Origin of the sequence: Microbacterium hibisci (assembly GCF_015278255.1) — a bacterium.
Taxonomy (GTDB): Bacteria; Actinomycetota; Actinomycetes; order Actinomycetales; family Microbacteriaceae; genus Microbacterium; species Microbacterium hibisci.
This window is the reverse complement of the sequence record NZ_JADIJC010000005.1, coordinates 112625-227967: the sequence shown is the minus strand read 5'-3', so window position 1 is coordinate 227967 and position 115343 is coordinate 112625. Positions and strand designations below refer to the sequence as shown.

At 71.0% G+C, this 115343-nt stretch carries 96 protein-coding genes and 2 pseudogenes (2 of these 98 running past the window's edge); 44 read left to right on the top strand and 54 right to left on the bottom strand.

Translation table 11 applies throughout. The annotated features are described in order from the left end of the window. From IM770_RS11440 to IM770_RS11420, 5 genes are all read right to left on the bottom strand, one after another. Positions 1–4510, bottom strand: partial view of a lamin tail domain-containing protein gene (locus tag IM770_RS11440; protein WP_203581265.1) — the 5' portion only. 983 nt of this gene lie to the left of the window's left edge; 4510 of the gene's 5493 nt are visible here — the first part of the coding sequence; the start codon lies at positions 4508–4510; the stop codon falls past the left edge of the window. A gap of 90 nt (positions 4511–4600) precedes the next feature. After that, a complete protein-coding gene (locus tag IM770_RS11435; RefSeq protein ID WP_203581264.1) occupies positions 4601–6415 on the bottom strand; it encodes an ABC-F family ATP-binding cassette domain-containing protein in 1815 nt (604 codons plus the stop codon). Between the two features lie 59 nt (positions 6416–6474). After that, complete coding sequence (locus tag IM770_RS11430) at positions 6475–7848, bottom strand: GNAT family N-acetyltransferase (protein WP_203581263.1); 1374 nt, start codon at positions 7846–7848, stop codon at positions 6475–6477. Between the two features lie 56 nt (positions 7849–7904). After that, positions 7905–8831 (bottom strand): 4-(cytidine 5'-diphospho)-2-C-methyl-D-erythritol kinase, encoded by a 927-nt coding sequence (locus IM770_RS11425; protein WP_203581262.1) that lies wholly within the window; start codon positions 8829–8831, stop codon positions 7905–7907. Further along, positions 8828–9895 carry an aldo/keto reductase gene (locus IM770_RS11420; RefSeq protein WP_203581261.1) on the bottom strand — a complete coding sequence of 356 codons (1068 nt, stop codon included), beginning with the start codon at positions 9893–9895 and terminating at the stop codon, positions 8828–8830. Before IM770_RS11420 ends, IM770_RS11425 begins: the two co-directional genes overlap by 4 nt. 178 nt (positions 9896–10073) lie before the next feature. On the opposite strand from IM770_RS11420, the gene IM770_RS11415 reads away from it, so the two are divergent. After that, positions 10074–11660, top strand: coding sequence for a stealth family protein (locus IM770_RS11415; protein WP_203581260.1), 1587 nt, complete (start codon positions 10074–10076; stop codon positions 11658–11660). Here IM770_RS11415 and IM770_RS11410 read toward each other — a convergent pair. Next, entirely contained in the window at positions 11608–12528 is a 921-nt protein-coding gene (locus tag IM770_RS11410) for a phosphodiesterase (RefSeq protein WP_203581259.1), read from the bottom strand. The genes IM770_RS11415 and IM770_RS11410 overlap by 53 nt on opposite strands. Positions 12529–12647: 119 nt before the next feature. Further along, entirely contained in the window at positions 12648–13508 is an 861-nt protein-coding gene (gene rsmA, locus IM770_RS11405; protein ID WP_203581258.1) for a 16S rRNA (adenine(1518)-N(6)/adenine(1519)-N(6))-dimethyltransferase RsmA, read from the bottom strand. Between the two features lie 87 nt (positions 13509–13595). On the opposite strand from rsmA, the gene IM770_RS11400 reads away from it, so the two are divergent. Together IM770_RS11400 and IM770_RS11395 are read left to right on the top strand one after the other, a co-directional pair. Next, positions 13596–15059 carry a sugar porter family MFS transporter gene (locus IM770_RS11400; protein WP_203581257.1) on the top strand — a complete coding sequence of 488 codons (1464 nt, stop codon included), beginning with the start codon at positions 13596–13598 and terminating at the stop codon, positions 15057–15059. Positions 15060–15126: 67 nt separating this feature from the next. Next, positions 15127–16431, top strand: a complete 1305-nt coding sequence (locus IM770_RS11395) for an MFS transporter (protein ID WP_203581256.1) — start codon at positions 15127–15129, stop codon at positions 16429–16431. A 32-nt stretch (positions 16432–16463) separates the two neighbouring features. On the opposite strand, the gene IM770_RS11390 is transcribed toward IM770_RS11395, so the two are convergent. The 3 genes from IM770_RS11390 to metG all read right to left on the bottom strand — a co-directional run bounded on the left by IM770_RS11390 (position 16464) and on the right by metG (position 19673). Further along, the gene (locus IM770_RS11390) at positions 16464–16994 is read right to left on the bottom strand and encodes an NUDIX hydrolase (protein ID WP_203581255.1); all 531 of its coding nucleotides are present in this window, start codon (positions 16992–16994) and stop codon (positions 16464–16466) included. A gap of 3 nt (positions 16995–16997) precedes the next feature. Continuing rightward, a complete protein-coding gene (locus IM770_RS11385; RefSeq protein ID WP_203581254.1) occupies positions 16998–17909 on the bottom strand; it encodes a TatD family hydrolase in 912 nt (303 codons plus the stop codon). A 183-nt stretch (positions 17910–18092) separates the two neighbouring features. After that, positions 18093–19673: a methionine--tRNA ligase gene (metG, locus tag IM770_RS11380; RefSeq protein ID WP_203581253.1), complete on the bottom strand. Its 1581-nt coding sequence runs from the start codon at positions 19671–19673 to the stop codon at positions 18093–18095. A 318-nt stretch (positions 19674–19991) separates the two neighbouring features. Between metG and IM770_RS11375 the strand changes: the two genes are divergently transcribed. Beyond that, complete coding sequence (locus IM770_RS11375) at positions 19992–24338, top strand: prealbumin-like fold domain-containing protein (protein ID WP_203581252.1); 4347 nt, start codon at positions 19992–19994, stop codon at positions 24336–24338. Here IM770_RS11375 and rsmI read toward each other — a convergent pair. Then, the gene (gene rsmI / locus IM770_RS11370; RefSeq protein WP_203581251.1) at positions 24311–25129 is read right to left on the bottom strand and encodes a 16S rRNA (cytidine(1402)-2'-O)-methyltransferase; all 819 of its coding nucleotides are present in this window, start codon (positions 25127–25129) and stop codon (positions 24311–24313) included. The two genes, IM770_RS11375 and rsmI, sit on opposite strands and share 28 nt — an antisense overlap. Before the next feature lie 24 nt (positions 25130–25153). Between rsmI and IM770_RS11365 the strand changes: the two genes are divergently transcribed. Then, positions 25154–26752, top strand: coding sequence for a dolichyl-phosphate-mannose--protein mannosyltransferase (locus IM770_RS11365; RefSeq protein ID WP_307785442.1), 1599 nt, complete (start codon positions 25154–25156; stop codon positions 26750–26752). A gap of 9 nt (positions 26753–26761) precedes the next feature. Here the strand turns inward: IM770_RS11365 and IM770_RS11360 are convergent, their stop codons facing one another. The 7 genes from IM770_RS11360 to IM770_RS11330 form a co-directional block, all read right to left on the bottom strand. Next, on the bottom strand, positions 26762–28612 hold the full coding sequence (locus tag IM770_RS11360) for a thioredoxin domain-containing protein (protein WP_203581250.1): 1851 nt from the start codon (positions 28610–28612) through the stop codon (positions 26762–26764). 28 nt (positions 28613–28640) lie between these two features. Beyond that, positions 28641–29480 (bottom strand): aldo/keto reductase, encoded by an 840-nt coding sequence (locus tag IM770_RS11355; protein ID WP_203581249.1) that lies wholly within the window; start codon positions 29478–29480, stop codon positions 28641–28643. An 89-nt stretch (positions 29481–29569) separates the two neighbouring features. Continuing rightward, positions 29570–30346, bottom strand: a complete 777-nt coding sequence (locus IM770_RS11350; RefSeq protein ID WP_203581248.1) for an ABC transporter permease — start codon at positions 30344–30346, stop codon at positions 29570–29572. After that, positions 30343–31254: an ABC transporter ATP-binding protein gene (locus tag IM770_RS11345; protein WP_203581247.1), complete on the bottom strand. Its 912-nt coding sequence runs from the start codon at positions 31252–31254 to the stop codon at positions 30343–30345. The genes IM770_RS11350 and IM770_RS11345 overlap by 4 nt, the downstream gene beginning before the upstream one ends. Next, positions 31251–31547 (bottom strand): transcriptional regulator, encoded by a 297-nt coding sequence (locus tag IM770_RS11340; protein WP_203581246.1) that lies wholly within the window; start codon positions 31545–31547, stop codon positions 31251–31253. Before IM770_RS11340 ends, IM770_RS11345 begins: the two co-directional genes overlap by 4 nt. Beyond that, entirely contained in the window at positions 31544–32194 is a 651-nt protein-coding gene (locus tag IM770_RS11335) for a hypothetical protein (protein ID WP_203581245.1), read from the bottom strand. The genes IM770_RS11340 and IM770_RS11335 overlap by 4 nt, the downstream gene beginning before the upstream one ends. Then, a complete protein-coding gene (locus IM770_RS11330) occupies positions 32191–33009 on the bottom strand; it encodes a CPBP family intramembrane glutamic endopeptidase (protein WP_203581244.1) in 819 nt (272 codons plus the stop codon). Before IM770_RS11330 ends, IM770_RS11335 begins: the two co-directional genes overlap by 4 nt. 106 nt (positions 33010–33115) lie before the next feature. On the opposite strand from IM770_RS11330, the gene hrpA reads away from it, so the two are divergent. Both hrpA and IM770_RS11320 read left to right on the top strand, forming a co-directional pair. Then, complete coding sequence (gene hrpA, locus IM770_RS11325; protein WP_203581243.1) at positions 33116–37093, top strand: ATP-dependent RNA helicase HrpA; 3978 nt, start codon at positions 33116–33118, stop codon at positions 37091–37093. 55 nt (positions 37094–37148) lie between these two features. Further along, on the top strand, positions 37149–38090 hold the full coding sequence (locus IM770_RS11320; protein WP_203581242.1) for a quinone oxidoreductase family protein: 942 nt from the start codon (positions 37149–37151) through the stop codon (positions 38088–38090). Between the two features lie 134 nt (positions 38091–38224). On the opposite strand, the gene IM770_RS11315 is transcribed toward IM770_RS11320, so the two are convergent. After that, the gene (locus IM770_RS11315) at positions 38225–39076 is read right to left on the bottom strand and encodes a sulfurtransferase (protein WP_203581241.1); all 852 of its coding nucleotides are present in this window, start codon (positions 39074–39076) and stop codon (positions 38225–38227) included. Between the two features lie 114 nt (positions 39077–39190). Between IM770_RS11315 and IM770_RS11310 the strand changes: the two genes are divergently transcribed. The 4 genes and pseudogenes from IM770_RS11310 (at position 39191) to IM770_RS18250 (ending at position 42845) form a co-directional block, all read left to right on the top strand. Next, positions 39191–40558, top strand: coding sequence for an O-acetylhomoserine aminocarboxypropyltransferase/cysteine synthase family protein (locus IM770_RS11310; RefSeq protein WP_239066082.1), 1368 nt, complete (start codon positions 39191–39193; stop codon positions 40556–40558). 42 nt (positions 40559–40600) lie between these two features. Further along, on the top strand, positions 40601–41593 hold the full coding sequence (locus tag IM770_RS11305) for a Gfo/Idh/MocA family protein (protein ID WP_203581239.1): 993 nt from the start codon (positions 40601–40603) through the stop codon (positions 41591–41593). Between the two features lies 1 nt (position 41594). Continuing rightward, a pseudogene (locus IM770_RS18255) lies at positions 41595–42194 on the top strand (NYN domain-containing protein); the annotation flags it as partial. 183 nt (positions 42195–42377) lie between these two features. After that, the gene (locus tag IM770_RS18250) at positions 42378–42845 is read left to right on the top strand and encodes an OST-HTH/LOTUS domain-containing protein (protein WP_372430671.1); all 468 of its coding nucleotides are present in this window, start codon (positions 42378–42380) and stop codon (positions 42843–42845) included. Between the two features lie 17 nt (positions 42846–42862). Here IM770_RS18250 and IM770_RS11295 read toward each other — a convergent pair whose 3' ends face one another. Both IM770_RS11295 and IM770_RS11290 read right to left on the bottom strand, forming a co-directional pair. After that, a complete protein-coding gene (locus IM770_RS11295; RefSeq protein WP_203581237.1) occupies positions 42863–43669 on the bottom strand; it encodes an alpha/beta fold hydrolase in 807 nt (268 codons plus the stop codon). 1 nt (position 43670) lies between these two features. Beyond that, on the bottom strand, positions 43671–45056 hold the full coding sequence (locus tag IM770_RS11290) for an FAD-binding oxidoreductase (RefSeq protein ID WP_203581236.1): 1386 nt from the start codon (positions 45054–45056) through the stop codon (positions 43671–43673). 99 nt (positions 45057–45155) lie between these two features. Between IM770_RS11290 and IM770_RS11285 the strand changes: the two genes are divergently transcribed. From IM770_RS11285 to IM770_RS11255, 7 genes and pseudogenes are all read left to right on the top strand, one after another. Beyond that, positions 45156–46358 carry an ROK family transcriptional regulator gene (locus tag IM770_RS11285; RefSeq protein WP_203581235.1) on the top strand — a complete coding sequence of 401 codons (1203 nt, stop codon included), beginning with the start codon at positions 45156–45158 and terminating at the stop codon, positions 46356–46358. A gap of 9 nt (positions 46359–46367) precedes the next feature. Continuing rightward, positions 46368–47465 (top strand): sugar ABC transporter substrate-binding protein, encoded by a 1098-nt coding sequence (locus IM770_RS11280; protein WP_203581234.1) that lies wholly within the window; start codon positions 46368–46370, stop codon positions 47463–47465. A 10-nt stretch (positions 47466–47475) separates the two neighbouring features. After that, a pseudogene (locus IM770_RS11275) lies at positions 47476–48252 on the top strand (ATP-binding cassette domain-containing protein); the annotation flags it as partial. A gap of 203 nt (positions 48253–48455) precedes the next feature. After that, positions 48456–49700 carry a sugar ABC transporter permease gene (locus IM770_RS11270; RefSeq protein WP_203581233.1) on the top strand — a complete coding sequence of 415 codons (1245 nt, stop codon included), beginning with the start codon at positions 48456–48458 and terminating at the stop codon, positions 49698–49700. Between the two features lie 295 nt (positions 49701–49995). Then, a complete protein-coding gene (locus tag IM770_RS11265; protein ID WP_203581232.1) occupies positions 49996–51075 on the top strand; it encodes a substrate-binding domain-containing protein in 1080 nt (359 codons plus the stop codon). Between the two features lie 78 nt (positions 51076–51153). Then, complete coding sequence (locus IM770_RS11260) at positions 51154–51984, top strand: ATP-binding cassette domain-containing protein (RefSeq protein WP_203581231.1); 831 nt, start codon at positions 51154–51156, stop codon at positions 51982–51984. Then, entirely contained in the window at positions 51981–53252 is a 1272-nt protein-coding gene (locus IM770_RS11255; protein WP_203581230.1) for a sugar ABC transporter permease, read from the top strand. Before IM770_RS11260 ends, IM770_RS11255 begins: the two co-directional genes overlap by 4 nt. A gap of 57 nt (positions 53253–53309) precedes the next feature. Here the strand turns inward: IM770_RS11255 and IM770_RS11250 are convergent, their stop codons facing one another. From IM770_RS11250 to citH, 3 genes are all read right to left on the bottom strand, one after another. Next, the gene (locus tag IM770_RS11250) at positions 53310–54017 is read right to left on the bottom strand and encodes an NAD-dependent deacylase (RefSeq protein ID WP_203581229.1); all 708 of its coding nucleotides are present in this window, start codon (positions 54015–54017) and stop codon (positions 53310–53312) included. Then, entirely contained in the window at positions 54014–54634 is a 621-nt protein-coding gene (locus IM770_RS11245) for an alpha/beta fold hydrolase (protein WP_203581228.1), read from the bottom strand. The genes IM770_RS11250 and IM770_RS11245 overlap by 4 nt, the downstream gene beginning before the upstream one ends. 88 nt (positions 54635–54722) lie before the next feature. Then, positions 54723–56258 carry a citrate transporter CitH gene (citH, locus tag IM770_RS11240; RefSeq protein WP_203581227.1) on the bottom strand — a complete coding sequence of 512 codons (1536 nt, stop codon included), beginning with the start codon at positions 56256–56258 and terminating at the stop codon, positions 54723–54725. Between the two features lie 188 nt (positions 56259–56446). Here citH and IM770_RS11235 point away from each other — a divergent pair, with 188 nt between their 5' ends. Next, on the top strand, positions 56447–58126 hold the full coding sequence (locus IM770_RS11235; RefSeq protein WP_203581226.1) for a sensor histidine kinase: 1680 nt from the start codon (positions 56447–56449) through the stop codon (positions 58124–58126). Then, positions 58123–58779, top strand: coding sequence for a response regulator (locus tag IM770_RS11230; RefSeq protein ID WP_203581225.1), 657 nt, complete (start codon positions 58123–58125; stop codon positions 58777–58779). The genes IM770_RS11235 and IM770_RS11230 overlap by 4 nt, the downstream gene beginning before the upstream one ends. A 44-nt stretch (positions 58780–58823) precedes the next feature. Here the strand turns inward: IM770_RS11230 and IM770_RS11225 are convergent, their stop codons facing one another. The 5 genes from IM770_RS11225 to IM770_RS11205 all read right to left on the bottom strand — a co-directional run bounded on the left by IM770_RS11225 (position 58824) and on the right by IM770_RS11205 (position 63440). Next, positions 58824–60350, bottom strand: a complete 1527-nt coding sequence (locus IM770_RS11225; protein ID WP_203581224.1) for an ATP-dependent DNA ligase — start codon at positions 60348–60350, stop codon at positions 58824–58826. A 69-nt stretch (positions 60351–60419) separates the two neighbouring features. Next, positions 60420–61409 carry an epimerase gene (locus IM770_RS11220; RefSeq protein ID WP_203581223.1) on the bottom strand — a complete coding sequence of 330 codons (990 nt, stop codon included), beginning with the start codon at positions 61407–61409 and terminating at the stop codon, positions 60420–60422. Continuing rightward, positions 61406–61804: a DoxX family protein gene (locus IM770_RS11215; RefSeq protein WP_203581383.1), complete on the bottom strand. Its 399-nt coding sequence runs from the start codon at positions 61802–61804 to the stop codon at positions 61406–61408. The genes IM770_RS11220 and IM770_RS11215 overlap by 4 nt, the downstream gene beginning before the upstream one ends. Further along, positions 61804–62568: an LLM class flavin-dependent oxidoreductase gene (locus IM770_RS11210; protein ID WP_203581222.1), complete on the bottom strand. Its 765-nt coding sequence runs from the start codon at positions 62566–62568 to the stop codon at positions 61804–61806. The genes IM770_RS11215 and IM770_RS11210 overlap by 1 nt, the downstream gene beginning before the upstream one ends. Continuing rightward, positions 62565–63440 carry an LLM class flavin-dependent oxidoreductase gene (locus tag IM770_RS11205; RefSeq protein WP_203581221.1) on the bottom strand — a complete coding sequence of 292 codons (876 nt, stop codon included), beginning with the start codon at positions 63438–63440 and terminating at the stop codon, positions 62565–62567. The genes IM770_RS11210 and IM770_RS11205 overlap by 4 nt, the downstream gene beginning before the upstream one ends. 135 nt (positions 63441–63575) lie before the next feature. On the opposite strand from IM770_RS11205, the gene IM770_RS11200 reads away from it, so the two are divergent. Next, positions 63576–64295, top strand: coding sequence for a DUF72 domain-containing protein (locus IM770_RS11200; protein WP_203581220.1), 720 nt, complete (start codon positions 63576–63578; stop codon positions 64293–64295). 85 nt (positions 64296–64380) lie between these two features. Here the strand turns inward: IM770_RS11200 and IM770_RS11195 are convergent, their stop codons facing one another. Next, complete coding sequence (locus IM770_RS11195; RefSeq protein ID WP_203581219.1) at positions 64381–66939, bottom strand: ATP-dependent Clp protease ATP-binding subunit; 2559 nt, start codon at positions 66937–66939, stop codon at positions 64381–64383. 191 nt (positions 66940–67130) lie between these two features. Between IM770_RS11195 and IM770_RS11190 the strand changes: the two genes are divergently transcribed. Beyond that, positions 67131–67502 carry a VOC family protein gene (locus IM770_RS11190; protein ID WP_203581218.1) on the top strand — a complete coding sequence of 124 codons (372 nt, stop codon included), beginning with the start codon at positions 67131–67133 and terminating at the stop codon, positions 67500–67502. A gap of 66 nt (positions 67503–67568) precedes the next feature. On the opposite strand, the gene IM770_RS11185 is transcribed toward IM770_RS11190, so the two are convergent. Next, positions 67569–68033 (bottom strand): DUF3817 domain-containing protein, encoded by a 465-nt coding sequence (locus tag IM770_RS11185; RefSeq protein WP_203581217.1) that lies wholly within the window; start codon positions 68031–68033, stop codon positions 67569–67571. A 63-nt stretch (positions 68034–68096) separates the two neighbouring features. Then, positions 68097–68516, bottom strand: coding sequence for a MarR family winged helix-turn-helix transcriptional regulator (locus IM770_RS11180; RefSeq protein ID WP_203581216.1), 420 nt, complete (start codon positions 68514–68516; stop codon positions 68097–68099). An 87-nt stretch (positions 68517–68603) separates the two neighbouring features. Between IM770_RS11180 and IM770_RS11175 the strand changes: the two genes are divergently transcribed. Beyond that, positions 68604–69704 (top strand): class I SAM-dependent methyltransferase, encoded by a 1101-nt coding sequence (locus tag IM770_RS11175; protein ID WP_203581215.1) that lies wholly within the window; start codon positions 68604–68606, stop codon positions 69702–69704. A gap of 3 nt (positions 69705–69707) precedes the next feature. Here IM770_RS11175 and IM770_RS11170 read toward each other — a convergent pair whose 3' ends face one another. Continuing rightward, entirely contained in the window at positions 69708–70388 is a 681-nt protein-coding gene (locus IM770_RS11170; protein ID WP_203581214.1) for a collagen-like protein, read from the bottom strand. 642 nt (positions 70389–71030) lie between these two features. Between IM770_RS11170 and IM770_RS11165 the strand changes: the two genes are divergently transcribed. Further along, positions 71031–73124, top strand: a complete 2094-nt coding sequence (locus IM770_RS11165) for an alpha/beta hydrolase domain-containing protein (protein ID WP_203581213.1) — start codon at positions 71031–71033, stop codon at positions 73122–73124. A 93-nt stretch (positions 73125–73217) separates the two neighbouring features. Here IM770_RS11165 and ppk2 read toward each other — a convergent pair whose 3' ends face one another. The 5 genes from ppk2 to IM770_RS11140 form a co-directional block, all read right to left on the bottom strand. After that, positions 73218–74051 (bottom strand): polyphosphate kinase 2, encoded by an 834-nt coding sequence (gene ppk2 / locus IM770_RS11160; RefSeq protein WP_203581212.1) that lies wholly within the window; start codon positions 74049–74051, stop codon positions 73218–73220. 147 nt (positions 74052–74198) lie between these two features. Then, positions 74199–74369: a CsbD family protein gene (locus IM770_RS11155; protein WP_203581211.1), complete on the bottom strand. Its 171-nt coding sequence runs from the start codon at positions 74367–74369 to the stop codon at positions 74199–74201. 584 nt (positions 74370–74953) lie between these two features. Beyond that, positions 74954–75601, bottom strand: a complete 648-nt coding sequence (locus IM770_RS11150) for a hypothetical protein (RefSeq protein WP_203581210.1) — start codon at positions 75599–75601, stop codon at positions 74954–74956. Between the two features lie 466 nt (positions 75602–76067). Beyond that, positions 76068–76226, bottom strand: coding sequence for a hypothetical protein (locus tag IM770_RS11145; protein ID WP_203581209.1), 159 nt, complete (start codon positions 76224–76226; stop codon positions 76068–76070). Positions 76227–76243: 17 nt separating this feature from the next. Continuing rightward, a complete protein-coding gene (locus tag IM770_RS11140; RefSeq protein ID WP_203581208.1) occupies positions 76244–76624 on the bottom strand; it encodes a VOC family protein in 381 nt (126 codons plus the stop codon). A 115-nt stretch (positions 76625–76739) separates the two neighbouring features. Here IM770_RS11140 and IM770_RS11135 point away from each other — a divergent pair, with 115 nt between their 5' ends. After that, positions 76740–76892: a hypothetical protein gene (locus tag IM770_RS11135; protein ID WP_203581207.1), complete on the top strand. Its 153-nt coding sequence runs from the start codon at positions 76740–76742 to the stop codon at positions 76890–76892. A 212-nt stretch (positions 76893–77104) separates the two neighbouring features. Here the strand turns inward: IM770_RS11135 and IM770_RS11130 are convergent, their stop codons facing one another. Both IM770_RS11130 and IM770_RS11125 read right to left on the bottom strand, forming a co-directional pair. After that, positions 77105–77731 carry a hypothetical protein gene (locus IM770_RS11130; RefSeq protein ID WP_239066081.1) on the bottom strand — a complete coding sequence of 209 codons (627 nt, stop codon included), beginning with the start codon at positions 77729–77731 and terminating at the stop codon, positions 77105–77107. A 301-nt stretch (positions 77732–78032) separates the two neighbouring features. Continuing rightward, positions 78033–79901, bottom strand: coding sequence for an alkyl/aryl-sulfatase (locus tag IM770_RS11125; protein WP_203581205.1), 1869 nt, complete (start codon positions 79899–79901; stop codon positions 78033–78035). Between the two features lie 320 nt (positions 79902–80221). Here IM770_RS11125 and IM770_RS11120 point away from each other — a divergent pair, with 320 nt between their 5' ends. From IM770_RS11120 to IM770_RS11105, 4 genes are all read left to right on the top strand, one after another. Continuing rightward, positions 80222–81166 carry a hypothetical protein gene (locus IM770_RS11120; RefSeq protein ID WP_203581204.1) on the top strand — a complete coding sequence of 315 codons (945 nt, stop codon included), beginning with the start codon at positions 80222–80224 and terminating at the stop codon, positions 81164–81166. A 150-nt stretch (positions 81167–81316) separates the two neighbouring features. Continuing rightward, positions 81317–81874, top strand: a complete 558-nt coding sequence (locus IM770_RS11115) for an RNA polymerase sigma factor (RefSeq protein ID WP_203581203.1) — start codon at positions 81317–81319, stop codon at positions 81872–81874. Then, positions 81861–82847, top strand: a complete 987-nt coding sequence (locus tag IM770_RS11110) for a hypothetical protein (RefSeq protein ID WP_203581202.1) — start codon at positions 81861–81863, stop codon at positions 82845–82847. Before IM770_RS11115 ends, IM770_RS11110 begins: the two co-directional genes overlap by 14 nt. Positions 82848–83186: 339 nt before the next feature. Continuing rightward, the gene (locus tag IM770_RS11105) at positions 83187–83891 is read left to right on the top strand and encodes a hypothetical protein (RefSeq protein WP_203581201.1); all 705 of its coding nucleotides are present in this window, start codon (positions 83187–83189) and stop codon (positions 83889–83891) included. A gap of 423 nt (positions 83892–84314) precedes the next feature. Here IM770_RS11105 and nrdF read toward each other — a convergent pair whose 3' ends face one another. From nrdF to nrdH, 4 genes are read right to left on the bottom strand one after another with little or no spacing between them, the layout of a single operon-like run. Beyond that, entirely contained in the window at positions 84315–85289 is a 975-nt protein-coding gene (nrdF, locus tag IM770_RS11100) for a class 1b ribonucleoside-diphosphate reductase subunit beta (protein ID WP_109210305.1), read from the bottom strand. 55 nt (positions 85290–85344) lie between these two features. Continuing rightward, positions 85345–87498, bottom strand: coding sequence for a class 1b ribonucleoside-diphosphate reductase subunit alpha (gene nrdE / locus IM770_RS11095; RefSeq protein ID WP_203581200.1), 2154 nt, complete (start codon positions 87496–87498; stop codon positions 85345–85347). Beyond that, positions 87483–87929 (bottom strand): class Ib ribonucleoside-diphosphate reductase assembly flavoprotein NrdI, encoded by a 447-nt coding sequence (gene nrdI, locus IM770_RS11090; protein ID WP_203581199.1) that lies wholly within the window; start codon positions 87927–87929, stop codon positions 87483–87485. Before nrdI ends, nrdE begins: the two co-directional genes overlap by 16 nt. A 2-nt stretch (positions 87930–87931) precedes the next feature. Continuing rightward, the gene (nrdH, locus tag IM770_RS11085) at positions 87932–88165 is read right to left on the bottom strand and encodes a glutaredoxin-like protein NrdH (RefSeq protein WP_116196298.1); all 234 of its coding nucleotides are present in this window, start codon (positions 88163–88165) and stop codon (positions 87932–87934) included. Positions 88166–88557: 392 nt separating this feature from the next. Between nrdH and IM770_RS11080 the strand changes: the two genes are divergently transcribed. Then, a complete protein-coding gene (locus IM770_RS11080) occupies positions 88558–89766 on the top strand; it encodes an MFS transporter (protein ID WP_203581198.1) in 1209 nt (402 codons plus the stop codon). Between the two features lie 53 nt (positions 89767–89819). Here the strand turns inward: IM770_RS11080 and IM770_RS11075 are convergent, their stop codons facing one another. Both IM770_RS11075 and IM770_RS11070 read right to left on the bottom strand, forming a co-directional pair. Next, positions 89820–90239, bottom strand: a complete 420-nt coding sequence (locus tag IM770_RS11075) for a pilus assembly protein CpaE (RefSeq protein ID WP_203581197.1) — start codon at positions 90237–90239, stop codon at positions 89820–89822. Between the two features lie 26 nt (positions 90240–90265). Further along, positions 90266–90616: a DUF7882 family protein gene (locus IM770_RS11070; RefSeq protein ID WP_203581196.1), complete on the bottom strand. Its 351-nt coding sequence runs from the start codon at positions 90614–90616 to the stop codon at positions 90266–90268. Positions 90617–90744: 128 nt separating this feature from the next. Between IM770_RS11070 and IM770_RS11065 the strand changes: the two genes are divergently transcribed. The 4 genes from IM770_RS11065 to IM770_RS11050 all read left to right on the top strand — a co-directional run bounded on the left by IM770_RS11065 (position 90745) and on the right by IM770_RS11050 (position 93702). Further along, complete coding sequence (locus tag IM770_RS11065) at positions 90745–90996, top strand: hypothetical protein (protein WP_203581195.1); 252 nt, start codon at positions 90745–90747, stop codon at positions 90994–90996. A 16-nt stretch (positions 90997–91012) separates the two neighbouring features. Further along, positions 91013–91510, top strand: a complete 498-nt coding sequence (locus tag IM770_RS11060; protein ID WP_203581194.1) for a MarR family winged helix-turn-helix transcriptional regulator — start codon at positions 91013–91015, stop codon at positions 91508–91510. Between the two features lie 179 nt (positions 91511–91689). Further along, a complete protein-coding gene (locus tag IM770_RS11055) occupies positions 91690–92448 on the top strand; it encodes an alpha/beta fold hydrolase (protein ID WP_203581193.1) in 759 nt (252 codons plus the stop codon). A gap of 81 nt (positions 92449–92529) precedes the next feature. After that, complete coding sequence (locus IM770_RS11050; protein ID WP_203581192.1) at positions 92530–93702, top strand: acyl-CoA dehydrogenase family protein; 1173 nt, start codon at positions 92530–92532, stop codon at positions 93700–93702. Positions 93703–93804: 102 nt separating this feature from the next. On the opposite strand, the gene IM770_RS11045 is transcribed toward IM770_RS11050, so the two are convergent. Next, the gene (locus IM770_RS11045; RefSeq protein ID WP_203581191.1) at positions 93805–94941 is read right to left on the bottom strand and encodes a serine hydrolase domain-containing protein; all 1137 of its coding nucleotides are present in this window, start codon (positions 94939–94941) and stop codon (positions 93805–93807) included. 50 nt (positions 94942–94991) lie between these two features. Here IM770_RS11045 and IM770_RS11040 point away from each other — a divergent pair, with 50 nt between their 5' ends. From IM770_RS11040 to IM770_RS11015, 6 genes are all read left to right on the top strand, one after another. Further along, positions 94992–95528, top strand: coding sequence for a PadR family transcriptional regulator (locus IM770_RS11040; protein ID WP_203581190.1), 537 nt, complete (start codon positions 94992–94994; stop codon positions 95526–95528). A gap of 36 nt (positions 95529–95564) precedes the next feature. Then, positions 95565–96836, top strand: a complete 1272-nt coding sequence (locus IM770_RS11035; protein ID WP_203581189.1) for a DUF445 domain-containing protein — start codon at positions 95565–95567, stop codon at positions 96834–96836. A 94-nt stretch (positions 96837–96930) separates the two neighbouring features. Further along, positions 96931–97281: a gamma-glutamylcyclotransferase family protein gene (locus IM770_RS11030; protein WP_307785440.1), complete on the top strand. Its 351-nt coding sequence runs from the start codon at positions 96931–96933 to the stop codon at positions 97279–97281. Positions 97282–97363: 82 nt separating this feature from the next. Next, complete coding sequence (locus tag IM770_RS11025) at positions 97364–98251, top strand: agmatinase family protein (RefSeq protein WP_203581188.1); 888 nt, start codon at positions 97364–97366, stop codon at positions 98249–98251. Then, positions 98248–98718, top strand: a complete 471-nt coding sequence (locus IM770_RS11020) for a SixA phosphatase family protein (RefSeq protein ID WP_203581187.1) — start codon at positions 98248–98250, stop codon at positions 98716–98718. The genes IM770_RS11025 and IM770_RS11020 overlap by 4 nt, the downstream gene beginning before the upstream one ends. 135 nt (positions 98719–98853) lie before the next feature. Next, entirely contained in the window at positions 98854–101238 is a 2385-nt protein-coding gene (locus IM770_RS11015) for a LamG-like jellyroll fold domain-containing protein (protein WP_203581186.1), read from the top strand. A 68-nt stretch (positions 101239–101306) separates the two neighbouring features. On the opposite strand, the gene hutI is transcribed toward IM770_RS11015, so the two are convergent. Together hutI and hutU are read right to left on the bottom strand one after the other, a co-directional pair. Next, on the bottom strand, positions 101307–102647 hold the full coding sequence (gene hutI / locus IM770_RS11010) for an imidazolonepropionase (RefSeq protein ID WP_307785439.1): 1341 nt from the start codon (positions 102645–102647) through the stop codon (positions 101307–101309). A 61-nt stretch (positions 102648–102708) separates the two neighbouring features. Beyond that, complete coding sequence (hutU, locus tag IM770_RS11005) at positions 102709–104442, bottom strand: urocanate hydratase (protein WP_203581185.1); 1734 nt, start codon at positions 104440–104442, stop codon at positions 102709–102711. Between the two features lie 114 nt (positions 104443–104556). On the opposite strand from hutU, the gene IM770_RS11000 reads away from it, so the two are divergent. Next, positions 104557–105192, top strand: a complete 636-nt coding sequence (locus IM770_RS11000) for an HD domain-containing protein (RefSeq protein WP_203581184.1) — start codon at positions 104557–104559, stop codon at positions 105190–105192. A 388-nt stretch (positions 105193–105580) separates the two neighbouring features. On the opposite strand, the gene hutH is transcribed toward IM770_RS11000, so the two are convergent. Then, positions 105581–107131, bottom strand: a complete 1551-nt coding sequence (gene hutH / locus IM770_RS10995; protein WP_203581183.1) for a histidine ammonia-lyase — start codon at positions 107129–107131, stop codon at positions 105581–105583. Positions 107132–107192: 61 nt separating this feature from the next. Here hutH and IM770_RS10990 point away from each other — a divergent pair, with 61 nt between their 5' ends. Beyond that, the gene (locus IM770_RS10990; RefSeq protein ID WP_239066080.1) at positions 107193–108002 is read left to right on the top strand and encodes an IclR family transcriptional regulator; all 810 of its coding nucleotides are present in this window, start codon (positions 107193–107195) and stop codon (positions 108000–108002) included. Positions 108003–108020: 18 nt separating this feature from the next. On the opposite strand, the gene IM770_RS10985 is transcribed toward IM770_RS10990, so the two are convergent. Further along, positions 108021–108587, bottom strand: coding sequence for a helix-turn-helix domain-containing protein (locus tag IM770_RS10985; protein WP_203581181.1), 567 nt, complete (start codon positions 108585–108587; stop codon positions 108021–108023). A 67-nt stretch (positions 108588–108654) separates the two neighbouring features. On the opposite strand from IM770_RS10985, the gene IM770_RS10980 reads away from it, so the two are divergent. After that, positions 108655–109596 carry an NAD(P)/FAD-dependent oxidoreductase gene (locus IM770_RS10980; RefSeq protein ID WP_203581180.1) on the top strand — a complete coding sequence of 314 codons (942 nt, stop codon included), beginning with the start codon at positions 108655–108657 and terminating at the stop codon, positions 109594–109596. Between the two features lie 73 nt (positions 109597–109669). Here IM770_RS10980 and IM770_RS10975 read toward each other — a convergent pair whose 3' ends face one another. The 3 genes from IM770_RS10975 to IM770_RS10965 form a co-directional block, all read right to left on the bottom strand. Continuing rightward, on the bottom strand, positions 109670–112819 hold the full coding sequence (locus IM770_RS10975) for a M14 family metallopeptidase (protein ID WP_203581179.1): 3150 nt from the start codon (positions 112817–112819) through the stop codon (positions 109670–109672). 133 nt (positions 112820–112952) lie between these two features. Continuing rightward, a complete protein-coding gene (locus IM770_RS10970) occupies positions 112953–113435 on the bottom strand; it encodes a YbaK/EbsC family protein (RefSeq protein ID WP_203581178.1) in 483 nt (160 codons plus the stop codon). Then, positions 113435–114238, bottom strand: coding sequence for a methyltransferase domain-containing protein (locus tag IM770_RS10965; RefSeq protein ID WP_203581177.1), 804 nt, complete (start codon positions 114236–114238; stop codon positions 113435–113437). Before IM770_RS10965 ends, IM770_RS10970 begins: the two co-directional genes overlap by 1 nt. A gap of 193 nt (positions 114239–114431) precedes the next feature. Here IM770_RS10965 and IM770_RS10960 point away from each other — a divergent pair, with 193 nt between their 5' ends. Continuing rightward, positions 114432–115343, top strand: partial view of a Glu/Leu/Phe/Val dehydrogenase family protein gene (locus tag IM770_RS10960; protein WP_203581176.1) — the 5' portion only. It continues 174 nt past the right edge of the window; 912 of the gene's 1086 nt are visible here — the first part of the coding sequence; the start codon lies at positions 114432–114434; the stop codon falls past the right edge of the window.

Below are 115343 nucleotides of genomic sequence, written 5' to 3'. Positions count from 1 at the left end.
AGAGCATCGAGTACACGGTGCGGTCCGCCACTCCGTCACCGTCGTCGTCGATCTCGTCGGTGCGCGTGTAGGCGTCGTGGTAGTGCCCGGAGCTCACCGCGAACACGTTCGGGTTGGGCGTGACGACCTCGTCGAACACGCGCTGCGGGAACGGTCCGAGACCGCCCGTGGTCAGCATGTACTCGTGCAGGTTCAGCCACACCTTGCGCTCGGGGTGCTGGCGGATGACCTCGTTCATCCACGCGATGTCCGCGGTGTTGGATGCCTCGTCGTTCGGCGTGGGCCACCCCATGTAGAGGAACAGGAAGTCCCCGCCGCCGACCGAGACGAGGTCGTAGTGCCCGCGGTTGTCCTTGTAGGAGCCGCCGTACCAGGGGTTGCCGGCGAAGCGCGCCTCGCCGAAGAACTGCGAGTACTGCGTGTAGTCCGCGGCGAAGCCGCCGACGTCGTGGTTGCCCGCCAGCACGCCGTACGGCAGCGCGGCCTCGTCCAGCATGCGGTAGGCGGCATCCGCGTTCGCCCACTGGTGCGGCTGCGTGTGCACGTTGACGATGTCGCCGTTGTGGATCAGGTACTGCAGGTTGAGGTTCTCGCGCTGCGCGAGCAGGAACTCGTGGATCGCGAGCTGGTGGGGGTAGTACCCCTCGGTCTCGTTGTAGTACTGCGTGTCGGACTCGATGCCGACCGTGAAGTCGAACGAGCTCCGCGGAGTCGCCTCGGCGTGGAACGCCTCGACCGCGCTGTCGCGCGATGAGAGATCGGTCGCGGCGAAGCCCTCGGAGTGCTGGACGAGCAGGGTGAGCACCCCGTCGGCGGCGTGTCCGTCGACCGGGACGAGCGCCTCCAGCGTGAAGTCGGTCGCCGCACCATCGGTCGTCAGCACCTGGTCGACCTCCTCCCATGCGCCGGCGGCGGTACGGGCGTACAGGGTCACCTTGGCGTCGGCGTTCGCTCTGCCGCGCCAGTCGACGCGCGCCAGCGCGCCCGCCCCGGCGCCGTCGGGCACCGCCACCGTGAAGAGCTGGTACGGCAGTGCCGTCGCGCTCGTCGTCTCGACATCCACGCCGTCGGTGCCCAGCAGCTTCGCGAGGTCGTCGGCGCCCAGCGCTGCTCCCCCGCTCCGGTCGGCGGCGCCCGAGTCCGTCACGGTCCCGGCGCTCACCGTCACGCCGGCGTCACCCGGGGCGAAGCCGTACCCCTCGCGGAAGCTCAGATCGAGCGCGTCCTGCTCGGGCGAGGTCGGCGTCGCGGTGAGGTCGGCGCTGTCGCCCTCGACGATCTGACCGTCGGCCGGCCCATCGAGCTGGATCGCCGGACGCTCGTCGGCCGTCTCGAATCTGACGGAGCGCGTCGCCGTGTTGCCGACCTCGTCGATCGCGGTGAACTCGGCGATGTGCTCGCCCGGCTCGAGCGCCAGCGACGTGGTCGCGAGCGGAAGCGAGATGGGAGCGCCGTCCAGCACCGCGGAGAGCGAGGCCAGGCCTGCTCCGGCGTCGGTCGCCGTCGCGTCCACCGCGAAGTGGCCGCGGTAGCGCTCACCCTCGACGAGCGGGCTGTCGATCACGGGGGCCGTGTTGTCGACGTGGACCGTGCGCGATGCGGCGGACTCCCCCGCCGTCGCCGCGACGACGTGTGCGCCGTCAGCCTCGCCTGTGGTGTCCCACAGCGCCGAGACCGAGGTGAAGGCGTCGTCCGGGATCGTGAACGTGGCCAGGAACGACACGAGGTTCGCGTCGGAGTACGCGATGCGCGCGTCCGGTGCGGGGCAGTCGACGAACGCCGGGGCGGTGACGGCGCCGGCCTGCTCCTTCGTTGTCGCACAGTGGTCCGGCCGCAGGACGCGGCCGTCCGGCAGCGCCAGGCGCAGGTTCATGGTCGTGAAGTCGTCGTTGTTCTCGTTGACGTCGGCTTCGGGCCAGGCCTTGGTGCCGGCGGCGATCGTGAGCGTGAGCTGCTGGCCGGGGACGACCCGGTCGACCGGCACCGTGGCATCGACCGTGACGATGCGCGAGTAGTAGCCCTCGTCGAAGATCCGGAGCACGTCGTCGCCCAGCTTCACGCCGTTGCGGAAGAACGCGTCGGTGTTCGTCGCCTCGAACGCGAAGACCGGACCGGTCTCGAGCGAGGGGACGGCGCCGGCGACCGGCTCGCCGTCGACCGTCAGCTCGACGTCGGCGCCCGGCGCATCCGCCGTCGCGGAGACGCGCACCTCGCCGCCGACGAACTGCCCCTCGGCGAGGTTGATGCGCACCGGATCCGGGTCGCCGTCCAACAGGTCGACGCGGACGGGGCCGAGCGTGGACTCCTGAGTTCCGTCGCTCGCGATCACCGTGTACTCGATCCAGCGCTTGCCGAACAGATCGGCCGCGGGCACCGAGTAGTGGTAGCGGTTCGCCGCCTCGAACACGAGATCGCGCTCGTCGGTGGCGCCCAGGTTGTCGGTCATGCGGAGCGTCACCGTGCGGACGAGGACGTCGTCGGTCACGTCGAACCCGAGGTCGAGATCCGGTGTGTCGGGCACGTCGGAGCTGCCGGTGAGATCGGTGATCACCGGCGCGGAGCCACCCGCGGGGGCCGCCACGAACGCATTCGGCACCTGGTCGGCCGCGACCGATCCGGGCGTCGGCGGGGACAGGCGGATCATCGTCTGCACCGGGCCTTCGGGAGCAGGCGGGGTCCACAGCGGCGTTGCCGCGGACGGGTTCCACCCGTACTGGATCGCGGTCGACGCGGTCGTCTGATCGTCGGCGAAGTAGTAGGCCCGGCTGATGTCGTGACCGGTGTTCGTGCGCACCTGGATGCCGCGCGACCCCCCGTTCGCCATGCCGCCGTTCAACAGCTCGACGATGTCGTCGCCGAGGGTCAGGTCGGTGCCGAACGCCTCGTTGAAGTCCGCGACCGTGAGGCCCGCGGCGACGCCCGCGGGGTTTTTCACCCACAGCACGAGCGTGCCGCCCGCCTCGATCGTCACGGCGGCGGGCTCCGCGGGCCACAGCGTGGAGCTGAGCGTGACAGGACCGGAGAGGGCGTTGTCGGTGTAGAGGTACGACAGCGTGTAGTCGCGGAAGTCCACCGGAGCGTCGGAGGCGTTGTAGACCTCGATGAATTCGAACGCGTCACCCCCGCCGACGTTCGCGGTGTCGGGTGCCACCTCCGTGATCTGCAGCAGCGGCGCGCGCAGCTCAGGGTCGGTCGGGCGCTTCAGCGCGCTCGTCACCTGGGCGAGGGTCACCGTGCCGGGCGTCACCGCCACCGCGGGACCGGCCTCGACCAGCAGCGCGTCGACTCCGCCGATCACCTCGGGCACAGCGAACTGGGCGTTCCAGTTGCCGGCGGGATCCGTGTCGGCCGGCGCCCACGCGCGGCTCAGCGTGCGGGTCGCGTCGACCAGGCTGAAGCCGCGGTCGCCGCCGTTGGCGATGCCCGCCTGGGGGCCGAAGCGGTAGACCGGCACGCCGGCGCCCGCGCCGACGGCGGCGCGGAACTGGTCCTTCGTAAGCGCGGCCTGGTCCGACGTGGGACCGTAGTTCAGCCAGAACAGGGCCGAGGCGCCGGCAGGCACCACGACGGGCGCGTCCGCTTCGCCGTCCAGGTGGAGGACCGGCTGCGGCGTGCCCGCGTTCCACCGGGACGTGTGGTAGCGGAGCCCGATGCCCGCCGCCGTGAGGTCGATCGCCGCGGTCGTGGTGTTCGTGACCTCCACGAACTCGTAGAGATCGGCACCGGGGTTGTCGCCGTGGATCTCGGTGATCGCCAGCGGGAAGTACTCGCCCGCGTTGCCGTCCGCGCCGGGACCGGGCGCCGAGGGCTCCCCCGGCTCGGTCGGCTCGGGCCCGGCGGGACGCACGAGCTGCGCGGGCAGCACCGCTCCCGGCGTCGGCGCGGCCGCCTCCGGCCCGGTGAGCAGGATGCCCGTCGCCGGCGCGGTGAAGTGATCCGACACGCCCTTCGCGGCCGTCGCCCGGCTGTAGTCGGAACCGGAGGCGAGGGTGACCCCGTCGCCCTCGTACAGGCGCAGCGACCGCGCACCCGAGTTGGCGAACCCGGCCTGGCCGGTCGCGTGGAACAGGGGGTAGGTCGATGCCGCGTCGCCGTAGTGGGCGCGGAAGTCGCCCTCGGCCAGCTGCCACTGCTCGACGGCCGCGTCTCCGCTGCCGACGGCGTAGCGCAGCCAGAACACGGCGGTGCCGTTCGCGGGGATCACCGCATCGCCGAGCGCGGTGGTGGTGCCCGGCTCGACCGCCTGGATGAACGCGGCCCCGTTGTACTGCAGCCGGTAGTCCGCGAAGTCGATCGGCTCGGCCGTCGTGTTGGTCACCTCGAAGAACTCGAAGTGGTCCTGGTCGGCCGGCGTGCCCGCGTTGTCCTGCATCACCTCGGTGATGAGCAGCGCCGGCAGCGGCTCCGCCGCGACGGCGGGGGCTGCGACGCCGACGCCGGTGAGGGCGATGGCAGCGGCGGCGAGTGAGGCGAGAGCGGCGCGGGGACGCATGAGGACGCGGGGAGTCACGAGGATCGAGCACACCGAGTGCGGATGTCGCGAAGGCGTACGCCCGGTGAACGGCGACCGACTCGCGGGCGTCCGCCCGCCTCCGCGGCGTCAGCCGATGTGCTCGGTGAGCTCGAACCAGCGCTCCTCGACGCCGTCGCGCTCCCTCTCGAGCTCGCCGATGCGGGCCATCTCGGCGCCGAGGCCGACGTAGTCGGACTGGTCGTGGTGGGCGAGCGCGGTGCGCGCGGCGCCGATCTGCGTCTCGAGCTTCTCCAGGCGGCGCTCGAGCGACGCGACCTCCTTCTGCGCGGCGCGCAGCGCCTGCCCTGAGAGGGCCGGACTCGAGGAGGGGAGGGATGCCGCGGCCGCGGCATCCGTCGCCTTCGAGGTCGCGGGCCCCGCAGCCCGCTCGCGCTCGCGCAGGCGCAGGTACTCGTCGACGCCGCCCGGCAGGTGCCGAAGGTGGCCGCCGAGGATCGCGTACTGCTGGTCGGTGACGCGCTCGATGAAGTAGCGGTCGTGAGAGACGACGAGCAGCGTGCCGGGCCACGAGTCGAGGAGGTCCTCGATCGCGGCGAGCATGTCGGTGTCGAGGTCGTTGGTCGGCTCGTCGAGGATCAGCACGTTCGGCTGCTCGAGGAGGATGAGCAGCAGCTGCAGCCGGCGCTTCTGGCCACCCGACAGATCCTTCACCGGGGTCGACAGCTGCGCGCTCTGGAAGCCCATGCTCTCGAGCAGCTGGCCGGGCGTGAGCTCCTGCGCCTTCGAGCCGCTGCCGAACGTGTAGGTCGTGCGCAGGCGCGAGATCACGACGCGGACGGGATCCTCGAGGTGCTCCTCGAGCTCGTCGAGGCGCTGAGTGAGGGTGGCGACCTTGACCGTCTTGCCGCGCTTGACGCGCCCGGCCGTCGGCTCGACGTCGCCCGCGACGAGGCCGAGGAGGGTCGACTTGCCGGCGCCGTTCACACCCAGGATGCCGGTGCGCTCGCCGGGCGCGATGCGCCACTCGACCGGGTGCAGCACCTCGCGGCCGTCGTACGAGACCGCGGCGTCGAGGAGGTCGACGACATCCTTGCCGAGGCGCGAGACCGCGAGGGAGCGCAGCTCGGTGGCATCGCGGATCTCGGGCACGTCGGCGATGAGGACGTTCGCGGCATCGATGCGGAACTTCGGCTTGGACGTGCGCGCCGGCGCGCCGCGCCGCAGCCACGCGAGCTCCTTGCGGGCGAGGTTCTGGCGGCGCTGCTCGATGACGGCCGCCTGGCGGTCGCGCTCGACGCGCTGCAGGATGTACGCCGCGTAACCGCCCTCGAAGGGCTCGACGATGCGGTCGTGCACCTCCCACGTCGTGTTGCACACCTCGTCGAGGAACCATCGGTCGTGCGTGACGACGAGGAGTCCGCCCTGGTTCGCCGGCCAGCGCCGCTTCACGTGATCGGCGAGCCACGCGATCGCCTCGACGTCGAGGTGGTTGGTGGGCTCATCCAGGAACAGCACGTCGTGGTCGCCGACGAGGAGCGCGGCGAGCGACACCCGCCGCCGCTGACCGCCCGACAGGCCCGCGACAGGGCCGTCCCACGCGAGGTCGCCGAGCAGCCCGGCGATCACGTCGCGCGTGCGCGCGTCGCCGGCCCACTCGTGGTCGGGCCGGTCGCCCACGACGGCCTCGCGGATCGTCAGGCTGTCGTCGAGCGTGTCGGCCTGGTCGAGCACCCCGACCCGCACGCCTCCGCGCACGGTGACGCGACCGCCGTCCGGCTCGAGGCGGCCGGCGAGCATCGCCAGCAGGCTCGACTTGCCGTCGCCGTTGCGTCCGACCACGCCGATGCGGTCGCCTTCGTCGATGCCCAGCGACACACGGTCGAAGACGACCTTGGTCGGGAACTCCAGGTGCAGGGCCTCGGCCCCCAGAAGATGTGCCATGTCCCTCCCAGGCTAGGCGAGTCGCGCGGACCCGACGTCGCGCCCGGGTGCCACCCCGCTCAGTACCAGATGCTGAGCCGCGGTGCCGTGTGCCACGAGAGCATGCGCGCCGCGGTCTCGATGGCGGCGCCGGCGGATGCCGCGTCCGCCGCGTCCGGCACCGTCACGCGGCCCGCAGCCGCCAGGGTCGCGAGCGACACGCCGCCGAGGTAGGCCGCCGACAGCTCGGCGATGCCCAGCGAGACCACCGCGTGGTCGGGAGTCTCGTCGTCGGAGAGCCGTCGCACGCGGCCCGCCCCGTCGCCGTCGACCTCGAGCAGAAAGCGCCCGGTCGACAGCCCGATCGGATCGTCGACGTCGAGGACGACGGCGCCGGACGCGCCGAAGCGGCGCGCCTCGAGGGAGGCCGGCACGTCGATGACCCGCACGTACTGGTGGTCGCGGACGGTGACCTTCACGGCTCGCTGGTCGGCGATCATCCACAGCAGCGGCTCGTCGATCGACAGCTCGCCCGCGTGCACCTCCGCCACCAGGTCGAGCTCGAGCAGGAACCGCCAGAGCGCCGCGTAGGCGTCGTCCGTCTCGGCGAGCAGGTAGCTGACGGTGACCGTCGCCTTGGTGAAGTCGTCGTGGTTCTCGCGTACCGCGTACACGGCGGCCCCGCGCACTTCGCCGGCGGCATCGGTGTACTGCACCGCGCGCTTCTCCCCGGCCTTCTCGGCAGTCGGGTTCGTGCCCGCGAAGCCGTCCCAGAAGCTCCCTGTGATGTCGACTTCTCCCGCGATACGGTGCCGCACACGCTCATGCAGCGCCGGCAGCAGCTCGCGAACCCGCTCGCGGGGAATGAAGTCGATGCGCCCCTCGGGGCGCGGTCCGGTCCAGACCGCGCGCCTGGTCTCGATCTTGAAGGAGGCGGCCGGGGCTGCCGAAGCGAAGCCGTAGCGGCCGTACAGTTGCGACTCGCTCACCGTGAGCATCGCCATCGGGATGCCGGCGGCAGCGGCCGCGCGCAGCTCCCCCTCCAGCATCGCGCGGGCGACGCCGCGCCGGCGATGGGTCGGAGCCACGGTGACGGCCGAGATGGCGCACGACGGGATCGCACGGCCACCCGGCACCGTCAGCTCGCCGAGCCACGACGCGATGGTGGCCACCGGCGCATCGGCGACCGGGGCTGCGGAATCGTAGACCCCCGTCAGCCGGCGATAGACGGTCCGCTCGCGCGAGGCCGCGATCTGCTCGTCGCTGCGCTCACCGTCCTGGAACCCGCGCGCGACGGACTGCAGCCACGCCGGGAAGTCGTCTCCGTCGACCGCCACCCGGCGGTACTCGAGTCCGTTCTCGGCGAGACGCTCACGCGAGGCGCCGTCGACCTCGCCCGTACGGAAGGCGGCGCGGTCCTGCTCGACGGCACCGGCGGTCTGGGACGCGTTCATGGGGACTTCCTCTCCAGGACCCGCAGGCGGGCCTCGTGTCGTGCGATACGCCGATCTCAGTTCACGACGCGTGCGCCGGCCACCGGCCCGTGCACGTGCAGAGCTTCGTATCCGGCGGCCGACAGGGTGATCTGCAGCTCGAGGGCCGACTCGGGGTCGGCCGTCAGGAACGCCAGTGTAGGACCCGACCCCGACACCAGCCCCGCCAGGGCGCCGGACTCCTCACCCAGTTCGAGCACCTCCCGCAGCTCGGGGCGCAGCGACAGGGCCGCGACCTGCAGGTCGTTGCGGGTGTGCTCGGCGAGCGCCACGGGGTCGGCCGCGCGCAGCGCCTGCAGCACGGTCGGCGCGACGGCGGGCACGCGCGCGCCGGCGGTGATGTCGGGGCGCGCGCGCAGCTCGTCGAGGTGGCCGTAGACCTCCGGGGTCGACAGCCCCGCGGTCGACGGCACCACGACCCAGTCGAAGCGGCCCTTCGCGAGCGCCGGGCTGAGCTGGTCGCCGCGGCCCGTGCCCACCGCCGTCCCGCCCATGAGTGCGAAGGGCACGTCGGCGCCGAGCCGCGCGGCGAGCTTGTGCAGCTCGGCGCTGCCGAGCTCGGCTCCCCACAGCGCGTCGCACGCGACGAGCGCGGCGGCGGCATCCGCGGATCCGCCGCCCATGCCGCCGGCGACCGGCACGTGCTTGACGATGTCGAGATGAACCCCGCCGGAGTGGCCGATGCGCTGCGCCACGAGGCGCGCCGCACGCACCGCCAGGTTGCGGTCGTCGGCGGGCACGCCCGAGACGTCGACCGTGCCCGAGATCGCCACCGTGAACTCGTCGGACGGCGAGGCCCACACGTCCTCGTACAGCGAGACCGCCTGATACGCCGAGGCCACGTCGTGGTAGCCGTCCGCGTGCACGCCGCCGACCTCGAAGAAGAGGTTGAGCTTGCCGGGCGCCCGTACCCGGACACCGTCGGCGGCGAGGGCCTGGCTCACCGGTTCGCCGATTCCGCCCAGAGGTCCACGTCGATCCCGTCCGACAGCGCGTCGATGCGCTCCTCCTCCTCCGTCGTGAAGGCGGGTCCATCGAGCGCCTGCAGGTTCTCGTCCAGCTGCGCCGGACGCGAGGCGCCGATGAGCGCCGACGCCACCACCGGGTCGCGCAGCACCCACTGGATGGCCATCTGGGCGAGCGTCTGCCCGCGCTCCTTGGCGATGACGTCCAGCGAGCGCAGCGTCGACAGCCCCTTGTCGCTCAGCGGTCCCCGCGGCAGCGAGCCGCGCTGCTGGGCACGGTCGGCGTCCCCGCCGCCCAGGTACTTGTCGGTGAGCAGCCCCTGCGCGAGCGGCGTGAACGCGATGGCGCCCATGCCCTCCTGACGCAGCACGCCGGTCAGGCCGTCCTCGACCCAGCGGTTGAGGATCGAGTAGGCCGGCTGGTGGATCACCAGCGGGGTGCCCAGCGAGCGGGCGACGGATGCCGCGACCGCCGTCCGCTCCGCGCTGTACGACGAGATGCCGACGTAGAGCGCCTTGCCCTGTCGCACCAGCGTGTCGAGCGCCCCGACCGTCTCCTCGACGGGGACGTCGGGGTCGACGCGGTGCGAGTAGAAGATGTCGACGTAGTCGATGCTCATGCGCTGGAGCGACTGCTCGGCGCTCGAGATCAGGTACTTGCGCGAGCCGCCGTTGCCGTACGGGCCGTGCCACATGTCGTAGCCGGCCTTCGACGAGATGATGAGCTCGTCGCGGTAGGGGGCGAAGTCCTCGCGCATCATGCGACCGAAGTTCGTCTCGGCCGTGCCGTACGGCGGGCCGTAGTTGTTCGCCAGGTCGAAGTGGGTGATGCCGCGGTCGAAGGCGTGGCGCAGCAGCGCGCGCTGGTTGTCGAACGGGATGTTGTCGCCGAAGTTCCACCACAGCCCCAGCGACACGGGCGGGAGCGTCAGGCCCGATGTGCCGACGCGACGGTAGTCGGCGCCGGTGTAGCGGTCGGCGGCGGCGGTGTAGGGACGGTGGAGATCTCCTCCACGGGACAGGTAGCGCGCGTCTTCGGTCACCGGTCCAGGCTAGCGACGTCCAGCCGCCCGCGCAGGGGCACGCCGAGGGCACGCGGACCGAGCCGATGTCAAGGGCCTTCTCGCGAAACGCGGACGTAACCGACGCTCCCTTATGGTGTCGAGACCGGCTCCGGACGCCTCCCCGCGCCGCCGGGCCCCGATCGAGAAGGAGGACCGCATGACCCTGCTGTCTGCGCTGCCGCAATCCGCCGACCCGTGGAGCGTGCTCACCGAGCGGGCCGACGTGGTCGTCGACCGCGGCATCCTCCATCTCGTGCACGACGACGTCGCCCCGCAGGAAGCGCGCGAAGCCGACCTGCTGCTGACCGCCTCCGCGCTCGACGACGCCGGCATCGAGACGCTGCTGATCCGTCACGACCGCGCGATCCCCACGCTCGTCGTCGACCTCCGCGACCGCGAAGAGGCCCTGACCGCGCTGGCCGCCGTGTGCACGCGGGAGCCGCTGTACGTCAAGGCGAAGGGCCGTGGCCCGCTGCTGGCGTGCGACGCCCCCGCCGTCCCCGACCTGCCCGCCGTCGTGCGCCTGTACCGCCCGCGCATCACGAGCGCGGGGTCGCTGCGCTACGGCCCCGGCCACGGCGTGCACCTGGAGTTCTGGCGCTTCGGCGATGAGACGGTGGAGGCACCGCGCGACAACGCGCTGACCCGCCGGAGCACGCCCGCCGAGGATCTCGAATACACCACGGTCGAGCGCCACGGACGCATCTGGCGCACGATCGCCGGCATGTTCGATCCGCAGCCCCTCGAGGTCACCGAAGACATCGACATCGTCTTCTCGTGGGTGGACGGATCATCGAGCGACTTCCGGCGCCAGCGGGCCGCCCAGCTGGCCGAGTACGTGGTCGGAGACGGCGACGACGGCCCGGCGCGCTACCGCCATGTCGACGAGCTGCGCTACGCGCTGCGGAGCGTGCACATGTACGCGCCGTGGGTGCGCCGCATCTTCATCGCGACCGACTCGCCCGCTCCTGCGTGGCTGCTCGATCACCCGAAGGTGACGATCGTGCGCAGCGAGGAGTTCTTCGCAGACCCGTCGGTGCTCCCCACGCACAACTCGCACGCGGTCGAAGCCCAGCTGCACCGCATCCCCGGCCTCGCCGAGCACTTCCTGTACTCCAACGACGACATGTTCTTCGGGCGCCCGGTCGAGCCGGAGATGTTCTTCACGCCCGGCGGCGTCACGAAATTCGTCGAGTGCGAGGTGCGCATCGGCGCCGGCGACCCCGCCCTCCACCGCAGCGGCCACGACAACGGGCTGCGGGTCAACCGCGCGCTGCTCAAGGAGCGTTTCGGCCGCACCATCGTGCGCGATCTCGAGCACTGCGCCGCTCCGCTACGCCGGAGCGTCATGGCCGAGCTCGAGGAGACGTTCGCCGACGACTTCGCCCGGACCGCGGCATCCCGCTTCCGCTCCGCCACCGACATCTCGGTGACCAACAGCCTGTACCACTACTACGCGCTGCTCACCGGCCGCGCGATCGCCACCCGTGCGCCGCGCGTGCGCTACGCGCAGACGACCCTCCCTAAGGGCCTGCGGCTCATGGAACGGCTCGCCGACCGCTGCGACGCCGACATGTTCTGCCTCAACGACGGCGGCGAGGTCGCGGTGCCCGAGGAGATCCGCGTGCGAGCGATCACCAGCGCCCTCGAGCGCATGTTCCCGGTGCGCGCCCCGTGGGAGCGGGACGAGCTCAGCGCAGCACGGGAATCGGCTCGGTCGGCGCATCCCTCCGCGCGGCGATGAGCGGTGCGACGCCGGCGTCGAGCAGACGCCGGCGGGCCTCGTCTGCGTCGATGTGCTCGAGGACGAGCGGCGCCGACACCGGCACCACCGAGTGCACCACCGTGTCGTCGTACACGTGCACGAGGTTGAAGGCCTGCGCTCCGTCCTGAGGGCGGGTGCCGCCCACGGGAACCGTGAGGTCCTGGGCGTAGCAGGTGGACGAGGCGACCGACACCGGGATGCCGGCGAAGGTCGCGAACGTCGAATAGTGCAGGTGCCCGGCGATGATCGCACGCACGTCGCTGCCGCGGAGCACCGCCGCGAGCCGGCTCTGATCGTGCAGCTCGACGCTCGCCGCGAGCGGCAGCACACTCGGTACGGGCGGGTGGTGCATGGCCAGGATGCTGCCCAGCGGCGCAGGCGTCGCGAGCACCTCCGCGAGCCATGCCAGCTGCTCGTCGCCGACCTCGCCGTGGTGGCGGCCGGGCACGCTCGTGTCGAGCGTGATGACGCGGAGGCCGTCGAGCTCGTCCACCCGGTCGATCGGACGCGCATCGGATGCCTCGTCGAGCAAGCTCGCGCGGAACGCCCCGCGCTCGTCGTGGTTGCCCATCACCCACAGCACGCGCGCGCCGAGGCGCTCGGCGACCGGCTCGACCAGCGCGCGCAGCTCGGCGTAGGCGGCGGGCTCGCCGAGGTCGACGAGGTCGCCCGTGAACACGACGGCGTCGGGGCGGACGCCGCTCGCCTCGATCGCCTCGAGGGCCTCGGCCAGGCGTGCCGCGCCGTCGACCGAGTCGAAGAGGTGCGGGGTCGCGGGGGCGCGCAGGTGGGTGTCGCTCAGGTGCAGCAGGACGCGTTCGGGGGCCGGGTGTTCGGCGGTGCGCATGGCGGGTTCACTCCGGTCCGCCGGGTGGCGATCTGCCTGTGTTACCGGACGGCGGACGCTGAAATGTTACCGGCGTGTTTCGAGAGGTTCCCGACGACGCGGTGAAGATCCGCTGAATTTCAGCTTTCCGACTCCGTCGCCGCAGATCCGGCGATGCGCACGTAGTCCTCGATCGAGAGGTCCTCGCCGCGCGCGGTGGGCGCCACCCCGGCGCGTTCCAAGATGACGGATGCCGCGCCCGCACTTCCCCCGAGCACCTGCGACAGCGCCTGCCTGAGCATCTTGCGCCGCTGCTGGAAGGCCGCGTCGATGATCGCGAAGGTCCGTCGGCGCAGAGCCTCGTCGCCGCGAGGCTCGGCGTCGCGACGGAAGCCGACCAGCACGCTGTCGACGTTCGGCACCGGCCAGAAGACCTGACGCGACACCGTCCCGGCCAGCTTCCAGGGCCCGTACCAGGCCGCCTTGACGCTCGGGGCGCCGTACACCTTCGACCCCGGAGGGGCGGCGAGGCGCTCCCCCACCTCGGCCTGCACCATGACCACGCCCTTCTCGAGAGCGGGGAACGTCTCGAGGAAGTGCAGCAGCACGGGCACGCTGACGTTGTAGGGCAGGTTCGCGACGAGCACGGTGGGGTCGCCCGGGAGCTCGGTGACGCGCAGCGCGTCGGCGTCGACGACCGTCAGGGCGCCGTCGCTCACGCCGTGCGCGGCCGCGGTGGCCGGCAGCCGCTCTGCCAGGCGGTGGTCGATCTCGACGGCGGTGACGGCGGCGCCCGCTTCGAGGATGGCGAGCGTCAACGACCCGAGACCCGGTCCGACCTCGACCACCCGATCGCCGGGGCGGACCTCGGCGACGTGCACGATCTTGCGGACGGTGTTGGCGTCCACGACGAAGTTCTGCCCGAGCTTCTTCGTCGGGGTGACGTCGAGGTCGGCGGCGAGCGCGCGGATCTCGGCCGCACCGAGCAGTGTCACGGGCATGCGTTTCACTGTACGGCCTCATACCACGGGGGCGACGCGCCACGCATGGCCTCGCACGCGCCGCGACCGGCCGATAGCGTGACGAGCATGAATCCGACCGGCTCGATCCCCGCAGACGCGTTCTCCCTCCGCAGTCCGTACGGGCGACGAGCCATCGGCCTCTCGGTCGCGGCGGCGGTCGGCGGCTTCCTCTTCGGCTTCGACTCCTCGGTCATCAACGGCGCCGTCGACTCGATCTCGCGGGACTTCGCGCTCAACGACGTCATCACCGGGTTCGTCGTGGCGATCGCCCTCCTCGGCTGCGCCGTCGGCGCGATCATCGCGGGCAGCCTCTCGGACCGCTGGGGGCGCCTGCGCGTCATGTTCCTCGGCGCCATCATGTTCTTCGTCTCGTCGATCGGCGCCGGCCTCGCGTTCGCGGCGTGGGACCTGGCGCTGTGGCGGGTGATCGGCGGCCTCGGCATCGGCATCGCCTCCGTCGTCGCACCGGCCTACATCGCCGAGATCGCTCCGCGCCAGATCCGTGGAGGCCTCGCCTCGCTGCAGCAGCTCGCGATCACGATCGGCATCTTCGCGGCGCTCCTGTCGGACGCGCTGCTCGCCAACTCCGCCGGTGGCGCCGACAACGTGCTGTGGTTCGGGCTCGAGGCATGGCGATGGATGTTCATCGTCGGCGCCGTGCCGGCCGCGGTCTACGGCATCCTCGCCTTCACACTGCCCGAGTCGCCGCGCTTCCTCATCGCGAAGGGCCGCATCGACGAGGCCCGCGAGATCTTCGCCCGGCTGGTCCCGCCGGCCGACCTCGACCACACGATGCGCGACCTGCAGACGGCGATCGAGACCGACCGCAAGAACGCCGGCGTCTCGCTCCGCGGCCCCGTGCTCGGGCTGCAGCGCATCGTCTGGGTCGGCATCATCCTCTCGGTGTTCCAGCAGTTCGTCGGCATCAACGTGATCTTCTACTACTCGACCAGCCTCTGGCAGTCGGTCGGATTCGACGAGAGCGACTCCTTCACCATCAGCGTCGTGACGTCGATCACCAACGTGCTGGTCACGCTGATCGCGATCTTCCTCGTCGACCGCGTCGGCCGGAAGCCGATCCTGCTCACCGGCTCGGTGCTGATGACGCTGTCGCTCGGCCTCATGGCGATCTCGTTCCTCTTCTCCGAGACCGACAGCGCCGGCGAAGTGGTGCTCCCGGCGCCGTGGGGCCCGATTGCGCTCATCGCCGCGAACGTGTTCGTGATCGGCTTCGGCGCCTCGTGGGGTCCCCTGGTCTGGGTGCTCCTCGGCGAGATCTTCCCGAGCCGGATCCGCGGCAAGGCGCTGGGAGTCGCGGCCGGAGCTCAGTGGATCGCGAACTTCCTCATCACGATCTCGTTCCCCGCGATGTCGTCGTGGTCCCTTCCTCTCACGTACGGCATGTACGCGCTGTTCGCGGCGCTGTCGTTCGTGTACGTCGCGTGGCGCGTGCCCGAGACCAAGGGCATGGACATCGAGCAGACCGAGACGCTCTTCACGCATCGGAGCGGCACGCCTGCCGCGCCCTGACGGACGCGGCGGGTGCGGCATCCGTCGTCCGTCCTGACGGCCGCGCCGGCGCGCCTAGGATGGCGGGATGCCTTCGCTCGGCGACCTGATCGCACCCCGCCGCCTGGGCACCGACTTCCGGTGGCTGCTCGCGTCGTCGTGGACGAGCAACCTCGGCGACGGCATCGCGCTGGCCGCGGCGCCGCTGCTGATCGCGTCGCTCACGTCGTCGCCGATCCTCGTCGCGGCGGGCGCCATGATGCAGTTCCTGCCGTGGCTGCTGTTCGGCCTGCTGGCAGGCGCCGTCGCCGACCACCACGACAGACGGCGGCTGGTCATGCTCGCCAACGGACTGCGCGCGGTGATCGTGCTCGTGCTCGTGGGATTCCTGGTCACCGGTCAGGCGACCGTCTGGCTCGTGCTGGCCACCGCGTTCCTCTACGGCACGGCCGAGGTGTTCGCCGACTCCGCGGGCAGCACCCTGCTGCCGATGCTCGTGAAGCCCGCCGACCTCGGTGTCGGGAACGCCCGCATGCAGGCCGGCTACCTCGTCGCGAACCAGCTCGCGGGCCCGCCGCTGGGCGCCTTCCTGTTCGCGGTCGGCTCGTTCTGGCCGTTCGTGCTGCAGGTGCTGTGCGTGTCGCTCGCCGTGCTGCTCATCTCCCGCATCGCGCGCACGCCGGTCCCGGAGCACCCCGAGGCGGAGCGCGGCAGCAAGGCGCACGCGATCCGCGAGGGCCTGCGGTGGCTGCGCCACAACGCACCGGTGCGCACACTGGTCATCATCATCCTGGTCTTCAACGTCACGTGGGCGGCGCCCTGGGGCGTGCTCGTGCTCTACGCCACCGAGCACCTCGGCATGGGTCCTGTCGGCTACGGAGCGCTCACCACCGCCTCCGCGATCGGCGGCATCATCGCGGTCTTCAGCTTCGGCTGGCTCGAGCGGCACGTGTCGTTCTCGACGCTCATGCGGGTGTGCCTGTCGCTCGAGGTGCTCATGCACCTGTGCTTCGCGCTGACGACCTCACCCGCGGTGGCGTTCGTCATCATGTTCGGCTTCGGGCTGTATGCCTTCATCTGGGGCACGATCTCGACCACCGTGCGTCAGCGCCTCGTGCCGATGGAGCTGCAGGGCCGCATCGCGTCGGTCAACATGGTCGGCGTCTTCGGCGGGCTCGTGATCGGGCAGTTCATCGGCGGCATCCTCGCGCAGCTGTGGGGTCTCACCGCCCCGTGGTGGTTCGCCTTCGCGGGATCGGCCGTGACCCTCGCGCTGGTGTGGCGCTCGATCTCGCACATCGCCGCCGCCAAGCCCGTGCTCGACGCGGCCGACAAGAACGAGATCGCCGGCGAGGAGGAGCCGGGAGCCGGCGGCCTGCCGCTGCGCGACTGACGGCACCGGCCGACATCCGGCCCCGCGGCGGTCTACGTCCGCGGATCCTCGACGAGCTCGCCCAGACGGGCGCCGAGCTGTTCGAGGCGCGGAGTCCACGGGCCCGCCATCTCGCCGGCCGCGCCGCGCCGCAGCGCCTCGGCGAACGGCACCCAGGCACTCTCGCTCACCTCGGCCGGGTCGAGCGCGAGCGACGGATCGCCGTCCACACGGACCACGTACACGTCGAACAGCGCTGTCCGCTCGGTGAGACGGCCGACGAGCTGCAGATCGGCGACGCCGACCCGGACGCCCGTCTCCTCGTACAGCTCGCGGACGGCCGCCTGCTCACTCGTCTCGCCGGTCAGGGCGCTCCCGGCGGGGAACTCCCACGTCGAACCCCACGGCTTGTCCGGCGCGCGCAGGGTGAGCAGCACCCGACCGTCGCCGCGCACGACGCACACCGACGACACGAGGTGGAACACGCCCTCGGGGAAGCCCGGGTCGCCGCGACGGTGGGTGCGGCCGAGCGCGGTGCCCGCGGCATCCGTCAGATCCCACAGCTCGTCGTCCGCGCCGGTCACCGGTCAGTCCTCGAACGAGCCGTAGACCTCGAGCGTGTTCGCGGCGATCTGTGCGCACAGCTCATCGAGGTCGACGCCGAGCTCGGCGGCCATGAACCGCACCGTCACGGGGATCAGGTACGGCGCGTTCGGCCGGCCGCGGTGCGGGGTCGGGGTGAGGAAAGGGGCGTCCGTCTCGACCAGGATCCGCTCGCGCGGGATCACCGCGAGCGCATCGCGCAGGTTCTGCGCGTTCTTGAACGTGATGTTCCCGGCGAACGAGAGCCAGTAGCCGCGCTCCCCCGCGATGCGCGCCATGTCGGCGTCGCCCGAGAAGCAGTGGAACACCGTGCGGTCGGGCGCACCGACCCGCTCGAGGGTCTCGAGCACCGCCTCGTGCGCGTCGCGGTCGTGGATCTGCATCGCTATGCCGTGCTTCTTCGCGAGCGCGATGTGCGCCTCGAAGCTCTCGAACTGCGCCGGCCGCCCGTCATCGTCGGTGCGGAAGAAGTCCAGGCCCGTCTCGCCGATCGCGCGCACTCGCGGCTGCGCGGCGAGCTCGTCGATCACCGCGATCGCCTCCCCGAGCCGACCCGCCGCGGCGTACGCGGGGGCCTCGTTGGGGTGGATGGCGACGGCCGCGAGGACACGGGGGTGGGATGCCGCAGCCCACGCCGACCAGCGGCTCGACTCGATGTCGCCACCGGCCTGCACGACGCCGACCACGCCGACCTCGCCCGCGCGCTCGAGCTGTTCGTCGAGCGACAGGCCGACGCCGTCCTCGATTTCGAGGTGCGCGTGGTTGTCGTACATCGGCACCGCGAGCGGCTCGGGAGCGGCGGGGTACGAGACATCGCGCGAGCCCTTCTCGCGCGTCCGGACGTACTGCGACGGGTCAGCGGTCGCAGCCGGGTACGGCACCCGCGGCTCACTCATGCCGACCTCCGCTTTCACTCATCGGCTTCCGCTCACTCCTGCGTTCCTCACTGCACTCCTGCGCCCCTCTGTCACCCTGCAAGTCCCACTTTCGGTCGAAAAGAAGCCGACAAATCGCCGAGATCGGGACATCGACGGCAGAAAGCGGGACATGGACGACAGGCGCTCCGGCGACGCGGCGGATCACACCGACTGTTCGACGCGGGGGAACAGCGGCGCGAGGCCGTTGACCGACGTGCCGGGCTGGAGCGCGCCCCACGCGCCCGCCTCGCGGAGGGGCTGGTCCTGCAGGCGGCCGAGCGACTCGGCCGCGCCGAGCGCGATCCAGAGCTTCTCGGTCGAGACCGGCATGACCGGCGACAGCAGCACCGCGAGGGCTCGCAGGGCCTCGGCGGCGGTGTACAGCACCGTGCCGAGACGCTCGCGCTGCGCGTCGTCCTTGGCGAGCGCCCACGGCTCGTTCTCGGTGATGTACAGGTTCAGCGCGTCGACGATCGTCCAGATCGAGCTGATCGCCTCGTCGATGCGGAAGCGCTCGATCGCGGCGTCGGCGGCGGCTGCGGCATCCGCCACCGTCTTCTGGATGTGGAGATCCGCCTCCGTGTAGACGCCCGCCGGCGGCACGACGCCCTCGAAGTAGCGCTCGACCATGGCCGTGGTGCGCGAGGCGAGGTTGCCGAAGCCGTTGGCGAGCTCGGCCTGATAGCGGGCCGAGAGGTCCTCCCACGAGAACGAGCCGTCCTGGCCGAACGCGATCGCCGACAGGAAGTAGAAGCGGTACGCGTCCGAGCCGAAGACGTCGGTGATCTCGGTGGGCGCGATGCCGGTGAGCTTGGACTTCGACATCTTCTCGCCGCCCACGAGCAGCCAGCCGTGCGCGAAGACGCCGCGCGGCACCTCGAGACCCGCGGCCATGAGCATCGCGGGCCAGATGACGGCGTGGAAGCGCAGGATGTCCTTGCCGACGACGTGGTACGCGGGCCAGCGCCGGGCGAACTCCTCGGGGTCTTCGCCGTAGCCGATCGCGGTCGCGTAGTTGAGCAGCGCGTCGACCCACACGTAGATGACGTGCGACTCGTCCCAGGGAACCGTGATGCCCCAGTCGAAGGTCGATCGCGAGATGGAGAGGTCCTTGAGACCGTTCTTGACGAACGAGACGACCTCGTTGCGCGCCGATTCAGGACGGATGAAGTCGGGCACGGTCGTGTAGAGCTCGAGCAGCTTGTCCTGGAACTCGCTGAGCTTGAAGAAGTAGTTCTTCTCCTGCAGCAGCTCGAGCGGCTTCGAGTGGATCGCGCAGACCTTGAGCCCCTCGAAGGGACCCTCGCCGTCGACGATCTCGGCCTCGGTCTTGAACTCCTCGCAGCCGACGCAGTACAGCGCCTCGAACTCGCCCGCGTAGATGTACCCGCGGTCGTAGATCGCCTGCACGAACTGCTTGACGCGCTCCTCGTGGCGGGGCTGCGTCGTGCGGATGAAGTCGTCGTTGGCGACGTCGAGCGTCTCGAGCAGCGGGAACCACGCCTCGCTCACGAGCTTGTCGACCCATTCCTGCGGGGTCGAGCCGTTGGCGGCGGCGGCGCGCATCATCTTCTGGCCGTGCTCGTCGGTGCCCGTGAGCATCCACGTGTCGTCGCCCGCCTGGCGGTGCCAGCGCGCGAGGGTGTCGACCGCCACGGTGGTGTAGCCGTGGCCGATGTGGGGCACGTCGCTCGGATAGTAGATCGGCGTCGTGATGTAGAAGGACGAGGGGCCGGAAGTCACCCGACGAGTCTAGTCAGCGCGGATGCCGCCCCCGCCGCTGTGACCGGACGCCCCCGTCCGCACGCCCCAGGGGCGCCGGATGTAACACTCCGGGTCGCTCGCCGCGAACGAAGCCGGTGTCACGTCGAGCAAGGAGCTCACCGTCACGGTGCGTCGATAACGAAACGGTGAACGGACGGATGCCGGGGGTCGCGCTCGACTCCCGGCATCCGCTATCTTCTGGCTCAAGCCCGGCCCGGCGTGTCAGCTCCGTGGGTCCAGGCGGCGAGGAATGCGCCTCGGTACCCGGCGAGGCGGCCTCCCGACGAAAGGACGGCCATGTCTCGCACGCGCCCCCTGTCTCTCCTCGCCATCGGCGCCCTGCTCGGTGCGCTGCTGGTGCCGTTCGCCGCAACCGGTGCCGCCACCGCGGCGACCCTCGAGCCCTCCGGGCTCGACACCGGCTTCCAGATCGACGGAGACAAAACGGGCGGCACCCCGCCGGCCACGTTCGACTGGAACTCGTTCCTGAGTGCGCCGGTGCCGAACGGCACGTATACGTTCACGCCGACCGGCGGGTACACCACCGCGGACGGGCTGACCTCGAGCGGCATCCTGGACGCCACCTTCTCGTGGGACAACGGCACGCTCGCCGGCGCGTGCCCCTCGACCACGCAGGACGCGACGGGATCGCCGGGCTCGCAGACGCCGAACACCATCCCATGGGCACCCGGTCCCGCGAACGTCAATGAGAAGGGCAACCTCTGCAGCATCGGCTCGGCCTACGAGGTGGTCGCCGGGGCCGATGGCGTGCGGCACGCCATCCTGTACGGGTACTGGACCCGTCTCGTGGGCAACGGCGACATGAGCGCGCTTCAACTGCTCGAGGGACCCGCCGCGGGGCGATGCGACGACGTCCTGATCGTCTTCGATTATGTGTCGAGCACGAGCACGATGACCGTCCAGTTCCGACGCTGGACGCCGACTGCGGGCGACGCCTGCGCGAACCCGAACGGCGCCGGCCAGTGGCTGCCCACCGGCGAGACCATCGACTTCGACTGGGCCGTCGGTGTGCGCACTGAAGGGCCGCTGCCGGTCGGCAACCAACCGCAGGCGACGTTCGGCGAGTTCGCGGTCGACCTCACGACGGCCGGACTGTTCAGCCCGGAAGAGTGCACGACCTTCACCGTCTCGACCATGCTGTCGCGCACGGGCAACGACTTCACCGCGCAGACGCAGGACTACTTCGACCCGGTCGACCCGCTCACCATCGCCAACTGCGGCGCGCTCTCGGTCACGAAGGACGTCGTGCCCGCGGGGTACGACTCCGATGACCGCTTCGACTACGTGGTCGACCGCGCCGGCGGTGGAGTGGTGCTCCCTGACACCGACGCGACTGAGATCACGGACGACCTGGGCATCGGCGAGACCGACACCTTCGTCAACGTGCTCGGCTCGACCGACTACCAGTTGTCGGAGACGGTCACCGCCCCGTGGGCGCTGGAGTCGATGGTGTGCACGGCGACGCAGCCCGGCACCGGTAGCCCGATCCAGTTCGTCCTCGACGATCCGGCCGACGTCTTCACGATCTACCCCAGCACGCAGACGGACTGCGTCATCACGAACGCGGTGTCGACCGTGACGGTGACGAAGCAGACGCTGCCCGACGGTTCGCCGCAGGAGTTCGACTTCACGATCGGCGGCAACCCGGCCAGCCTGAGCGACGGCGAGAGCATCACGTACGCGTTCGCGCCAGGTACGACGGTGGACATCAGCGAGGTCATCCCGGCCGGCTGGATGGGCGATCCCGACATCGAATGCTCGAGCGGGGCGGTCGGATCGGGTGCCGCCGTCCAGGTGACGACGGTCGCCGCGGAGGACGTCGCGTGCACCTTTACCAACACGCAGCTCGGCAACATCGTCATCAGCAAGGAGGCCTTCGGCACCGAGGACGGACTGGTGTTCGACTTCATCGGCGACTGGACGACGGGAACGCCGGCGCTCCCGGAGGACGGCAGCTTCTCGATCACCGCCGAGACCGGTGACGGCGAGAACTACTACCAGACGTTCGAGGGGGTGGAACCCGGGGCCTATACGGTGAGCGAGCTGCCGAATCAGCACGGCACGCAGCTCGGCTCGCTCATCTGCACGATAGGCGGGCAGGACTTCTTCTTCGACAGCTACGACGCCGACTTCACGCTCGCTCCCGGCGACACGGTCACGTGCTACTACGCGAACGTGACACCCGGTCGCATCCTCGTGGTGAAGCAGACGGATCCGTTCGAGTACGACCAGGACTTCGACTTCGTGTTCACCCCGCCCGGCGGGGGCGAGCCGGTCGACTTCACCCTGAACCCGCTGCCCGGTCAGGCGACCTGGGACAGCGGCACGCTCGAGCCGGGCCAGTACGACATCTCCGAGATGCTGGACGTCGACGGCTGGTCGCTGACCGACATCACGTGCCAGACGACGGAAGGTACCACCTGGACGCCGAACCTCGGTGACGGCGTCGTCACCGTGGATCTCGCGGCGGCCGGCGTGGTGCAGTGCGTGTTCACCAACACCGCCGAAGCGGCCGACCTGACGATCGAGAAGACGGCCGCCGGCGTGGCGGACGGCTTCGCCTGGTCGTTCGAGTTCCAGCTGACCGACACTGGGACGGGCGCGGTCCGGTCGATCGAGGTGTCGTCCGCGGACCCCTCGATCACGCTCGCCGACCTCGTCCCCGGGGTGGACTACAGCCTCATCGAGGTGGCGCGGAGCGGCTGGGCGGGCACGCTCGCGTGCACGCTGGATGACTCTGCCGAGGCGCCGGGCTGGCAGTTCCGCCTGACCCCCGGTGCGGGCCTCACCTGCACCGCCGAGAACACCGCGCTGCCGGCATCCGTCTCCGTCACGAAGACCGTCACCGGCGTGACGGACGACTACGAGTGGTCGTTCCCGTTCGCGCTCACTCCGCCGGAGGGCGTCACCCCCGAGGGTGGCGTGCAGGCCATCTCGGGCACCGGCCCGGGCGACGAGACGGCGACCTGGACCGGCCTCACGCCCGGCGAGACCTACACGATCGCCGAGCAGGCCGCGCCCGGTTGGGTGCAGGGTGCGCTCACGTGCACGGGCGTCGAGGATTCGAACGAGGATCCGGCCGCGGTCACGTTCGTCGCGCAGCCCGGAGTCGCCGTGAGCTGCGAGATCGAGAACTCGCCCGAGCCGATCGACATCGCCATCGCCAAGACGGCGATCGGCGGCGACGCGACGTTCCAGTACGTGCTCACGCCGATCGACCCCGCGGGTGAGGCGATCGTCTCGTCGGTGGTCACCGAGGGCGGCGCCGGCGTCGCGACCTTCACCGGTCTGACTCCTCGCACCCTCTACTCGCTGGCCGAGCGCGACCTGCCCGGCTGGATCGAGGGCGACCTCGCGTGCGACATCACGCACGCCGATGGCGAGACCGAGGACCTCGACATCACCGGATTCCGCGTGGAGCCCGGCGACCAGATCTCGTGCGACATCGAGAACACGGCCGTCGGACGGATCGTGGTCGTCAAGAATGTGGAGGGCGATGACGCCACGTTCGACTTCCTGGGCACGTGGCTCGACCCCGTGGACTTCTCGATCGAGACGTCCGAGGGCACGGGCTCGGCGACGTTCGAAGACGTCGCCCCCGGCGAGTACGAGCTCGCCGAAGTCGCACCCGGGGGATACGACAACACCGACCTCATGTGCGTCGACAGCGAGCCGGAGGGCGGCGAGTCGACCGTGGACGACCTCGTGGGTCTGATCGTGCTCGACCCGGGCGAGACCGTCGTCTGCACGTTCACCAACACGCAGTGGGGCTCGCTGATCGTCGACAAGGTGACGCTCCCGGCGGGCGCCGACCAGGAGTTCGACTTCGAGTGGGGACCGGAGGGCGCGTCGTTCACCCTCACCGACGAGGCGGAGCCGTACTCGACGGGGCTGCTGGCACCGGGCGCCTACACCGTGACCGAGACCAGCGAGCTCGATCGGTGGGTGCTCGACGGCATCGAGTGCGTGGGTTCGGGCAGCGAGCCGATCGTGGAGGGCGCCTCGGTGTCGGTCGCGGTGCCGCTGCAGGGGACGGTGTACTGCACCTTCGTCAACGCGTACCTCGCCCCGCTCGAGGTCGACAAGACCGTCACCTCGGGGCCGACGAAGCAGGCCGACGGCAGCTACGTGATCGCGTACGCGGTGACGGTGACCAACCCCGGTGCGGTGGCCGACACCTATGACCTCGACGACGAATTGCGCTTCGGCAACGGCATCACGGTCGTCTCCGCTGCGGTCTCGTCGGCGCAGGGCCTGCCCGTGAACGCCGCGTGGGACGGCATCGACGACCTCCGCGTCGTGGCGTCGGTGTCGATCGGAGGGGGCGTCACTCACCGTTACGACGTGACCGCGACGGCGAAGGTCGCCGCGAACATCACGACCGATCAGGCCGACTGCACGGTCGGCTCCGACACCGAGGGCACCGGGCTCCTCAACGCGACGACCATCCTCTTCTCCGGCGGAGACGCCACGGCCACCGCGTGCGCGCCCGTTCCCGCGGCGCTGCCGCCGACCGGTGTCACGCTGACGGCCCTCTGGGGCGGCCTCGGCCTGCTCGCGGCGGGCGGGATCCTGTTCGCGATGCGCCGCCGGCGCTACCCGCGCACGGAGAGCGCGGCCTGATACAGCTCGCGGCTGGAGTGTCCGGTGAGACCGGACACTTCAGCCGCGGCCTCCTTCAGCCTCGTCCCACCCCGGACGAGCTCGAGCACCTGCGTCACCGCGTCGGGGAAGGCGACGGCGCGCGCGGGCGCGCCCTCGACGACGATCACGAGCTCCCCGCGGACGCCGGCTTCGGCCCAGGTCGCGAGCTCTGCGAGAGGTCCGCGGGCGACCTCCTCGTGCAGCTTCGTCAGCTCGCGGCATACCGCAGCGCGGCGTTCCGAGCCGAACGCCGCGGCCATGTCGGCGAGCGTCGCCGCGACGCGCGACGGCGCCTCGAAGAAGACCATGGTGCGCGGTTCGGACGAGAGCGCTCGGAGCGCCGCGGCCCGCTCTCCCGCCTTGCGGGCGACGAACCCCTCGAAGGTGAACCGGTCGGTCGGCAGACCTGAGACCGCGAGCGCGGTCACGACGGCGCTCGGGCCCGGGATCGCGGTGACGTCGACACCGGCCGCCGCCGCGGCCGCGACGAGCCCGTAGCCCGGGTCGCTCACCGTCGGCATGCCGGCGTCGCTCAGCACGAGCACGTCCTGGTCGCGCGCGAGCTCAACGAGCTCGGGCGCGCGCTCCTTCTCGTTGTGGTCGTGCAGGGCGATCAGCCGCGGGCGGTTCGCGACACCGAGGGCGGCCAGCAGGCGCTGGGTGGTCCGGGTGTCTTCCGCGGCGACGACGGTCGCCTGTTCGAGCGCCTCGACGAGGCGGCGGGAGGCGTCCCCGAGGTTTCCGATGGGCGTCGCCGCGAGGATGATCACGCCCCTCAGCCTAGACTTGGCGGCGTGACGGACGCCCCGCGGCCCGCTGTCGACCAGCACAGTGCCGAACCGCCCGCCGCGCCCCTCCTCCCCCCGGCACGACCCAGCCTGTACGACCGCTTCTCGCGTCGGGTGAACGAGGATGCCCGGGCCCGGCGGCTCTACGCGTGGCTCGGGCCGGCCGTGGTGCTCGTCATCGCCGCGGTGCTGCGCCTGTGGAACCTCGCCGCCGCGCACGACCTCATGAACCAGTTCGACGAGACGTACTACGTCAAGGACGCCTGGACGCTGCTGAATCTCGGGTACGAGGCATCCTGGCCCTCCGACGGCAACGAGAGGTTCCTGTCGGGCGACCCGAACGTCTTCACCACCAACCCGGCGTTCGTCGTGCATCCGCCGCTCGGCAAGTGGATCATCGCGCTCGGCATGATGGCGCTCGGCCCGGAGTCGGGATGGGGCTGGCGCATCACGACGGCGCTCCTCGGCGTCGCCGCGGTGCTGGTGCTCATGCTGATCGCGAAGCGGCTCACGCGCTCGACCACCTTCGCCGTGGTCGCCGGGCTCCTGATGGCCGTCGACGGGCTCGCGATCTCGATGAGCCGCGTCGCGCTGCTGGACACGTCGCTGACGTTCTTCGTGCTGCTGGCGTTCCTCTTCGTGCTGCGCGATCGGGACCGCACCATGACCCGGATCGCCGAGACGGTGGCCGCCCGGCGCGTGGGCGATGTGGCGCCGTCCTGGGGACCGGTGCTGTGGAACCGCCCCTGGATCGTCGCGGCCGGCGCCGCGCTGGGTGCGGCGAGCGCCGTCAAATGGTCGGGTGCGTGGGTGCTCGCCGGGCTCGGCATCTATCTCGTGGTCACCGATGCGCTCGCGCGGCGGCGCGCGGGGGTGCTGTTCTGGCCGACGGATGCCGTGCGCCAGGGTGCCGTGACATTCGTGCTGTTCGTGCCGGTCGCTCTCGTCGTATACCTCGCGTCGTGGACCGGCTGGCTCGTGACCGACGGCGGCTACGACCGCCACGCGGGAAGCAACCCCCTCGAGAGCCTGTGGCTGTACCACGTCGCGATGTACAACTCCACGGCGGGCATCACCGCGGGCCACGCGTACGAGAGCCCGGCGTGGCAGTGGCCGCTCCTCCTGCGGCCGACCAGCGTGTACTACCACCACGACGCTCTGGGCGTGGACGGCTGCACGTCGGCCAAGGGGTGCTCCGAGGTCATCGCGGCGATGCCCAACCCGCTCATCTGGTACGCGGGGGTGGCGGCCGTGCTGTACCTCGCGTACCGATTCGTGGTCGCGCGCGACTGGCGTCACGCCCTCGTGCTCACGGGCGTCGCGGTCACCTATGTGCCGTGGCTGTTCCTGCCCGAGCGCACCGTGTTCCAGTTCTACACGGTGCTGATCCTGCCGTTCATGCTGCTGGCGCTGACCTTCGCGTTGCGCGACATCGCGGGCCCGGCGTCGGCGGATTCCTACCGCCGGCTCACGGGTCAGCGTCTCGTGCTGGTGTTCCTCGGGGTCGCGCTGGCGCTGTCGGCGTTCTGGTACCCGGTCATCTCGGCGATGAACGTGCCGTACGACTTCTGGCATTCGCACATGTGGCTGGACAGCTGGGTCTGACCCGCACTCTCACGGGATGAGATCGGCCGGGTCGGTCACGGGCAGCCGGCACGCGAAGTCGCGGCAGTCGTACGCGGTCGGCAGGCCGTCGCGCTGGGCCTTGTCGGCGAAGAGGGAGAACCCTGCTGCGGCGAGCGCCCCGGCCCGAGCAGGTGAGACGATGCTCACCACGTCGGCACGGATGCCGCGGGCCCCGGTCGCGACGTCGGCCCCGGGGTCGTCGGTCACGACGACGACCTGCCGCGGCGCGACGGCGAGAGTCGCGGCCACGCGCAGCAGCGCCCCGTACGCGAGCGGCTGCGCGAGGGCCGCTGGGGCATGGGTGGCGACCAGGCGCTCGGCGAGCGCGCGGTAGTCCTCGCCGGCGCCCAGCAGCCACAGCGCGGCGGAGGCCTCGGCGAGTGAGGCCACGCCCGAGGGCTCGTCTCCGTCGGACGCGGCATCCGGCGCTCCGATCCCCTGCTGCGACAGCACGGGATCGCCTCCGCCGGGAACGGCGACGCGGCCGTCGGCGTCGACGCACGCGTCGACCAGCGCGCGCGCCCGCACTGCGTAGGCGGGCTCTCCGGTCGCGGCGGCGAGGGCGACGAGACCAGACGCGAGCTGACCGTGGTCGGCGAGCGTCGCGTGCGCGCGCGAGGGGATCTCGTCGAGCGACGCGCGCAGCAGCCGGCCGTCGCGGGCGACGTTGGTCTGAAGCACAGCGTCGGCTGCCCACCGCGCCGCCTCGATCCACGGGTCCTCTCCCAGCGCGGTCGCCGCGCGCGCGAGCGCGCCGATCGCCAGGCCGTTCCAGCCGCTCACCACCTTGCCGTCGACGGCGGGCGGCTCGAGCTCCGCGCGCGCCGCCGCATCCCGGGCGTAGTAGCCGCCCTCGCTGCGCGCGCCGTCGATCCACGACTCCGAGTCCTGCGCGGCGCCGAATCCCCCGGCCGGCTGCTGCAGCACGTCGATGAGGAACCCGGCGATGCCGCGAGCGACGTCATGACGAGCGGATGCCGCGTCCATCGCGACGTCGAGCAGCTGGGCGTTGTCGATCAGCATGCGCTCGTAGTGCGGCACCGTCCAGTCGGGACGGGTCGCGTAGCGGAAGAAGCCTCCCTCGACGGGGTCGCGCAGCGGCGATCCCGCCATCGCGGCGAGCGCGCGGTCGGCGACCGCGGATGCCTCAGCCGCCCGTTCTCGGACGACGCGTGTCTGCAGGAAGCGGAGCGCCGTGGCCACGGGGAACTTCGGTGCTGCGGCGGCAGGGTCGCCGAAGCCGCCGTGGCGGGGATCCTCGCGAGCGGCCAGCGCGTGGGCCGCGGACGAGAGGTCGTCGGCAGACGGCGCCGCCGACTCGGCGTCGGGGCCCGCGGCCCGCACCTCGGCGAGCGCGCCGGCGACGGCATCCGCTGTCTCGTCGATCTGATCCCGCCGTTCCGTCCACGCCTCGCGGACCGCGGCGAGCACCTGCCGGAACGCGGGCATGCCGCCGCGCGGCTGCGGGGGGAAGTACGTGCCGGCGTAGAACGGGCGCCCCTCGGGCGTCGCGAACACGGTGAGCGGCCAGCCCAGGCTGGGGCTGAACGCTGAGGCGGCGGCCATGTAGGCGGCGTCGACCTCGGGGTGCTCCTCGCGGTCGACCTTGATCGAGACGAAGCCGTCGTCGAGCTCGGCGGCCGTGGCGGCATCGTCGAACGACTCGCGGGCCATGACATGGCACCAGTGGCACGTGGAGTACCCGATCGACACCATCACCGGCACGTCGCGCCGGCGCGCCTCGGCGAACGCCTCCTCACCCCACGGGAACCACGAGACCGGATTGCCCGCGTGGGCTCTCAGGTACGGGCTCGTGGCTTCCGCGAGACGGGGGTTCATGGCATCCGCTCCCCTCCGGATCGGGGCGTCAGTTCACCTCGTCGGGGTGGGCGCTGACGCGGCCCGAGCCGTCGCCCGGGTCCATGGCGTCGATCGCCGCGATCTCGTCCGCCGTGAGTTCGAAGTCGAAGACATCGAGGTTCTCGACGAGGCGCTCGCGGCGCACCGACTTCGGGAAGACGATGAAACCCTTCTGCAGGTGCCAGCGGAGGACCGCCTGCGCGGGGGTCTTGCCGTGCGCGGCTGCGGCCTCGGCGACGGGCGCGGCCTCGAAGAGGTCGTACTTGCCCTGGCCGAGCGGACCCCACGACTCGATCTTGACGTCGTTCGCGGCCGCCCAGTCGGTGATCTCGCGCTGCTGGTACGCCGGGTGCAGCTCGATCTGGTTGACGGCGGGCACCACGCCGGTCGCGGCGACGATGCGCTCGAGGTGCGGCACGAGGTGGTTCGAGACGCCGATGCTGCGCGTGAGCCCGGCCGCGCGGAGCTCGACCATCTTCTCCCACGCGTGGACGTAGTCGTCCTTGGCGGGGGTGGGCCAGTGCACGAGGTAGAGGTCGACCTTCTCGAGGCCGAGCTTCTCGAGGCTCTCGCGCACGGCGGCGTGCGGCTCCTCGTCGTGATGACGGTCGTTCCAGAGCTTGGTCGTGATGAAGAGATCGTCGCGGGCGATGCCGCTCGCTGCGATCGCCGCGCCCACGCCCTCCTCGTTGCCGTAGATGGCCGCCGTGTCGATGTGGCGGTACCCGACCTCGAGCGCCTCGGAGACCGCACGCTCGGTATCCGCCGGCGGCACCTTGAAGACGCCGTAGCCGAGCTGAGGGATCGAGTTGCCGTCGTTGAGGGTCAGGGTGGGGGTGTTGGCCATTGCTCCAGCCTAGGCTCCTCGCAGTCGCCCTCGGGCGGCTGGATCGGCTCGGGCGCGGCGATCGCACCCGGCCGGCCCAGACCGCCACCTCAGCGGTAGCGCCGCCCCTCGTCCCGGCGGAAGAGCACGAGCGACAGCGCGAGCATCACGACGGTCCAGATCACGATGCCGACCCACACCCACCACTCGAGCGCGCCCCCCTCGACCGCCCAGATGACGAACTCCCGCGCCTGACGCGAAGGCGTGAACTTCGAGATCGCGTCGAGCCAGTCGGCGAAGAGCACCGGCGGAAGGAACAGTCCGCCGATGAACGCGAGCCCGAACATCACGATCTGCACGATCGCTATCGCGGCCTTGAACGGGAAGGCGTATCCGATGGCGATGCCGATGAGCATGAACGGCGTCGCCGACACCGCGAGCGCGACGATCCCCGCAAGCACCCGGAGCGGCGGCGCCTCGGCGGCGGTGAAGAGGCCGCCGACGACGATGACCGGCACGATCGCGACGAGTCCGAGAACCCCTGTCGACAGGATCTGCGCGAGCACGCGGGCGATCCCCGGCGCGGGAAGCGTGCGCAGGTACGGGTCCCACGGCTTCTCACGGTTCTCCGAGATCGTGAGCGCGAAGCTGAACAGCGAGTTCGACATGACCGCGAACACCGACAGCGAGATCACGGCCTGGGTCGCGAACACCGGATTGTCGGCGACCATGCGCTGGGGAACGACGAAGAAGAGCAGCGCGAGGGCGGGGAACACGAGCGTGCCGATGACCGCGATCGGCACGCGGAACGTCTCGATGAGCCCGTAGCGTGCGTGAAGCAGGGTCAGCCGTGTGACGGACGGGACGGATGCCTCGACAGCGGTCATGACGCCACCTCCAGAGCGACCGGGTCGTCGGTGCGGCGGGCCGCGGTGAGGGCGAGGAAGGCCTCCTCGAGCGACGCACCGCGCACCGAGAGGTCGCGGAAGTCGAGGCCGCTGCGGACGAGCTCGCGGACGAAGGCGTCGGCATCGGCGACCGTCAGGATCTCGCGGTCGTCGGCGTGCTCGCGATGGGTGACGCCCGGCAATCCGGCGAGCCGCGATGGATCGGCCGTGCGCAGCCGTACCTGGCTGACCCCGACTCTGGCGAGGATCCGCTCGACCGAATCGTCCGCGATCACGCGACCGCGGTCGACGACCACGACGCGCTCGGCGAGCGCCTCGATCTCCTCGAGGTAATGGCTCGTCACGACCACGGTCGCACCCGCGCGGTGCTGACCGCGGATGGCGTCCCAGAGCGCACGGCGGCCGTCGACGTCGAGACCCGTGGTCGGCTCGTCGAGCAGCACGAGCGCGGGGCGTCCCACGAAGGCCAGTGCCACCGCGAGACGCCGCTTCTGCCCACCCGACAGCGACCCGCACTGGCGTCGCAGCAGGTCGTCGAGGCCGAACTCGGCGGCGAGTGCGGCGGTCGCCACGCGGTCGGCGAAGTGGCCTCCGACGTAGTCGATGACCTCGCGGACGCGCAGGGTGTCGGGCAGGGCGGTCTCCTGCGGGGTGCTGCCGAGCCGCTGCCGGCTCTTGGCATCCCGCGGATCACCGCCGAACAGCGTGACGACACCGGAGGTGGGACGGCGCAGCCCCTGCAGAAGCGCGAGGAGTGTCGTCTTGCCGGCGCCATTGGGGCCGAGAAGCCCGACGAGGACGCCGGGTTCGAGGTCGAGCGACACGTCGTCGACGGCGATCACGTCGCCGTAGCGGCGCGTCGCGCGATCGAAGTGCGCGAGATTCATGGCAGTTCTCCCAATACGGAGCGCAGGGCCTCGGTGTAATCCTCGAACGCGCGGCGGCCCTGTCTGGTCAGCGCGAGATAGGTGACGGGCGTGCGCCCGCGATGGGTCTTCTCCACTCCGACGTAGCCCGCGTCCTCCAGCTTGCGGACGTGCGTCGACAGGTTGCCGGCGGTCATGTCGAGCAGCTCCTGCAGCCGCGGGAACGCGATGCTCTCGCCGGGATCGAGCGTCGCGAGCGTCGCCGTGATCCGGAGACGCGCGGCGGCGTGGATGACGGGGTCGAGCTCGGTCATCGGCGCACCCACAGCCAGCCGGCGACGGCCCCGGCGAGGAAGACACCACCGCCCGCGAGGGCGAACACGAGGTAGTTGGTCGGATAGCCGAAGAAAGGCGCCACCAGCGCCACCACGATGAACCAGCCGCCGAGCCACAGCAGCGGCTTCGCGCGCCAGATGCCGCCGCCCACGAAGTACAGCAGCCCGACGAGCAGCGATGATGCCGTCGGGTAGTAGATGTTCGACAGCTCCGGGGGCATGCCGTTGCGGATGAGCGCCGTGCCGAACACGAACATCGCGATGAACGCGATCGTCCACGCCCACCCGTAGACGGCTCCGGTGAAGGCCGCGTCTGCGGAGGCGCGGATGCCGCGGCCGCTGCGGATCCCGAACAGGGCGGTCGCGACGAGCGCGCCGACCATCAGCACGATGAACAGCACGACGGCCACAGGGAGTGGGACGGAGAACGCGGGCTTCGCACCGTCGATCATCCACAGCAGCCCGAACCCGACCAGCCACGCGACGCCCCACGCCGCGAGGATGAGCGGCACCTCGGCGGCCATCTGCCGAGTCACGCGCTCCTGCTGAGCGCGCATCAGGTCGAGCATCGCCGCGGCGTCGCGGGGCTCTTCCTCGTCGGGTTCGGGGGCGTCGGAGATGTTCATGAGAGTCCGTTCGCGAGGAGGAAGGGCACCAGCAGCGCGGGCAGCGTGGTGAGCAGGTTGACGAGGCCGTGCGCGATGATGAGCGGCAGCAGGCGGCCCTGGCGCCAGGCGATGACGCCCGAGCCGACGCCCCACACGAAGAACGCGCACGCGTACACGACCACCGCGGCGGAAGTCGGGGCGTACCAGATGTGCTGCAGGCCGAAGAACGCCGCCGAGATGAGGATCGCTGCGGGCACCGGCATCCGGCTCGACAGGTCTTCCTGCGCGGCGCCGCGGTAGAGCAGCTCCTCGGTCGGCGCGTTCAGCGGCGCGAAGGTGAGGACCGCGACGATCGCGAGCACCGCCGCGACCGCCGGCGAGAGGTCGGGGACGGACTCGGGATCGAAGAAGACGGTCTCGAAAGCGGTGAACATCGCAGCACCGTGCAGCGCCCACATCACGAGCATGATCGTGACCGCGAAGGGCACGTACAGCACGAGGAGCCACAGCAGCCCCCACAGGATGTCGCGGCCCAGGCGCCCACGCCGATAGCCGATCATGTCCCTCACGCGACGACCCGTCGCGCGGATGCGCCGGACGACCACCGCGAGGCACACGACGTTCACCGGCAGCATCGCCACGGCCGTGACGAGCGGCGGTCCGGGGTACGGCGACCAGCCGGCGCCGGCGACGAGAGCCACCCAGGCCAGCGAGCACGCGACGGCCACCAGCAGAACACGCCCCGCGGGCAGCCCCAGGCCCCACGCGAGCGCGTGCCGATCGACTCGGCGTTCTCGCCCCGACGGCGGCGCGGAGCTCGTCTGCATCGTCATGGCAACTTTGTATTGCAAACTACTCTGCCAGTCAAGAGACTTTGCGAACCGACCGGATCGCCCGATCGGCGCGAACGGGTGGGCGGGCGGGATACGATCGAAGGCTATGTCCGCGCCCGAACCCGTGATCTCGTACCCGCCGGAGCTCCCCGTCAGCGCCGCGCGCGACGAGATCGCGCGCGCCGTCCGCGACCATCAGGTGGTCATCGTCGCGGGCGCGACCGGGTCGGGCAAGACCACGCAGCTGCCCAAGATCGCGCTCGAGCTGGGGCGCACGCGCATCGCGCACACGCAGCCCCGCCGCATCGCCGCACGCACGATCGCGGAGCGGGTCGCCGAGGAGCTCCAGGTGCCGCTCGGCTCGACCGTCGGCTACAAGGTGCGCTTCACCGACAAGGTGTCGGAAGACACGCGCATCGCCCTGCTGACCGACGGCATCCTCCTCAACGAGATCCACCGCGACCGCCTGCTCCGCCGCTACGACACGATCATCGTCGACGAGGCCCACGAACGGTCTCTCAACGTCGACTTCCTCCTCGGCTACCTGCGACGGATCCTGCCGAAGCGTCCCGACCTCAAGGTCGTCATCACGAGCGCGACCATCGACCCCGAGAGCTTCGCGAAGCATTTCGCCCAAGCCGACGGCACCCCGGCCCCCATCATCGAGGTGTCTGGCCGCACGTACCCGGTCGAGATCCGCTACCGGGCCCCCGCGCGCCCCGCCAAGGGCGAGGACGAGTCCGACGACGTCGACGGCATCACCGCGGCGCTGCGCGAACTGGATCGCGAGGCCGCGGGCGACGTCCTGGTGTTCCTGCCCGGCGAGGCGGAGATCCGCGACGCCGCGGACGCGGTGCGGGGGATGTACGCGAAGGATGCCGCACCCACCGAGGTGCTGCCCCTCTATGGGCGGCTCTCGTCGGCCGAGCAGCACCGGGTGTTCGAGCGGTCGCAGGTGGCCGGCATCCGTCGGCGTGTCATCCTCGCGACGAACGTGGCGGAGACGAGCCTCACCGTGCCCGGCATCCGCTACGTCGTCGACACGGGCACCGCGCGCATCTCGCGGTACAGCAACCGCAGCAAGGTGCAGCGACTGCCGATCGAACCTGTGTCGCAGGCGTCGGCGCAGCAGCGGTCGGGCCGCGCCGGCCGCACCAGCGACGGCATCGCGATCCGGCTGTACGCCGAGGACGACTTCGACGCGCGCCCGGAGTTCACCGAGCCCGAGATCCTGCGCACGAGCCTCGCCTCGGTGATCCTGCAGATGCTGTCGCTCGGCTTCGGCGACATCTCGTCGTTCCCGTTCCTCACACCGCCTGACTCGCGCGGCGTCAAGGCCGCGCTCGACCTGCTCATCGAGCTCGGCGCCGTGCGCACGGGGCGCGACCATCCGACGCTCACCGACCTCGGCCGCGAGATCTCGCGGCTGCCGATCGACCCGCGCTTCGCGCGCATGCTCCTCGAGGCCCGCCGCAGCGGCGTGCTGCGCGACGTGCTCGCGATCGTCGCGGGCATGTCGATCCAGGACGTCCGCGAGCGACCCGAGGAGCGCCGCGAGGAGGCCGACCGCCTGCACGCGCGGTTCACCGACCCGACCAGCGACTTCCTCAGCCTGCTGAACCTCTGGAACCACCTGCAGGAGAAGCAGGCCGAACTCGGCTCCAGCGCGTTCCGGCGCCTCTGCCGCGCAGAGCATCTCAACTATGTCCGGGTGCGCGAGTGGGCCGACGTGCACCGGCAGCTGAGCGCGCTCCTGAACGCACCGCGCACGGGCCGCGCGAGCGTCGCCGGACGGATGGCGGGCGGCGGCGGCGAAGGCGGCGGGGACACGGCGGACCCCGACGAGATCCACAAGGCGATCCTCTCGGGCCTGCTCTCCCACCTGGGCATGCTCGACGAGCGCACGACGTCGACGGCCACGCGCGGCCGCGGCGGATCGGACCGCTCGGATCGGGCCGATCAGCGCCGCGGGGCCGAGTACGTCGGCTCGCGCGGCACGCGTTTCGCGATCTTCCCCGGCTCGGGGCTGCGCAAGAAGCGGCCCACCGCGGTGATGGCCGCCGAGATCGTCGAGACCAGCCGCCTGTTCGCCCGCACCGTCGCCGCCATCGACCCCGCGTGGGCCGAGCCCCTCGCGGGCGATCTCGCCAAGCGCTCGCTCAGCGAGCCGCACTGGTCGAAGGCGTCGGGTGCGGCATCCGCCTACGAGAAGGTCACGCTCTTCGGACTCGAGATCGTGCCGAAGCGGCGGGTGCAGCTCGCCCGTTTCGACCGGCCCTTCGCGCGCGAGCTCTTCGTGCGCCACGCGCTCGTCGAGGGCGAGTGGGACTCGTCGCACCTCGACAAGCGGCTGACCGCGTTCGAGCGCCGCAACCTCGAGCTGCGGCGGCGCCTCGAGAAGATCGAGGAGCGCGAGCGTCGCCGCGACATCCTCGTCGGCGATGAGGCCGTGTACCGGTTCTACGACGCGCGCATCCCGCGGGACGTCTTCGACGCGCGCTCCTTCGAGGCGTGGTGGAAGGACGCCTCGACCCGCACGCCGCGCCTCCTCGACATGACCGAGGCCGACCTCGTCGACGAGGCATCACGCGGGGACGAACGCGACTTCCCCGCCCGCTGGACGCAGGGCGACCAGGTGCTCTCGCTCGCCTACCGGTTCGAGCCCGGCGCCGCCGACGACGGCGTGACCGCCGTGGTGCCGCTGGCGCTCCTCGCGCAGCTGCGCCCGGACGGCTTCGACTGGCAGGTGCCGGGCATGCGCGACGAGCTCATCACCGCCCTCCTGCGGTCACTGCCGAAAGCCATCCGCCGCCACGTCGTGCCCGCGGCCGACTGGGCGGCGACCTTCGCCGCCCAGCTCGCGGGCCAGGGTCCGGAGTCGCACGACGGCCTGCCGCCCACTCCCCTGCGCGACGCCCTCGCCGCGCGCATCCAGCGGGTCGCGAGCCAGCCGGTGACCCGCGCCGACTTCGAGATGGAGCGCGTGCCCGGGCACCTGCAGGTCTCGTTCCGCGCGGTCGACGAGCGCGGACGTTCGGTCGGGTCAGACCGGGACCTCGTCGCGCTGCAGGCGCGGCTCGCCGATCGCGCACGTGCCTCGGTGTCGCGCTCGCTGAGCGCGCCCTCGACGGCCGCCGGTCGCGGCCCGCGGCCGGCGAACGAAGCGACCCCGCGCGCCTCCGCCGGGCCGTCGCCCGCGGTCGCCGAGTCGGCGTTCGCGGAGCGCACCGGCGTCACCGACTGGACGTTCGGCGACCTGCCCGACGTCGTCGACACGAAGGTCGCCGGCGGCGTTGTCCGCGGCTACCCCGCGATCGTCGACGAGGGCGCCTCGGTGGCCCTGCGCATCGAGACGACACCCGACGCGGCGGCGCGCGCCACCCGCGCCGGGGCCCGCCGCCTGGTGCTCCTCACCGTCCCCTCCCCCGCGGCCTACGTGCTCGATCACCTCACGTCGCCCGAGAAGCTCGCGCTCGCGGCATCCCCCTATCCGTCCGCGAAGGCTCTCATCGAGGACTGCCGCGTGGCGGTGGCGGATGCCGTCATCGCACGGATCGCTCCCGACGGCGTCGTGCGCACGCGCGCCGGATTCGAGGCGGTGCGCGACGCCCTCTCGGCGACGATCGTCGACGAGCTGTTCCAGACGGTGTCGCTCGCGGCCCGCATCCTCACCGGAGCACGCGACGTCGAGCGCGCGATGCGCGACGTCAACTCGCTCACGCTGCTGGGAGCGCTGAACGACGTCAAGGGGCAGCTCGCGGGCCTGGTGTTCCCGGGCTTCGCGTCGCGCACCGGCACGGCCCGTCTCGCGCACCTGCCGCGGTACCTGCGCGGCGCCCTCGACCGCGTGCGCGCGCTCGCCGACAACCCGGGGCGTGACCGCCAGCGGATGACGGAGTACGAGCGCGCGGCGACCGTCTTCGCCGAGGCCGGCGGAACGATCCCTCCGGCCGATGACGCGCCCGCGACGCTGGTCCACGCCCGGTGGCTCCTCGAGGAGTACCGTGTGAGCCTGTTCGCGCAGTCGCTCGGCACGGCCGAGCCCGTGTCGCTGCAGCGGATCCAGAAAGCCATACGCGACTGAGACGCGCGGGAACCCGCCCGCGTCGGACCGCCTCGAGGACGGGAGCCCCCACGCCATGACCACCGCGATCGCCTACACCGAGTTCGGCGGCCCCGAAGTGCTGCACGAGATCCCGCTGCCCGAGCAGGCGCCCGGCTCGGGCGAGGTCGCGATCCGCGTCGCCGCGGCCGGCGTCAACCCGATCGACGCGAAGCTGCGGTCGGGTCTGCGTCCGTCGGCGGCGATCACCGAGCCCCGGCGCGTCGGGGCCGACGGCGCCGGAGTGGTGACCGCCGTCGGCGCGGGCGTCGACGGGTTCCGGGTCGGCGACTCCGTCCTCTTCAGCGGCGTCTCGGGCGCGTACGCCACCGACATCGTCGTCTCGGCTCGGCACGTGTTCGCCCGGCCGACGCACGTGAGCGCGGCCGAAGGGGCGGCGCTCGGCATCCCGGTGAGCACGGCCTATCAGGCGCTGCGCTCGCTCGCGGTGGGTGCCGGTGACACGCTGCTCGTGCACGGCGGATCGGGCGCGGTCGGCCAGGCGGTGATCCAGTTCGCTGTGCTCTGGGGCGCGGACGTGGTCGCCACCACCTCCGACCGCCGCGCCGAGCGCGTACGGGCGCTCGGAGCGATCCCCGTCGCGTACGGCGACGGCCTGATCGACCGCGTGCGCGAGGCCGCTCCCCAGGGGGTCACGGTCGCGATCGACGCCGCCGGCACCGACGAGGCGCTCGAGACCTCGATCGAGCTGGTTCCGGACCGGCACCGGATCGCGACGCTGGTGCGGGGACGGGATGCCGGTGGCCTCGGCATCCGCGCATTCTCCGGCGGCTCACCCGACCCGCTCACCGCTCAGCAGCAGACCTGGCGTGCCGAGGCGGTGCCCGTCGCGATCGCGCTCATGGTCGCGGGGCACTTCTCGGTCGAGCTCGGACCGACGTTCGCCCTCGCCGACGCCACCGAGGCGCACCGTGCGGTCGAGGCGGGCGTCGACGGCAAGATCACGCTCGTCCCCTGACGCCGCTTCCCGGCGGACGCCGCTTCCCGTGCGGACGCCGCCTCCCTTGCGGGCGCCGCGGCCCTGACGCTCCGCGACCCTGACGCTCCGCGACGCGGCGGCGCGGCCCTGACGCTCTGTCGCACGGCGCCGCGTCACACGGTGCCCGTGACCTCCGCGGGGGCGTCGCCGGTCGCGATCGGCCGTCCCGGCGTGTTCGACCACTGGCTCCACGAGCCGGGGTACAGGCGCAGGTCGAGACCGGCCCGGTCCGCGGCCAGCACCGCCTGCGCGGCCGTCACACCCGATCCGCAGTACGCGGCCGCCGCCACGCCGGGCTCGACGCCGACCGAGGCGAACAGCGCGCGCAGGGAACCGGCATCCCGGAACCGATCGCCGTCCATGTAGGCACCGGTGGGGAGGTTCACCGCGCCGGGGATGTGGCCGGCGATCGGATCGATGGGCTCCGTCTCACCGCGGTAGCGCTCCGCGGCCCGCACATCGAGCAGCACCCCGGCGCCGGGGAGGGCCGCCGCGTCGTCGATCGACAGCACGGGCTCGGCGTACGGCGTCAGCGTCACCGAGCCGGCCGGCGGCTCGACGGACCCGCTCTCGAGGGGCAGCCCCGCCCAGAGCCAGGCTCGCAGACCGCCGTCGAGCACGCGCACGTCCGACACGCCGGAGCGGGTCAGCAGCCACCAGGCGCGCGAGGCGCCGAGCGCGCGGTCGTCGTCGTAGACCACCACGGTGTCGCCGTCGTCGATGCCCCATCGACGCGCTGCGGCCTGCAGATCGGCGGTCGAGGGAAGCGGATGCCGCCCCTCATCGCGTCGGCCGTGACGCGACAGCTCGGACTCGAGGTCGACGTACACGGCGCCGGGGAGGTGCCCCTCGCGGTGTTCGTCGCTGCCGTCGGGACGGTCGAGCCGGTACCGCACATCGAGCACGCGGACGCGATCGCGGCCGAGCAGCGGGTGGAGGTCTTCGGGGGTGATGAGCGGCGCCACGGGTCCATTCTGGCCGGTCGCGCCTCTACCGCCCTGCGGGGGCGGCGGCGCGGCCGACGCAACAGTACGACACACGGGACGCGGTCACGGGGGCGCGGTCCGACAATGGTCAGCATGCCTGAGAACTCTCGTCCTGCCGCTCGCTCGTTCGCGACGGCGCAGGTGCAGGCCGGGTTCGACTCCGGCGTCGCCGAGAACACCGCGGTCCCGTCGATCCACCAGTCGAACGGGTTCGAGTTCCGCTCCCTCTCGGAGGCCCGCGACCTCTTCGCCCTGCGCCGCGACGGCAACATCTACAGCCGCGCCGCGAACCCGACGGTGCTCGTGTTCGAGCGCCGCGTGGCCGAGCTCGAGGGCGGCATCGCCGCCGCCGGCGTCGCCTCCGGTCAGGCGGCCGTCGCGGTCGCGCTGCTCGCACTGGCGAAACAGGGCGAGCACATCGTGGCCGCCCGGCAGCTGTACGGCGGCACCGTCGACCTGCTGCAGGACACCTTCGCCGACTGGGGCATCGAGGTCACCTTCGTCGACCAGGACGACCTCGGCGCGTGGCAGGCGGCGGTACGTCCGACGACGCGTGCCCTGTTCGCCGAGTCGATCTCGAACCCGATCGCCCAGGTGCTCGACCTCGGCGCGGTCGCGGCGGTCGCCCGGCGCGCCGGTGTGCCGCTCGTGATCGACAACACCGTCGCCACGCCCTACCTGCAGCGCGCGAAGGACTTCGGCGCCGACATCGTCGTGCACTCGGCGACCAAGTTCCTCGGCGGCCACGGCACGTCGCTCGGCGGCGTCGTCGTCGATCTCGGCACGTTCGACTTCACCGCTGAGCCCGAGCGCTGGCCGCAGCTCACCCAGACGTACCCGCGCGTTCCCGAGGGCAGTCTCGTCGAGCGCTTCGGCCAGACAGGCTCGCCGTACATCGCCCTGGTCAAGACGAAGTACGTGCACGACCTCGGGCCCTCGCTGTCGGCGTTCAACGCCTTCCAGCTGCTTCAGGGGCTCGAGACGCTCGACCTCCGCATGGAGCGCCACACCGCGAGCGCGCTGAAGGTGGCGCAGTTCCTCGAGGCCCATCCCGCCGTCAGCCGCGTCCACCACCCCGGCCTCGCGTCGAGCCCGTGGCACGCACTCGCGCGCAGGTACCTGCCCGAAGGTGCCAGCTCGGTCTTCGCGTTCGACCTCCCCACGACGGGCGACGCCGAGGCCGACTTCCGCCTGGTGGAGGAGTTCATCGCGCGCCTGCAGGTCGTGCGGCTGGTCGCCAACATCGGCGACGCCCGCAGCCTCGTCGCGCACCCCGCGTCGATGACGCACAGCCACATGTCGCCGACGCAGCTCGCCGAGGCGCACATCGGCCCGACGACGATCCGGCTGTCGATCGGCCTCGAGGACGCACGCGACATCGTGGACGACCTCGCCCGCGCCCTGGACCGGATCCCCGTGACCGAGTCCCGCGCGGAGCTCGTGGAGAGCCTCGCCCGCTAGTCCTCCGGGCCGAGGCGCCCGCGCGCCGCTAGCCTCGAGTACATGACCCTGCCCTCGTCCCCCCGCTGGGGGATCCTCGGACCGGGCGGCATCGCCCGCGCCTTCACCAGCGACCTCCGCACCGCCGGACTCGAGGTCGCCGCCGTCGGTTCGCGACGCCGCGACACGGCGGAGGTGTTCGCCGCCGAGTTCGGCATCCCGCACGCGCACGGCTCGTACGAAGAGCTCGTCGCCGATCCGGACGTCGACATCGTGTACGTCGCGACGCCGCACCCGATGCACGCGGCGAACGCCCTGCTCGCGCTCGAAGCGGGTAAGCACGTGCTGGTCGAGAAGCCCTTCACGCTCAACGCCGCCGAGGCCGCCGCCGTGCGCGACGCCGCCGCGGAGCGCGGCCTCCTGGCGATGGAGGCGATGTGGACGCGCTACCTGCCGCACATGGTGCGGGTCCGCGAACTCGTCGCCTCGGGAGCGCTCGGCGAGATCCGCGCGGTCACGGCCGACCACACGCAGAACCTCCCCACGGATCCCGCCCACCGGATCAACGCGCTGGAGCTGGGCGGCGGCGCGCTGCTCGATCTCGGCATCTATCCCGTGTCGTTCGCGTGGGACATCCTCGGCGAGCCCCTCTCGATCGCGGCGGCGGCGCGCCTGGGCGAGGCCGGCTCCGACACCGAGGTCGCGACGATCATGACGCACGCGTCGGGTGCGCTGTCGACGTCGCTGTCGGCCTCGCGAGGCGCCGGGCCGAACACGGCGACGATCATCGGCACCGACGCCCGGATCGACATCGACCGCGTCTGGTACTCGGCGACGTCCTTCCGTCTGGTCGGCCCCGACGGGACCGTTCGCGAGGAGTTCCGCTCCGAGATCGAGGGGCGCGGCATGCAGTACCAGGCGCTGGCGGCCGAGCGGCTGCTGGCCGAGGGCCGCACCGACTCCGAGGTGCTGCCGATCGACGAGTCCGTCGCGATCATGGCCACCCTCGACGAGATCCGCGATCTCGTCGGCGTCCGCTACCCCGGGGAGGAATGACATGCCCGACCTGCTGAGCCCGCGCGTCGCGGTCTACCTCGACTTCGACAACATCGTGATGTCGTGGTACGACCGCGTGCACGGGCGCAATTCGTACTCGCGCGACCGTCAGCGCATCGCCGAGAACCCGGCAGACCCCGAGATCGCCGAGCGCCTCTCGGCGGCGACGATCGACGTCGGGGCGGTCATCGACTTCGCCGCCTCGTTCGGCACCCTCGTGCTCACGCGGGCGTACGCCGACTGGTCGGCGCCGGTCAACGCGATCTACCGTTCGCAGCTCGTCGCCCGTGCGGTGGATCTCGTGCAGCTCTTCCCTGCGGCGGCGTACGCCAAGAACGGGGCCGACATCCGCCTGGCGGTGGATGCCGTCGAAGACATGTTCCGCCTCCCCGACCTCACTCACGTCGTGATCGTCGCCGGCGACTCGGACTACGTCCCGCTCGCGCAGCGCTGCAAGCGACTCGGCCGCTACGTGGTCGGTGTCGGCGTGGCCGGCTCGACGGCGAAGTCGCTGGCCGCCGCCTGCGATGAGTTCGAGGCGTACGACTCGCTGCCCGGGGTGCCCCGCGTGGTCCGCGAGCCCGCGAGGGCGGGCAAGACGCCCGACAAGGCACCCGAGAAGGCCGAGAAGGCCGAGAAGGCACCCGCCAAGGCTGCTTCGGCGCGGACGACGAAGCAGAAGGCGACGACCGCCGGGGCGTCCGCCGAAGCCGCGGCCGCTGGGGCTGCACCCGTCGCCGCCGGTGCGTCGCGGTCGGGCGGCCGCCGCGGAGCGACCAAGACCGTGAAGGCGGATGCGGATGCGGACGTGGTCGCTCCTGATGTGACGAGCGGAGCGGTCGAGGCCCCCGAGTCACAAGCGACCGGCGAGGTCGCCGCGTCGCTCGACGAGGCACTCGCGACCGTCGCGCCGCCGAAGCGCACGAGCCGTCGGGCATCGTCGAAGAGCGTGGCGGCCAGCGCCGAGGCGGCCGCGTCCGAACCGTCGCAGCCGGACGAAGAGCCCGCGGAGGATCCGCAGCTCACGGCGACCCGCCTCCTGGAGCGAGCGCTGCGGCTCGGCCACGACAAGAACGACGACTCGGAGTGGCTGCACAGCTCGGCGGTCAAGACGCACATGCGGCGCATGGACCCGTCCTTCAGCGAGAAAGCCCTGGGCTACCGGTCGTTCAACGATTTCGTCAAGGCTCGCGAGTCGATCGCGGAGCTCGAGGAGACGGGCCACGAACGGCTGGTGCGCCTGCGGGAGTAGCGGGCTCGCCACGCCTCTCAGTCGAGGCGCTGAAGGAACCCGAGCAGTCCCGCGTTGAAGGCTCTGGGCTGTTCGATGTTGGCGGCGTGACCGTCGCGTGCGATGACCGCCGACTCCCCTCTCGCCGCGAGGGCGGCCGCAGCGGCGGCGTGGGAGCTCGGCCAGAACTCGCTGTCGGCGCCGGCGACGAACAGGACCGGTACCTCGGTCGCCGCGATGACCGGCCGCCAGTCCGCGGTGGCGTGGTCGTGCAGCAGGGCCAGCTCGCCGGGTGTGAGCTCGCGCGCGGCACCCTTCATCGCCCGCAGCAGGCGCACGAGGCGCAGGCCCCGGCGCGCGAGTGGCGTACCGTACCCCGTCTCGGGGATGCGCTCGGCGAAGTAGGTGTCGCGGTTCTGCTCGGTGTAGCCGTAGAAGCCGTGCGGCCAGTCGGGCGAGTTGAGCATCTGGGGCGTCTGGTCGACCGAGACTACGGCGGCCACGCGGCCGGGGCCCTCCTGTGACAGGTACGACCAGATCGTGTTGGCGCCCATCGACCCGCCGACGAGCACCACGCCCTGAAGGTCGAGCCTGTCCATCACATCGCGCACGTCCCGCCCGCGGCGAGCCATGTCGACGCCGGACGCCGGGTGCTCGCTCGTGCCGTGGCCGCGCAGGTCGACCGCCAGCACCCGGTACCCCGCGCGCTCGAGGGCGGGCACCTGGAACATCCAGCTGGTGGCGGCGGCCTTGAAGCCGGCCAGCAGGACGACAGGGCGACCCGCCGGGTCGCCGTGCTCGGTGTACTCCAGGCGGATGCCGTCGTCGGCGCGGATCGAGGGCATGTCAGGCTCCGTTCGGGAAGGCTTTGCCGGGATTGAGGATGCCGGCCGGGTCGAGCGCGTCCTTGATGGCGCGGTGCAGGCGCAGCACCGTCGGGCTCAGCTCCGCGGCGGCGCCCGGCAGTTTGAGGAGGCCGACGCCGTGCTCGCCGGTGACGGTGCCGCCGAGCGCGCGGCAGTCGTCGACGATGCGGTCGAACGCCTCCTTCGCGCGGGCTTTGGCCGCGTCGTCGCCCTCGGGGGCGATGATGAGCGGGTGCAGGTTGCCGTCGCCCGCGTGGGCGATGTTGGCGATCACGACGCCCGCGTCGCGCGCGGCCGCCTCGATGCGCGCGAGCATCTCGGGCACGGCACCCCGCGGCACGCAGACGTCCTCGGTCAGCACCGGCCCCAGTCGCTCCAGCGCCGGATACGCCAGGCGCCGGGCGGCGAAGAGCCGCTCCACCTCGTCGGGGTCTGCGGCGCGCTCCACGCGGCTGCCGCCCGCGTGGCGGAAGAGGGTCTCGACGGCGGCGGCCAGCTCGTCGCCGCGCGCCCCCGGCTCGTCGACCTTCGCCAGCAGCAGCGCATTCGCTTCTTCGGGGAGGTCCCACCCCTGCCACTGCGCCACCGCGTGCAGGCACGTCCGGTCGATGAGCTCCAGCGCCGACGGGACGATGCCGGCCTCGCTGACGGCGGCGACCGCGCGTCCGGCATCCGTCAGCGTCCGGAAGTAGCCCACGACCGCGCGCTCCTCGCGCCCGGCGAGCGGCCGCAGCTTCACCGTCACGTCGACGACGATGCCGAGCGTGCCCTCGGAGCCCACGAAGAGGCCGGTGAGGTCGTAGCCAGTGACGCCCTTGGCGGTGGTGCGCCCGAGCTTCGCGACGCTGCCGTCCGCCAGCACCACGGTGAGGCCGATCACGTAGTCGCGCGTCACGCCGTACTTCACGCAGCAGATGCCGCCGGCGTTCGTGGCCACGTTGCCGCCCAGCGTCGAGATCGCCTGGCTCGCCGGGTCCGGCGGGTACCACAGACCGTGGCCCGCGACGTGGCGGCGCAGATCGTCGTTGAGCACTCCCGCCTCCGCGACGGCGTACCGCTCGGCGGCGTCGACCTCGATGATCCTCGTCATGCGCTCGAGCGAGAGGACGAGGCATCCGGTCGTGGCATTCGCGCCGCCCGACAGCCCCGTGCCCGCGCCCCGCGGGACGACCGGCACCCCGTGGGCGGCGGCCACCCGGACGGCCGCGACCACGTCGTCGACGGAAGACGCGAAGACCACCGCGGCGGGCAGGCCGAAGTCGGCCCATTCGGCGTCGTCGTGGCTCAGGCGCTCGAGCGTCTCGGGATCGGTGGCGACGGCGTGCGGGGGAAGGGCGGCGCGGAGCGCCTCGACGACGGTGTGCATGGCGTACCGATGCTAGACCGTCCGTCGCCCGCCCCCGCGCCGATCGGCTTCGATCCGCGAGCCGATCTGGGAAATCGCCCGTCGGGTACAGTGTGACCTGTGGCACGCCGCAACGCCCCGCCGGGCTCGCAGACCTCGCTCCGCGAGGCCAACCGCGCGCGTGTCATCGAGTCGCTGAAGCGGCACGGCCGCCTCACGCAGATCGAGCTCGCCGGCAGCACGGGGCTCTCCCCTGCCACCGTCTCGAACATCGTCAAGGAGCTGACCGCCTCGGGGCTGCTCCACACGTCGTTCACGACCAGCAGCGGGCGCCGCGCGACGCTCGTGTCGCTCGCCCGCAGGCTGGGGCTCGTCGCCGGCGTGCACTACAGCTCGCGCCACCTGCACCTCGCGATCGCCGACACCGCGCGCACCATCGTGACGCAGTCCTCGCTCCCGCTCCCCCTCGACCACCGCCACGACTCCGAGCTCGACCGCCTCGCGCTGCTGCTGGGCGACATGATGGAGTCCCTCGGCGGCTCGCTCTCCGACCTCCTGGGCGTCGGGCTGGCGCTGCCCGCTCCGATCGACCCGCGCACCGGCATGGTCTCGACGCCCGGGCTGCTGCGCGGCTGGGAGAACGTCGACGTGGCCGAGAGCCTTGCGATGCGGATCGGGCGCCCGGTCCACGTCGACAGCGAGGCGAACCTGGGCGGCCTCGCCGAAGCCCGCGAGGGTAACGGCCGCGCGGCGGCGTCGTCGGTGTTCATCCGCGTCGGCCACACCATCAGCGCCGGGCTCATCGTCGGCGGCGACCTCTTCCGCGGCGTCAACGGCAAGGCCGGCCAGATCGGGCACGTCACGCTCGATGAGAACGGGCCGATCTGCCGCTGCAGCAATCGCGGATGCCTCGAGACCTACGCGGGCGGACCCGCGCTGCTGTCACTCTTCCCGCCCAGCGAGGGCATGCACCGGCTGGGCGACCTGCTGCACGCCGCCGAAGCCGGCGATGGCGCCGCCCGCCGGGTGATCGCCGACGCCGGGCGGCACCTCGGCATCGCGGCCGCGAGCCTCTGCAACCTGTTCGACCCCGAGCTCATCATCGTGGGCGGCGAACTGGGGCAGTCCGGCGAGATCCTGATGGCGCCGATGCGGCACTCCCTCGAGCGCACCGCGCTCCCGTCGGCCGACGGTCTGCCCGAGATCGTGGGGGCGTCGTTCGGCGAGTGGGCCGAGACGCGGGGCGCGATCGCGATCGCCCTCGATCACGTCTCGGTCGACGCGCAGCTCCCGAGTGCGCCGTCGCTTCCGATCACCGCTTAAGCTTCTCCGATGCCCCGTACGCGACACGATCGGCCGCGACGGCGACCGAGTGGCCGCCGCGCGGCCGCGGGCGCGGCATCCGTCCTCCTCGCCGCGACCATGCTCGCGGCGTGCACCGGTGCTCCCGGGCCGGGAAGCACGCCTGCCGACGACACGATCGCGCTGCTGCTGCCCGATGCGAAGACCGCCCGCTACGAGACGTTCGACCGCCCGCTCTTCGAGGCCCGCGTGGCCGAACTCGGCGAATACCGCGTGCTCTACGCCAACGCCGACCAGGACGCCGCGAAGCAGCAGCAGCAGGCCGAGTCGGCGCTCACCTCCGGGGCGGGCGTGCTCGTGCTCGACCCCGTCGACGCCAACGCCGCAGTGAGCATCGTGACCTCCGCCAACGCGAGGGGCGTGCCCGTCATCTCGTACGACCGGCTCGTGGCCGGCGGCGACCTGGCGTACTACATCTCGTTCGACAACGAGAAGGTGGGCGTGCTCCAAGCCACGGCCTTCGTCGAGGGCATGCGCGGGAGCGACGAGGGCAGCGGCATCCTGATGGTGAACGGCTCGCCCACCGACAGCAACGCGGCGCTGTTCAAGGAGGGTGCGCACAGCGTGATCGACGACAGCGGCCTGCGCGTGCTGGCCGAGTACGACACGCCGGGCTGGAACCCCGAGAAGGCGCAGGAGTGGGTGTCGGGTCAGATCGCCCAGCACGGCGACGCGATCGCCGGCGTGTACGCGGCGAACGACGCCACCGCCGGCGGGGCGATCGCCGCGCTGCGCGTCGCGAACGTCGATCCCCTGCCGATCGTGACCGGGCAGGACGCCGAGCTGTCGGCCATCCAGCGCCTCCTCACCGGCGACCAGTACATGACGGTGTACAAGGCGATCAAGCCGCAGGCCGAGCTCGCCGCCGAGGTCGCCGTGAAGCTGCTGCACGACGAGGAGGTGACCGCGCCCCTCGAGATCCAGGGCACGCCGGCGACGCTCCTCGACCCGGTCGCCGTCACGGTCGACGACATCATGGACACCGTCGTCGCCGACGGTTTCTGGAGCGTGGCGGACATCTGCACGCCGGCCTACGCCGATGCGTGCCGGGCCGCGGGCATCGGGTAGGGTCCGGAGGATGTCGATGACGCACCCGCGGACGGGACGACCGCGCGAACGCGTGCTGACGATGCGCGGCATCGGCAAGCGCTTCGGCGCCGTCAAGGCGCTGACCGACGTCGACTTCTGGGTCAACGAGGGCGAGGTCGTCGCGCTCGTCGGCGACAACGGGGCCGGCAAGTCCACCCTCGTCAAGGTGCTCGCGGGCGTGCACCCGCCCGACGCGGGGACGATCGAGTTCGACGGCGAGCCGGTCGGGATCGGCTCCCCCGCCGATGCGCAGGAGCTCGGGATCGAGACGATCTTCCAGGACCTCGCGCTGTGCGACAACCTCGACGTGGTCGCGAATCTGTGGCTGGGCCGCGAGCTCCGCGACGGTGCGACGCTCGACGAGGTCGACATGGAGCAGCGCACCTGGACCCTGCTGCGCGAGCTCTCGGCCAAGATCCCCTCGGTGCGCGTGCCGGTGGCGTCGCTGTCGGGCGGTCAGCGCCAGACCGTGGCCATCGCGCGGTCCCTCATCGGCGAGCCGCGGGTCGTGATCCTCGACGAGCCGACGGCGGCACTGGGCGTCGCGCAGACCGCCGAGGTGCTGAACCTCATCGAGCGCCTCCGCGAGCGCGGCCACGGCGTCATCCTGATCAGCCACAACATGGCCGACGTCATGGCCGTCGCCGACCGCGTCGTGGTGCTGCGGCTCGGTCGCAACAACGGCGTGTACAACGTCGCCGACGTCACGAGCGAGATCCTCATCGCCGCCATCACGGGAGCGGTCGACCATTCCGGCATGAGACGTCCGGATCGAGCGGATGCCGCGCCGCAACTCGCGCGCGACAGCGACCCGCCCGGCCCAGGCCCGGCCGACATCCGTGAGGCGACAATCGACCGCGAGCCGGCCGACGAAGAGCCGGTGAGCGACGAGACGGCGGGCGGCACCGTCATCCGGCTGCCGCGCGGCGGCGCCCGCCGCACGACCCGCCCGCGCGGGGGCGGGGCCCGATGAGCGCGCCGGGCGAGCGGCTCGCCGAGGTGCCGCCCGACGAGCGGCTGCTGAGCTCCAGCGGGATCCGACATGCTTTCGAGGCGTTCGTGGCGCGCGTGCGCGGCGGCGACCTGGGGGCCGTGCCCGTGGTGCTCGGCATCGCCGTCATCTGGACCGTGTTCCAGCTGCTCAACCCGGTCTTCCTCTCGAGCGAGAACCTCTCCAACCTGACGATGCAGTGCGCCGCGATCGGAACGATCGCGCTGGGCGTCGTGCTCGTGCTCCTCGTGGGCGAGATCGACCTCTCGGTCGGGTCGGTGTCGGGACTCGCGGCCGCGGTGCTCGCCGTCACGTTCGTGCAGCTGCAGTGGAACCTTCTGCTGTCCATCGCCGCCGCGATCGCGATCGGCTTCCTGGTGGGGCTCGTGTACGGCTTCCTGTTCACGCGCTTCGGGCTGCCGAGCTTCGTCATCACCCTGGCAGGCCTGCTCGGGTTCCTGGGGCTGCAGCTGTGGGTGCTCGGCGAGACCGGATCGATCGCGATCCCCTTCGACTCGTGGCTGGTGCAGTTCGCGCAGCAGATGTTCCTCCCGGCGTGGGCCTCGTATGCGGTGGCCGTGCTCGCCGTCGCCGCGTTCGCGTGGTCGCTCGTCCGTCGCGCGCGCCGCCGCGCCGCGGCCAACCTGGTCAGTCAGGGCTACGGAGAGATCGCGCTGCGCAGCGGCGTGCTCCTGGCGTTCCTCCTCGTCGCGACATGGTATCTCAACCTCGATCGCGGCGTCGGCGTGATGTTCCTGTTCTTCCTGGCGCTGGTCGTCGCCATGAACTTCATGCTCACCCGCACGCGATGGGGTCGCGCGGTCTACGCGGTCGGGGGCTCGGTCGAGGCCGCGCGGCGCGCAGGGATCCGGGTCGATCGCATCTACTTCTCGGTGTTCGCGATGTGCTCGACGCTTGCCGCCGTCGGCGGCATCCTCGCGGCGGCGCGGCTCGCGTCGGCGAACCAGAGCTCGGGCACGGGGGACGTGAACCTCAACGCGATCGCGGCCGCCGTCATCGGCGGTACGAGCCTCTTCGGCGGCCGGGGCTCGGCCTTCTCCGCCCTGATCGGCATCGTCGTCATCCAGTCGATCTCGTCGGGGCTCACGCTCCTGAACCTCGATTCGTCGGTGCAGTTCATGGTGACCGGCGTGGTGCTCGTGCTGGCCGTGATCGTGGACTCGCTGTCTCGTCGCACGCGCGCGGCGACCGGCCGCGCCTGACGGCCGACCAGCGCGCTGTCTTCACTTGGCGAATGAGTGATCCGGCGCATCCAGGCGCGGTCATGGGAGACCTTGCCAGAATGCTCCGTATTTCGCGGCTGGCTGTGCATTCTGCACGGTAAGCGCTCTCTTAGCGCGCGGGTGTCTCGACGCCGCTCTGCCAACGTCCACGCGTTGCCAAAGCGTTATGTTCAAGACTTGACGATAAGAATCCGTGTCATCGATGATCGCTTCAGCGCGATGAACACCGGGGACGATCCTGGGGTGCGCTCGCTTCAACGACGAAAGGCGAAAGATGAAGAAGTCTTCACTCCTCGCCGTGGCGGCCCTCACGGGTGCCGCCGCGGTGCTGCTGGCCGGCTGTGCCGGCGGCAACGGTGACGGCGGAGACGGCGGCGACACCGGCGGCGGCGACGCCGCGGAACGCGCCTGCGTGATCCTCCCCGACGCCGAGTCCTCGAACCGCTGGGAGGACTTCGACCGCAAGTACCTCCAGGAGGGCCTCGAGGCGGCCGGCTTCGAGACCGACATCCAGAACGCGCAGGGCGACGTCAACAAGTACTCGACGATCGCCGACCAGCAGCTCACCAAGGGCTGCGGCGTCATGCTGCTCGTCGACTACCAGGGCGCCGCCGAGGGCGTCGCCGAGAAGGCCAAGGGCGAGGGCATCCCCGTGGTCGCGTACGACCGCCCGTTCACGGGTGCGGACTACTACGTGTCGTTCGACAACGTGGAGGTCGGCCGTCTCGAGGGCCAGACCGTGCTCGACGGCCTCGAGGCCGCCGGCAAGGACCCGGCCACCGCGAAGGTCGTCTACATGGGCGGCGACCCGACCGACGGCAACGCGGCGATGTTCAAGGAAGGCGCCGTCGAGGTCATGGAGGGCGCGGGCATCGTCGCCGCGGCCGAGCCTCCCGGGGTCTGGGACCAGGAGAAGTCCGCGACCAACTTCGAGCAGGCGCTGACCGCGCTCGGCGGCACGGTCGACGGCGTCTGGTCGGCGAACGACGCGAACGCGGCGGGCGTCATCTCGGTGCTGCAGAAGAACAACCTGTCGGGCGTGGCCCTGTCGGGCCAGGACGCGCAGGTCGGCGCGCTGCAGTACATCCTCCTCGGCTGGCAGACCGCCACGGTCTACAAGCCGGTGAAGCTCGAGGCCGAAGCGGCCGTCGAGGTCGCGGTCGCGCTGCTGCAGGGCGACACCCCGAGCGCCGACCAGGAGCTCGAGGACGGCACGCCGTACATCGCGGTCACGCCTCAGCTGGTCGGCCCCGAAGAGGTCGGCGATGTCATCGCCGCGGGCGACGCCTCGTACGACGACGTCTGCACCGCCGACGTGGTCGCGAAGTGCGACGAGTACGGCATCACGGAGTAAAGCGGTCTTGACCGCGAGGGTGCCGCGCCCCTGGGCGCGGCACCCTCCTTCGCACGATCGACCCGCAAGGAAGCGAGCATGTCAGACACCACCCTCACCCCTCCCGCCGTCGCCGTCGGCGACGAGCCGATCATCCAGCTGGTCGGCGTCAAGAAGTCCTTCGGGCCGGTCAGCGTCCTGAAGGGCGTGGACCTCAAGGTCCACCCCGGCAAGGTCACCGCCCTCGTGGGCGACAACGGCGCCGGCAAGTCCACGCTCATCAAGGGCCTGGCCGGCGTGCAGCCCTACGACGAGGGCGAGGTCCTCATCGACGGCACCCACCGCGACCTGCACGCGCCGCGCGACGCCGCGCACCTGGGCATCGAGGTCGTCTACCAGGACCTCGCGCTGTGCGACAACCTCGACATCGTGCAGAACATGTTCCTCGGCCGCGAGGAGCTGTCGTACGGCACGTTCAACGAGGGCCGCATGGAGAAGGAGGCCTCCGACACCCTCCGCTCGCTCTCGGTGCGCACGGTCAAGTCCGTCCGCCAGAAGGTCTCCAGCCTGTCGGGCGGTCAGCGCCAGACGGTGGCCATCGCCCGCGCCGTCCTGAAGAAGGCGCGCGTGGTGATCCTCGACGAGCCCACCGCTGCCCTCGGCGTCGCCCAGACCGAACAGGTGCTGAACCTCGTCAAGCGCCTGTCGGAGCAGGGCGTCGCCGTCGTCCTCATCAGCCACAACCTCGCCGACGTCTTCGCCGTCGCCGACGACATCGCCGTGCTCTACCTCGGCCAGATGGTGGCTCAGATCCCCACCTCGCAGACCACGCGCGACGACATCGTCGGCTACATCACCGGCACCAAGACCCCCAACGGCGTCGACCTCGTCGACACGTCCACTCTGCGCACCGAGGGAGGAGCGGAATGACCAGCAGCGTGACCCGGACGGAGGCCGGTCCCGACCCGATGGCCGGCGACATGATCGGCAGCGGCGTCGAAGGCGGCGTGGGCGACCAGGTGCGCGCCTGGTGGCAGCGCGTGCGCGGCGGCGACATGGGCGCCCTGCCCGCCCTCGGCGGACTCGTCGTGCTCACGATCCTGTTCGCCACGCTGAGCCCGTACTTCCTCACCGAGCGCAACTTCGCGAACCTGCTCAACCAGGCCGCTCCCCTGGTGATGCTCGGCATGGCGCTCGTGTTCGTGCTGCTCCTCGGCGAGATCGACCTCTCGGCCGGCGTCACGGGCGGCGTGGCCATGGCCGTCTTCGTCGTGCTCGCCACCCAGTTCCAGCTGCCGTGGACGCTCGCGCTCCTCATCGGGTTCGGCGTCGGCTTCGCCACGGGCGCGCTCATCGGCTTCTTCGTCGCGAGGGTCGGCATCCCGTCGTTCGTCGTGACGCTGGGTCTGTTCCTGGGCTATCAGGGCCTCGCGCTCCTCATCATCGGCGACGGCGGCCTGTACCGCGTCCAGGTGCCCGAGCTCATCGCGCTGCAGAACGGCAACCTGCCCGTCTGGGGCGGCTGGGTGATGCTCGCCGTGATCCTCGCCGTCTCGGCCGCGACCTCGTTCTGGGATCGCATGCGCCGGACGCAGGCGGGCGTCCCCAACCGCCCGCTGTCGCTGGTGTGGATCAAGCTGGGCGTCATCGCCGTCATCGGCGGCGCGTTCGTCTACATGCTCAACCAGAACCGCGGCGGTGCCCTCCACGCGGTGCAGGGAGTGCCGCTGATCGTGCCGGTGGTGCTGGTGATCCTGTGGATCGGCACCTTCGTGCTCGACCGCACGAAGTTCGGACGCTACATCTACGCCATCGGCGGCAACGCCGAGGCCGCCCGTCGCTCGGGCGTCAAGGTGCGCTGGGTCAAGTGGTGGGCGTTCGTGATCTGCTCGATGCTCGCCGTCGTGTCAGCGCTGTTCAGCGTTGCGCGCGTCGGCACGGTCGACGCCACCGTCGGCCGCGACATCGTGCTCTCGGGCGTCGCCGCGGCCGTCGTCGGTGGCGTCAGCCTCTTCGGCGGACGCGGTCGCCTCATGCACGCGGCCATCGGTGCGCTGGTGATCGCCGTCATCACGAACGGCCTGGGTCTGCTGAGCCTGCCCGCGGGCATCAACCTGCTGGTCACCGGCGGCGTCCTCATCCTCGCCGCGACGGTCGACGCGCTGTCGCGGCTGCGATCGGGCGGCGCCAGGATATAGCGCGTTCGAACACGGCGAAGGCGCCGGGCGGAGGCATCCGCCCGGCGCCTTCTCGCGTCACGCCCGCGGCGAGCGCGCCGAGAGCACTTCGTCGACCCACGCCGGCACGAGCTCGCCGGCCGGTCCGGTGCGGGCGTCGTCGAAGGGCACGGCGGCATCGGTCGGCTCGAGGTTGAGCTCCACGGTGTGTGCGCCGAACGCGGCGGCGAGTGCGACGTAGCCCGCGGCCGGGTACACCGCACCGGACGTGCCGATCGAGACGAACACGTCGCAGGCCACGACGGCCTGCTCGATCCGCTCCAGGTCGTACGGCATCTCGCCGAACCAGACCACGTCGGGTCGCAGCATCCGCTCTCCGCATGCCGGGCAGTGAGGCCGGTCGATGAGGTCGCCGTCGCACGTCGGCCGCGCGCCGCACGCGAGGCACAGCGCGCGGAAGAGTTCGCCGTGCATATGCACGAGGTTGTGGCTGCCGGCGCGCTCGTGCAGGTCGTCGACGTTCTGGGTGACCACCAGGAGGTCGTCGCCGATGGCGCCCTCCAGCCGCGCGAGCGCACGATGGGCGGCATTGGGGACGACGGATGCCGCGACCCGCCGCCGCGCGTCGTAGAAGGCGAGAACGGTGTCGGGGTCGCGCTCGAAGCCCTCGGGAGTGGCGACGTCCTCGATGTCGTGCCCCTCCCACAGCCCGTCGGGACCCCGGAAGGTGGGAACGCCGCTCTCGGCCGAGATGCCTGCGCCGGTGAGCACGACGATCCGGGTCATCGGATCGTTCCGGGGGCGACGTGCGACAGCACCCGCTCCCACACGTCGGCGAGGATCACCCGGGCCGTCGGGTCGTCGGTCCGCGGCACCATCTCGATGCGCGCAGAGGGAAGCCGCTCCTTGTACCAGCGTGCCGCCGCCGCGGCGGCGTCGGGGTCGCGTTGACCGTTCAGGATGAGCGTCTTGGCGGGGATGCGCGCCAGCAGGTCGGCGACCTCCGAGCCCGCGAGCCCGGAGGTCGGCTCGGGAACGGCCACCAGCGCGAGCCGGTCGACGCCCTCGCCCAGATGCGCGGCGACCATGATCGCCAGGGCGCCCGCATCGCCGACGCCCACGAGACCGGCGGGGCGATCGTGCTGCTCGGCGCCGATGAACTCCGCGAGCGTCGCCGCCGTGGTCTCGGCCGAGGTGGCGCCCCGGTAAGCGGCGGGGTCGTCGAGGTCGTCGACGGTGAGACCCACCGCCACGATCCGCGCGTGCCGGCGGATGGTCGCCTCGGGCTGCGGGTCCGACAGCGTCGACACGCCCGCCCGCAGCAGGACGACGGTGCGGTCGGCGCCGGCGCCGCCGAAGCTGCGGTGTTCGAACGAGGCGCTCGGCGCCGGTCCCTTGGTCATGCCGAAATCCTACGTTCGCCCCAGCCCATTCCCTCGAGAAAGACCGGGGGGCCACCGTCGGCCGCGCCGGCCGGCGCGGCCGGGGGGGTCAGGCCATGAGCGGGATCGCACCGACCAGCACGCCGACGGCGAGCATCGCGAGCGACACGACGCAGGCGCGCCACAGCACCTTCTTGTGGTGGTCGCCGAGGTTGACGCTCGCCAGCGACACGAGCAGCAGGATCGCGGGCACGAGCGGGCTCTGCAGGTGCACCGGCTGCCCGGTGATCGACGCGCGCGCCATCTCGACCGGCGCGATGCCGAAGTGCTCGGCGCTCTGGGCGAGCACCGGCAGGATGCCGTAGTAGAACGCGTCGTTCGACATGAAGAACGTGAACGGGATCGACAGGACGCCGGTGATCACGGCGAGGAAGGGTCCGAGCGAGGCGGGGATCACGGTGGTGATCCACGTCGCCATCGCGTCGACCATTCCGGTGCCGTTCAGCACGCCCACGAGCACGCCCGCGGCCAGCACCATCGAGACGACGCCGACGATGCTCGGAGCGTGGGCGACGATCTCGTCGGCCTGGCCCTTGAGCTTCGGGAAGTTCACGACCAGGGCGATCGCGGCGCCCACCATGAACACGTACGCGAGCGGGAAGATGTCGAGCACCAGCAGGACCATCACCGCGAGGGTGAGCGCGAGGTTGAACCAGATCAGCTTCGGCCGCAGCGTCGCGCGGTTCGGGTCGAGCATCGTGTCGGCCATCGCGGTGTCTTCGCGGTCGACCACGGCCGTGGCGGCGGGCACCCCGCCCCGCCCGCCGGCGAGCGTCACGATGTTGCCGGTACGGAGGGTCGCGCGGGCACCCGGCTTCGTGTCCGAGCCGCGGAAGATCCGCGGAGCCGGGAAGGCTCCTCCGTCGCCGGCGAGACGCGACTCGTCGATGCGGCCGATCCGCTTGCGCTCCGAGAGCCCGAGGAACCACGCGAACGTCAGCGCGATCACGACGCCCGCCGCGAGCGAGGGCAGCATCGGCACGAAGACGTCGGTGGGCTGGAGGCCGAGCGCGGTCGCCGCGCGGACTGTCGGGCCGCCCCACGGCACGATGTTGAGCGTGCCGTTCATGAGGCCCGCCACGCACGTGAGCACGACGGGGCTCATCCCCAGGCGCAGGTAGATCGGCAGCATCGCCGACGTCGTGATGATGAACGTGGTCGACCCGTCGCCGTCGAGCGACACGGCGCCCGCGAGGACCGCCGTCCCGAGCACCACCTTGGCGGGGTCGTCGCCGAGCAGCCGAGTGATCGCGCGGATGAGCGGGTCGAACAGCCCGACGTCGATCATGATGCCGAAGTACATGATCGCGAACATCAGCAGCGCCGCGGTGGGTGCCATGCTCGCGATGGCGTCGATGATCATGTCGCCGAGTCCGAGCCCCGCACCCGCGAAGAGCCCGAAGATCGTCGGCACGATGATGAGCGCGACCATCGGGGTGAGCCGGCGCGTCATGATCAGCGCCATGAAGACGAGGACCATCGTGAATCCCAGCGCCACGAGCACCCACTCGGGCGGGACGAAGGCGGTCGCGTAGCCGGGGTCGGCCTCAGCGGCCTGGAGCAGGAGGGGGGCTGCCGCGTTCATGTCGACTCCTTCGTCGTGCGGTGCGTCAGGTCTGGCACCGGGGCCGGTGCGCTCCCGAGAGGCTAGGCGCGGCCCTGCCGCCACCGCGCGCTATGTCGCATTGCCGCAGGTTGTGCGCGTAGCGTGTCTTCTGCGCATTGTGCTCACGTGCGCACGGGGTGCGGCGGTCCGCCGGCCCGGGAGGTGGCATGCGCTTCGCGACACGGCTGCTGCTGGTGCAGCTGGCGACGGTGACCGCGGTCGTCGCGGTGTGCGCGCTCGTGTTCGGCTGGCTGGGCGTGCGCCAGCTGCGCGCCGAGTCCGAGGCGGCCGCCCTCAACATCGCGCGGACCGTGGCCGAGGATCCGGACGTGAAGGCGCTGGTCGCCGAATTCTCGGCCGACCCGGGGACTCCGGATGCCGCGGACCTGCGCGGCGGGCCCCTCCAGGGGGTCGCGGCCGACGTGGCGGAGCGCACCGACGCGCTGTTCGTGGTGATCACCGACGACCACGGCATCCGCCTCGCCCACCCCACCGAGGCGCTGCTCGGCGAGGTGGTGTCGACGCCGTTCGCCGAGGTGATGGAGGGCAACGAGGTGGTCGACTGGGAGGTCGGGACCCTCGGCGAATCCGCCCGTGCCAAGGTCCCGGTCTACCCCGAGGGCGGCGACGTGCCCGTCGGCGAGGTCAGCGTGGGATTCGAGCGCGCGAGCGTGTTCGACGACCTGCCCGCCTTGATCACGACGATCGCGATCGCGGCGATCGGCGGCGTCGCGCTGGCGGCCCTCGCCACGCTGCTGCTGCGGCGGCGCTTCGAGCGCCTGACGCTGGGACTCCAGCCCGAAGAGCTCGTCGCCCTCGTGCAGAACCAGGCGGCGGTGCTCGAGGGCGTCGGCGACGGCGTCATCGCCCTCGACCCCGACGGCGTGGTGCGGGTGTGCAACGAGGCGGCCGAGCGGATGCTGGCGCTCGAGGCCCCGGTCGGGCGCCGGTTCGACGACCTGCCCCTCCCGGACGCGGTGCGCGCCGCGATCCGCGACGGGGCATCGGGCGTGGAGGCGGTGGCGGGTGACCGCGTGCTGTACCTCGACACCCGGCCCGTGCGACGCGATGACCGCGCACTGGGCCAGGTCGTGGTCGTGCGCGATCGCACGGACGTCGAGGCGCTCGCCGGACGGCTGGAGACCGTGCGTGCGATGACCGAGGCGCTGCGGGTGCAGCGGCACGAGTTCGCCAACCGCCTGCACGTGGCGAGCGGCCTCCTCGACGCGCGGCGTGTCGACGAGGCGCGCGCGTTCCTCGGCGACCTGACCGAGCGCGGGGCGGTGGACTTCGCCGTACCCGGTCTCGACCGTGTGCCCGACCCGTTCCTGCAGTCGCTGATCGGAGCCATGGCCGCCGCCGCGCGCGAGCGCGGCGTGGACCTTCGCATCTCGGACGACACGTTCCTGCTCGGCGAGGTCGCCGAGGCCGAGGACGTGGCTGCGATCCTCGGCAACCTCGTCGGCAACGCCGTCACGGCCGCGGTCGCCGCCCCCGCACCGGCGTGGGTGGAGATCGCGCTCCTCGGCGACGGGGACGAGGTCGTCCTCACGGTCTCCGACTCGGGCGTGGGCATCATCCCCGCCGGGAGCGACCCGTTCGCCGGGGTGATCGCAGGAGCCGTCGGCGCGGAAGCCGCGCCCGAGACCGCGCAGGCCGTCCACGGTCACGGCATCGGCTTGCCGCTGTCGCGGGATCTGGCGCGCCGCCGCGGCGGCGAGGTCTGGCTGATCGACCCCGGCGGCGACGGGGCCGGCGCCGTCTTCGGCGCACGGCTGCCGGGCGCGCTCCGCGCGGTGGACCCCGCTGAGCCCGCCGTTCCGGTCCCCGAAGAGGAGGATGCATGACCGCCCCCATCCGCGTGCTCGTGGTCGACGACGACTTCCGCGTGGCAGGACTGCACCGCGACGTGGTCGCCGCCCGGGCGGGGTACACGGCGCTGGATCCCGTCCACTCGCTCGGCGCCGCCCGTCAGGCGGTCCGCGCGCACGCTCCCGATCTGCTGCTCGTGGACGCGTTCCTCCCCGACGGCGACGGCGTGGAGTTCGTCGCCGCGGCCGGAGTCGACGCCTTCGTGCTGTCGGCCGCGACAGACGCCGCCACCGTTCGGCGAGCGCTTCGCGCCGGGGCGCTCGCGTATCTGACCAAGCCGTTCGAGGCGCGAGTGCTCGCCGACCGCCTCGACCGCTACGCGCGTCTGCGCAACCTGCTGACCGGCGAGCGTCCGCTCGAGCAGGAGCAGATCGACCGTGCGCTCTCGATCATGCACGGAGGTGCCGAGCCGGCGACCGTCGCGCGCTCGGCCACCGAGCAGCTGATCCTCGAGGGGCTCGGCGACGACGAGGCCTCGGCGGCCGAGATCGCGGACCGCGTCGGCATCTCGCGGGCGACGGCGCAGCGTCATCTCGCGGGTCTCGCCGGCCGCGGGCAGGTGGAGGTGCGGCTGCGCTACGGCACGACCGGCCGGCCCGAGCACCGGTACGTCGCGGTCCGTCGCTGACGGTCGCGTCCTCGGCTCGGCCGCACGCGCCCGTGCGTGGCCGGCTACCCGCGCAGCAGCTCGCGCAGCGTCTCGATCGAGTCGGCCTCGTCCGGACGCTTGTCGGGCCGGTAGCCCTTGACCCGCGCGAACCGCAGGGCCACGCCGCCGGGGTACCGCGTCGAGCGCTGCACGCCGTCGATGGCGATCTCGACGACGGTCTCGGGGCGGACGTGCACGGCGTGCGCCGTGCGGTGCGTCTCGATCGTCGGGAAGTGCTCCGTCTGCCACCGAAGCGTCGCGTCGGTGATGCCCTTGAACGTCTTGCCGACCATCACGAAGCCCCCGGGCTCGCCGAACGCCCCCTCAGGGTCGAGCGCGCCCAGGTGCAGGTTCGAGAGCTGCCCCGTACGACGGCCCGACCCCCACTCGACCGCGAGGACGACCAGGTCGTACGTCAGCACCGGCTTGATCTTCAGCCAGCTCTTCCCACGGCGCCCTGCGGCGTACGGCGCGTCGAGGCCCTTCACCATCACGCCCTCGTGTCCGGCGGCGAGCGCTTCGCGCGAGAACTCCTCGGCCCGCGCGGGATCGTCGGTGACGATGCCCGGCATGCGGGCGTCGCCGGCGACGCGCTCGAGCACCTCGAGCCGCGTCTGCAGCGGCTCGTCGATGAGGTCGCGACCGTCGAGGTGGAGGATGTCGAAGAACCACGGCCGCAGGACCACCTCGACACCGGTCTCCGAGCCGAAGCGCGCCATGGTGTCTTGGAACGGCCGCGGCCCGCCGTCCTCGTCGAGCGAGAGGGTCTCGCCGTCGAGGATCACCCGCTCGGCCGCGAGCGCCCGGGCGGCCTCGACGATCTCGGGCACGCGGTGCGTGATGTCGGCGAGGCTGCGCGTGTAGACGTGCACGTCGTCGCCGTCGCGATGCACCTGGATGCGCGCGCCGTCGAGCTTGTATTCGACGGATGCCGCGCCCCCGAGCGTCTGGAGGGCCTCGGTCGCCGAGCCCGCCGTCGATGCGAGCATCGGCAGCACGCCGCGACCCACTTGAAGGCCCACCTGGGCGAGCTCGTCCGGCGTCCCGGTGAGCGCGAGGCGCGCCGTCGCACCGAGGTCGCCCGACAGCATCGCGGCCCGCCGCACCGTCGCGGCGTCGCGCTCGGACGCCTTCGCGATGGCGTCCAGCAGCACGCCCTCCAGCGCCCCGGTGCGCAGCTCGCCGAGCATCACGCGAGAGACGAAGTCCCATTCCTGCGTGGTCGCGGCCGCGGCTAGGGCTTCGAGCTCTGCGGTGCGGGTCGCCACGGAGCCCCGGCCGTCGGCCGCTGCGAGCCGGTCGAGAGCCGCGTCGACCTCGCCGATCGTCAGCGTCGACCCGGTCGCGTGGTCCACCCGCAGCTGCGTCAGGCTCCGCCATCCGACGCCGAGCCTCCCCTGTCGCGGCGAGGCCACGAGGAACCCGATCGCGGGCTCGATCTCGTCGGGTTCGAGGCGCCGGAGCGCTTCGCCGAGGGCGGCGACCTTGGCCAGTCGCGACGACGTCGAGGCCACGGCATCCGTCACCGTCACGAGCTCGTGGAGCAGCATGCCCGCATTCTCGCATCCGGCCCCGACACCGTGTCGGTCCCCCGCGATATCGTGCGCGCGTCTCCGAGGTCAGCGCCGGCGACCCAGCGCCGAGACGACGTCGCTGAGAGCGGGCTCGAGCTGCGGGTGCGCGAAGGCGAAGCCGGCGTCCGTCAGCACCTGCGGCGTGACCCACCGGCTCTTCAGCACGAGCTCGGGCTCGGTGCGCAGCGCCCACATCGCCGGCTCCAGCATGAACCGCCACGCCGGCAGGCCGACGGGCGCGCCGACCACGCGGCGGAGCATGGCCATGAGGGTGCGGTTGTCGGCGGCGGCGGGTGCCGCGAGATTCACGGGGCCCGCGATCGACGGGTCGTCGCGCACGAAGCGCACGGCCGCGACGACGTCGTCGAGGTGGATCCAGCTGAACCGCTGGCGCCCGCGCGACCGATGCCACGGCGGACGGCCGTCGCCGGTGGGATGTGGGCCGATGCCCCGATAGCGACGGTGGGGGAACCACCAGCCGTCGAACTGCGGACCGCCGAGTCCGGTACGGGCCAGCCGTACGAGGATGCGGGTGGCGGGGCCGTCGCCGAGCACGATCGCCATGCGCAGCGCGACGCGGCGGGTGCCCGGCAGCTCGCCGGCGAAGAACTCGTCCTCCCACGTACGCGCGACATCGACCGAGAAGCCCGTGCCGAGCTCGCCGTCCGCTTCCGTCTGGGGCCGGTCGAGGGCGTAGCGGTAGATCGTCGCGGTGCTGGCGTTCAGCCAGACCGGCGGAGCCGCCGACGCGCCCTCGATCGCGTGGCGCACGGCGCGGGTGGTCTCGACCCGCGAGCGCAGGATCTCGTCGCGATTCCGATCCGTGTAGCGGCAGTCGACCGATCTGCCGGCGAGGTTCACGACGACGGCCGCCCCATCGACGAGGTCGCGGATGCCGGGGGCGTCCTCCCAGGTGGCGTCGGCGCCCGCGCGGCCGATGGTGCGAACCTCGTACCCGTCGTCGGTGAAGGCCTCGACGAGCGCGCCGCCGACGAAACCGGAGGCGCCGGCGACGACGGCACGAGGCCGGGTCATCGGCCGCTGTCCGCTCGACCGGCGGTGCTCCACAGCGCCCACGCCACCAGCGGCGGCTGCAGCAGGAGCCGGATGAACCTGGCGCGATCCGTCCGCAGCATGGGTGCCGGGCGTCGGGTGCGCCACTGGTGCACATTGCCCGGGAACACCGCGACGAAGAACGCCGCGACGACCCAGCCGACGCGACGCTGCTCGGCGGGGAGCGCGACGAGCGCGCCGCCCAGCATTAGCTCGACCACGCCGGAGGCGACCACGATGGTGTCTTTGTCGGTGCGGAGCAGATCGGCGGCCCAGTCCGGCACGACGATCCGGTAGCCGCGGCGTCCCCACGTCAGGTGCGAGGCACCCGCCGCGAGCAGCAGCGCGGCCAACGCCCAACGCGCCACGCTGCGCATCATGCGAGGGCCTCGGCGACCGCCTCGATGAACCGGAAGTGGTCGTCGAGGCTGCCGGACGGCGTGATCGCCCGCAGCACCACCTCGTCGGCCGCGGCGCGATACGCGGCGATCCGGTCGCGCAGCTCGCCGGGACGGATCACCGTGTCGGCGGCGTCGATCCCCAGCCTCCCGAAGTTGGCGGAGTACGCGGGGTAGCCGGCGTAGCGTGCGGCTTCTTCGGCGAGCGCATCGGCCGCGACAGTCTCGACCGCTGTGCGCACGTACAGCGCGACGTGCGCCGACGGCGCGAGCTCGTGCGCCTGACGCGCCTGCTCCGCCGCGATCCCCGGCGTGAGCCAGCTGAGCAGCAGGCCATCGGATGCCGTCGCCCCCGCACGCCGCATCCTCGGGCCCAGCGCGCCGACCACGACGCGCGCGTCGCCGCGGGAGCGGAGGGTGGCCGCGGCATCCGTCACTCGCGCGACCGCGCCCTGCTTCAGCTGGCCCGATCCGATGCCGAGCATCAGGCGCTCCGCCGGAAGGCCGGCCGCGGCCGCGAGGATGTCGTCGGACGTGCGCCGGTCGACGGGGAGCACACCCGTCGCCAGTCCGAGGCGCTCGGTGGCGCCCGCCGCCGCGTGCAGCACCGCCAGCGCGTCATGCCCCGGCGTGTCGTTGACCCAGAGGGCGCGCAGCCCGGCTGCCTCGACCGCCGGCGCGATGTGCGCCGCGAGCGCCGGCCCGGCGACGGCCGCGATGCCGAGTGAGAGCGCGCCGGTCACGCGACCGTCACCGGCACGAGACGGGCGACCTCGGCGGCGGAGCGGTAGAACTCGGCGATGTCTCCGCGCGAGGCCGGGAGCAGCACGACGTCGTCGACGCCGGCGTCGAAGAACCGCTGCGCGCCGGCGGCGACCTGCGCCGGGTCGCCCCACAGCGCACGGGCCTCGGGGTCGGGCTTGTCGCCGACATCGGCGATCGCCCGCGCCCCGGCGTCGGCGCCGAACGCGGTGACCACGTAGGCGACGACGTCGTGGTGGCCTGGCCGCCCCGCGGCGGCACGCGCCTCGCGGATCGCCGCCGTGGCGACGGCGTACTCCTCTGCCGTGTGGCCGCTGTCGAGCACCGTGCCGTCAGCGACCTCGCCGCTGAGACGGAGCGTCTTCGGCCCTTCGGCCGCCGCATACACGAGCGGCGGCGTGGCGGGCGCATAGTCGAGCCGTACGTCACGGAGCTTGACGTACCGCCCCTCGGCGGAGACCTCCTCACCCGCCAGCAGGCTGCGCAGCGCGGGCACGTACTCCCGCATCAGTGTCAGCGGCGAGGCGACCCGCGCGCCGACCTGTCCCATCCAGTCGAGCACCCCGTGCCCGACGCCGGGCAGGAGGCGTCCGGGGAAGAGCCGCTCGACGGTCGCCAGTTCCATCGCGGTCGCCGCCGCGTTGCGCAGCGGCATCGGCGCGATGCCGATCCCGATCCGCAGCGACTCGGTCCACGCGAGCGCGGCGCCGACCGTCGCGAAGGCGGACTGGCGGAAGCAGTCCTCCCAGACCCACAGTTCGGGCAACCCCGCGGACTCGGCGGCGAGCACGGCGTCGCGGAACTCGTCGGGTGAGTGCGTGTACGGGTTGAAGATCGCTCCGATGCGGCTCATGAGACCACTCTGTCAGCGGCCGCGGACACGCGCATCCCGACCCCCTGCCCACGCGCATCCCGAGCCCGCTATCGCGCCCGCCTCGCCGCTGCAACCCCTTCCCGGCACCGGTCCCCCGTCCCCCACTCTGGAGGCATGGCACGCATCGGCACCTCCGGCTGGGTCTACCCGCACTGGCGAGGCGTGCTGTACCACGGGCCGCAGAGCCGCTGGCTCGACGAGTACCTCGCCGAGTTCGACGTCGTGGAACTGAACGGCAGCTTCTACCGCTGGCCCGCCGACGCCCGGTTCGCCTCGTGGCGCGAGCGGCTGCCCGCGGGCTTCGAGATGGCCGTGAAGGCGCCGCGCGGTCTCACGCACGCCCGCCGGCTGCTGAATCCGGAGGTCTGGATCGAGCGCGTGACGCGCGGGCTCCACGAGCTGCGGGGCCGCCGCGGCCCGCTCATCGTCCAGCTGCACCCCGGCTTGGAGCGGGACGATGCGCGCCTGGACTACTTCCTCGGGGCGCTGCCCGCCTGGACGCGGCCGGCGGTGGAGTTCCGGCATCCGTCCTGGATCGACGAGGCCGTCTTCTCGATCCTCGAGCGGCACGGAGCGGCCTATTGTGTGATGAGCGGGGCGCGCCTCCCCTGCATCCTGCGCGCGACGGCGCCGCTCGTCTACGTGCGCCTGCACGGGCCCGATCCCGAGCACCTCTACGGGGGCTCGTACTCCGACGACGACCTCGCGTGGTGGGCCGAGCGCATCCGCGAGTGGGAGACCGGCGGGCACGAGGTGCACGCCTACTTCAACAACGACGGCGGCGGCAACGCCGTCCGCAACGCGCGGACGCTGAAACAGATGCTGCACGCCTGAGCCAGCGCCCGGCCCGGGGATGCACGCCAGGAACGCCGAGAGGCGCCGCGCCCGACGGGCACGACGCCTCTGGTGGTGGGTCAGCTCATGCCGCGACCGCGAAGGGCGAACCCGCGACGACCGAGAGCGTCTCGCCCACGGCATCCACCGTCACCGTTCCGCCGTCCACGAGCGCACCCGTGACGAACAGGTCGGCGATGCGGTCGTCCACCTCGCGCTGGATGAGACGGCGCAGCGGCCGGGCACCGTACTCGGGTTCGTAGCCGTTGTCGGCGAGCCACGCCACCGCGCTGTCGGTCACGACGAGCTCGACCTCGCGCTTCGCGAGCCGGGCGTCGGATGCCGCGAGCAGGAGTCGCACGATGCTCTGCAGCTGCGGCTTCTCGAGCTTGCGGAACAGCACGATCTCGTCGATGCGGTTGAGGAACTCGGGCCGCATCGCCTCGCGCAGCTTGCCGAAGACGCGGTCGCGCAGATCCTTCTCCGAGCCGAAGCCGGTCGACCCGCCGCCGTCGGCCAGGAAGCCGATGGCGCCCCCGCGCGACGCGAGGAACTCCGAGCCGAGGTTCGACGTCATCACGACCACGGTGTTGCGGAAGTCGACCGTGCGCCCCTGACCGTCGGTGAGGCGGCCGTCGTCGAGCACCTGCAGCAGCAGGTTGAACACGTCGGGGTGCGCCTTCTCGATCTCGTCGAACAGCACGATCGAGTACGGGTTGCGCCGCACCCGCTCAGTGAGCTGACCGGCCTCGTCGTAGCCGACGTATCCCGGAGGGGCGCCGACGAGACGCGACACGGTGTGCCGCTCGCCGAACTCGCTCATGTCGAAGCGGATCACGGCGCCCGCGTCGTCGAACAGGCTCGAGGCCAGAGCCTTGGCCAGCTCGGTCTTGCCGACACCGGTCGGGCCGAGGAACAGGAACGAGCCGACCGGGCGGCGCGCGTCTCCCATGCCGGTGCGGTTGCGGCGCACAGCCTTGGCGACGGCCGTCACGGCGTCGTCCTGCCCGATGACGCGATCGTGCAGCTCGTCCTCGAGCGCGGCGAGGCGCTCGCGCTCGGTCTCGGTCAGGCGGTTCACCGGGATGCCGGTCGCCCGGCTGATCACGGCCGCGATCTCGGGCTCGTCCACCACGGCATCCGTCCGCACGGCGGCGCCGGCGGCGGTGGCGCGCTCGAGGCGCTCCTGCACCTCCGCGATCTGGTCGCGGATCTGCGACGCCTCCTCGTAGTGCTCCGCCGACACGGCGGCGTTCTTGTCCGCCTCCAGCGTCGCGAGCTGTTCGATCAGGCCGCTCACGTCCACCTTCGCACCGAGCCGCAGGCGCAGCCGGGCGCCCGCCTGGTCGATGAGGTCGATCGCCTTGTCGGGCAGCACCCGCTCGCTGAGGTAGCGGTCGCTCAGCTCGACGGCGGCGCGCAGCGCCTCGTCGGTGTAGACGATGCCGTGGTGCTCCTCGTACGCGGGCTTGAGCCCGCGCAGGATCAGGACGGCGTCCTCGATCGACGGCTCGCCCACGCGCACCGGCTGGAACCGGCGCTCGAGCGCGGGATCCTTCTCGATCACGCGGTACTCCTTGAGGGTGGTCGCCCCCACGAGGTGCAGGTCGCCGCGCGCGAGGCGAGGCTTGAGGATGTTGCCGGCATCCATGCCGCCGTCACCCGCGCCGCCGGCGCCCACGACGGTGTGCACCTCATCGATGAACACGATCAGCTCGCCCTTGTGAGCGGCGATCTCGTCCATCGTCTTGGTCAGGCGCTCCTCGAAGTCGCCGCGGTAGCGGGTGCCCGCGAGCATCGCAGGCAGGTCGAGTGCGACGACGCGCTTGCCGAGCAGCTGCTCCGGCACGTCGCCGTCCACGATCGCCTGCGCGAGGCCCTCGACGATCGCCGTCTTGCCGACGCCCGCCTCGCCCACGAGCACCGGGTTGTTCTTGGTGCGGCGGCTCAGGATCTCGATCGTCTGCTCGATCTCGTCGGCGCGACCGATGACGGGGTCGAGTTCGCCGTCGACGGCGCGGGCGGTCAGGTCGGTGCCGTACGTGTCGAGCATGGGGGTGTCGGATGCCGCGGCCTCGGTCCCGTGCCCCGACGGGGTCGAAGCGCCTGGCGTCACCGTCTCGCGTGCGCCCTGCGTCAGGGCCTCGGCGGTCACTCCGGCGCGGGCCAGCACATGGCCGGCAGGGGTGTCCTGCGCGAGCACCAGTGCGAAGAAGAGGTGCTCGGGGTCGACGTAGGTCGATCCGGACGACCGCGCGACCTGGAACGCGTGGAACAGCGCGCGCTGCACCGACGAGGTCAGCATCGCGCCGTCGACGTCGGCTTGGGACGATGCGGCCGGAAGCCGCTCCTCGGTGGCTCGCACGATCGCGTCGGCGTCCGCGCCGATGCGCTCGACAGCGTCGCGGGCGGGCGCCTCGGCGACGAGCACGCGGAGCACGTGCAGGGCGTCGAGCTCGCGCTGTCCGCGGTCGAGCGCGTACTTCCCGGCGCGCTGGAGCAGTTCCTGCGTGCGCGCGCCGAGGTAGCGGCTGAGGTCGATCGACCGCTCCGCACGCGCGCGCTCCCCCGCGAGATAGCGCGACAGGAACTCGTCGAACGAGCTCGCGTCGTCGCCGGGCTGGGGGGTGAAGTCTTCGGGCATTCCATCTCTCCTGAAACTTGAGTGGATGAGCATCAAGTTTTGAACTTGATACCTGCATTGTCAAGTTCAACCGCGCTGGACGGCAGGTATTCCCCGCCGACCCCGAATACGCGGAAGCCCGGCGGATGTCGCACACCGGGCATACCGTGGTGGCCGTTGGGGGACCCGCTTCAGAGACGAGAGGGAGCACCATGGACTGGAAGATCGAGCTCATCTACGTGCCGGTGACGGACGTCGACCGGGCGAAAGAGTTCTACGAGAGGATCGGATTCCACGCCGATCACGACCACACCCCCACCGACGGACTGCGGTTCGTGCAGATGACACCGCCCGGGTCTGCCTGTTCCATCGCCTTCGGCACCGGCCTCGGCAACGAGCTCGAGCCGGGTCGTCAGAACACGATCCAGGTGGTCGTGCCCGACGCCGACGAGGCCCTGGCGCACCTGCGCGCGAAAGGCGTCGAGGGGCGGGGCGTCGACGAGCAGGACTGGGGCCGATTCGTGCAGTTCGACGACCCCGACGGCAACACCTGGACCCTGCAGCAGCTTCCGGCCTGGAGCTGATCGACACCGCCGGCGAGCCGCCGCCGGCGGACGACGGCGCTCCGGCCGCCGGCTTGCCGCGCGCGCTCAGTCGCGCCCGCCGGGCGGGCCGACGATGAGCAGCACGACGAACAGCAGCACGACGGCGAGGGCGATGAGCGCACCGAGCACCCACGGGCGGCGCAGGAACCACCGCATGAGCCGGTCGTACCACGATCCGTCGCGCGGATCGTCGGTCTGCTCGAGCCGCCAGGCGCCGGCGAGCCGGCCGCTGCGCTGGAGCCACAGCTCGGCAGGGATCGTCGCGTACGGGATCACCGCGCTCACGAGCGCGACGGCCGTGGGGCCGACGCGCCAGCGATTGTTGAGCGCGACCAGGATCGCCGTCGCCCCGTAGGACAGGAAGACGAAGCCGTGGATGCCGCCGCCGATCGTGACGCCGAGCGCCCACCCGGTGGCGGCGCGGAGAACGAGGCCGGTGATGAGAAGGGTCCAGGAGATCACCTCCGCGATGGCGAGCGCGCGGAAGAGGGTGTGAGGATTCCGGAACACTCCTTCAGCCTAACTGAAGGAAGCCGGCCCCCCTGCCGGCGGGCGGTACGCCCGTCGGCCTCGTCATCCGGCGGCGAGGCCGAACGGCTTCTCGTGCAGACCCTCGAGCGCCGTGGCCAGCGCCGGAGCACCTGTCGTCAGGGCGCCGTCGAGCGCGGCGAGCCGCTGCTCGGCCGCCTGCAGCAGCTCCTCCCCGCGCCCCGTCACCCGGAGGTCCGAGGCGGCGCCGGCGTGCTTGGTCGCATCGGCGACGAGTCCGTCCGCGACCAAGGCCTGCACCGCGGTGTGCGCGGACTGCACGGTGATCTGCGATCGCCGAGCGAGCTCGCTGAACGAGATCCCCGGTGTCGCGTCGATGTGCGCCAGCAGGCCGTACTTGCGGGTGGTCAGGCCGAGGTCGCGCAGTTCGGAGCCCAAGTGACCGTCCCACACGCTCGCCACGGTGAGCAGAGCGATGACGGGGCTGAAGGGGCGCTCGGACACGCGCTAAATGTTAGCCCCGCCGCCGCGCGGGCGGGCGCATTCGTCACCCCGGGTCTGAGTGCCGCCGCCCGCAGGTAGCGTTGAGCGGTGACGTTCTCGTTGGAGTCCCTGCGCCGGTGGCCCGACGTCGAGGCTCCCGACCTCGTGGCGACGGATGCCGCAGACCGGCTGCTCCTCGACGAGTCGGCGTCCGCCCGCGGCGGCCTCGGCGACGGTCACCTCGTCGTGATCGGCGACGGCTACGGCGCGCTGACCCTGAGCGCGGCCGCGGGAGGCGGTCGCGGCATCCGTGTCCATCAAGACCCGCTCACCGGAGAGCGCGCGCTCGCGGCGAACGCCGAGCGCTTCGGCCTCGCAGGGACCTTCACGTCGATGCCGCTGTCGGCGGATCTCGTGCGGGATGCGCGTGTGGTGCTGCTGCGGCTGCCGCGCGCGCTCGACGCCCTCGACGACATCGCCGGCCTGATCGCCGCCCACGCGGCGCCGGGGGTCGTCGTCTTCGCCGGCGGGCGGATCAAGCACATGTCGGTCGCGATGAACGACGTGCTGCGCCGGCGGTTCGGCCGCGTGGACGTCTCGCATGCCCGGCAGAAGTCCCGCGTGCTGGTGGCCCGCGCACCGCACGACGGCGCCGACCCGGTGCCACGCCGTGCCGCGCACGATGGCATCGTGGTCTGCGCGTTCGGCGGGGCGTTCGCCGGCCCGACGATCGACATCGGCACGAGGTTCCTGCTCGAGCACCTGCCTCCCGTCACCGGCGATGCGATCGACTTCGCGTGCGGAACCGGCGTCGTGGCGGCGGCGCTGGCGCTGCGGCATCCGGATCTCCGCGTCATCGCGACCGACCAGTCCGCCGCCGCCGTCGCATCGGCGGTCGAGACGGCGGCCGCGAACGGCGTCGCCGACCGCATCGACGTCGTGCGTGACGACATGCTGAGCGCCCAGCCCGACGGCGGCTCGGGATTCATCGCACTCAATCCGCCGTTCCACTCCGGGGCGGCGGTGCACGAGGGCATCGCGCCGCGGATGTTCGCTGAAGCGGCGCGCGCGCTGCGCCCGGGCGGCGAACTGTGGACCGTGTGGAACTCGGCGCTGCGCTATCGGCCGTCGCTCGAGAGCGCGGTCGGTCCGACGCGGCAGATCGCCCGCAACGCGAAGTTCACGGTCACGGCGTCGATCCGGTCCTGAGATCTACTCCTCGGAGGTGGCCTCGGGTGCGGGCGCCGGATCCGGACCGAACAGCCGCCACTCTTCCCCGTCGCATTCGTAGAACTGCACTGTCACGGTGTCGATGAAGATGTCGCCGTCAGCGGTGCAGTCGTCCGGGTCAGGCTCCGAGGTCCCGAGCGACACCTGCGTTCCCGGCGTCCCCGGCGCTCCGGTGGGCCCCTGCTCGCCCTGCGGCCCCTGCTCGCCCTGCTCGCCCTGGGCACCCTGCTCGCCCCGCGGGCCCTGCTCTCCGGTGAGATTCTCGGCGGCCGACTGGCGGATGTTGCCCACGAAGGTCCAGTCGTCCTGGAACAGGTAGACGTCCGCCGTGAGGATGTCGATGTAGACGTCGCCCTCGTAGCCCTTGCCCGACTCGGGTGCGCCCGATCCGGCGCGCACCGCTGAGCCGGCCGGCAGGATCTCTGCCAGGACGTCCTCGTACTCGGGCGCGATCGTCGGCTCCGCCGACGTCGTCGGCGCCGGCTCCTGCTCCGCGGTGTCGACCGATCTGGCCAGCCACGAGCCCAGGAACGCCGCGAAGAACGACAGCAGCACGATGCCCAGTCCGAACCACACCAGCGTGCCACGCGTGACCGGCGCGGCCGGGTGGGGCCCCGGAGGCGCGGGTGACGAGGCCCCGGTCGATTCCGCGCCTTGTTCCACGGCAAGTCCCCTTTCACCGCGCACCGCTTCGGCGTCCGAACCCCCACAGCCCAGCGCCGATGTCACCACTTTAGGAACGCGCGCGCTCCGTGTCACCTGGTTTCCGGAATTCGGTTTCCAGACCGAGGCCAGCAATACCACGGTTCGCCACGCGGCTCCTGCCGCGGAGATCACCGCAGGGTGCCGGTGGGCTCTTACCGAAGAGCGACGACGTCGCCGGCGGTCGCGGAACCGGCGGGGACGCGGCACGGGAGCAGGAGCGACGCCGGCGGGTCGTTGCCTGCATCGGCGGCCATCACGAGGGCGGGGAAGCGCGGGGAGATTGACCGGGGGGCCGACGCGAGAATGCCGGCACCCCCGGTAGCCGTGAGCTCGGGACTCTCGGCCGGGGTGCCGGACCGGGGCTCCGGCGATATCCCCCACTCAAGAGACACCGCCCCGGGGTATCTATTACGCGACTTCCGCAGATTGCTCCCGCCCGTGAAGAGCGCTGGGTCGATCAACCGGACACCGGATGCAGGTCCTCGCGATCCGCCGTTCCATCCAGCGGTCGACCGGTCGCCGCGGCACGCCCTCGACGGGTACCGTCGCACGACCTCGCGGCCATCGCGGGGCGTCCCCCTCGATGACGAAGGAGTCATTGTGCACCGATCACCGTTCGCAGTGGAATGGCGGCAGCGACGACGCATCCGCCGCCGCCGATCCGCCTTCTCCGACGCGCGCCGCGCCATCGCCGCCGTCGCCGCGTTCGCCGTGGCTGCCGGAGCGCTCGTGGTCGCGCCCGCGGCAGGCGCGGCCGAGCCCGCCGTCGACGAGTCGCTGTTCCCGGTACCGGACGTCCGCGGGCCGATCCCCTCCGCCGTCGGCGACCCCGCCGTCGGCCACACGTTCATGTCATCGGACCTCGTCGGCCACCACGACTACACCGAGACCGAGTTCCTCTACAGCGGCACCGCCAACCGCTACAACGCCACCGTCGCCGGCGGCATCGGCTCGCGCGCGACGCCGTCGCCGACCGCCGACATCGTCTCGTCCGGACACCCGTACACCACTCGCATGGTCGTCCGGCGGCCGGCGAACGCCGGCGACTTCAACGGCACCGTCATCGTCGAGTGGCTCAATGCAACGTCGGGCTACGACGTCGAGGCGATGTGGTACCGCACCCACGACCAGATCATGCGCGAAGGCGCCGTCTGGGTCGGCATCACCGCACAGAGCGTGACCATCACGAATCCGACCCTCGGTCTGAAGCAGTTCGACCCCGTCCGCTACGGAGGCCTCGACCTGACGGCGGGCGGCCAATTCACCTCCGGCGACCCTCTCTCGTACGACGTCTACGGCCAGGGCATCCAGGCCGTGCGCCACGCCGGCGTGCTGGGCGACATCGAGGATGAGATCCAGACCGTCGTCTCGGCGGGCGTCTCGCAATCCGCGGGCAGGCTGTCGGTGTTCACCAACGCGATCCAGACGCGGGGCGAGCCGGTCGCCGACGCTGCGCTCCTCTTCATCGGCGGCGAGAAGATGCGGGATGACCTCCCCATCCCGGTCTTCAAGGTCTATTCCGAGTCCGAGAGCGCGACCGCGGTCTTCAACACCCTGCAGCCCGACACCGACGGCATGCGCACCTGGCACGTGACGGGCACCACGCACTCCGACTGGCAGTCGATGATCGTGCGCTACCCGGAGCTCATCCGGGACCAGCCGACGGCCGCGCTGGTCGACACCTGTGCACAAGGGCCGACGCGCAGCCGCATCCCCGAGCGTTATACGTGGGCTGCCGCCACCGCGCACCTGGTGACGTGGGCGCGGGACGGTGTGGCGCCGCCCACCGCGCCTCCCCTCTTCACGCCGCAGGGGACGGTCGAGAGGGATGCGTACGGGAACGCCCTCGGCGGACTGAGGCTGGCACCCGTCGAAGTGCCGATCGCGAAGGCGGCCGCCGGGTGCGGACTGAACGGCATCTATGTGCCCTTCGACACCGCGACCTTGAACTCGCTCTACCCCGATCGCGGCAGCTACCTCGAGCCGTTCTTCGCTGCGGTCGAGCAGAACGTCGCGGCGGGTTACGTGCTGCCGGCCGACGGCGAGGAGATGTGGGCGAACGCGCAGTCCTCGATCATCGGCCGTGGGCTGACCTGCGAAGAGCTGTGCATGAACGTCTCGCAGTTCCCCGCGTTCCCGTCGACGCAGTCGCTGCGTGACCAGGTCGCTTCGTTCTCCCTCCCCGGCGGCGCCCAGCTCGTCGAGCTGGCGGACCGCGCGACGCTGTCGATAGCGAAGGGACAGACGGATGCCGCGACCAAGGGCAAGGAGTATGCCAAGGCGATCAGCGTGCTCAGCCACTTCCAGGAACTGGCCGCGCGCGCACAGCGGGAAGGGCGGGCCACCGCGGGGCAGTCGGAACTGCTGGGCGATTTCGCCGGGGTCCTGATCACCCGGCTGAGCTACGCCGACGTCGAGCTCGCCGTCGAGAGTCGGTGCACCGGGCCACAGGCCCGCCTCACGGTGACCGCCGAGAACACCGGCAGCGTCGAGGGTCGGATCGACATCACCTCGCCGCACGGATCGACGTCCGCGAACGACGCCCGGGTCGACAAGGCGGTGAAGGAGACGTTCTCCGCGGGAACGCGGCAACTGGCTGCGGGCTCCGTCGAGGCCACCATCACCGCGGTCGTCGACGGCGCCACCGTCATCGACACCGCCACGGTGCCGTACGAGGCGCTCAGCTGCGGCTGACCCGCCAAGCCGACAGGGACGGCGTGCGCCGCGGATGCCCCGCGTCACGCCGCCCCCGTCGTGCAGCGTGTGTGGGGGCAGCGTTACCGGCTCTCAGCTGGCCTTTTTGCCGAGTTCGGCGGCGAGGTCGGCGACGTAGCGGAACTGGTCGATGGGTGGTCGCTCGTAGTCGTCTGCCTTGGGGCGGTCTGGGATCGTGATCTTCGGCCGGTCCAGGTGGCGGTAGGGAACCGTCTCGAGGAGGTGGTTGATCGCGTTCAGGCGAGCGCTGCGCTTGTCGTCGCTCTCGACGACCCACCACGGGGAACCCGGTGTGTCGGTGGCGGCGAACATGGCGTCCTTCGCGCGGGAGTAGTCCTCCCACCGGCGAATCGACTCCAGGTCCGTCGGCGAGAGCTTCCACAGCTTCATCGGGTCTTCGCGCCGGGCGATGAAGCGCGCTTGCTGTTCCTCGTCCGAGACCGAGAACCAGTACTTGATCAGGATGATGCCGTCCTCGATGAGCTGCTGCTCCAGGATCGGTGCCTGCCGCAGGAACCTGTGGTACTGCTCATCCGTGCAATAACCCATGACCCGCTCGACCCCGGCGCGGTTGTACCAGGACCGGTCCATCAGCACGATCTCACCCGTGCTGGGGAGATGCTCGATGTACCGCTGGAAGTACCACTGGCCGCGCTCGCGCTTGGACGGCTTGTTGAGGGCGACCACGCGTGTGTGCCGGGGGTTGAGGTACTTGGTCACCCGTTTGATCGCTCCGCCCTTGCCGGCGGCGTCACGGCCTTCGAAGATCACCAGGACGCGCGCGCCCGATTTGGCCACCCATCGCTGCATCTCCACCAGCTCGACCTGAAGACGCTTCAGCTCGGCCTTGTACAGATCGTCGGGCAACCCCTGCACCGACTTCTTCGCACTGCTTTTCTTCGCCATGACTCCCCCTGTGTGCCGACCCCTCGGCGATTGCCGCGCGTTCCTGTCACCGCCTGCCGTCCGCCGAAGTCAGCGGAGACACGGGGCGCAGGTGTGCCGAAATGCAGAAGCGTCTCCCGACAAGGAGACGCTTCTGCAGTGACACGCTTACTTGAACGCGTCTTTCACGTTCTCGCCGGCCTGCTTCAGGTTCGCCTCGGTCCGGTCGGCGTGCCCCTCGGCTTCAAGACGCTCGTTGTCGGTGGCGTCACCGACGGCTTCCTTCGTCTTGCCGGCCGCCTCCTGGGCAGCGTTCTTGATCTTGTCGTCGAGTCCCATGTCGGTTCCTTCCGTCGGATCCGGGGTTCACCCGGGCGGTTCCACGCTAGAGACCTTCGCCGACCTCGGCCAGGGCTTGCATTGCGCCCCGAGTTGGGGCAGGGCGGCACTCGCCAACCGTTGTCGAGATGACCCGAATCGGATTCCACCAGCTGTCGATGTCGCCGACGCTCCAATCTGACGTGTTAACGACGGGGTGGTTTCCAGTGACGGTCGCAACGAGGGCCATCCGAAAGGGGTTCTCAATTGTCATCTCGTCGTGTTCCGAAGGGTCCGGGTCGCCGCCCGATGACGGACAAGCGCCGGCAGCTTCTCGAGCTACTCAACCGCCGACTCCGCATCGCCCTCGGTGACCGAGCGCCAGCCGACCTCTTCGCGGCACTGCTATCCTCCGGGAATCCGCCCTCGTTGCGATGACTGCTGGAATACAAGCCGTCGCTATGGCCTCGTTTTCAACCGTCGCCGACAGTACAACCGCAGTTTGCATGCGCGTTGCGGGACGGAACACCCCCGAACGACAGCGGGTCCCAATACGAGCCACACGGCCCTCAGTGCCGTCTCAGGGGATGATCAACTCCCGGCAGTCAACCGTCGACGTAATTGGTAGGCGCACAGTACGTGAGCGGTGTGATCTCGCTTCGATGTAGTTCAGGTCGAGTCAGCGACGCAGCATCCGTCGGCTGCGGGGCGGACTCGCCAGCTTGCGGTGGGCCGCTTGTCCCCCGCCACCAGCGATTGCCCTGCGGGTCCGTGTAGTGAAGGCGTAGCCGCACCTCGGTGACGCCGGCGAGGTCACCGCTGTCATATAGGGCGTCTTCATCGACGATCGACACCTCGTGGCAGGGCGGAAGGGGGCCGACCTCGACAAGAACTACCTCCGACGTTTTGTTCTGGTCACGGACAAGCTGGACTTCGACCGTGACGTCAGTGACCGGCAAACGCCCGTAGTTCTGGACGCGAGTTGGTGTATCTGCGAAAACACTCCAACTACCTCCGGCCCCGCCGCTGATCGGCACGTCGGCTGGTTCGCCCAGGATGAGAACTTGATCGGCTGTGGCTCGCTTGAGGGCCTGCTCCTGGCGCTCTGCGCTCTGAGTGGCGCTCACCGCCTGCCACGTTGCGACGGCTGCCGCCGCGAGCGATACCACCAAAGCGAGCACTTCGACAGTTTTCGCTCTGGGGCGCCAAGGCTCGGACGCGTCACCGGGTCCCGCGGCCGTCCCTTCAGCCATGAAGCTAAGCGTAAACCTCCCAATAGCGCCCCTCATCTCGGAGGAATAAAGCGCTCAGCGTATGACCAAGCGTGCGTAGCGCACGGCATCGCCGGGCAGTGCGTACGATGACGGGGCGCATGTTTGGTCACCAATGTGAGGCGAAGGCGCGACTGGCGCAGACTCGCTGGAACGCGCGCCCGAAAACAGCAGAGGCAGACGATCAGCCTTCGAGGTCACGCCACACGTGGACGCGAAGGGTGAAGAGCTTGCGTTTCACCATCCGTGCACTTGGCGCTGACCGACGGACGCTTCGCATGCTGGACGAGCACGAGGACTGGTCGGCGTGCAAGCAACGTTACTGCGGAGACGGATTTGGAAGCAGTAGCCGGCAGCAGTGCTGGCTGGATCGGGGTCGTCAACCGTTCGCCGAGAACGAGACAGTGGCGGGACTTGAACCCGCTGCTCACTGCATCCGGAGGGTCCGTCAGGGCGCTTCGGCAACGATGATGATCAGGCGTGATGTGTCGTCGAGCGGGCGTCGATCCCGGTCGCCGTACACGTGGGTGATCTCGAAGCCGGCGGCTTGGACCTGGCTTCTGAGCACACTATCGTCGCGGAATGCGAAGGCAGCCTCCTCGGTCACCGTGTCTCCCGTGCTACTTAGGAGGTTGACCACACGCCGAGTTCGTTGCCGCTTGGGTCGAGGAAGTGGAAGCGGCGGCCGCCGGGAAACTCATACGGACCGTTCACGACGGTGCCACCGGACTCGGTGACGCGCTCGACGGCGTCGTCGAGGTCTTCGGCGTAGAGGAGGACGAGGGGGCCGCCTCGGGTGACTGTCTCTGCGAGGATCAGTCCGCCGGCTTCTTCGCCTTCGCTTCCCAGTTCAGCCGTGGTGCGGATGCCCGAGTATTGGTCGCCGTATGTGGTGAATGTCCATCCGAAGGCGGCGCCGTAGAAGTCTCGAGCGGCGTGCATGTCAGTGACGGAGATCTCGACGTAGTCGATCGTGAGCGGCATTAGGTGCGAGTGCGCGGTCATGCGCTCATCATCGAGCACACTGCCGACATCGCGCTTTGATCTGCGCGGGTGAGAGTCGTCCACCGCGCCTGTGGAGAGTCGACTCGGCCAGCAGCATTTTCGCTACGTTCAACCCATGTTCTTTGGGTTCGACGGGTGGATCATGCTGTTCCTTATCTACGGTGGAGGACTCGCCATCATCGCCGTCGCGCTCTACTTCGTAGTGCGGCTTGCAGTTGGTCATGCGCTCAAGGCCCACACCAGGTGGACCGACCAAGGCAAGCCCTGAGCGCTCCGCGCGAGCGCTCGCGGGCGGGTCGCTCGGCGAGCCATGCGCGGTGGTGGCCCGTCGACGTTCGCTGTTCGCGACTCGCGATCACCGGTCGCCACTCGTGCGACGCCCGCAGGGGAATGTCGTCTGGTCTGTTCTATCTGGGCGCGGGCGGCTTGTCGCTGCATGTCCGGCGTTGGCTGCTGCCCGGCGGCCGGTGTGCGGTGGGCTCAGATCTTGATGGGGAAGGTGAGCATGATCACGATGCCGACGATCCCGACCACGATGCCGAGACCCAGGAGGACGCGGCGGATCCAGGGCGCGATGTCGCGTTGCGAGATGGCGGTCAGGAACAGCACGAGAGCGAAGAGCACGGTGAGTAGCGAGTAGTTGTCGCCGCGCTGATTGTTCTCGAGCGCCTCGGCGAACTTCGCGTCCGCGGTCGCCGCGAACTCCGCTGCCTCCTCGGTGCCCGGAGGAACGTACTCTTCCATCGCGAGCGGTCCGCGTTCGGTGCGGTCGCCGGCTATCCAGGCGTCGAACGCGACAGCGAACTCGGGAGTGAACCGCTCCTCGACGAACTGCGTCAGGTCTTCCCGGCCGTCGGCCTCGGCGAGCACCCACTCGGTGAACATCGACAGGTCGTACAGGCGTGCGTCCCGGGCGGTGCCCTCCGCGGCGGTGGCCTGGATGCGTGCGCTGGAGGCCTGGCTGAAGGCGATCGACATCTCGCCGCCCCATTTGGATGCCTCGAACCCACACCACGCGGTCAGCACGGCCGTGATCGACAACACGAAGACGGTCACGATGTCGAGGATCCGGCTCTCGCGCTCCGCGGCGGTTGCGGCATCCGTCATCCGTCTCTCCATTCGGTCGGCCAGGCTGTCCCCGTTGCATCAGTCTGTCGAATCCATGCGGGATGCGGCGAGCGTTTGCCAGAGCGCCCCGTCCGCGACACTGACGCGCGTCGGCGCACGATGTGCCTTGCCGCGCATCTGAGCCACTCGAGCAAGGACGATTCCGTCGAGTTCCGAGCGGCCCAACGCGTGAGGCGTCAGTCGTCGGTCCGGCGCATCTGATGCGGATTCGTCGCCCGGGGTGTCGAACGCCGGTCCGGCGGGCGAGGACCGGCGGCTGGGGGCCGCCGGTCCAGGGTCCTCAGGGTGTGACGATGTTGAAGGACTTGTCGCCAGGATCGAGCACGGCCTGCAGCTGCTGCACCACCCCGATGTCACCGACGATGTCGACTCCCGGAGAAGTGGTGTCTCCGCTGAAGAGTGCGAGCAGGCGGGGCTTGGTCAGAGTCAGGTGCAGCTGTGCGTCGCCGGCCGGCTCCTTCGGGACGTAGGTGAGAAGCCCGTTGCGGAGGGTGAGGCGGAAGGACTGACCGAGATCGGTGAGGGTGATGTCGATCGTGAGGTGCAGATCCCACGCCTTCGGCCCGTCGATGGTGATCGCGATCGCGTCGAACAACTGCTCCGGGGTGAGCCGCGCAAGGACACCGGGGGCGTTCGTCTCGGTCGGAGTGCCGAAGTTCCCCTCGCGCAGTTCGGTCGCACCGGCGAGGAAGAAGTTCCGCCACGGGCCGTTCTCCGCCCCGTAGCCGAGCTGCTCGAACGTGTCGGCCAGCAGCGCCTTCGCGGCGCCGTTGTCCGGCTCCGCGAAGACCGCGTGATCGAGCAGCGTCGCCGCCCACCGATAGTCGCCCTCATCGAACGCGGCCTGCGCCTGCGCGATGACCTGGTCGATACCACCGAAGCCCTTCACGTAGCGCTTCGCGGCCTCGATCGGCGGGTGCGGCCACAGCCGCGCCGGGTTGCCGTCGAACCAGCCCAGGTACCGCTGGTAGATCGCCTTCACGTTGTGGCTGACCGAGCCGTAATACCCACGCGTGCTCCACCCCTCCAGGGCCGGGGGAAACTCGATCGCCTCCGCGATCTCCGGTCCGGTCAGTCCCTTGTTCAGCAGCCGAAGCGTCTGGTCATGGATGTACCCGTACAGGTCCCGCTGCGTCTCGAGGAAAGCGCGGATGTCGTCGGTGCCCCACGTGGGCCAGTGGTGCGACGCGAACAGCACGTCGGTGCGGTCGGCGTACAGTTCGATCGCCTCGGTGAGGTACTGCGACCACATGTGCGGGTCACGGACCACCGCGCCCCGGAGGGTGAGGAGATTGTGGAGGTTGTGAGTGGCGTTCTCGGCCATGCACAGCACCCGCAGCTGCGGGAAGAAGAAGTGCATCTCCGCGGGCGCCTCCGTGCCCGGCGCCATCTGGAACTCGATATCCACCCCGTCGACCGTGTGCGTCTGACCGGTGGTCGTGATCGTGAGGGTCGGCTCGATGAGCGTCACCTCGCCCGTGGACAGCGTCATCCCCAAGCCGGCACCCAGCTGCCCCCGAGGACCGCGTGCGAGGGCAGCTCCGTACATGTAGCCGGCGCGACGGTTCATGGCGACACCGGCGTACACGTTCTCTGAGACCGCGTGCTCGAGGAAACCGTCGGGCGCGATGATCTCCACCGCCCCGGAGGCGACCTCCTCCGGTGTGACAACGCCCAGCACACCGCCGTAGTGGTCGGCGTGGCTGTGGGTGAAGATCACCGCCTTTACCGGACGGTCGCCGCGGAACTTGCGGTACAGCGCGAGCGCGGCCGCACCGGTCTCCTTCGACAGCAGCGTGTCTACGACGATCACCCCGTTGTCGGTCTCGATCAGGGTCATGTTCGACAGATCCAGACCACGCACCTGGTACACCCGGTCGGCGAGCTCGAACAACCCGTGGGTGCGCATCAGCGTCGACTGCCGCCACAGGCTCGGGTTCACACTCGATGGTGCGTCACCGTCGACGAAATCGAACGACGACGCATCCCACACCACCTCACCGGCAGCATTGCGGATCTCCGGGTCGTCCAGCGTGCCGACGAACCCACGCGCGTTCGCGTCGAAGTCCGCGGTGTCATCGAACGGCAACGTCGACAGCAACGCGCCGTTGCTCTGCTCGATGGTCGGCGAGGGGTCTAGCTGATCCATAATCATCCTCTCTGGCGGGCGGAAGCACCCACCGTCCACCCTCCCGAACCCACACGCCCAGCGCAACCGGATACGACCGCCATCAGCCGATCGCGCCCCGATACGGATCACCGGAGGTGTCCCAGCCGCGCACACCGACAGCGCCCGCAGACGGTCCTTCACCGGGCGTGAACCCTGGCGCGGATCACTCAAACGTCGCCGCCCTCGGCGAGCCGGTCTAGCGTTGCTTTCTCAGAAATCTCGTTGCTCAGTGTCAGGATCTGCGGCGATCCCCAACCTTGCAGGGTGAGAGCTACCGAGCTTGGAAGAGAGTGTGCAGCGTGATCCCCGCCCGTCCCATCGCCCTTCTCGCCGTAGTCGGCGTGATGCTTCCCCTCGCAGCGTGCGCGTCAGCGGCGGGCTACTCGCCCTCGACGGCGACGACGACTGCCTCGTCCGTGGAGGTCGAGCTGCCGCCGCAGGATCGTTCTCGGTGGGTCATGCCGCTCGATCAGTTCCAAGATCCGTCGGCGGACGCACTTCTCAGCTATGCCGAGAACCTGCTGGTCGCGGATTGCCTGGAGGGGGAGGGCATCAACTGGCCGATTCCGTGGCAACCGACCGACAACGAAAGCTACCTCGAGCCGCACGCCAACATCTCTGGCTTCCCCGCGCTCACCGTTGCTCTCGCAACGGAGTCCGGATATCACGTCAACTTCAACCCCGGCTGGAGAGGAGGCTCCCATGACTCCAGCCAGGAGCTGAACGCCATCGCGCTCTCGACGCCGGGTTTCGAGCCGGTCTTCGGGTCGTGTCTCGAGGAGGCGCGCGAGCAGGTGCCCAGTCTCGCTGTGAGCGAGTCTACGAACCGACTGCTTGGGTGGAGAGCCGAGACGGACTTTCTGGCAGATGACCCTCCTGCTGTCGTCGACGCGGGGGCGCGGTGGCAGCAATGCCTGAAGGACGCGGGCTACGCGTCGGTGCCCGCCTCACCGTACGAGAAGGACGAAGACGACGCCTTCATGCCTTCCGACGAGTTGATGGCTGAGCTCGGAATCCCGCCTCGCCAGTCTGAGTTGACGCAGCAGGAGATAGACCTTGCGGTGGCCGACGCTTCGTGTCGGGAATCCTCGGGCTGGGCGGAGGCGTACTACCACGCGGTATGGGATGCGCAGGCAAAGCTCGTGTCGGAGCATGCCGACGAGCTGGTCCGCATTCGTGAAGAGTGGGAACAAGCACGCGAGGTGGTGCTCGATGTGGTCGCTGACCACGCGCCTGAGCAGTGAGCCGCGTCAGGCGACCACGGCGGCACACGTTCGGCCGGTCGATGCCCTTCGCAGCGAATGTCACGATGTCGTGTCAGGATCGGGCGGCGCCAGCAACCTTCCTTGATGAACTCTCCACACAGCACACCGACCATGACGGGAAGGGGGCGGGTGAACGATCGACGCATCGCCTTCGAGGCGCTCTTCACAGAACACCACGCCGCCGTGCTGCGGTATGTGGAGCGGCGCGTTGATGACCGAGAACAAGCCCGCGAACTGACCATGGACTGCTTCGAGATCGCCTGGCGCCGTTACGACCCCGGTGCGCCGTTCAGTCGCCCTTGGTTGCTGCAAACCGCTCGCAACCTCGTCGGCGACTCCTATCGCCGCCGCGACCGCGAACGTGAGGGAATGCAAACCCTCGCCGCAGCGGCCGACGGGCCGGACACAACTTTCCGAAACGTCGACTTGCGTCTCGCCCTGCGACACCTGCCGGCCGCGGATCGGGAGATCCTCGAGCTGTTCTACTGGGACGGGCTGGCCGCACCCGAGATCGCCGAAGTCGTCGGATGCCGCACCTCAGCGGCCTGGAAGCGACTCAGCCGGGCACGAGATGCCCTCCGATCACTACTCGCAGAACCCCGCGAACTACACACCCGCTCCGCACCCACCCCGAGTGGCACCGCGCGGCAAGTGGGAGGAGGTGCGATGGGTTATGTCATGGACTGACGACAAGATCGCGCAGGCCATGCGCGACATCGACCCCGCGATGACGGCACCGGACGCAACCCCGCTCCCCGGAGACTGGGCCCGGATGCGGAGCATCATGATCTACGCCTCGCCGCAGCGAAGCGTCCTCCGTTCCATCGCCCGCTGGGGGTGGACCGTGCCGGTTGCCGCGGCAGCGGTCGTTGTCGCGCTCACGGCAGGACCGATTGCCGCAACACCCTCTTACGCCGCCACGCCGCCACCGCTCGCGACCCGGCCGCTTGACGACACCATCGACGATGTCATCAGCGAGTCCCTCGACATTCTCCGGGCGGCGACAGCAACGACACCATCACGGGACGCCGAGGTCGTCCGATGGTCATTGCGGGAGGACGGCGCCGACGATCCGGTCATCGTGCCGGAATGGCAAGAATGGGTGTGGAACCCGGACGGCACGGGTTACCTGTCAGCCAGAGCCGGCGCCCCATACTCGGTCACTGACGATGGGAAGATCGTCGAACCGGTCGGAGATTCACCCGATGAAGGCGACCCGATCGAGCGGGCCACGTCCTCCCAACGCGACTTCGGCTTCTTCCCCGACGAGCCGCCGGTGGATGCTCGCGAGATGCGCGACTACCTCACCGTTCACGCACACCTCCCCGACGATGCGGACGCGCTCGCCTTGTGGGGCGCGATCAGCCTGCTTCGAGACGAATGGACAATCACCGCGGACCAGCAGGCGGCCGCGCTTGAGATCCTCGCCGCCGCAGGGGGATTGAGCCTGCTAGGCACTGTTGAAGATCGATTCGGCCGCGACGGCATCGCACTCTCCGTGACTTCCACCAGCCGTCACCAATTCGGCGCCACCATCGTGCTCGAGGAAGCCAGCCGCCAGATCATCGCCGCCGACATCATCTACAAGGGCGGTAGCGACCGCCTCGACCTCGATACCGGATCCGTCATCGAGTACTCCGCCTGGCTCCTGCCTCGCTGACACCGGGGGCCACCTCAGCCTTGCGGCCGTCCTGCGTGAGGGAGAGGCAACTCGAGCCGAACTGGGATGACGTGAGCAGTCGTCGCGCGTCCTTTGAACCGTGGGGCGACGTGCGCCTGCAAGTGGACGCGCGCGAGTCGACGCAGCAAATTGCGAGCGTCATTCTGTCGCAGTTCAGCACGCCGACGGCTAACTAACCCAGAGTTCGACCTCAGGACACCCGACTGCATCGTTCCCCGAGCTCGCCGCGGCGGCACGAGCCAGGGTCCGCACAGGTCGACGGTGAAGCCGCCTTGAACGAGGGTCGCATCGTCGCGGTTCCCGGACAAGACTGGGCCGATGACGCCCTCTCATTCCGAGCTCGCCGCCGCCGTCGCGGCGAGCCGCAGTTGGTACGACGATGTGATGGCGCTGCACGGCGTGCCCGTCACCGTGACCGACGGGCTCTGGGTCGCCGATGGCCGAGTGCCGCCGTTTCACTCGACCGTGCTCGCACTGCGACCCGGCGTCGACCCGGATGCCGCGGCCGAGGCGATCAGAGGCCGCCAGCGAGAGGGGCTCCCGGGCGGCGGCATCGCGGACTGCTTCGCCGATCTCGACCTCGGGGGGCGCGGGTTCGAGAAGCTGTTCGAGGCCCGGTGGATCCACCGCGCATCCCCGGAGCCCGGTCTCGCCGACGGGTGGACTCAACTGGCCGATCCACGCGACCTGCGGCGGTGGAACGAACTGCACGACTATGTCGGGGTTCTGCCCGGCACGGTGCTCGCGCATCCCCGGTTCCGAGTCCTCGCGCGGTCCGCGGGCGGGTATCTCATCGGCGGAGCCGTGACGCATCAGCCCGAGAACGGCGACGTTGTGGGGCTCTCGAACGTGTGGGAGCGTCCCGGGACCGACCCGGATTGGCTCGGTTTGCTCTCCATAGTCGGCCGATTGCATCCGGGACGCGCCGTCGTGGGATACGAGCGCGGCACCGACCTCGAGCGGGCGATCGCCGAGGGCTTCGCGGTGGTGGGCACCCACCGCGTGTGGGTGCCGAACTCGTGATTCCCGAGGCGCGACCTGTCGGCGGGCACCCACGCGCAGCACTGGGTGTCCATCCCTGGCTGGAGGCGATCAAAGGACCCTCATTTCGACCCCACATGGGGTCCCCCGACCAGTAGCCGCCAATCGCCCTACGCGAACAGTCCGTTCCGCGCCGTAGCGCGGTCTGCTGAAGGTCATCTACTTGGAGTTTGGCCCATCCATGCCCGTAAAGCCGGGACGATGAGTGCGCCCACGACCGCGCCGTAATCGTTCGCCGCAGCAGTGTTCACCAATCCCTTCGATTTCCGCAGGCGTCCGCCGACGCAACACCCGCTCCGCCTCTCGCCGCAAGCGGAGAAGACACGATAGAGGCCCGGACCCGCAGAATCCTGCGGGTCCGGGCCTCTCAGCCGCCCTATTCGGGCGAGGCGTGATCTCGAACTTCTAGAAGTCCCAGTCCTCGTCCTCGGTGGCCTCGGCCTTGCCGATGACGTACGACGAGCCCGACCCCGAGAAGAAGTCGTGGTTCTCGTCGGCGTTGGGCGAGAGAGCCGACAGGATCGCGGGGTTCACGTCCGTGACGGTCGAGGGGAACATCGCCTCGTAGCCCAGGTTCATGAGGGCCTTGTTGGCGTTGTAGTGCAGGAACTTCTTGACGTCCTCGGTCAGACCGACGCCGTCGTAGAGGTCCTGCGTGTACTGCACCTCGTTGTCGTAGAGCTCGTAGAGCAGCGAGAACGTGTAGTCCTTGATCTCGTCGCGCTTGGCCTGGTCGACCGTCTCGAGTCCGCGCTGGAACTTGTAGCCGATGTAGTAGCCGTGCACGGCCTCGTCACGGATGATGAGGCGGATCAGGTCAGCCGTGTTGGTGAGCTTGGCGCGGCTCGACCAGTGCATCGGCAGGTAGAAGCCCGAGTAGAAGAGGAACGACTCGAGCAGGGTCGAGGCGACCTTGCGCTTCAGGGGCTCGTCGCCGCGGTAGTACTCCATGACGATCTGAGCCTTCTTCTGAAGGTTCGGGTTCTCGACCGACCACCGGAAGGCCTCGTCGATCTCCTTCGTCGAGCACAGTGTCGAGAAGATCGACGAGTACGACTTGGCGTGCACCGACTCCATGAACGCGATGTTCGTGTAGACGGCCTCCTCGTGCGGCGTGATGGCGTCGGGGATGAGCGACACCGCGCCCACGGTGCCCTGGATCGTGTCGAGGAGCGTGAGCCCCGTGAACACGCGCATCGTGAGGGTCTGCTCCTCGGGGGTGAGCGTGTTCCACGACTGGATGTCGTTGGACAGCGGCACCTTCTCGGGCAGCCAGAAGTTGTTCACGAGGCGGTTCCACACCTCGAGGTCTTTGTCGTCCTGGATGCGGTTCCAGTTGATGGCCTGGACGTGATCCAGGAGCTGGAGCTTCTCGCTCATCTTTCCTTCTTCTCCGAAAACGTTTCGTCTCGCAAGCTCGCTCAACGACCGGGGGTCACAGCGTGCAGCTGACGCACTCGGTCATGTCGGTGCCCTCCAGCGCCATCTGGCGGAGGCGGATGTAGTAGATCGTCTTGATCCCCTTGCGCCAGGCGTAGATCTGAGCCTTGTTGATGTCGCGTGTCGTGGCGGTGTCCTTGAAGAACAGCGTCAGCGACAGGCCCTGGTCGACGTGCTGCGTGGCGGCGGCGTACGTGTCGATGACCTTCTCGTAGCCGATCTCGTACGCGTCCTGGTAGTACTCCAGGTTGTCGTTCGTCATGAACGCCGCGGGGTAGTAGACGCGGCCGAGCTTGCCTTCCTTGCGGATCTCGATCTTCGCCGCGATCGGGTGGATCGACGACGTCGAGTTGTTGATGTACGAGATCGAGCCGGTCGGCGGCACCGCCTGCAGGTTCTGGTTGTAGATGCCGTGCTGCTGGATCGAGGCCTTCAGCGCGCGCCAGTCGTCCTGCGTGGGGATGTGGTGGCCGGCGAACATCTCCTTGACCTTGTCGGTCGCGGGCGCCCACTCCTGCTCGATGTACTTGTCGAAGAACTCGCCCGACGCGTAGGTCGAGTCGGCGAATCCGTCGAAGGTCTCGCCCCGCTCGATGGCGATCTTGTTCGACGCGGTCAGCGCGTGGAACAGCACCGAGTAGAAGTAGATGTTCGTGAAGTCGACACCCTCTTCCGACCCGTAGTAGACGTGCTCGCGGGCGAGGTAGCCGTGCAGGTTCATCTGGCCCAGGCCGATCGCGTGCGAACGGTCGTTGCCGTCCTCGATCGAGCGGACGGAGCGGATGTGGCTCTGGTCACTGACGGCGGTGAGGGCGCGGATGCTGGTGTCCACCGTCTTCGCCAGGTCGCCGCCGTCCATCGCCAGCGCGATGTTGAGCGAGCCCAGGTTGCACGAGATGTCCTTGCCGATCTGGTCGTACGACAGGTCCTCGTTGAACGTGGTGGGCGTGTTGACCTGGAGGATCTCCGAGCACAGGTTGGACATGTTGATCCGGCCCTTGATCGGGTTGGCCTTGTTCACCGTGTCCTCGAACATGATGTACGGGTAGCCCGACTCGAACTGGATCTCGGCGAGCGTCTGGAAGAACTCGCGCGCGTTGATCTTCGTCTTCTTGATGCGCGGGTCGTCGACCATCTCGCGGTACTTCTCGGTGACCGAGATGTCTCCGAACGGCACGCCGTAGACGCGCTCCACGTCGTACGGGGAGAACAGGTACATGTCCTCGCCGTTCTTGGCGAGCTCGAACGTGATGTCGGGCACGACCACGCCCAGCGACAGCGTCTTGATGCGGATCTTCTCGTCGGCGTTCTCACGCTTGGTGTCGAGGAACCGCATGATGTCGGGGTGGTGGGCGTTCAGATACACCGCGCCGGCGCCCTGACGCGCACCGAGCTGGTTGGCGTACGAGAAGGAGTCTTCGAGGAGCTTCATCACGGGGATGATGCCGCTGGACTGGTTCTCGATCTGCTTGATCGGAGCACCCGACTCGCGGATGTTCGACAGCAGCAGGGCGACGCCGCCGCCGCGCTTCGACAGCTGCAGTGCCGAGTTGATGCCGCGGGCGATCGACTCCATGTTGTCTTCGATGCGCAGCAGGAAGCACGACACGAGCTCACCGCGCTGGGCCTTGCCCGCGTTGAGGAAGGTGGGCGTCGCGGGCTGGAAACGACCCGAGATGATCTCCTCGACCAGCGCGGTGGCCAGCTTCTCGTCGCCGTCGGCGAGCGCGAGGGCGGTCATGACGACGCGGTCCTCGAAGCGCTCGAGGTACCGCTTGCCGTCGAAGGTCTTGAGCGTGTAGCTCGTGTAGTACTTGAACGCGCCGAGGAACGTCTCGAAGCGGAACTTCTTCGAGTAGGCGAGGTCGTTGAGCTTCTGGATGTACTCGAACGAGTACTTCTCGAGCACGGCGCCCTCGTAGTACTCCTTCTCGACGAGGTAGTCCAGGCGCTCCTTGAGGGAGTGGAAGAATACCGTGTTCTGGTTGACGTGCTGCAGGAAGTACTCCCGCGCCGCGCGCTTGTCGGCGTCGAACTGGATCTGCCCGTTCGCGTCGTAGAGGTTCAGCATCGCGTTGAGGGCGTGATAGTCCATGCCCTCGAAGCGCGCCTCCGTCTTGAAATCGGTCTCCGTCAGAGTTCCCACCATCGTTCCAATCCCGCGCTCACGCGTTCCACATCTTCAGGCGTGCCGAATACCTCTAGCCGGTACAAGTGCGGCACGTGACACTTGCGGCTGATGATGTCGCCGGCGAGGCAGAAGTGCTCGCCGAAGTTGGTGTTCCCCGCGGAGATCACTCCACGGATGAGGCCGCGGTTGCGCTCGTCGTTGAGGAACCGGATGACCTGCTTCGGAACAGCGCCCTTCTCGACCCCCTTGCCCTGGCCTCCGCCATAGGTGGGTGTCACGAGGACGTACGGCTCGTCGACCACGAGCGCCGGATCCGTGGAATGAAGCGGGATCCGGACTGCTCGAGCGCCGAGCTTCTCGATGAAACGTGCGGTGTTTCCCGACACGCTCGAGAAGTAGACCAGCAACGGCGCGCTCGTCGCGACGCCGGGCGCCGCGAGAGCCGACATGGTCAGGCCAGACGCGACGCGAGCTCGTCGATCTTGTCGGGACGGAAGCCCGACCAGTGGTCCTCATCGGTGATGACGACCGGCGCCTGGAGGTAGCCCAGGGCCTTCACCTGCTCGAGGGCCGCGGGGTCCTCCGAGAGGTCGTGGATCTCGTACTCGATCCCCTTGGAATCGAGTGCTCGATACGTCGCCGTGCACTGCACGCACGCGGGCTTCGTGTAAACCGTGATCGCCATGTCGATTCCGTCTCCTCAGTGCTTCCCCCGGTGGCATCCGGTGCTCTTCTCCGGCAGTCCCCCCGCCGGGAGTCCAATACTACATATGGGTACCGACATTCGTTAGCACCACAAGGGCTAGTAGTTACATCGGTGTGATTTTCCACCGTTCTCCCCATGTACAACACAGGTTGTCCACCGATTCATCCACAGTCGGCCGACCCTGGAAAACGCCTGAATCACAGGGCTTTCACCCGCCGCGACGCCACCCCTCCACAGTCGGGAACGTACTCGGGGCCGGCGACATCGGATTCGCCTGTGGAGAGCGCCGTCGGCGTGTCGCCGCCGCCCCGGGCGTGTCGCGGGCGAGGCGCACGTACGGCGGCCGTCGAAGGGTGACGTAACGTTGTCAGGTGGCCGGCTACCGGGAACTTCTGCGCACCCCCGGTGTCGCCCGCATCATCGCGGCGCAGCTGACCGCGCGCTTCCCCAACGGGATGATCAGCCTGGTGATCCTCCTCCACATCGAGGGGATCACCGGCTCGTACGGCGCCGCGGGCGTCGTCCTCGCGGCCGTGTCGATCGGCCAGGCCCTCGCCGGCCCCGTGACGAGCCGGTGGATGGGCCGCTGGGGCATGCGCCGAGTGCTGACGCTCACGACCGCGGTGGCCGCGGCATCCCTCTCGGCGATCGCCCTGCTCGTCGCCCCGGTGCCGGTCTACATCGTGCTCGGCTTCATCGCCGGCGCCGCGACGCCGCCGATCGTCGCGGCCGTGCGCACGATCTACGCCAAGATGGTGAACTCCACGCAGCTCACCGCGCTCTACTCGCTCGACGCGTCGCTGCAGGAGTTCATCTGGATCCTGGCACCGGTGCTCATCACCTTCGTCGCGACTCAGGCCGGCACCGTCGTGGGGCTGATGCTCGTCGTGGTCATCCTGGTGGCCGGCGGCGCGTGGTTCATCCTCTCCCCCGAGGTCGGGCGCGTGCGCATCCCCCGCAGCAAGCGCTCCTTCGGCAAGGTGCTCACCCGCCCGCCGATCCTGCTGGCGACCGTGATCGGGTTCCTCCTCATCGGATCGTTCGCCGCCGTCGAGGCGGGCGTGGTCGCGACCTTCGATCACGGCGGGCTCGAGGCGGGGCTCGTGCTCGCGGTCTTCTCGATCGGCAGCCTCGCCGGCGGCCTCACCTTCGGGCACCTGCCGATGGGGCGCTGGGCGATGGCGCGACGGCTGACCGTCGTGGCGATCGGACTCGCTCTCACCTCGCTGTGGATCAACGTGTGGTGGATCGGCGCGACGCTGTTCGTCGCCGGCATCGGCATCGCCCCGGCGCTGGCCGTGCTGTCGGCGGTCACCACCGCGAGCGTCAAGTTCAGCGACACCGCCGAGGCCTTCGGCTGGGTCGGCACGGGACAGCTGATCGGCGCCGCGGTCGGGTCGGCCGTCGCCGGTTTCCTCATCGACGGTCCGGGCGGCGTCTCCGCCGCGTACGTCGCCGCCGCCGCGTTCTGTGCGCTGGGGCTCGCGGTGGCGATCGTGTTCGTGCGGGGCCTGCCCGACCTACGGGTCCGCGGCGCGAGCCCGATCCCCGACACCGAGCCGGTGGCCACGATCGGCTGACCGCGGCAGCCGAGGCGCCGAGCGACCGCTTCTCATATGCGCGCCGGAGCGCGCTACGCCACCCGGTGCAGCAGCTCCAGCAGCGCGAGTGCGTAGGCGTCGGCGGGCTCCGGGTGCTCGAACACGAGCACGTCCTCCTCGGCATCCGTCCGCCGCAGGACGATCTCGACCTCGTGCGTGTCGGGAAGCCGACGCAACGCCCGGAATGCGCCGCGCAGCAGTTCCCGCAGCTGGTGCTCGTGGGGCAGCCACAGCGCGTCCTCCAGCGCCACCGAGTCCAACGCCCACTCCGTCGTGCCGTTGAAGGCCAGGATGCGTCCCGTCGGGTACTCACGGGGCTCGATGGTCATCTCGCTCACCGTGAAGACATCCGCCTCGAACTCCGGCTCGTCGAGCTGGAACCGATCGCCGGAGCGCGGATGCCACACCAGGCCGGCCTCACGCAGGGACAGGGCCAGCTCGGTCGAGATCACCAGACCATCTTCTCCCGTCGCCGACGTCAGGCGGCCACGGCCGAGATCGGCGGGGCCTCACCGGAGTGCGCCTCGAGCGCGTCGTGGTCCCACTCCAGCACGATGCCGCGGCTCGACATCGCCTCGTCCGCCAGATCGCGAAGGTACTGGCGATCGAGCGCCTCGGGTTCGGGACCGTCGAAGACGAACCGCAGCGGGATGGAGGGCTGCATCCACACCGATGTGCGCCCGTCCTCGCCGCCGTCGCCGTGACGCCAGGTCAGCATGAAGCACTCCCCGCGGCGGAGCTTCGTCGCCGCGACCACCTTCACGTGCGCGAGCACGTGGTCGGGGATCTCGGCAGGCCGGGGGTCGGCTCCGTAGTACAGGTAGGCCATCTCTCCTCCTCCTCATGATCAGGGATGGCATATCCGCCACCAACTGTCAATCCCAGTGAATATGTATCACACGTGTTGTGTAATTCACTAGCCGTCACATCATGTGACGGAGTAAGGTAGGGAGAACGATGACGACGGTCGATGGCATCGCGGAACGCACCAGGGTCAGCGAGGCACTCGCCACCTGGCACGAGGTCGACAGCGGCTTCTGGGTGGGGAACACCGGCGGGGCGTTCCTGGGCTCGATCGAGCGGCTCGCCCGCGGGCGCTTCCTCGCACGCGACGCGGTCAGCCAGGTCGTGGGCGAGTACGCCGGACTGGGGTACGCACGCCGCGCCGTCGTCGAGCGAGCACCTGTCGAGCGAGCACCTGTGGAATGAGATCGGGGAGGGACGAATGCCCCAGAACGTCGTGCAACACGAAGGCGAGCACCTGTACGCCGCGCAGCCCCAGTCGGCGGCCGGCCAGCAATTGAGCGAGGCGATCCTGCACCTCCGGCGCTCCGAACGGCGCCAATCGGATCGCGCCCTGCGCGCATCCGGCCTGTCGAGCCTCGACCTCACCGCCCTGCGCTACCTCGTGCAGGGCCTGCGCGACGAGCGCGACCTGGGCCCGAAGGACCTCATCGTCATGCTCGACACTTCCAGCGCGACGGTCACCAACGTGGTGGAGCGCCTCGTCACGCGGGGTTACGTCACCCGCACCCAGCACCCGACGGATCGACGGGCGCACTTCCTCGTCCCGACGCCCGAGGCGATCCGTCGCGTCGACGAGGCGTTCGGCGCTCATCACGCCACCATCGTCGAGGTGATCGACGGTCTTTCCGTAGATGAGGCCGAGTGCGCCGCGGCCGTCCTGGGCAAGATCGCCGACGCGCTCGACTCGGTGGACTGACGCGACCGTCACCGACAGCGCCGGCCACGGCCGCACACCGCACGCATCGCCCCACCTGCCGGACGGCCCGGCGGGACGCCGCATGCATCCTGCCGTCCGCCGCACGCTTCCTGCCGTCTCCCGCTGCGCATCCTGTCCGGCGCCGCAGTCGGCGCGCGCGCGGCGCCTAGGCTGAGCGCATGCCTTCCCCCGTGACCCTCCCCCGCCTGTCCTGGGGTGCGCCTGACGCCTCGCGTCGTGCGCTCCTCATTCACGGCCTCGGCTCGAACGGCGCGCTGATGTGGCGCTACGGCGTCGCCCTCGCGGAAGCCGGCTGGCGGGCGGATGCCGTGGACCTGCGCGGGCACGGAACCGCTCCGCGCGCGCTCGACTACACACTGGCGGCCTACGCGGGCGACGTGGCGGCCGCACGGCCCGGCGACGGCGGCACGTGGGACCTGGTGATCGGCCACTCGCTCGGGGGCGCGGCATCCGTCCTCGCCGCCGCAGGCGACCCGTCGTGGACCCGCCGGCTCATCCTCATCGACCCCGCCATCGCGCTCACCGAGCGCGACCGCGACATCGTCCGCGACAGCCAGACGCGCTCCTTCGACGACCCGTCCCCAGAGGCCGTGCGGGCCGAGCATCCGGACTGGCACCCGCAGGACGTCGAGCTCAAGGCGCTGTCGGCGCAGCAGGCGAGCCGCTGGGCGGTGGAGCAGACCAGCGCGCAGAACCTGCGCTGGGACGTGACGGATGCCGCACTCCGCCTCTCCGTGCCGACGCACGTCATCGCATCCGACCCCGACGTGTACTCGATCTTCCGGGGCAAGCCCGCGGAGTCGGCCGTCGCGCCGAACCCGGCGATCACCGTCTCGGTGGTCGCCGGCGCCGGGCACTCGCCGCATCGCGACAAGCCCGAGTCGACGATCGACGCCCTCCTCGCCGTCCTGACCTGACGAGCGGCGCATCGCGCAGCACCTGACGCGCGGCGCATCGGGCACGACCTGACGGACGGCGCATCGCGCAAGAATGGCGGTGTGACCTCTTTCGATCCGGCCGACATCCTGCCCGGCGAACTGCTCGAGCGCTTCCGCGGCCGCGCCGCCGTCCACGATCGCGAGAACACCTTCCCCGACGACGATCTCGCCGACCTGAAGGAGGCCGGCTACCTGGCGATCCTCGTGCCCGAGAGCCTCGGCGGGCGCGGTCTCGGGCTGGCCGAGGCATCCGTCCTCCAGCAGCGCCTCGCGGGAGCCGCCCCGGCGACGGCCCTCGCCGTCAACATGCACCTCGTCTGGACGGGCGTGGCGAAGGTCCTCGCCGACCGCGGCATCGACGCCCTGCGGTTCGTGCAGGAGGGCGCGGCCGCGGGCGAGGTCTTCGCGTTCGGGATCAGCGAGGCGGGCAACGACCTGGTGCTGTTCGGGAGCGGGACGGACGCCGCACCCCTCCCCGACGGCGGCTATGCCTTCTCCGGCACCAAGATCTTCACGTCGCTCGCGCCGGTGTGGACGCAGCTGGGCCTGCACGGCCTCGACACGTCGTCGGAGGACGCACCGCGGATGGTCTACGCCTTCGTGCCGCGCTCGGAGGTGCAGGCGGGGCGCGTGGTGGTCCGCGATGACTGGGACACCCTCGGCATGCGCGGCACGCAGTCGCGCACCACGGTGCTCCAGGACGCGGTCGCTCCGGCGGACCGCGTCGTGCGGCGGCTCACTCCGGGCCCGAACCCGGATCCGCTCGTCTTCGGCATCTTCAGCGTGTTCGAGCTGCTGCTGGCCTCGGTCTACACCGGCATCGCGCGGCGCGCGCTGGATCTCGCGGTCGAGGCGGCGGGCAGGCGCACGTCGAAGCGCACCGGAAAGGCGTACAGCCAGGACCCCGACATCCGATGGCGCATCGCCGGCATGGCGCTCGCCTACGACGCGCTGCCCCCGCAGATCGACGCCCTCGCACGCGACGTCGACGGGCTCGCAGACCACGGCGCCCGCTGGTTCTCGCTGCTCGCCGGCGTCAAGCACCGCGCCGTCACGGCGGCCAAGTCGATCGTCGACGACGCCGTGCTCGTGGCGGGCGGGTCGTCGTACTTCTCGGCGAGCGAGTTCAGCCGTCTGTACCGCGACGTGCTCGCCGGGCTCTTCCACCCGTCCGATCCGGAGTCGGCGCACTCCACCGTCGCGACCGCGTGGCTCGGACCACTCGAGGACTGAACCCGGCGCGGCGGGTCGAACGCGGGCGTGCGGCGACTCAGACCTCGCGGCGGCCGAGACCCGGCTGCCCGGCGGGGCGTGCAGGGGCTCGGCCCCGGGGGTTCAGTCACGCAGGGCGCGCATCAGCAGCTGCATGAGCCGGATGTGCACGCGGAAGCTGCGCAGCATCTCGCCGGTGGCGTGGAAGTTGAGGATCACGCGGATGCCGCGCTCGGGCACTGTGAACGCGTGGGCGGCCGTCACACCGAGGTGCCCGAACGGCCGCGGCAGCCCCCGCAAGAACGGGGAGAAGCCGTCGTAGTGCAGGCGCATGAGGCCCGCCCCGTAGCGGATGCCGGGGCGGAAGCGGTGGTGGGTGTCGGCCATCGCGCGGCGCGACGCCTCGCCGAGGAGCACGCCGTCGCCCCACGCGGTCCAGAAGCGCGCGAGGTCGTCGAGCGTCGACACGACCCCGCCGCCACCCCAGTCGCAGCTGAGACTGGTCGCCCGGCTGAGCTCGTGGCGCCCGAGCCACAGCGGCGCGAGGTCGAGGTCGGCCGCCGGGCTCTCCGACCCGGAGCGCTCCCCTCCCGGCAGCGTGTGGAAGAGCAGGCACGAATCGTCCATCCCCGCCGGCGCGAAGACGCCCTCGTGCAGCTGCGCCCCGAGGGATGCGCCGCCTGCCTCCTCCACGACGCGTCCGAGCAGGACGTACCCGGTGTCGGAGTACGAGAATCGGCGGCCGGGCTCCGCGACGGGGCGCTGATGGTCGCGACTGAATGCGAGGAGCTCGGCGGGCGTCCACAGCCGGCCGGGCTCCGTCACGAGGAGGTCGGCGAAGCGGGGCCCGCCCGTGACGCGTCCCTCGAAGTAGTCGGCCGCCCCGCCGGTGTGCGTGAGGAGATGACGCGCCGTCACCGCGGACACGCGATCCACACCGTCGCGGACGAAGAGCCCGCGCCAGTCGTCCTTCGGCAGCACCTGCGTCAGCGGAGCATCGAGGTCGAGCGCGCCCCGCTCGGCGAGCTGGAACGCCCGCGTCGCCGTGACCGACTTGCCGACGCTCGCGGCGTGGAAGCGGCGGGGCCGGTCGCCCGACGTGAACTCGAATCCCGGCGCCTGGATCAGCACCTGCGCGGGCGGCAGGTCGCGCCGGCTGCGCGCTCGATCGGCTCCGGCGACGGCACGCGACAGGGCCGCGGCGAGGCGGCCGGGCTCCCCGATGGCCGGCGTGCGAAGATCGGTCTCGACATCACTCACAGATATACCCCTTAGACATCTCTCCTAGAGATATAGCACGCGGAGACGATATGCAACAGGTCATCCTCGGACTGCTGATCCTTCATGGTCCGCTGTCGCTGTACGCGGTGCAGCGCCAGTTCCAGCAGGGCGTCTCGCTCTTCTACAGCGCCAGCTTCGGCAGCATCCAGCGCGCCCTCAAGCAGCTCGCCGAGCAGGGGCTCGTGACGGTGGCGGATGCCTCGTCCGGCGCCCGCGGCAGCAAGCCCTACACCGTGACCGCTGCCGGAAGACGCGCCTGGCACGAGTGGATGCTCTCTCCCGTGACCGGCGGCGACGTCGAGACGACTGTTCTCGCTCGCACCTTCTTCCTCGGTCTCCTCACCGATCCTGCCGAGCGCCGGCAGGCGCTCACCGCCATCCGCGCCCGCGTCGAGGCGGACCTCGCCGAGCTCGAGGAGGTCGCCCGGCGCGTCGATGCCGGCGAGATCCCGGCCGAGTTCGCCGACGTCTTCGCGTTCCAGCGGGCGACCCTTGACTACGGCATCCGTTCGAACCGCCTCGCTCTTACCTGGTGCGACGAGCTCGTGGCAAGCGTCGAGCGGTGAGGCCCCGGCGCGCCGAGCGCGTGCGAGGATGACCCCATGGCGCGGACCCCGACCCATCTGCTGAGCCCCGCCGACCAGGTGCGTCGACGGGGGCTCCGCACGATGAAGGGCGTCGCGCTCGGCGCGCTGATCTTCATGGCGGTGCTGTTCGCCTTCTCGTTCGCGTTCCAGCAGGAGATCCCCGCACTGGCGTACGTCCGGGCGGCGGCAGAGGGCGGGATGGTGGGCGCGCTGGCCGACTGGTTCGCCGTGACCGCGCTGTTCCGGCATCCGCTCGGCATCCCGATCCCGCACACGGCGATCATCCCGAGCCGCAAGGACGAGATCGGCCAGACGCTGGGCGAGTTCGTCGAGACCGAGTTCCTGCGGGGCGACGTCGTGCGCACCAAGCTGGAGCAGACCGCGATCTCGGCACGGCTCGGCGAGTGGCTGAGCGAGCCCGCGCACGCGGAGCGCGTGGCGGCCGAGGCATCCGTCATGGCTTCCAGCGTGGTGCAGGCGCTCAGCGACGACGAGGTGCGCGACGTCATCGAAGAGCTCGCGCGCGAGCACCTCATCGCTCCCGACTGGGCACCGCCCGTCGGCGCATGGCTCGGCCGCATCATCGACGCGGGCGGCCACCACAGCGCCGTCGACCTCGTGGCCGACACCATCGCGGCGTGGCTCGAGGCGAACAAGACGGCGTTCACGGGACTCGTGTCACGGCGGCTGCCCTCGTGGGTGCCGTCGGTGGCCCACCGATTCGTCGACGACACCGTGTACAACGAGGCGGTGAAGCTGGTCGCGGCGGTGCGGGCCGACCCGCAGCATCCTGCCCGCATCGCGATCGACGGGTACCTCGCCCGCCTCGCCGACAACCTGCAGCACGATCCCGCGACGATCGGGCGCTTCGAGGACGCCAAGCTCGCGGTCTTCGACAGCCCGCGGGTGCGCGAGCTCGCCGCCGAGGTGTGGACGACCGCGAAGGCGGGCCTGCTGCACTCCCTCGCCGACCCCGACAGCGGCCTGCGGCGGCGAGCGGCGCAGGCGCTCGCCGAGATCGGCGCACGGCTGACGACGGATGCCGCGCTGCAGCGCCGCGTCGACTCCTGGGTCACCGACGCCGCGGTGTTCCTCGTCGACCGCTACCGGCACGACATCGCGTCGATCATCACCGACACGGTCGAGCGGTGGGACCCCGCGGAGACGACCGAGAAGATCGAGCTCATGGTCGGGCGCGACCTGCAGTACATCCGGCTCAACGGCACGATCGTCGGCGCCCTGGCGGGCCTCGCGATCTTCTCGATCGCCCACGCCCTGCTGGGTTGAGCCGGCTGCGCCGATCAACGGCGTTCCGGCCGAGGCGTGTTAAATGTCGATGACAGACCGGCGGCCGCAGCGGCGCAGCGGGTTTACTGGTGGCGTGTCCGCGGACCAGCCCACCCACCTCCTCTTCACCTACGGCACCCTGCAGCAGCCCGAGGTGCAGCTCGACACCTTCGGGCGCCTGCTCGAGGGCGAGGACGACGCGCTGCCGGGCTACACCGTCGACTACGCCGAGATCGCCGACCCCCGCGTCGTCGACCTCTCGGGGCTGTCGGTGCATCCCATCGTGCGTGAGACGGGCAACCCTCTCGACAAGGTCGTCGGCCGTGCGCTGCGGGTGACCGAGGACGAGCTCGAGGCCGCCGACGAGTACGAGGTGTCGCTGTACCGCCGGATTTCCGTCGTGCTCGCGAGCGGCCGGCCTGCGTGGGTCTACGTGGCGGCCTGACGCGCCGGGCTCATCGTGACGAGACAGCACCGTCCCGAGGCCGTGCTGTTGTGAGGTCTCGCAACATGGGTAGCGTGAACACGTGACGCTTCCGCACGATCCCCTGTGGCCGCGCGCCGGTGCCTGGCCCGCCATCGACGGCGGAGAGTGGGATGCCGCGATCCTGGGCGTGCCCGCCTTCCGCACGTCCCTCTCCCCCACCGGTGCGCACGCGACGCCCGCCGCCGTGCGCGAGGCACTGCGCCGGTACAGCCCGACGCTTCTCGGGCCGCCGCCCGTGGACCTGAACGAGGTGCTGCGCATCGCCGACGCGGGCGACGTCGAGGATCCGGACGGGCCCGAGGGCGAGGCATCCGTCCGCGCCGCCGTCGCTGCACTCCGCGGGCGGGCTGATCTCGTCGTCGCGCTCGGCGGCGACAACTCGCTCACGTACGCCGTGACGCAGGGCGCCGGGGCGTCGGGTCTCATCACGATCGACGCGCACTTCGACCTGCGCGACGGCGTCTCGAACGGCTCGCCGGTGCGCCGGCTCGTCGAGGACGGCCTCGACCCGCGGCGGATCGTGCAGCTCGGGATCGCCGACTTCGCCAACTCCGTCGCGTACGCCCGGCGCGCCGCGGACCTCGGCATCACGGTGGTCACGATGGACGACGTGCGCCGCCGCGGTGCGGCAGACGTCGCCGCGGAGTCTCTCGAGATCGCCGGCGCCGACGGCGGAGCGGTGCATCTCGACATCGACGTGGACGTGTGCGACCGGTCCGTAGCGCCCGGTTGCCCGGCATCCGTACCCGGCGGCCTCGCGGCGTGGGAGCTGCGGGCGCTGGTGCGGGCCGTGGCCGCCGACAGCCGTCTGCACAGCGCCGACATCGCCGAGGTCGACGCGACGGCGGATGCCCCGGACGGACGCACCGTGCGCCTCGCCGCGCTGTGCGTGCTCGAACTCCTCGCAGGAAAGGCGGCCCGACGATGATCACCCTCGCCCTGGTGCGGCATGCGAAATCGGACTGGGGCGACCCCGGCCTCGATGACCACGACCGGCCGCTGAACGATCGCGGCACGCGCGACGCCCCGCGCATGGCGCGGCGGCTGGCGGCGACCGGCTTCCGCCCGGACGTGATCCTCTCGAGCACCGCGCTGCGCGCCCGCACCACCGCCGAGGCCTTCGCCGCAGAACTCGGCGTCGCGGTGTCGCTCGATCCCGACCTTTACGGGGCGCCCGCGTCGGCGCTCCTCGCCGCGGCCGCGGCGACCGGTGCGGGCTCGGTCATGGTGGTCGCGCACGACCCGGGCATGAGCGTGCTCGCCGGACGGCTCTCCGACGGCGGCATCGGCCACATGCCGACGTGCGCGGTGGCGACCTTCACGTGGAGCGACGACGACTGGGACGTCGCGACCTCGCTCGACCCCGACGACTGGACCATCGACACCCCTCGCTGATCATCGGGACGGAAATCTCTTTCTACATCGTTGTACTCCTGCTCTACATCGTTGTAGATTCCTGTCTACGGATCGCCGGCTCGAGGTCGAGTCGCGGCATCCGTGCATCCCGTCCACCGTCGAACAGGAGACTCCATGCCGCGCCGCGCACGCCCACGCACCGCGATCGCGCTCACCACCGCCGGAATCCTCGCGGCGGGCGCGCTCTGCGCGACCCCCGCGTGGGCCGGTCCCGAGCCCGCTACCCCGCCCACGCCCGTCTTCGAGGACGTGACGGTCCACGACCCGTCCATCGTCACGTCGGGAGAGGACATCTGGGTCTTCGGATCCCACGGCGCCTCGGCGCACACCACCGACCTGATGTCGTGGGAGCAGCACACCATCGACCTCTCGCAGAACGCCGACAACGCGCTCTTCGACGACATCTACACCGAGCTGGCCGAGGCCTTCGAGTGGGCCCAGACCTCCACGCTGTGGGCAGCCGACGTCATTCAGCTCCCCGACGGCCGGTACGCGATGTACTACAACGCCTGCGAGGGCTCGTCGCCGCGCTCGGCGCTCGGCCTGGCCGTGTCGGACGACGTCGACGGCCCGTACGAGAACCAGGGCGTCCTGCTCAAGAGCGGCATGTGGGATGAGGAGTCCGAAAACCCCGGCGAGATCTACGACGCACGCATCCACCCCAACGCCGTCGACCCCGACGCGTTCTACGACGCCGACGGGCGCATGTGGATGGTCTACGGGTCGTACTCGGGCGGGATCTTCCTGCTGGAGATGGATGCCGCGACCGGCGAGCCGCTCCCGGGTCAGGGCTACGGCACGCACCTCGTGGGCGGCAACCACAGCCGCATCGAGGCGCCGACGATCCAGTACGACCCCGAGACGGGGTACTACTACCTCTACCTGTCGTTCGGCGGTCTCAGCGTCGGCGGCGGGTACGACGTGCGCGTCGCGCGGTCGAAGGACGTCGCGGGTCCCTACCTCGACGCGCAGGGCAACGACATGCGCGATGTGAAGTCCGACCCGGCGCTGCCGCTGTTCGACGACGTCTCGATCCAGCCGTACGGCGTCAAGCTCATGGGCGGCCACCTGTTCGGCCGCGAGCTCGGCGACCCGGGCACCGGCGTCGGCACCGGCTACGTCTCGCCCGGCCACACCTCGTGGTATCAGGACCCCGACACTGGCCGCATGTTCATGGTGTTCCACGCGCGCTTCCCGGGCTCGGGCGAGCTGCATGAGGTGCGGGTGCACCAGATGTGGATGAACGAGGACGGCTGGCCCGTCGTGTCGCCGATGCGCTACGCGGGCGAGACCGCGGGGAAGGTCAAGCGCGGCGACGTCGTCGGCGCGTGGCAGCTGGTCGACATGGGCAAGGACATCACGGCCGCGGCGGCCGCGGCATCCGATATCTCGCTCGGCAAGACCGGCACCATCACCGGCGCCGTCGACGGCGGATGGAAGCTCACCGGCCGGCACACCGCGACACTGACCGTCGACGGGGTCGTCTACCGCGGCGTCTTCGCGCCGGTGTGGGACACCGACCTCGAGGCGTGGTCGACGGGCTTCACCGCCGTCTCCGACGACGGCGTCACGCTGTGGGGCCGCAAGACGGTGGAGCTGACGGATGCCGCAGCCGTCGACGCCGTCGTCGCAGACCTCTCCCTCGGCGACACGTCGGCGGTCACAGTCGACCTCGAGCTGCCGACCTCCGGCACCGGCGGGACGACGATCTCGTGGTCCTCGTCCGACGCGGCGGTCGTGGCCGCCGACGGCACGGTGACCCGGCCCGGAATCGGTGAGCCCGACACGCACGCGACGCTGACCGCGGTGGTCGCCAACGGCTCGGCTTCGGCATCCGTGTCGTTCGAGATCACCGTCCTCGCCCGCACGCCCGGCGTGCTCGCCGGTGCGTGGTCGTTCGACGGCTCGCTCGCCGACACCGCCGGCGCCTTCGCCGACGCGACGCCCACCGGCGCGCGCATCGACGCCCCTGCCGTCGGCCCGGCCTCGTTCGCGGCCGACGGCGTCGCCGGCGGCGCGCTGCACCTCGACGGCACGAGCGGGGTTCGCCTGCCGGACGGCCTGGTGCAGGGCTCGTCGTACTCGGTGAGCATGTGGCTGCGGCCCGAGGCGCTCACCGCGTACACGACGGCGTTCTTCGCGGCGGCGAACTCGTCATCGTGGGTCAGCCTCGTGCCGCGCGGCCACGACGGCGTCGGCGGCTCGACGATGGTGTGGTCGGGAGCCCAGTGGTACGACGCGGGCACCGGCCGCAGCCTGCCGGTCGGCGAGTGGTCGCACGTCGCCTTCGTGGCCGACGCCGGCGCCCTGTCGGTGTACATCGACGGCGAGCTGCGGTTCCAGGGCACGGGCTTCCCCGACGTGCTCTCGGGTGCGGGCAACGTCTTCGCGCTCGGCGTCAACTGGTGGGACGCGCCTTTCCGGGGCGACGTCGACGAGCTCTCGGTGTGGAGCTCGGCGCTCTCGCCCGACGACGTCGCGGAGCTCGCCACCCGCTGATCGCACACGCACGACAGGAGCCGCCCGGCGTCACGCAGGGCGGCTCCTTGTCGGCGGCGGCGGCTCCCTCAGTGGCGGCGGCTCCGTCCGTGGCGGATTTCGCCGCCGATCCACACGTCGCGCACGAGCGGGACGCCGGGGCGGTACGCCAGGTGCACGCGGGTCGGCGCGTCGAGCAGCACGAGGTCGGCGCGCACGCCCGGGGCGATCGCCCCCACGTCGTCGCGGCGCAGCGCGCGAGCCCCGCCCGCCGTCGCCGCCCAGACGGCCTCGGCCGGTGTCATGCCCATCTCGCGCACGGCGAGCGCGATCATCAGCGGCATCGAGCTAGTGAAGCTCGAGCCTGGATTGCAGTCGCTCGCGAGCGCCACCGTCACCCCCGCGTCGATCAGCCGGCGGGCGTCGGGGTACGGCTGGCGCGTCGAGAACTCGACCCCCGGCAGCAGCGTGGCGACGGTGCCCGAGCCCGCGAGCGCGGACACGTCTTCCTTTGACAGGTACGTGCAGTGGTCGACGGATGCCGCGCCCGCCTCGACCGCGAGGCGCACGCCTTCGCCCGGCCCGAGCTGGTTGCCGTGCACGCGCGGCTCGAGGCCGTGCGCGACGCCGGCGGCGAGGATGCGGCGCGACTCGTCGGGCGTGAAGGCCCCGCGCTCGCAGAACACGTCGACCCACCGGCTGTGCGGAGCGCAGGCGCGCAGCATCTCGTCGCACACCAGGTCGACGTACTCCTCGCGGCGCTCGGCGTACTCGGCGGGAACGACGTGGGCCCCGAGGAAGGTGACCTCGGGCGTCACCTCGGCGGCCAGGCGCGCGAGGCGCTCCTCGTCGGCGACGGTGAGCCCGTAGCCCGTCTTCACCTCAAAGGTGGTCGTGCCCTGGCCGTGCAGCTCGGCCACGAACGCACCGAGTCGCGCGCGCAGCTCGTCGTCGGTCGCGGCCCGCGTGGCCGCGACGGTGCGCCGTATGCCCCCTGCGGCATACGGCGCACCGGTCATGCGCGCCTCGAACTCGTCGGCGCGGTCGCCGCCGAACACCAGGTGCGTGTGGCTGTCGACGAACCCCGGGATGACCGCCCGCCCCCCGGCGTCGACGACCTCGACCCCGCCGCCCGCCCCGTCCCGGGGCCCGTGCCCTTCCCCTGGCCCGTCCCCGTCCCGCGAGAATCCATCGGGAGGCCGAGACCCTGGGAATCCCCCATGGTCTCGTCGCTCAGATGGATTCTCGCGGTGGAGGTCGCGCGGGGTGGCGACCACCGCGGCGGGCGGCACCTCGGCGGCGGGGCCGACCCAGGCGATCCGGTCGCCCTCGATCAGCACCGCCGCGTCGCGGATCGTACCGAGCGGGTCGCCGTCGCGTGCGACGTTGGTCGTCAGCTCGCCGATATTGGTGATGAGCGTCGTGCTCACGGCATCCGTCCGTTCATGTCCCGATCTTTCGCTGGCGTGTCCCGGACACGGTGGGAGGTGCTCAGGCGTCGAGCATCGGCACGGTGAGGCCGCGCTCGCGCGCGACCTCCTTCGCGCGCTCGTAGCCGGCGTCGACGTGGCGCATGACGCCGGTGCCCGGGTCGTTGGTGAGCACGCGCTCGAGCTTCTCGGCCGCCAAGGGCGTTCCGTCGGCGACGGTCACCTGGCCGGCATGGATGCTACGGCCGATGCCGACGCCGCCGCCGTGGTGGATCGACACCCACGCCGCGCCCGACGCCGTGTTGAGGAGGGCGTTCAGCAGCGGCCAGTCCGCGATGGCGTCGGAGCCGTCGGCCATGGACTCGGTCTCGCGGTAGGGGCTGGCGACGGATCCGGCGTCGAGGTGGTCGCGGCCGATGACGATCGGGCCGGACAGCTCGCCCGACGCGACCATCTCGTTGAACTTCAGGCCCGCGAGGTGGCGCTCCCGGTAGCCGAGCCAGCAGATGCGCGCGGGAAGGCCCTCGAAGTGCACGGCGTCGCCGGCCTTGTCGAGCCAGCGCACCAGACCGGCGTTGTCGGGGAAGAGCGCCTTGACCGCCTCATCGGTCTTGCGGATGTCGTCCGGGTCGCCCGAGAGAGCCACCCAGCGGAACGGCCCGCGGCCCTCCGCGAACTGCGGGCGGATGTATGCGGGGACGAAGCCGGGGAACGCGAACGCGCGGTCGAAGCCGCCGAGCTGCGCCTCGGCGCGGATCGAGTTGCCGTAGTCGAAGACCTCGGCTCCGGCATCCTGGAACCCGACCATCGCCGCCACCTGCTTCGCCATGCTGCCGCGGGCGCGCGCGGTGAACGCCTCGGGATCGCGGGATGCCTCGGCCTTCCAATCCTTGAACGCGACGCCCACCGGAAGATACGCCAGCGGGTCGTGCGCGCTCGTCTGGTCGGTGACGACGTCCACGGTGAGCTCGCCGGCACGGTGCCGGAGCAGCACGTCGCCGAAGACCTCCGCCGCGTTGCCGACCACGCCGACCGACAGCGCCTCGCGCGCGTCCTTGGCCGCCCTGACCCGGGCGAGTGCCCCCTCGAGGTCGGTCGTGTACTCGTCGAGGTAGCCGTGCTCGACCCGGCGCGCGAGACGCGACTCGTCGACGTCGACGATGAGCACCGCTCCGCCGTTGAGCGTGACGGCAAGCGGCTGCGCGCCGCCCATGCCGCCGGCGCCGCCGGTGAGCGTGAGGGTTCCCGCGAGGGTCGCCTGCGACGGATCGGCGGCTGAGCCGGTCGAGGCCCCACGCTTCTCGGCGAGGGAGCGCGCGACCGCCGCGAACGTCTCGTACGTGCCCTGCAGGATGCCCTGCGTGCCGATGTAGATCCACGACCCGGCCGTCATCTGGCCGTACATCGTCAGGCCGAGTTCCTCGAGACGGCGGAACTCGGGCCACGTCGCCCAGTCCCCCACGAGGTTCGAGTTGGCGATCAGCACGCGCGGCGCCCACTCGTGGGTGCGGAAGACGCCGACCGGCTTGCCCGACTGCACGAGCAGGGTCTCGTCGGGCTCGAGCTCGTCGAGGGTGCGGACGATCGCGTCGTAGGCCTCCCAGCTGCGCGCCGCGCGGCCGGTGCCGCCGTAGACGACGAGGTCTTCGGGGTGCTCGGCGACCTCGGGGTCGAGGTTGTTCATCAGCATGCGCTTGGCGGCCTCGGCGCCCCAGCTCTTGGCGGTCCGCTCAGAGCCTCGCGGAGCGCGGACCGCCGGCCGTGCCGTGCCGGTGGACGTGTCGATGGTGGTCATGAGGAGATTCCACACGTCTCGCTCCCCGGCGACAACGGCTGTCGCACGGGCGGTGTCTGGCATCGCAGACAGCACGCCCTTGCCCGCTGCGGGTGCTCTTGGTGCAATGGGAGCATGACGGGCGCCGACGCGAGCACCGACCGGGAGCGCGGGCGCCGGCTCCGCCAGATCCTGCGCGAGCACCCCGCGCCGTCCGAGGCGCTGGGTGCGGCGGGCCTCATCGACGGCATCCCCGAGCACACGGCGCTCGCCCGCACGCCGCAGGACCCGACCTGGCACCCCGAGGGCGACGTCCTGGTGCACTCGCTGTGGGCGGCCGATCTCGCGGCGGAGCATGCGGAGCGGACGGATGCCTCACCCGACCTGCGCGAACGGCTCGTGCTCGCCGCCCTGTGGCACGACATCGGCAAGCCCGACACGACGCGCCCGCGCAAGGGCCGCATCACCTCGTACGGTCACGCCGAACGCGGCGCCGAGATCGCACAGGACCTCGGCGCGCGCCTCGACCTGCCGCCCGCGCTCGTGCGGGCGGTCGCCGAGATCATCGCGAACCACATGGCCCACGTCGGCATCCAGGGCGCGCCGAGTGCCAAGGCGGTGCGGCGCCTCGCGCATCGGCTTACCGAGGCCGGCACGTCGCTCGAGGAGTGGGCCGTCGTGGTCCGGTGCGACGGCGATGCGCGCGGCGCAGCCGCACGCCCCGATGCGTCGATCCCGTGGCTCACGGTCGCGAACCGGCACCTCGCCTGAGGCTGACGGCGCGGCACGGTCGGCGGCCCGACCCGACCGCGGCGCCCGTCACCCCTCGGCCGAGACAAGGGATCCACGCCGAAACCGGTGACGACGCCCTCGGTCTCGGCGGAAACGCCTTGGTTCGGCGCGCGGCGCGCGGCGACGCTGTGCGGGCGCTCGCGTCTGAGGCTTGAGCCAACCCGTCATGGCCTACCCGGCGCCCCGTCATCACCTCGCCGAGACAAGGGATGCACGCCGAAACCGGTGACAACGCCCTCGGTCTCGGCGGAAATGCCTTGGTTCGGCACCCGACGCGGGCAGCGAGCAAGCCGCCCAGCGGGGCGGCGCGCAGCGCGCGGCGCGACGCGCCGGGCGGGATCGCCCGCTGCGGTTCGGCGGCGGGCGCTCAGCGCGCGGCGCCGGCGAACGCCGCGTCGGCGACCGCGCCCGACGCGACCAGCGCGGTCACCGCCTCCATATCGGGCGACAGGAAGCGGTCGGGACCGGGTCCCCCGGCGACCGTGCGCACGAGCGCGCGCACGTCGCGCGTCGCCGCTCCCGGCTCGAGAGGCGCACGAAGGTCGAGGGCGCGCGCGGCCGTGAGCACCTCGATCGCGAGCACGCGCGACAGGCCGTCCAGCGCACGGCGCAGCTTGCGCGCCGCCGCCCACCCCATCGAGACGTGGTCCTCCTGCATCGCCGACGAGGGGATCGAGTCCACCGATGCCGGCACCGCGAGCCGCTTGAGCTCCGACACGATGCCCGCCGCGGCGTACTGCGCGATCATCAGCCCGGAGTCGACGCCGACCTCGTGCGCGAGGAACGGCGGCAGCCCGTTGCTGCGCGCGGGATCGAGGGCACGGTCGGTGCGGCGCTCCGAGATCGAGGCGACGTCGGCGACGGCGATCGCCAGGAAGTCCAGCACGTACGCGACCGGCGCGCCGTGGAAGTTGCCGTTGGACTCCACGCGCCCGTCGTCGGTGATCACGGGGTTGTCGACAGCTGCGGCGAGCTCGCGTGAGGCGATGAGCCGCGCGTGGTCCGCGGTGTCGCGCGCGGCGCCGTGCACCTGCGGCGAGCAGCGCAGCGAGTACGCGTCCTGCACGCGCGTGCACACCGACGGGTCGCGGTGGGACGCCACGATCGGCGACCCGGCCAGGAACGCGCGAAGGTTGGCCGCCGAGGTCGCCTGCCCGACCTGCGGACGCAGCGCGTGCAGGTCGGCCGCGAACACGGCATCCGTGCCGAGCTGCGACTCGACGGACATCGCGGCGGCGACGTCGGCCGTGTCGAGCAGCACCGACAGATCGTGCAGCGCCAGCAGCAGCATCCCGAGCATCCCGTCGGTGCCGTTGATGAGCGCGAGACCCTCCTTCTCGCGGAGGACGAGCGGAGAGACGGATGCCGCAGCCAGCGCCTCGGCCGCGTCGAGCTCCTCTCCCCCGGCGTCGCGGACCCGGCCCTCGCCCATGGCCGCGAGTGCGACGTGCGAGAGGGGTGCGAGGTCGCCCGAGCACCCCAGCGAGCCGTACTCCCGCACGATCGGCGTGATGCCGGCGTTGAGCATCGCGGCGTAGGTCTCCACCACGACGGGGCGCACGCCGGTGTGACCCGTCGCCAGGGTCTGCAGCCGCAGCAGCATCAGGGCGCGGACGACCTCGCGCTCGACCTCCGGGCCGGTGCCGGCGGCGTGGGACCGGATGAGACTGGCCTGCAGCTGCACGCGCCGCTCGGGGGCGATGAAGGTCGTGGCGAGCGCGCCGAAGCCTGTCGAGATGCCGTAGTGCGGCTCGGGGTCGTCGGCGAGTCCTTCGACGAGGGCGCGGGTGCGGGCGACGGCGTCGAGGGCCGCGGCCGCGATTTCGACGCGCGCGCCGTGGCGGGCGACGGCGACCACCTGCGCGGGCTCGAGCGGCGCGGCGCCGACGATGACGACGGTCTCGGTCGATACGGTCATGCTCCGATTCCACACCGGCGGGCTTCCGGCCGGCACAGGGTCGTGGCATCCTGTGTCTGCCATGCCAGACACCACAGCGCCCCCGCGGGATCCCGCGGCGCCGCCCCCTCCGCCGATCCGTCCGCAGGTGCCCGCGGCCGACCAGACGCTGCGCATCCTGTCGTTCCTCGCGCGCCAGCGCGGGCCGGTGCCCGCGCGCACGGTCGCAACGGGCCTGGGCATCCCGCGCTCGAGCGTGTACCACCTGCTGGCGACCCTGCAGGAGCACCAGTTCGTGGTCCACCTGCCCGAGGAGCAGCGGTGGGGACTCGGGATCGCCGCATTCGAGCTCGCCGGCGGCTACTCGCGGCAGGAGCCGCTCGCGCGGCTCGGCCGGCCGGTCCTCGCCGACCTCGTCGACCGCACCGGCGAGAGCGCGCACCTGGCCGTGATGCACGGGCGCGATGTGCTGTACATCGTCGAGGAGCGCGCGCCGCGGCGGCCCGCGCTCGTGACCGACGTCGGCGTGCGCCTCCCCGCGCATCTCACGGCGACCGGCCGTGCGATGCTCGCGGCGCTCCCGCGCGAGCAGGTGAGGGCGCTGTTCCCGGATGCCGCCACCTTCGCCGACCGCACCGGCCGCGGTCCACGGCGCCCGGGCGAGCTCCGCGAGCTGCTGCGCGAGGTGCGCGAGCGCGGGTACGCGGTCGAGGACGGTGAGGTCACGCTCGGCATGCGGTCCATCGGCGTGGTGGTGCGCGACCACGCCGGATGGCCTGCCGCCGCGATCGCGATCACGTGGACCGTCGACGGCGGCCGGGACGCGGCATCCGTCTCCCCGCTGGTGACGCAGGCGGCCGACGAGCTGAGTCGTCGCATCGGACGCCGGTAGCTCCCGGGCGAGCACGCCTCACGCCGAGGCGCGGGTGTGCACCCTCGCACCCTTCGAGTTGAACAGGCAGAGCACCTCCAGCAGGTCGGGGCCGGGGTTGGCGAAGCCGTGCGGCACCCGGGTGTCGAACTCGGCGGCCTCGCCCGCCTCGATGACGAGGTCGTCGTCGCCGAGCAGCAGGCGCATACGGCCCGAGATCACGTAGATCCAGTCCCAGCCGGGATGCACGTACCGGCGGATGGGCATGTCAGGGGTCGGCGTATGCACCTGCTTGAAGGCCTCCCACGGGCCGGAGCCACCCGAGAGCGGCACCGTCACGACGCCGCGCTTCAGCCGCGGTCGCGTATGGATGCGCGGATCGCCGAGCGGCGGCGCTCCCACCAGGTCGTCGAGCGGCAGGCGGTAGAGCCGCGCGAGCGGCAGCAGAAGGTCGAGCTGTGCGCGCCTGGCACCCGACTCCAAGCGCGAAAGCGTGCTCGTCGAAATGCCGCTCGCCTCGCTCACCGCCCGCAGGGTCATGCCGCGGGACTCGCGGATCGCCCGCAGGCGCTTCCCGATCCCGGCCAGTTCATCGCGATGCTCCATCGCCGCCCCTCTTGCCGTTCCGGCAACAATCGTTGCGGATGCGGCGGACGATCGCGAGCCTGAACGCATGGGACACAGCGAACCGGAAGACGTCGACGTCGTCATCGTCGGTGGAGGACCGGCCGGGCTCAGCGCGGCGCTCTCGCTCGGACGCGCCCGGCGGCGGGTGGTGGTCGTCGACTCGGGTTCACCACGCAACCGCTTCGCCGCGCACATGCACGGCGTGCTGGGGCACGACGGGATGTCGCCGCTCGCGCTGCTCGAACTCGGCCGCACCGAGGCATCGGGCTACGGAGTCCGGTTCATCCACGGCGACGTGGAACGGGCGCGGGCCGACGACGGTCTGATCGAGGTCGACACGGCGGCCGGCGGTATCCGCACCCGGCGGCTCCTCGTCGCGACCGGTCTGCGCGATGAACTTCCCGCTATCCCCGGCTTCCGAGAGCAATGGGGACGCGGTGTCGTCGTCTGCCCGTACTGCGACGGCTGGGAGCATCGCCACGACGTCATCGGCGTCGTCGCGACCTCGCCGCGCAGCGTGGAGCAGGCGCAGCTGCTGCGGCAGTGGTCGGATCGCACCGTCTACTTCGAGAACGTCGTCGGCGCGGCATCCGCCGACGATCGCGAGAAGCTCGCGCGCCGCGGCATCCGCGTGGAGCCAGGCGCCGTCGACGGCCTGCGCACCCGGGTCGCCGACGGAGAGGCACGCGTGACAGGCGTCGAGGTCGGCGGGCACGTGATCGAGGTCGGCGTGGTCTTCACCGGCCCGACCATGCGTCCGCGCGACGGACTGCTGCGACGGCTCGGCGCGTCGACCACCGCGACCGAACTCGGCGAATGGGTCGAGGTTGACGACGATGGACGCACCTCGGTGGCCGGCGTCTGGGCGGTCGGCAATGTCGTGAATCCCCGGGCGAACGTCTCGGTCTCGCTCGGTGTCGGGTCGCTCGTGGCCGGAGCGCTCAACGCTGACCTCGTCGCAGCGGACATCGCGGCGCTCACCCCGTGAGCGGGTAGTGAACCGGCCTCACGGGCCGGGCCCGGCGAGGGCGGTCCCGGCCGCGGAGGCCGGGCCCGCACGCTCAGCCGGCGAAGTGCGCCAGGATCCGGGCGGCCACCTCCGCTCGCGCCTCGTCGGACTCGAGCTGCTCGAGACCGAAGCCGAACATCAGCGTGTCGGGCGTCGCCGTGGTGCTGTAGAACGGCCCCTCCGCGTCGTAGCGGAAGAAGTCCGCCGAGTTGCCCGGGCTCGACTCGGGCGCTCCCAGCACCTGCCATTCGCCGGTGCCGGTCTCGAAGCCCTCGACCTCGGTGGCGGTCCCGCCGACGACGAGCGCGGTGTCGTCGACCATGAGTCCCACCTCGCCCGTGAACGGATCGGTCACGTAGCTCACGACGATCTCCACGTCCTGTCCCGCGTACGCCGACAGGTCGAACGAGGTCGGGATCCAGCCGCCGGAGTTGCCCGTGAACGAGTTCCAGTCACCGGTGAGCCCCGTCGGCTGACACGGGTTGCCCGGCGTGAGGTAGTTCGCCAGCTGCGGGTGCATCTCGATGAAGAAGTCGCCCTCGCACTCGGCCGGAACCTCCGTCGAGGTCGCCCCGTTCTCATCCGCCAGCGTCGTCCAGTCGTCGGTGCCGGCGACGCGGGCCTCGACGATCACGTGGTCGTACCCGAGCTCGGTCCAGTACGAGATCTTCGCGTCGAAGGTCGCCGTCTCGCCGGGAGCGAGCGCCGGCACCGAGTAGGTGCGCGACAGCCGCTGATAGCCCTCGTCGATGTGCGAGGCGAACATCGCCCACTCGCCGCCGACCGGGATGAACGGCCCTGACGGCGACAGGTACTCGGCCGCCGCCCAGCTCTCGAACTGCGGGAACTCCTCGACGGGGAGCACGTCGCTCGTCACCGTGAGCTGGCCGGCCTCGTCGACGGGGTTGTCGGCGAGAGCGGGACCGCCGAACAGGGCCTCGAGGCCCGTGAGCGGCTCGGCGATGCCCGAGATCCCGGCGCCCGAGACGGGGGTGCGGTCGTACGCGCCCAGCCAGTACTGCGTGAAGTCGTCCGCCAGCAGCAGGCAGTCCGCGAAGAAGTCCGAGGTCACCACGCACTGCTCGTCCGGCGCGCCGTCGAGGCCGTAGTAGATGCCGCCGAGCGCGGCCCCGAGCTGGCCGTAGTACGCGGCGGTCTCGCCGCCGAAGGCCAGCTTTCCGCCCTCGTTGAGGAAGTCGCGCACCGCGATCGTGAGGTACTGCTGCCGCTCCGCGACCGACAGGTCGGTCACCGCGCCGAACAGATACGTCTCGGTGAGGACGTCCTCCTCGTCCTGTGTGAGCCGGTTGTCGCCCAGGTACCAGAGCACGGCGTCGTAGTGGCTCAGCACGCCGAGGTCGTGCGGCACGCCGTCGGCGTCCACGTCCCAGACGTCGGGCGTCACGCCGTTCGCCTCCAGCGCCGCGACGTGCTCGTCCAGGTACTTCGGGCCGTCGTCGCGCGGCTCCTCCTCCGGGTTGTAGCCGGTGTAGTCCTCGTTGGCGATCACGAGCACGGAGCTGCCGGTGTCCTGCGCCACCTCGTAGGTGAAGTGCTCGCTCTCCACGCGCTTGGGCGCACCCGGACCCTTGAGGTCGCGGGCCGCGGGTTTCGCCGAGAACCAGACCTCCACGCTGTCGCCGGCAGCAGCGCCGGTGACCGTGCCGCGGAATTCGGCGTAGTAGTCGGTGTTCTCGTCGCCGTAGCGCTCACCGCCCTCCCACTCGTCGACGGGAACAGTGACGGTGTCGCCGCCGTCGACGCGGTAGTTCATCTCGATCTTCCGGAGGTCGCGCTTGGCCCACACGGCCACCGTCTGCGGATCTCCGTACGAGACCGCGAACGTGTCCACCCGGAAGTCCTCGGCGTCGCGTCCGACGACCGAGACCGGGTCGTCGGGGTCCTTCGCCGACTCGGCGACGGCGAGCGCGAAGGGGATGTTCTTCTCGAACTCCGCCTGGATCAGCTCCTCGTCATCGGGGAAGTTGAAGCCGCTCTGGCACTGCTCCGCCTCCCACTCGTCGTCAGGCACCGAGTTCGATGCCGACTCGCAGGTCGCCATCTCGGGGGTGAAGCCGAGGGTGCCGTACGCCTCCTGCGCGTGGGAGTCGGTGTCGCCGTTGGTCGTGTAGAGCTCGGCCGACAGATCCGGGTCGTACCCGGGCACCGCCGGGTCGGCGTCGTCGCCCACCATCGCCTCGTAGATCACGTCGTCGGGCGACGGCGTGGCCACCTGCCAGCCGATGCCGTGCAGCAGCAGCTCGGCGGCCGAGTGGTAGTTGACGAGGAACTCGGGCGTGAGATCGGCGAAGAGCGCGTCGAGCGCCTGCGTCTCGGGCTCGGAAGCCGGCGCCGGACCGCGGTACGTGTCGGACGAGGGCGACGGCGAGGATCCCTCGTTGTCGTAGCCCCACCTCGTCGGGAAGTTGCGGTTGAGGTCGACGCCGTCCCCCGCCGTGATCTGGCCGTCGCCGTTGTTGTCGCGGAGGTTCTTCCGCCACAGTCGCTGCCCGGGCTCGAAGGTGTGGTCGTAGCCGTCGGGGTTGGCCACCGGCACGAACCACAGTTCCGTCGTGTTGACGAGGTCGGTGATGCGCTCGTCGCTGCCGTACGACGTCACGATGAGGTTCATGAGTCGCCGCACCATCTCGGGGGTGATCCACTCACGGGCGTGCTGGGCACCCACGTACACCGTGGTCGGCTTGCTGCCGTTGTTCTGGCCCTTGGCGTTCTTGGTCACCCGGACCGCACCGATGTCCTGCCCCTGCGTCGTCTGGCCGATGACGCGGAAGCTCGCGATCTTCGGGTACGCGGCGGCGACGTCCTGCAGCTCCTCGAGCAGCCCGCCCTCTCCGCTGTACATGCGGAACACGCCGTCTTCCGCAGCGAAGGTGCGCAGCTGCGCGCCCGGCGCCTTCTGCTCGAGCGCCGTGCCGCCCTCCGCCAGCGCCGCGGCCTGGTCGGGACTCAGGATCACCTGCACGCCGAGTTCGCCCGGCGTGTCGCTCTCGGTGGTGACGACCTCGTGCCGGTCCACACCGAGATCCACGATCGCGGCCAGTCCCTCGGCATCCACCGATCCCGTGTAGACGGCGAGCGCGTCCGCCGGCGGCGGCGGCTCGGGGCTGGCGACGGCCGGAGTCACGGCGATGGCCGTGAGTATCAGGGCCGCGGAGGTGGCGACGGCGAGCTTGCGGATCATGAGCTTCCCCCTGTCACGCGTGCACGAAGACCGGGTACGGCGAGTCCGCCGCCCACGGCGCGACACGAACGGTCAACTTCTACCTCTCGACGGACGGGCCGTCAATAGGAGGAGGCGCACGCGGAACGCGGGCTCAGTCGACTTTGGCGACCGTGCCACCGGTGAGACGCACCAGTTCGTCGTACGTCATCGGGAACACGGTGTGCGGCGTGCCCCCGGCAGCCCAGATCTCGGGATACGCGGCGAGATCCTCGTCGACGACGGTCGCGAGCGGCGACGGATGCCCCGTCGGAGCGACGCCGCCGATCGCCTGGCCGGTCGCCTCGCGGACCTGCTCCGGCGTCGCGCGCTGGATCTTCGCGCGGCCCAGCCGCGCGGCGAGCGCCGCCGTGTCGACCCGATGCGCGCCGCTGGTCATGACGAGCAGCGGCTCGCCGTCGCTGAAGAACACCAGGCTGTTGGCGATCGCACCGACCTCGACCCCCAGCGCCTCGGCGGCCAGCGCCGCGGTGGATGCGGCATCCGGAAGCACCACGATGTCACCGGGGATGCCGGCGGCTCGGATCGCGTCGTGGACGAGGCGGCTGCGGGCGGGCAGCGAGGCGGGCGCGGTCATCAGCTCTCCTGACGCGGGCCGTGGGCGAGGATCTCGCCGTGCGGCAGCAGCAGCCAGCCGTCTTCGGCGGCCGCCCATTCCCGCCACCCCTCCGAGATGCGCTGCAGCAGCGCGTCATCGGCGCCGGTCGCACGGGCGGATGCGGCGAAGGAGGACTGCAGCACCCGGTCGGCCCACATGCCGCCCCACCATGCCCGGTCGCCCTCGTCCTCGAAGAGCCAGAGCGACGCGGTGGCGCGGATGTCGGAGAGTCCGGCCTCGCGGGCCCAGGCCTTGAGCCGTCGCCCCGCGGCCGGCTCGCCGGCGACGCTGCGATGGGTGGCGAGGTACAGCGCGAGCCACTCGTCGAGGGCAGGGATCAACGGGTACCAGATGACGCCCTCGTAGTCGACGTCGCGCGCGGCGACCAGACCGTCCGGCCCCGCGACGCGGCCGAGCTCGCGCAGCATGTCGACGGGGCGGTCCACGTGCTGCAGCACCTGGTGGGCGTGCACGACCTCGAACTCGCCGTCCTCGAAGGGCAGGGCATAGGCGTCGCCCATCTCGAACGACAGGTTCGGCGCCGAGTGGTCGGCCGCGGCCTGCGCGACGACGTCGGCGGCGGCATCCGTCCCCACCACACGACCGGGGGCGACGATCAACGCGAGATCCGCGGTGATCGTGCCCGGACCACTGCCCACGTCGAGGATCGAGACGCCCGGACGGAGGTGCGGCAGCAGGTAGGCGGCGGAGTTCTCGGCGGTGCGCCAGCGGTGCGACCGCAGCACGCTCTCGTGATGGCCGTGGGTGTAGGCGTCGGGCATTCTCCGATGCTATCGACGGCCGGCACAGTGCTGATGACTGCGCAGTGCCCGTCGCATCCATGGCGCAATCTGCGCACTCGCCGTCGGCATGGTTGAACAATCCGCCGAACCGGTGTGGAATGGGAAACGGATGCCGCAACGCCGCGGCGTCCGCAGCGCACCGCCCACGAGGCCCGCCGAAGGAAGTATCGCGATGACGCACACTGTGCCCTCCCTGCCCCTGCCCGATTTCTCGCACGAACGGGTGGAGGTGATCACCGGGCGGCGCAGCGGACTGTTCATCTCGGTCGCGCTGCACTCCTCGGTTCTGGGGTCCGCCCTCGGTGGGGCCCGCCTGTGGACCTACCCGCACTGGCGCGACGCGCTCGGCGATGCGCTGCGACTCTCCGCCGCGATGACCCTCAAGAACGCCGCGGCCGGCCTCGACGCGGGCGGCGGCAAGTCCGTGATCGCGCTGCCCCCCGGAACCACCCTCGATGCCGACCGCCGTCGCGCGGCGTTCCTCGACCTCGGCGACGCCGTCGAGTCGCTCCACGGTCTGTACCGCACCGCCGAGGACGTCGGCTCGACGACCGACGACATGCTCGTCGTGAGCGAGCGCACGGAGCACGTCGTCGGCCTTCCCGACGCGGTCGGCGGATCCGGCGAGCCGGCCGGACCCACCAGCCTCGGCGTGTACGAGTCGCTGCGCGCCACCCTCGAGCGGGTCGCCGGCGTGTCGGACGTCGCAGGGCGCCGCATCACCGTCTCCGGACTGGGCCAGGTCGGCAGCCGTCTGGCGGTGCGGCTCTCGGCGGAGGGCGCGCGGCTCACGGTGACCGACGTCAACCCTGCCAAGCGCGACCTGGCGGCCGAGCTCGGCGCGGACTGGATCTCGCCGGGCGAGGAGCACCTGGTGCCCGCGGACGTCTTCGTGCCGGCCGGCATCGGCGGGCTCCTCACCGACGACGTGATCGACGCGCTCGACGCGAAGGCCGTCTGCGGTCCGGCCAACAACCCGCTGGCCGACCACAGCGGTGCAGACCGACTGGCCGGGCGCGGCATCCTGTACGCCCCCGACTTCGTCGTGAACGCGGGCGGCGTGATCTACCTCGACCTCGAGGCG

Coding starts and splice junctions, on each gene's coding strand:
- IM770_RS11340 (WP_203581246.1), bottom strand. CDS start 31,547: ATGACCGAGCTCGACCCCGTCATCCACGCCGCCGCGCGTCTCCGGATC.
- nrdF (WP_109210305.1), bottom strand. CDS start 85,289: ATGAGCGAGAAGCTCCAGCTCCTGGATCACGTCCAGGCCATCAACTGG.
- IM770_RS11305 (WP_203581239.1), top strand. CDS start 40,601: ATGACCCTGCCCTCGTCCCCCCGCTGGGGGATCCTCGGACCGGGCGGC.
- IM770_RS11215 (WP_203581383.1), bottom strand. CDS start 61,804: ATGCGCAGCGTGGCGCGTTGGGCGTTGGCCGCGCTGCTGCTCGCGGCG.
- IM770_RS11430 (WP_203581263.1), bottom strand. CDS start 7,848: ATGAACGCGTCCCAGACCGCCGGTGCCGTCGAGCAGGACCGCGCCGCC.
- IM770_RS11135 (WP_203581207.1), top strand. CDS start 76,740: ATGTTCTTTGGGTTCGACGGGTGGATCATGCTGTTCCTTATCTACGGT.
- IM770_RS11020 (WP_203581187.1), top strand. CDS start 98,248: ATGATCACCCTCGCCCTGGTGCGGCATGCGAAATCGGACTGGGGCGAC.
- IM770_RS11200 (WP_203581220.1), top strand. CDS start 63,576: ATGGCACGCATCGGCACCTCCGGCTGGGTCTACCCGCACTGGCGAGGC.
- IM770_RS11125 (WP_203581205.1), bottom strand. CDS start 79,901: ATGGATCAGCTAGACCCCTCGCCGACCATCGAGCAGAGCAACGGCGCG.
- rsmA (WP_203581258.1), bottom strand. CDS start 13,508: ATGCCCGTGACACTGCTCGGTGCGGCCGAGATCCGCGCGCTCGCCGCC.
- hrpA (WP_203581243.1), top strand. CDS start 33,116: ATGTCCGCGCCCGAACCCGTGATCTCGTACCCGCCGGAGCTCCCCGTC.
- IM770_RS11070 (WP_203581196.1), bottom strand. CDS start 90,616: ATGGCCTACCTGTACTACGGAGCCGACCCCCGGCCTGCCGAGATCCCC.
- IM770_RS11395 (WP_203581256.1), top strand. CDS start 15,127: ATGCCTTCGCTCGGCGACCTGATCGCACCCCGCCGCCTGGGCACCGAC.
- IM770_RS11260 (WP_203581231.1), top strand. CDS start 51,154: ATGTCAGACACCACCCTCACCCCTCCCGCCGTCGCCGTCGGCGACGAG.
- IM770_RS10965 (WP_203581177.1), bottom strand. CDS start 114,238: ATGCCCGACGCCTACACCCACGGCCATCACGAGAGCGTGCTGCGGTCG.
- nrdH (WP_116196298.1), bottom strand. CDS start 88,165: ATGGCGATCACGGTTTACACGAAGCCCGCGTGCGTGCAGTGCACGGCG.
- IM770_RS11015 (WP_203581186.1), top strand. CDS start 98,854: ATGCCGCGCCGCGCACGCCCACGCACCGCGATCGCGCTCACCACCGCC.
- IM770_RS11355 (WP_203581249.1), bottom strand. CDS start 29,480: ATGGCCAACACCCCCACCCTGACCCTCAACGACGGCAACTCGATCCCT.
- IM770_RS11220 (WP_203581223.1), bottom strand. CDS start 61,409: ATGACCCGGCCTCGTGCCGTCGTCGCCGGCGCCTCCGGTTTCGTCGGC.
- IM770_RS11435 (WP_203581264.1), bottom strand. CDS start 6,415: ATGGCACATCTTCTGGGGGCCGAGGCCCTGCACCTGGAGTTCCCGACC.
- IM770_RS11290 (WP_203581236.1), bottom strand. CDS start 45,056: ATGCACACCGTCGTCGAGGCGCTCCGCGCCGCCCTTCCCCCGCACGCC.
- IM770_RS11190 (WP_203581218.1), top strand. CDS start 67,131: ATGGACTGGAAGATCGAGCTCATCTACGTGCCGGTGACGGACGTCGAC.
- IM770_RS11375 (WP_203581252.1), top strand. CDS start 19,992: ATGTCTCGCACGCGCCCCCTGTCTCTCCTCGCCATCGGCGCCCTGCTC.
- IM770_RS11400 (WP_203581257.1), top strand. CDS start 13,596: ATGAATCCGACCGGCTCGATCCCCGCAGACGCGTTCTCCCTCCGCAGT.
- IM770_RS11110 (WP_203581202.1), top strand. CDS start 81,861: ATGTCATGGACTGACGACAAGATCGCGCAGGCCATGCGCGACATCGAC.
- IM770_RS11195 (WP_203581219.1), bottom strand. CDS start 66,939: ATGCCCGAAGACTTCACCCCCCAGCCCGGCGACGACGCGAGCTCGTTC.
- IM770_RS11415 (WP_203581260.1), top strand. CDS start 10,074: ATGACCCTGCTGTCTGCGCTGCCGCAATCCGCCGACCCGTGGAGCGTG.
- IM770_RS11035 (WP_203581189.1), top strand. CDS start 95,565: ATGGCGCGGACCCCGACCCATCTGCTGAGCCCCGCCGACCAGGTGCGT.
- IM770_RS11250 (WP_203581229.1), bottom strand. CDS start 54,017: ATGACCCGGATCGTCGTGCTCACCGGCGCAGGCATCTCGGCCGAGAGC.
- IM770_RS11140 (WP_203581208.1), bottom strand. CDS start 76,624: ATGACCGCGCACTCGCACCTAATGCCGCTCACGATCGACTACGTCGAG.
- IM770_RS11265 (WP_203581232.1), top strand. CDS start 49,996: ATGAAGAAGTCTTCACTCCTCGCCGTGGCGGCCCTCACGGGTGCCGCC.
- IM770_RS11040 (WP_203581190.1), top strand. CDS start 94,992: ATGCAACAGGTCATCCTCGGACTGCTGATCCTTCATGGTCCGCTGTCG.
- IM770_RS11235 (WP_203581226.1), top strand. CDS start 56,447: ATGCGCTTCGCGACACGGCTGCTGCTGGTGCAGCTGGCGACGGTGACC.
- IM770_RS11230 (WP_203581225.1), top strand. CDS start 58,123: ATGACCGCCCCCATCCGCGTGCTCGTGGTCGACGACGACTTCCGCGTG.
- nrdE (WP_203581200.1), bottom strand. CDS start 87,498: ATGGTGGGAACTCTGACGGAGACCGATTTCAAGACGGAGGCGCGCTTC.
- IM770_RS11205 (WP_203581221.1), bottom strand. CDS start 63,440: ATGAGCCGCATCGGAGCGATCTTCAACCCGTACACGCACTCACCCGAC.
- IM770_RS10980 (WP_203581180.1), top strand. CDS start 108,655: ATGGGACACAGCGAACCGGAAGACGTCGACGTCGTCATCGTCGGTGGA.
- IM770_RS11245 (WP_203581228.1), bottom strand. CDS start 54,634: ATGACCAAGGGACCGGCGCCGAGCGCCTCGTTCGAACACCGCAGCTTC.
- IM770_RS11310 (WP_239066082.1), top strand. CDS start 39,191: ATGCCTGAGAACTCTCGTCCTGCCGCTCGCTCGTTCGCGACGGCGCAG.
- citH (WP_203581227.1), bottom strand. CDS start 56,258: ATGAACGCGGCAGCCCCCCTCCTGCTCCAGGCCGCTGAGGCCGACCCC.
- IM770_RS11225 (WP_203581224.1), bottom strand. CDS start 60,350: ATGCTGCTCCACGAGCTCGTGACGGTGACGGATGCCGTGGCCTCGACG.
- IM770_RS10975 (WP_203581179.1), bottom strand. CDS start 112,819: ATGATCCGCAAGCTCGCCGTCGCCACCTCCGCGGCCCTGATACTCACG.
- IM770_RS11320 (WP_203581242.1), top strand. CDS start 37,149: ATGACCACCGCGATCGCCTACACCGAGTTCGGCGGCCCCGAAGTGCTG.
- IM770_RS11105 (WP_203581201.1), top strand. CDS start 83,187: ATGACGCCCTCTCATTCCGAGCTCGCCGCCGCCGTCGCGGCGAGCCGC.
- ppk2 (WP_203581212.1), bottom strand. CDS start 74,051: ATGGCGAAGAAAAGCAGTGCGAAGAAGTCGGTGCAGGGGTTGCCCGAC.
- hutH (WP_203581183.1), bottom strand. CDS start 107,131: ATGACCGTATCGACCGAGACCGTCGTCATCGTCGGCGCCGCGCCGCTC.
- IM770_RS11065 (WP_203581195.1), top strand. CDS start 90,745: ATGACGACGGTCGATGGCATCGCGGAACGCACCAGGGTCAGCGAGGCA.
- IM770_RS11130 (WP_239066081.1), bottom strand. CDS start 77,731: ATGACGGATGCCGCAACCGCCGCGGAGCGCGAGAGCCGGATCCTCGAC.
- IM770_RS11385 (WP_203581254.1), bottom strand. CDS start 17,909: ATGAGTGAGCCGCGGGTGCCGTACCCGGCTGCGACCGCTGACCCGTCG.
- IM770_RS10970 (WP_203581178.1), bottom strand. CDS start 113,435: ATGACCGCGCCCGCCTCGCTGCCCGCCCGCAGCCGCCTCGTCCACGAC.
- IM770_RS11350 (WP_203581248.1), bottom strand. CDS start 30,346: ATGACCGCTGTCGAGGCATCCGTCCCGTCCGTCACACGGCTGACCCTG.
- IM770_RS11295 (WP_203581237.1), bottom strand. CDS start 43,669: ATGCCCTCGATCCGCGCCGACGACGGCATCCGCCTGGAGTACACCGAG.
- IM770_RS11360 (WP_203581250.1), bottom strand. CDS start 28,612: ATGAACCCCCGTCTCGCGGAAGCCACGAGCCCGTACCTGAGAGCCCAC.
- IM770_RS11335 (WP_203581245.1), bottom strand. CDS start 32,194: ATGAACATCTCCGACGCCCCCGAACCCGACGAGGAAGAGCCCCGCGAC.
- IM770_RS11060 (WP_203581194.1), top strand. CDS start 91,013: ATGCCCCAGAACGTCGTGCAACACGAAGGCGAGCACCTGTACGCCGCG.
- IM770_RS10985 (WP_203581181.1), bottom strand. CDS start 108,587: ATGGAGCATCGCGATGAACTGGCCGGGATCGGGAAGCGCCTGCGGGCG.
- IM770_RS11150 (WP_203581210.1), bottom strand. CDS start 75,601: ATGGCTGAAGGGACGGCCGCGGGACCCGGTGACGCGTCCGAGCCTTGG.
- IM770_RS11330 (WP_203581244.1), bottom strand. CDS start 33,009: ATGACGATGCAGACGAGCTCCGCGCCGCCGTCGGGGCGAGAACGCCGA.
- nrdI (WP_203581199.1), bottom strand. CDS start 87,929: ATGTCGGCTCTCGCGGCGCCCGGCGTCGCGACGAGCGCGCCGTTGCTG.
- hutU (WP_203581185.1), bottom strand. CDS start 104,442: ATGACCACCATCGACACGTCCACCGGCACGGCACGGCCGGCGGTCCGC.
- IM770_RS11345 (WP_203581247.1), bottom strand. CDS start 31,254: ATGAATCTCGCGCACTTCGATCGCGCGACGCGCCGCTACGGCGACGTG.
- IM770_RS11055 (WP_203581193.1), top strand. CDS start 91,690: ATGCCTTCCCCCGTGACCCTCCCCCGCCTGTCCTGGGGTGCGCCTGAC.
- IM770_RS11410 (WP_203581259.1), bottom strand. CDS start 12,528: ATGCGCACCGCCGAACACCCGGCCCCCGAACGCGTCCTGCTGCACCTG.
- IM770_RS11280 (WP_203581234.1), top strand. CDS start 46,368: ATGCCCCGTACGCGACACGATCGGCCGCGACGGCGACCGAGTGGCCGC.
- IM770_RS11155 (WP_203581211.1), bottom strand. CDS start 74,369: ATGGGACTCGACGACAAGATCAAGAACGCTGCCCAGGAGGCGGCCGGC.
- IM770_RS11255 (WP_203581230.1), top strand. CDS start 51,981: ATGACCAGCAGCGTGACCCGGACGGAGGCCGGTCCCGACCCGATGGCC.
- IM770_RS10990 (WP_239066080.1), top strand. CDS start 107,193: ATGCCAGACACCACAGCGCCCCCGCGGGATCCCGCGGCGCCGCCCCCT.
- IM770_RS11000 (WP_203581184.1), top strand. CDS start 104,557: ATGACGGGCGCCGACGCGAGCACCGACCGGGAGCGCGGGCGCCGGCTC.
- IM770_RS11270 (WP_203581233.1), top strand. CDS start 48,456: ATGAGCGCGCCGGGCGAGCGGCTCGCCGAGGTGCCGCCCGACGAGCGG.